Raw genomic sequence first — 81,006 nt, forward strand, 5'->3', positions numbered from 1 at the left:
AAGCAATTGGTCACAGAGGCAGAAAAAAACGCTCAGGAAAGACTCGTCCGTTTAACGAAAGATCTGGAAGAAACGGTTGCGCGCAATGATGCCAAGGTACAACAGGCGATGACCGACAAGCGAGCTGGGTTAGTTGAAGCCATTGTAGAAAAGGTGGTAGCAAGCTATGGCCGTTAGTCAGATGCAAAAACTGTCCCTCATCTTACCCAAAGATGACTTGGACAGTCTCCTACTAGCGCTACAGTCTGAGGCAAAAATCCAGATTTATGACCTCAGTGAGCATGAAGAATGGCAGGCTGCCTTTGAGGCAAATACCTTGTCTCAACCCTTGACAGAGGAAAATCGTCAAGTCTTGGTAGAGCTGCAAAAACGTCAAGAACAAGTTGAAAAAATGATTCAGACTCTGGAGCCCTACATACCTGAGAAAAAGGCCCTGCAAGCTCTGAAGGAAGAACCCTTAAGCTTGTCTTTTGATGACTTGCAGGCTCACGGGATGATTCGAGACGAGGAACTTCTATTGACCAAGTTGAAACGCCAATTGCGCGTGTTAGACAAGGCTCGTCAGAAGATTGCGGATGCAAAGGGAGAGATCGAACGCTTAGAAAAATGGCGCCCGTTAGAGGTGACACCAGCTGCCCTTGCTACCTTTCACTATGTGCATGGTTTGATTGGAACCATCCCGAATAGCGATACAGACGCTGTTCGTTCTTCCTTAAAAGCTCATCCTGAGCTGGAGTTAGAAGAAGTCTTTACGTCTGAAACCGAACACGGCTATGTCATCTTGTATCGTTCGGGAGATCGTGTAGCTGTTCAGGAGCTTCTAGAAGACCATGGGTTCAAAGAATTGGACTATGAAGAAGAGCAAGTCCCAGCCGCTTACTTGGATCGCCTAGAAGGGGAAATCAAAGAGCAAGAAGCTGTCGTTGCAGCAATCCTAGCAGAGTTACAAAACTCCCAGAAGGAGTTGGACCAACTCAAGTACCAGATGGATTACTTGTTGAGCTTGGGAGCTCGTGAGGAAGCCAAGTCGCTTCTTGCCAGCACGCAAAGCTTGGTAGCCCTAGAGGGTTGGATTGAAACATCCCAAGTGGACTCATTACGAGACTTCTTGCAAGAAGGTTTTGGTTCTCGGGTCTTACTAGAGACACGCGATGTGACGGAAAAAGATTGGGATGACGTTCCGATTCAGTTGCGAAACAATGCCTTGGTAGAGCCCTTTGAATTAGTTACAGAGATGTACGCCCTGCCTAAGTATTACGAGAAAGATCCGACACCAATCGTTTCTCTCTTCTACTTTGTTTTCTTTGGCATGATGGTCGCAGATATCGGTTATGGACTGTTGCTAACCTTGGCGACAGGCTTTGCCCTTAAAGCCTTCAAGCTCAAGCCTGGGACAGCCAAGAACCTTCGTTTCTTCAGTCTCCTCGGAATTTCAGTTGCCCTTTGGGGTGTGGTCTATGGCTCTTTCTTTGGATTTGAGATGCCTTTTGCCTTGATCAGTACGACCAGTAACGCCATGACCATCCTGATCCTCTCAGTGGTCTTTGGTTTTGTCACTGTCTTAGTGGGCCTCTTCCTAGGAGGAATGAAAAATGTTCGCCTCAAAGACTACACGGAAGCCTATAATGCGGGCTTTGCTTGGGTCTTGATCCTACTTGGTTTAATGCTTCTAGCTGTAGGCAATATCTTGCCAGGGATGAGCCTTCTAGTTCCGATTGGCAAGTGGCTGGCTATTTTGAATGCCATTGGGATCTTGATTGTTTCCATTGTCAGTGCCAAGAAGCTATCCGGTTTAGCGTCTGGTCTCTTTAACCTCTACAATGTTAGTGGGTACGTCGGAGACTTGGTCAGCTTCACCCGTTTGATGGCCTTGGGCTTGTCTGGAGCGAGTATCGGTTCGGCCTTTAACCTCATTGTCAATCTCTTTCCACCGCTTGGACGGTTTACGGTAGGGCTTCTACTCTTTATCGTTCTACATGCCATTAATATGTTCCTGTCCTTCTTGTCAGGATATGTGCATGGAGCCCGTCTGATCTTTGTGGAGTTCTTCGGTAAGTTCTACGAAGGAGGAGGCAAGCCATTTCGTCCTCTCAAACCTTCTGAACGCTATATTAAAACAAAAAAATAAGTATTATCTTTAATAAATAGGAGTATATTCATGGAATCTTTAGCATCATACTTTTCAGCCCATGGGGGCGCCTTCTTTGCAGCATTTGGTGTGGCGATCGCCGTTGCACTCAGTGGAATGGGATCTGCCCTTGGGGTTGGTAAAACGGGTCAAGCAGCAGCAGCGCTCTTGAAAGAACAACCTGAAAAATTTGCCCAAGCCTTGATTTTGCAATTGTTGCCAGGTACACAAGGTTTGTACGGTTTCGTTATCGGGATCTTGATCTGGTTGCAAATTAAGCCAGATATGCCACTTGAAACAGGAGTTGCTTACTTCTTTACAGCTCTTCCAGTTGCGATCGTTGGTTATTTCTCAGCAAAACACCAAGGAAATGTTGCGACAGCAGGTATGCAAATTTTGGCCAAACGCCCTGAAGACATGATGAAAGGGGTTATCCTTGCGGCCATGGTTGAAACCTACGCCATCTTGGCCTTCGTTGTGTCCTTCCTATTGACCCTACGCGTCGGCTAAGAGCTAGCTTTGATGGATTCGCCTTACGAGGCGAAAAACACAAGACGCATGCAATAGGAGAAAAAACGATATGGATGAACAAACCCAATTAAAGGATTCGATCTTGGCCCAAGCCCACGAAAAAGGGCGTAAACTCTTAGAAGAGGCCAAGGAAACCATCCTAAAAGAAGAGACTGCACAAGAAGAGCGTTTGATCCAAGATAAACTCAATCAACGCTCCGAGCAGCTCAAGCGGATTCAACGTCAATTGCAACGTGAAACCCAACAAATCGAAAATAAAAAACGCCAATCAACCCTTGTCACCAAGCAACGAGTCTTAAAGGATCTCTTTGCAGATGCTTATGAAGCGATGGTGGCTTGGCCCCTTGAAAAGGAAATGCAGTTTGTAGATGCGGTCTTAGAGCGCTATCAGGGACAAGTTGTGACCCTGACCTTTGGGGCAGTGAGCGCTGCTAAATTTGATTCAGCAGCTCTCGAGAGATTGAAGCAGACGCATCAGAATGTGACAGTTGCAGATGCAACAATCCCAGCTCAAGCAGGCTTTGTCTTGTCGGTTGGGAAGATTGATGACAACTATCTCTACCGTGATTTGGTGGATTCCATTTGGGAGCAAGAAAGCTACCAGATGGCAGCCAGCATTTTCACAGATGAAGAGAACTAGGAGGTTGCAATGAGCGAACGGACCTATTCTCAAGTCAATACAGGAATCAGCGTACGTGAGGCTAGTTTTGTCAGTCCCAGTCAGTTCGAGCAGTTGCTCGCAAGTCCCTCAAGCGAGAGCCGAGAAGGCTTGCTACAAGGAACACCTTATGCTTTAGACAGCCAGGAGATCAAGGATTTATCAGCCCTTGAAGCCCGCCTGATGGCAGCCTTGTTGGCAGAATACCAATGGGCTTTTGAGGTAAGCCCTCAGCCAGACTTGGTTAGCCTGTTTACCTTGAAATACACCTATCATAATCTCAAGGTTTGTCTGAAACACAAGGCGACAGAGCGCAAGTTGGGGCACTTATTGATCCCTATCGGTCCTTATTCTCTCGATGTGCTCGAGCATTTGGTGGCGACCTTTTCTGCGGAGCATTGTCCGGCCTTTATGGCGGAAGAAGTGGCTGCAACCTGGCAAGAATTCCAAGACTATCAGGACTTGCGGGTCCTCGAAATCGGGATGGACTTAGCTTATTTTAAACACCTGAGATACTTAGGGGACAGCCTAGATCATCCGATTCTGAAGCAGTTGGTGGACGTGACCATTGACTTTTACAATGCGATTACAGTTAAGCGGGCCTTGGATCAGCAAAAACCGCATAGCTTTATGCACCAATTGCTCTCAGATGAAGGGAGCCTCAGTGCCCATCAGGTGATCGACCTGCTAGAATCCGGTCAGTGGTTGACCTGGTTTTATCAAGTCAATCCGCTAGAGTACGATCTCGCTTTAGAGACTTATGAAGAAAAGATGCGCACCGGTCAACTAAAGACCGTAGAGTTGGAGTATTTAGAGAGTTTGGTGAAATTCAGTCTTCTAGACGCTGGCCGTTTTGAAGTTGATGGACCACTCCCTCTTGTTCGTTATCTTTACGGAAAAGAGTTAGAGGTGACCAACCTTCGTTTGGTCCTCTCTGGTTTGGACAATGGTTTTCCGCTAGCAGACATCAAAGAAAGGATGAGACCGATTTATGGACAAACAGACCTATAAGATCGCCGTTGTGGGCAATCGGGACGCCATCCTTCCTTTTCGCCTGATTGGCTTTCAAACCTATCCGGTCACAGAGCCACAAGAAGCGATCAATACCCTGCGAAAACTCAGTCGGGAAAACTTCGGGATTATCTACCTGACAGAGGATATTGCTCAGGCTATTCCAGATACAGTGGCTTTTTACGACCAGCAGCTGACTCCGGCTCTGATCCTTATCCCGACCCATAGAGGAACTACGGGACTGGGCCAACAGCGGATTCGTGATAATGTCGAAAAAGCAGTAGGACAGGATATTTTATGAGAACAAATGAATTTGGCCAAGCGATTGGCGATGCACTGCCGGATTTTACACCGGGGCGTCTGCCAGCTATTGAGCGGATCGAAGGTCGCTATACTGTGATCGAGCGCCTCTCAAAAGAAAAACATGGAGCAGATCTTTATCAGGTCTACGGGCCGGACTCTCCAGCAGCTATGTGGACCTTTCTGTTCAAAGGCCCTGCCCGCAATGAGGAGGAGTGGGACCACTTATTAGATGATCTCATGACAGCCCAAGGTCGCTTTTACTATGCGATTGTAGACAAAGATTCAGGCAAGGCTTTGGGGACTTTCTCTCTTATGCGGATCGATCAAGCCAACCGGGTGATCGAAGTTGGAGCAGTGACCTATTCACCAGCGCTCCAAAAGACACGCATGGCTACGGAAGCTCAGTATCTGTTAGCGCGCTACGTGTTTGAAGATTTAGGCTACCGCCGCTATGAGTGGAAATGTGATGCCTTAAACCAAGCATCTCGCAAAGCAGCTGAGCGCTTAGGGTTCACCTATGAAGGCTGTTTCCGTCAGGCTGTTGTTTATAAAGGTCGGACCCGTGATACAGACTGGTTGTCCATCATTGATCAAGAATGGCCAGCTATCAAACAGCGCTTCGAAGCCTGGTTGGATCCAAGCAATTTCGATGCCAATGGCCAACAAAAGCAAGCTCTAAGAGAGATAGCGCAAAAGTAAAACAAAGAAACAAAGGATTCCCAGGAGGAATACATGACTCAAGGAAAAATTATTAAAGTTTCCGGTCCCTTGGTGGTTGCATCAGGGATGCAGGAGGCTAATATCCAAGACATTTGCCGGGTCGGCGATCTTGGTTTGATTGGTGAAATTATTGAGATGCGGCGGGACGAAGCCTCTATCCAAGTATATGAAGAAACGTCTGGAGTCGGTCCAGGAGAACCAGTGGTCACAACCGGAGCCCCCCTTTCTGTTGAATTGGGACCAGGCTTGATCTCTCAGATGTTTGACGGGATCCAACGTCCCTTGGAACGCTTCCAAGAAGTTACTGCCAGTGACTTTTTGGTTCGTGGGGTGCAAGTTCCAAATCTAGATCGGGATATCAAATGGGCCTTCGAACCAAGCGTGACTGAAGGGACAGAGGTGGTCGCTGGAGACATCGTCGGGACCGTTCAAGAGACCAATATGGTGGAACACCGCATCATGGTGCCTTTTGGTGTGAGTGGACGTGTGACCAAGATCGCAGCAGGTTCTTACACAGTGGAAGAGCCGGTCTATGAGATTGAGCAGGCAGATGGTAGCCTCTTTACTGGAACCCTGATGCAAAAATGGCCGGTTCGTCGAGGCCGTCCCTTTGCCCAAAAGCTCATCCCAGTAGAGCCTTTGGTCACCGGTCAACGGGTCATCGATACCTTCTTCCCTGTGACAAAAGGTGGAGCTGCAGCTGTTCCTGGTCCTTTCGGAGCTGGGAAAACAGTTGTGCAACACCAAGTGGCCAAGTTTGCCAATGTAGACATTGTAATTTATGTTGGTTGTGGGGAACGCGGAAATGAAATGACGGACGTTCTGAATGAATTTCCAGAATTGATCGATCCAACAACTGGTCAATCCATCATGCAACGGACCGTTCTGATCGCTAACACTTCGAACATGCCAGTAGCGGCGCGGGAAGCTTCCATCTACACAGGGATTACCATCGCCGAATACTTCCGTGATATGGGCTATTCCGTTGCCATCATGGCCGATTCGACATCGCGCTGGGCAGAAGCTCTCCGTGAAATGTCTGGTCGTCTAGAAGAAATGCCAGGGGATGAAGGCTACCCAGCCTATCTTGGTAGCCGGATTGCCGAATACTACGAGCGTGCAGGTCGGGTCAAGACACTCGGAACCACTGCGCGTGAAGGCTCGATTACCGCTATCGGTGCTGTTTCCCCTCCGGGTGGAGATATTTCAGAGCCGGTGACCCAAAATACCTTGCGGATTGTTAAGGTCTTCTGGGGCTTAGATGCTCAATTGGCCCAACGCCGCCACTTCCCAGCCATCAACTGGTTGAGTTCTTATTCGCTTTACCAAGATGAAGTCGGTCGCTATATCGATTTACATGAACAAATCAGCTGGTCTGAAAAAGTGACCCGCGCTATGAATTTGCTTCAAAAGGAAAGTGAATTGCAAGAAATCGTCCGCTTGGTTGGTCTAGATTCCTTGTCTGAAAAAGACCGCTTGACCATGAATGCGGCTAAGATGATCCGTGAAGACTACCTGCAACAAAATGCCTTTGATGAGGTCGATACCTATACCTCTTTCAGCAAGCAGGTGGCCTTGTTGACCAACATTTTGACCTTTGATCAAGAAAGTCAAAAAGCTCTAGAATTAGGGGCTTACTTCACAGAAATCATGGAAGGAACCGTGGCTCTTCGAGACCGCATTGCCCGTAGCAAGTTCATCCATGAGGATCAATTGGCAACCATCCAAGCCTTGAAAGAAGAAATCGTAGAAACCCTACACCAAATCGTCGCAAAAGGAGGAGTAGACAATGAGCGTGATTAAAGAATATCGTACTGTCAGCGAAGTTGTTGGCCCCTTGATGATTGTCGATCAGGTCGAAGGGGTTCACTACAATGAACTCGTAGAAATCAAGCTTCATGATGGAACGACCCGTCAGGGACAAGTCCTCGAAGTCCAAGAAGACAAGGCCATGGTCCAGCTCTTTGAAGGATCTAGCGGGATCAACTTGGAAAAAGCCAAAGTCCGCTTTACCGGACGTCCCCTAGAACTCCCTGTGTCTGAAGACATGGTGGGCCGTATCTTTAACGGGATGGGCAAACCGATCGATGGTGGTCCAGAGATTATCCCAGAGAAGTACTTGGACATTGATGGACAAGCCATCAATCCTGTTTCGCGGGACTATCCGGATGAATTTATCCAAACAGGGATCTCAGCCATTGACCATTTGAATACCTTGGTTCGGGGCCAAAAACTCCCCGTGTTCTCAGGTTCTGGTCTCCCTCACAAGGAGTTGGCGGCTCAGATTGCTCGTCAAGCGACGGTTCTTAATTCTGAAGAAAACTTCGCCGTGGTCTTTGCGGCCATGGGAATCACCTTTGAAGAAGCCGAGTTCTTCATGAACGACCTGCGGGAGACAGGAGCGATTGACCGCTCTGTCCTCTTTATCAACCTAGCCAACGACCCAGCTATCGAGCGGATTGCGACTCCTCGGATCGCCTTGACCGCAGCAGAATATTTGGCCTATGAAAAAGACATGCACGTCTTGGTCATCATGACCGACATGACCAACTACTGTGAGGCCCTTCGGGAAGTATCTGCTGCCCGCCGGGAGGTTCCAGGACGTCGGGGCTATCCAGGTTACCTCTATACCAACTTGTCGACCCTCTACGAACGTGCAGGACGCTTGGTTGGGAAAAAGGGATCGGTGACCCAAATTCCGATCCTCTCCATGCCAGAAGATGACATCACCCACCCCATCCCTGACTTGACAGGCTACATCACGGAAGGACAAATTATCTTGTCCCGCGATCTCTACAATAGTGGTTACCGCCCACCGATCAATGTTCTTCCATCCCTTTCTCGTTTGAAGGACAAGGGTTCTGGTGAAGGCAAGACTCGGGAAGACCATGCGGCGACTATGAACCAGCTCTTTGCGGCCTATGCCCAAGGAAAACAAGCCAAAGAACTGGCTGTAGTGCTTGGGGAGTCTGCCTTGTCAGATACCGACAAGCTTTATGTCAAATTTACGGACCGCTTTGAGCAAGAATACATCAACCAAGGCTTTACCACCAATCGGACGATTGAGGAAAGTTTGGATCTCGGTTGGGAACTCTTATCTATCCTTCCGCGAACAGAGCTTAAACGGATCAAGGATGAGATGATTGACAAGTATCTGCCAAACAAAGAGGATTAGCCTATGGCACGATTAAATGTAAAACCAACTCGGATGGAGCTTAATATTCTCAAAGAGCGCCTCAAGACAGCAACCCGGGGGCACAAGTTGCTCAAGGACAAGCGGGATGAACTCATGCGCCGCTTTATTGAAGCTGTACGTGAGAATAATCGCCTGCGCCAAAAGGTAGAGGCGGAGCTTGTGGACAATATGCAAGATTTCGTGATGGCCAAGTCACTAGAGAGCGACCTCATGGTGGAAGAAATCTTTGCTGTTCCCACGCGAGAAGTGATGCTGCATATTGAGGAAGAAAATGTCATGAGTGTGCGCGTGCCCAAGCTCCATGCCCGTATCGATAATCCATACGGAGATGATGAAGGGGACGTGGTTTATAGCTACCTCGCCTCCAACAGTCAAATGGATAGCACCATCCAAGAAATGGGGGATCTACTCCCAGATTTGCTCAAGTTAGCGGAAATCGAAAAAAGCTGCCAACTTATGGCAGACGAAATCGAGAAAACCCGCCGTCGAGTGAATGGACTTGAGTATGCGACCATCCCAGATCTCAAAGAAACTATCTATTATATCGAAATGAAACTCGAAGAAGCCGAACGCGCCAACCTCGTCAGAATCATGAAGGTGAAGTAAGATACAAAGCCCGTAAAATGCAAAGTGAAAATAGGAAATTCTTGCAGTGAGCGATGCTCACAAGAGAATTTATCTTTTTCACCCAGCATTTAGGGCGTGTTCAATTCACAAGATACAAAGCCGTTAAGCAACTCAAAGGAAAATAGGGAGCAGGACAGAAGCACTGTTGTATAGAATGCTTCGTTGTCCTGCCCCCACAAGGCTGATTAGTATTTTTCCGAGCTCTTAAAGCGAGAGAAAAATCCAATCAGCTACTGTGCCTTTGAAGTTAGTACTATTACAGTTTGCGTTTTTCACCCAGCTTTTCAGCCGGCCTCAATTACTTAAAAAATACAAGAACCTCATCAAGAAACCATTCCTTGATGAGGCTTTTTTGCGCCCTCGAACTCTTCTTCCACCACCCTCTTTTCATGTTACTAGTTTGTAACAATGTGACAAGAAAGACGAAATGTTACAAGAAAAATACAGTTTTGTTAAATAGCCAAAAAGGCCTTTTATTATTTATAAATTGTGATAAGATAGTATAGTAGTTAATTTGTTCAAGAAAATCTTGAGCAAAAAAACAAAGAAAAAAGAGGATAAAAGATGAAATTAAAAGTTAATACGAAAGCCTTGATCGCTTCAACAGTAGCTCTTGCAGTGATTCCATTTACAAAAGCCACTGCAGAAACACTTGAAGATTGGGTAGCTCGCTCAGTAGATGAAATCAAACATGATATCCAACAAAGCGGTGAAAACCAACAAACTTATACCATCAAATATGGTGATACATTGAGTTCGATCGCAGAGGCGCTTGGAATCGATGTACATGTGTTGGCAAACTTGAACAACATCAGCAACATGGATTTGATCTACCCAGGTACTGTTTTGAAAACAACAGTAAATGATCAAAAAGAAGTAACTTCAGTTGAAATCCAAACTCCTCAAGCAGGTGCGACAGATGCTACAACTGCAAGTGCTGATTTGACAACAAACCAAGTGACAGTTGACGACCAAACAGTCGCTGTTAATGACTTGTCAAAACCAGTCAATGAAGATAACAAAGCAGTTCCAGTTGCTCCAGCAGCAGAAACTCAAGAAGCACCAGCGGAAGCTCCAGTGGTTGAAGTACCAGCAGCAGAAACACCAGCACAACCAGCTGTTCCAGAAACACCAAACTATGGTGCTCCAGCTGTCAATGTTGAAGTACAAAATCAAGAAGTAGCGCCAGCTGCTGCTCCTGAAGCTCCAGCTGCTCCTCAATCTGCTCCAGTAGCAGAAGAAGCTCCAGCAGCACAACCAGCAGCAGAAACGACTGCAGCACCTGAAGTGCAACCAGTAGCATCAACTCCAACAAGCGGAAATACTATTCCAACTGATCCAAATCTTCAACCGCAAGCGGAAGCTTTCCGTCAAGAAATTGCAGCGAAATTCGGTATCACAAACATCGGTGGTTACCGTGAAGGGGATCCAGAAGACCATGGTAAAGGACTTGCAGTAGACGTGATGGTTCCAACAAATTCAGAGCTTGGAGATCAAGTTGCACAGTATGCGATTGATAACATGGACCGTGCAGGTATCTCATATATTATCTGGAAACAACAATTCTACATGCCAGTAAATAACATTTACGGACCAGCTAATACATGGAACCAAATGCCGGACCGTGGTGGAGATACAGCAAACCACAACGACCACGTACATATCTCATTTAACGGATAATAAAACTTTGAACTAGGACAAGTGCCTAGTTCTTTTTTTGTATGCACAAAAAAGGCCGGAAGATGAATCTTCCAGCCAGACGATGATTATAAAATATGATCGACTTTTTCCACCTGATAAAGGGCAATGGCCATGATAATGGTTAAGACCAGGAGCATAAGAATGGCAGGTGTCCAAGAGTGGAAGAGAGATTTGCTGTAGCCGAAGAGGATGGGACCAAAGGCTGCAAAGACGTAGCCTCCTGTTTGGGCAAGACCAGAAAGTTGAGCTGTTTTTTCAGGTGTGCTGGATTTCATGGAGAAAGCGACCATGAGGTAAGGGAAGAGCGAACTAACAGAACTGCCAATTAGGGCATTTAATACCAACCAGTAGAAGAAGTTGCTGGTCGGGATTAAGAGCATGGCTACCCCCAGAATCCCTGCTCCGACAACAATCGCAAGCATCAAGCGTCGATTGCGATCGGATAATCGTGTCGTTAAACTTGGGATCGTCAAGGAGAATGGGAGACTGATCAGGGTGAACACGGAGGCCAGTAGTCCAGATTCAACCTTTGAAAGGCCAGCTTGAACAGCCATGGTCGGAAGCCAGGTCATACTTGTGTAGAAAAGCAGTGACTGCAAGCCTCCGAAAATCATGATAGCCCAGACATATTTATTGGTATACCACTTGCTACTAGATTCTGTAGTGGCCGTCTTTTTTAGATGGTGGTTGTAGCGAAGGTTAGGAATCCAGATGACCAAAGCAAGAGCACACAAGGCTGTCAAGATGTTGACCAAACCTTGCCAAGAAGTGGCTTTGGTGATCGGAACGGCCAAAGAAGAGGCGATCGCTGTGGACATCCCCATAGAAGTGATGTACAAAGTGGTCAGAATGCCTAGTTGACGGGGTCTGTTCGCCTGAATGAGGCTTGGAAGTAGCACATTGAGAAAGGCGATGCCAGCTCCAATCAAGATGGTTCCCAGATAGAGGAAGGGGAGGTTGATAATCCGAATGGCAGATCCGATCGTAATCGCGATCAAAACTAGGAAAAAGAGGCGCTCAATCCCCAACTTTTTAGCAAATTGAATCGCAAAAGGTGAGAAAATGGCAAAGGTGAGAAGTGGCAAGCTAGTCAATAGTCCCAGAGAGCTCACATCCACCTCCAAACCAGCTGCGATGTCAGACAAGACCGTCGGAAGCGTAGTAAATGGTGTTCGTAAAACAATCCCAAGCATAATGATGCCCGGGATGAATAGCATAGAATGTGTTTTTTTCATAAATCCTCCTCAGACAAAAATTCTCTTCATTATAACATAGATGGAGCATAAATTGGAGTATTAGTGCAAATGAAGGGTAAGGAACGTAGTTCTCACTGTCATTCGAACTGCATCAACGTACCTAAGCTCGCTAACGTTCGCTAAAGGAATAAGGAACGTAGTTTTCGCTTCGCTCAAACTGCATCAACGTACCTAAGTTCGTCTACGCCCCTATTGGACTTGACTCACTAAGGTACGTAGAAAAAGCCACCGGTTTTGGTGGCTCTTATAGGGAGATTATTATGAAAAAGTTTAGGATTTTCTATCAAACAAAGTTAGGAGGTCTTTATTTGATGGTTTTATTATAAGGCGGTTTGCTTAAAGAAAACTTAAGAAAAGGCGCTGATTGAAAGAATCGGTCTAAAGTCTGAGACGTCTTTATTCACTGAAGAAATCAATGCCGGTTTTGTTGAGTTCGTTGACCCGTAACATGAATTTTGTCTTGATTTGAACAAGCGGGCTTCCGAAATTTTCAAGTGCAATCAAGCCTTCCAGGGCTTTTAGGACCTGCTTGGCACGGTAGATCCCTTCTTTGTCATTTAAGCCAAGGAAGGCATAGACCTGCATAAATTCTAACTGCATGGAAATACTGGTGTTTAAAATCGGTTTGCGCTTGCGAAGCTGGTTAATCGATTGAAGAAAATTCAGAGCTTCTAGGTAGAGTTCTTTTTTTATCAGGTAGTTGGCCAGATTTAACAGCAAAGAGGCCAATGCATTGGCAGAGTATGCAGAATAACTGCTTTCAAAAAGTTCCAAGGATTCCTTTCGAATCTTAGCGACGACTTCATAGGGCAAGACAGATAAAAGGGCAATGGTGAAGTCTTGCTCAATTTCATTTTGATAGGCAAAAGGTACTTCTTGAGCGATTCGTTGAATCGACACAGGTGCGTCTTCCAGATGGATTTCTTTTCCCATCGCGTTATTGACATTGATTTCAAGCGAGCGCAAATAGAGTTGCCAGAGCTCTTTATTCTCCTCTGCAACGGGTGATTTTTCGTGCTTCAAGCGCTCAATAATGGACAGAAAATCCATGTTTTCTTGATTGATGTGCTTCATCAAAATAGGGCTGAAATTTTGAATGGTTAAGCCAGGATAATGGGACAAAAAGGTATCCCAATCCACCCCCATAGACAGCAAGAGGCGCGAGAAGGTCTCAATGGTTACTCCTTTTTGAGAACGCTCAAATTGGCTGAGGAACTGAGGAGAGACAATATCTGCAGCGACTTCTTTTAGAGAAAGACCGCGTGCTTCACGAATCTTACGAAATGTTGGACCAAATGGCGAAGATGAGGACATAGGGGGGCTTCCTTTCAATTATCATACTATTAGTATACCTCAAAAAGGGATGGAATTAAACTCAGAGTTTAATTTTTGACAAAAAAACTAGAAATTCTTCAATTTTTAAGAAAAATGAAACTATAGTTTACATGCCCCTTTTTTAGGGAGGGATTTTTGATAAAATAAGGTCAATTCCAGAAGATAAGCTTATAACAAAAGGAGATTTACAATGACGACACAAGAAATTTTACAACTATTAGATGAAAAGCGCGTGCTAACAGCCCCTGCAGCAGTTGCTTGGGATGAAGTTCAACGGCAACAAAACCGATTAAATAAAGCAGCGAAGAGACTCAATGGGCCAATCACGGTCACACTGGCCCTCAATCTTCTTTTTGCCTTTACGATTTTTCTGTTGGAACAAAGTCACCTGATGCACGGTTTTCTACTGATGCTTGGATTGATGGGTGGGTTGATTGCGATCAAATATTTTGTATTTGTAGCCCCAGCCAAGCAAGCTCTTGCCAATGTCCAGGACCTTTATAACCAGGAAATCAGCCAACCAGCCTACCAACAAGGGATGCAAGGTTTCCCGCAAAAATTTTACAACTACCACGATCTCTTCCGACTATATAACTTAATCGCAGAAGGCCGTGCCTCTACTTTGCCAGAAGCCTATAATCTGCTTGAAATGCAACAATTCCATGAAACGCAAGTTAATCTGCAAGAGGAAGCCAATGCCCTACAAGCCGATATTGCACGTAGCTCAAGGGTCAGCGCCGTTGCTAATGTAGTCACTGCTTACAATACTTATCGTATCCACAAAGATATGTAATGTCAAAAAGATAAAAGATGAAAAAACCTCCCAAGAGTCATGATCGAAAATCAGAGCTCTCGTGGAGGTTATTTTGTTGTCCTGTAAAAAGTAGTTCCGCAAGGCATCCATGTACTTAAGTTCGCTAACGTATTAAGGATCGTAGTTCTCACTGTCGTTCGAACTGCGTCAACGTACCTAAGCTCACTACCGTTCGCTAAGGTACATAGAAAAAGCCACCGGTTTTGGTGGCTCTTATAGGGAGATTATTATGAAAAAGTTTAGGATTTTCTATCAAACAAAGTTAGGAGGTCTTTATTTGATGGTTTTATTATAAGGCTGATTTCTTAAAGAAAACTTAAGAAAAGACGCTGCTTATAAGAATCGGTCTTAGGTCTGATATTTTGTTTACAACAGAAACTATTTAGATTTTTTTCTAAATAGAGTTGACAAACCCATCTGAAAGTACTAGAATCTATTTAGAAAGATTTCTAAATAGAATAGAGGAGATAGAGAATGAATTTTGCGCAAACATTTAAAGCTTTATCGAATCCGATAAGAAGAAGTATCTTAGAACTGCTAAAGGCGGGGAAATTATCCGCGGGCGATATCGCTGGCCACTTTGATGTAGCAGGAGCGACCATTTCCCATCATTTAAGCATTCTCAGGCAGGCAGATTTAATTCGAGAGGAAAAAGAGAAAAATTTTATCTACTATGAACTCAATACTTCAGTCTTGGAGGATTTAATGGTCTGGCTCGTTGATTTGAAAGGAGACTCTACTGATGAAAACGAATAAAAAACTATTGCTATTAACTTCTATGGTGATCCTTTTCCCCATGCTTTGGGGGCTGATGATTTGGCCACAATTGCCTAACCAAATCCCGATTCACTTCAATTTTGCTGGCCAGGCCAATAACTTCCAATCGAAACCCCTGGTTGTGTTTGGTCTTCCTATTTTCGATCTCATGGTGCATCTGTTTATGATCTTTATGATCGGTCGCGATTCTAAGAATAGCGCTATGAATGAGAAAATGATCAGAGCGATTTACTGGTTGACCCCAATCGTTTCCTTAAGTACCTCCTATCTCATCTATAGCAAGGCGCTAGGATCTACTACCAATCCATCAGTTTTTGTTTCGGTTCTGCTAGGGCTCATCTTTGTAATCATGGGCAATTACATGCCTAAGCTAAAAGTGAATCACACGGTTGGAATCCGTCTGCCTTGGACCTTGCAGAGTGAAGATAACTGGCACAAAACCCATCGCTTGGCAGGGAAGTTGTGGGTCCTCGGAGGTTTGATTCTTCTACTTGAAGCAGGCCTTCAATTCGCGCTTTCTTATGTATTGGTGCTGGTCATCCTCGCCATTGTGTTTATCCCTGTGATGTACTCTTATCAATTAAGTCGGAAAAATCGTTAGTATGAAAAACAACCAGAGAAGAACTAGTTGGGAACTGTTTCTTTTCCGGTTGTTTTTGCTTGTTTTCATAAGAATACGCTCTTATGCCGATAGCAATTCAGGTCAACAGTTTGGTAGATGTTTCCTCTTGCTGGAATGTCTAGAATATGCATTAATTTGCCTTCCAATTACGAAAATAGACTTTTTGCCCAATTAGTTGAGATTTTGTTCTCCACTAATACTTTTTCCTGCCATATTCCAGAATATTGTATTCCCTCGTTTTTAGCAGAATTTCTATGATTACCACATAGATTTTCAGGCCTTAATGCAGGGATTTCTTTCCAAACACTCCGGCTTTTTCCTCTCAAGGTTAATACCCTCTTCTCATCAAAATCAAATGTTCCATAACCTTTATAATTAGATGAAAATGCTAATTTATCACTGGGCATATACAACATATTTGATTTAGCATTGATCAGATGATTGTTAGAGTGAGGATGAAAAGAATAACTTTTTTTCAATATATCTTGATTATTTGTTAGATCACCAATTTGCAAATAACCATAAATAATATTTAAATCAGGTGAACCTTTTTTAAAATGTAGTGTTCCATTCTGAATATCTCCTTCGGTTTGTCTAAACCAACCAAAAAATAGGAAAAGATCCCCAACCGCAACATTTTGGTTTCGTAGTAAACCTTGCGAACTATTAATCTGTCCAAATGCAGGTTTCCAGTCAGAGACAGGCACATTTCTCAGACCTTCTCTTATATCAGGGTCAAGATGGCAGTTATAATGATTAGTCTTATCTTCAGTTCCTCTCAATTGTCTTAAAATATTTGAGAAACTAACCCCGTTATAGTTTAAGTCATCAAAAGATAAGTTATCAAACTTCCCAGGTATTGGTAATGATAATAAGGTTCCGTCAGGTAAGATTGGGCTTGGAATTCCTCCATTAGATGAATCAAACCCTTTTCTAGATAAAATAATTTTCATAGTTTATTTCCTTTTATGTAGAATGGATGGTATGGTAAATCAATAATTTTGTTTTGTGATCCTAGTAAATTCTCAGCAAAATTTGCTAACTCTAGAGTATCCATAAATCGATCATTTGAATTATAAAAACCATTTTTTGCATTCCATCGCGGAAATGGTTTGCCATTTAGTCTAGCTCGGCTTCCCATAGGAAAAAAGGAAAGGATTTCCTTAGGTATTTCAAGAGGAGATTTTCCAAAATAGCTAAAACGGTCTGCGAGAATAACCACCTCATTCATAAAATGAGTATTATGCAATCCATCATGCTCAATCATCCATTGATAAGTATACGAATCCCGCCGATTTTCTGACTTTGGAGATCTTAAATATTCTCCCATAGTCATAATTTCACTAATTTTAGCCACAAAAATTAAATGATTGTATTTGGGGGTAATAAAGGTGCCTTGGTCATCTTTCCACTGTTGACCATCTTTCGAATGGCCAGCTATCGCCATTATGTATGCATCCACTTCATTATTATTAATTTTATCGGCCCAGTTCTTCTTAATGTTTCTTCTTAACTGCTGCATACAACCACCTTCACTTAGAAGCTGAGGTGTTTTATCATAATTTTCAGTAAAAACACAAGGATTTATACCATAATCATGGGTCATCCTATAACAATAAACAATAGTTTGTTTTTTCATAATAATCTATTTTCTCCTAAATAAAATCTATAATTTACCTAGTGCAAGTATTGTCAATGTAGGGAATTTTTCAAAGACAAAAGATAAAAAACTCTAGAATTACATTTTTTATATAGATAGATTTTTTACGGGTAAATCATTTAGTTGTTCAATTTCTTTAAAATTATATTTGGCTAGGGTTTCGTTTAACATGATAGGAAACAGTTTGCAAAGCGCGTTTACACCTGCCAAACAACCTTGGCCACTATAGTCTTCACTGTTCAAAAAATCTCGGATCAGTGACACAAGCCCATACCTTTTTCTATCTGGATAAATACGGTGAGCGAGTTCCAGAGAATCGATATACGTATTTTCTAATGGCAGGTAATGAAAATTTTTTAGTTTTTCTTGAAGAAACTTCATTTCAAAAGTTATATTGTGAGCAATAAGTACACTATCTTGAACAAAATCTAAAAAGTCTTGTAGTACTTCTGGTAATGATTTTGAATTCATTATATCTTCATCTGTAATATTGGTAATTTTTTTTATAAAATCACTGAGAGGTTGAGAAGGAGTAATATACTCATTGAAACTATCAATTTTCTCTCCCTTTTCAATTTTTACGGCGCTAATTTGAATAAGTTCATCTTTAGTGGCATTTAATCCGGTTGTTTCTATATCGAATACAATATATGATAAAGATTCAAAAGATTGATGTTGTCCTTGATAAACAATTTGCATTTCTTCCATGATCCAAACTCCTTAAGTAAAGGTAAAATATTAATTAAATTTTTTCTAAAAGCATTAGTGAGAAACTCACTATGTGTTAATTATATCAGATCAGATAGACAATATTTGTCCTTTTTAATTGTCAAGATTGTAAAAAACAAATTTTGTAAGGTTTGTTAGTATGTTATAATTTTTAATATGTGGGGTAATCAATATGAATGATCAAGGAAGAATTCTTAATATATTTTTACGTTTGTTTTTTGGAGAGAAATTACAAAAGAAATCTCTAGCAGATGAATTTGAAGTTAATGAACGAACAATACAAAGAGATTTATCATTTTTGAGATATTTTGTGTCTGTTCATTCAAGTATTTTAGGTAATCTTGTTTACAATAGAGATATAAAAAAATATTCAATAGATCGACCATCAACTATAGAAAAGCAAGAAGTACTGTTTATATCTAAAATATTGTTGGAAAACAGAGCATTAAATAAAAATGAATTTAATAGAGTGATAAATAGTTTATTAAACACACTCTCAATAGATGATAAAAAATTAATCGAATCAGTTATAGCTAGCGAATAATTAAATTACGAGCCGATCTCTGACAAGCAAGATCGTATACTTAAAACATGGGAGCTCTCAGAAAAGATTATTTATGAACAAGTAATTGAATTAGAATATAAAAGTCCCTATACGGATGTTGTAAAAAAGCACATCGTTTTCCCAGTCTCAATGTATTATGATTTTCACTATTTCTATTTAGTTGCATATCACCTTAAGCATGAGACATATACAACGTTTAAAATTGATCGTATCAAAAGATGGAAATTAAGCGATAGTAAGAAACCAAACATACCCCATCGCAATAAGTTTCGTGATGGAGATGTGAGAAACATAAAAGTTGATGCATTTTCAGGATCTCTCATAAAAATCAGGCTCAAGTTTAATAATGATCCATCTATTGTTCTCGATCAATTTCCCAATACAAGAATTTTAAGCCAAGAAGAAAATCAGACAGTTATGGAGATTGAAACCCAATATACTCCAGGTCTGAAAAGGTGGTTACTAAGTCAGGGAGATAGTTTGGTGATCACTAAACCTCAAAAATTAGTAGATGATTTAAAGCAAACAATCAACAATATGTTAGATCAGTATAGATAGTGAACTAATCATTAATATATATTAGATTTTTAAAAGAGTCATCCGGTTTTCTTTTTAGAAAAGTTTATTTTATGTATGATTTATAAAAAACAACCAGAGAAGAACTAGTTGGGAACTGTTTCTTTTCCGGTTGTTTTTGCATATTCATCGTTTCAAATTCCAAATTTTTAGGGAAAGATTTATTTTCGAAAAGTAAAAATTTTGTTGTTATTTATGATATACTTATACTGAAATTATATCCTTTGGATGTCCCAGTTTCCTAAGAATCTCTTTAAGTCCATCACTTTTGATTGTGGGAAGGAATTCTCAAATTGGAAATCAATTTCTAACAAATAGGACGTTGATATTTTCTTTGTGGATCCTGGGCACCCTAGTCAACGCGGACTAAATGACCATTCTAACGGTTTGTTGAGATGCCATGTACTTCCAAGCAGATGGATTTTAGTAGATTTTATCAAACATTCTTATCAGCTCTAGCTGATAAGAGAAATCGAATCTCAATGAAGTCATTGAACCTCAAAACTCTGTATCAAGTTTATCTGAGCCAGGTGAAAATGTCTAGCTTAATTTGACACATGAAGAAAAATAAAGGAATAGTAATGGAATTAATTTATAGAACAAAAATTCATAGACCCAATAAATACGAACGCTTTCACAATGAATATTATCAAAAAGGAGATATCGTTGAAAAATATACTATTTCTAGCACACGAGTACCAGGACGTCTAGAAAAAGATGAAACTAGAAGAAATGATTGTAAATATTTGAGCGCATCTTGGCATATCCAAGATCCTAATATGCCACAATGGCTGAAACAATATATAGTCAAAACATCAGAAACTCATATTGAAGACCTGATAAATGAATTACAGACAAATGGATATCGTGTGCATACATGTGATGATAAGCCTTTACTTATCTTTAAAGACAAGATTGTTAAAGTTTTTATTGATCAGGTATGGATAGATATTATACCTTTGATAAAATTATATTATAATAGGAAAAAAGTCTCAGACAAATTACTCGAGCAGTTTGAAAAAGATTGGCTTGATCTTAATGTCTCTTATCAACAACTGTTAGATAAGCAAGAGGAAGTGAACTTACTCAAAAAAAACGAGGAATACGATAAATTTTATCAAAAATTTTATGAATCCTACAGCTCAGAAAACGCAGCTGGTGAATTAAATAGATTTTTGTTAGATCTGATTTCTACTACAAAGGGTACTGAGAAGGAATATTTTGTACAATTACTGGAGAAGGTTCAAAATCAAGATTTCACGCCTGAACTTTATGCAAATACCTTAGCAACTATATTTACTCGAGAAAGACCCAAGATTCACTAAAATAGTGTATCTCTATTTTAGGTATATATACTATCGTCGCTCCTAAATGATTTTTGATTTTACATAATCTCCATAAGAAAGATCACGATTATTGTGGCCTTCCTTTTTTGACGTTATATGTCAGCGTATTCGTAGAATAATATCTTTGAGGTGATATTTATGAATCAAAAAGTTACAAAAGTCAGACCAAGTTATCCTGTTGGCGAGGCACCTAATCTATGTATTCCACAACTTTATAATAAGTATCATAGATTCTTATTGGGTAGATTAGGAAAGAGACCTCTGGTTGCCATTTGTATGAATCCGTCAGCTGCTAATGAAGAGTACAGTGATAGAACAATTAACCGAATTATTGGTGCTAGCCAGAAATTAGGATATGATGGCTGGATAGTGGCAAATGTTTATCCAGAAAGAGCGACTAATGCCTCTGATTTAGATGAGTTTAATTTGGAACTTGCAGCAGAAAATGTTAGGTTGATAATTAATTTTTTGTTTGAGAATGGTATTAATGAGGTTTGGGGCGCATGGGGGAATCTAGGTCATACATCTCTACAACAAGGCAAAGAGTTACTTCTTTCATCTTTTAAGGAGAATGATATTCGAGTATATTCTTTTGCACCATTAACAAAGTGGGGACAGCCCATCCACCCATTAAATAGAAGTGTAAAGCAAAATTTTTCATTATCCAATAAGATATATATTGAATTTTAGGGAAAATTATGGATTTAATTACTAAACTCCATATCAAGTTTTTTTGAGTCAGGTAAAATTGTCTAGATTAATTTGACAAATTGGTTTTCAAAAAAAGTAGTGATTCGGTTGGTTTTTAGTGCAATAGTTCGCATTTGGTAAAAAGAAAAAGTCGTTGAGAATCAATTTCAACGACTTTTTAAACTCTATTATTTAACTTCTGTAAAGGTTGTTAATGGTATTTTAGCACTCTTTAAACGCCGTCATATCAACGTTTTTAGATTGTTCTTTAGAAAATGTAGTCATAAATGTAGTCATTTTGCTATGCTGTCAATTTTGCAATTTCTTTGAGATAGATTTCAACTGCTTCTGCCTTCTTTTTCGGTGCCAATTCAGCATAGGTATCCATTGTCGTTTTAATCGACTTATGGCCCATTCTTATCTGGAGCTCTTTCCAGTTTGCACCAGCATTCAGCATTAAAGAAGCATGTGTATGGCGGAAAAGGTGAAAACCATAGTTTGGTAGTCTTAACTCGGTCAAACGCTTTTTAAGCGTTGCACGTTCATTTCTGTCACACATATAGTTCCCGTAAATTGTAGGGAAAATTAAGTCTACAGTTGGTAAATCGTGACTCACAAAATAATCACTCATCTCAGCATGAAAAGCTTTCAAGTCATCTAAGACTTGTCTTGGGACTGCAACTCTTCTGTTACCAGCATCCGTTTTTGCACTGTTCTTACAAACAATCTCGCCCTTAATCCCAAGTTTCTTATTTCCAGCTTTCCACATTAGCGTTTTATTGACGATAATTTCATTAGCATCAAAATCTAAATCATTGATCGTCAAAGCTAGAAGCTCGTTGATTCGAAGTGCAGAAGCTAAAAGTGTGTCGCAGATAACTTTGAATCTTCGATTAGCTCGTGTATCAGGAAGAGTATCAAGATAGTTCAGCCAAGTAGTCAAGTCCTCTCCATGTAATACCATGATTCTCTCCTTTACCACCTTTGGTTTTGGAGGGATTTTTACTGTCCGAGCTGGATTATGAGAAAGTTCGAAATTTGTAATCCCATAATCGAAAATATCACTAAGCTTATAGATAACTGCACCGAAATCTTTGGCGTGTCCCTTTTTGGATTTTTTAACACCCGATTCAACAGACTTTTTAGATTGTTGAGCTAATTTATTAACCCAAATTTGAATATCTGCAGATTTTATTTCTTCAGGCTTATATTCTCCAAACTTAGGGATTAGATAGGTATCAAGATAGCTTCGAACTCGATTGATCGTATTCTGAGAAGTCACCCAAGTTACAAAACTGACAAACCAGGCTTCTGCTAACTCCTCGAAGTTATTAATCAACAAGGTCTCTTTTAGAGTTGATCCCTTTGCTTCAAAATCAATTCGAGCTTGAATGATTTTCCTATCAAGACTTTTTAGAGTTTTAGCAGTTATAGATGATGTAACTTTTTTACCAGTCTTAACATCTACACCAATATACACACCACGTTGCGTATAGCTAATAGTTCCATTATTCTTGATAGTTTTAATGACTTTTCGATTGTTGTGAATGATAGTTTCTTTCTGCATAGTAGCCTTTCACGTTCGGATATATAAAAGGCTAAAATAACAACCTCACACTATTCTATGTGATATTGTTATTTTAACACATTTTAAATATTATGGAGTCAAATAATCTATTACATCCTGCATCTTATAATAGACTGTTCGAGTTCCTTCAATGGGTGGTTCAAGACGCTTAAGTCCCGTTTTTTCCCAAGATTTTAGAGTGTTAGGAGATATCTGTAAAATCGTTAAGAGTTCTTTCTGAGTTACAATCTTTAAATTTTGATATCTTTCCAATTGTTTCTGAGAAATGGATACCAAGCATATCAGAAGCTGTTCAATATGATCGAGTTTTGTACTTTCAATATTTGTCATTTGTATTTTCCTTTCTTGATTTATCGTGTCTCCTTGAATCTAAATATTTAGCAAAGAAGTAAGTTTTATCCATAATTAAACCTAGCAACTGTTTATTTTCTTTTCTAGCGTATATTACTAGTGCATTAAATTCTGTAAAATTATATTCTTCAATGACATCGATTACCATTGAAAGAAATTCGTCATTGTTATTACTAATAAGAAATTTATCTAGTTCAAAACCGCAACCGGATTCAATATCATTGATATCATATAAAGTTTTTTCAGGATTTTGAGCATGAGTGAAATAATCGTACATCCCTTTCGGAGACATGACTGGTTCCACATGGGCAGGGGTATTAAGATTCTTGGTCAGTAAATCAGAAACTTGAGTGTAACTTTTAAGCGAATCAAAATATAGTGCACCATGTCGGTGAGCTTTTTTGAATTCTCCAGTTTCTTTATTTACATCTTTATCATGCCAAGGGCTAAGAACAAAAGGAACATGCATCTCTTCTAGAATCTCAAGATAGTTTTCAGGGGCACTTTCTTGATATAACAAGAAAGTCCATTTATTTGACCGTATGTTTTTTGCCAAGTTAACAACCTCCTTTTTTATTCTCATTAATTAGGAGAATTTTTGACCATTTTTGGTAATGATTTAAAAAATAATTTGATTAATGATTGTCTATCTATTGGGGGCTGTCGTAGTGGGCCCCATTAGATATCTTGATTAAAAATAACAAAAGGCAGTGCTCTTGGCTATCATTATATGAGCCAAGCACTGCCTTTTGTTATACTTTTGTTGCCTTAAACCAGTATTTATCCCCTTCCCTAGTAGGAGATGAGAAAATATAACGTGGGTTATAATTAGAAATCTCTTCCTTAATTTGTCCGGTCATTTCTCGTAGAATTTTTTGTGCTTGTTGAGTCTTTGGATATTGCATAACGACACTTACAGTTGTATTCCTAACGTCAATCGTACATTTAGAGATCGAACTGTTAAAATTTTGTATGACAGGATCTAACTGAGTTTTTGTTATGTTATTGTCCCTATCATTGACTGTTTCAGTTTTTTCGTACTGTTTTAAAAAATGTCGAAATCTATTTGTTTGAAAAATTGATTTAAAATAATTAAAGACAGAATCACTTCTAAATCTTTGAAATAACTCGATAGTAATAAGAAAAACAATTACAGTTATTAAAATAATCGATGTTACTTTACTCATGTATTCGATAATTCCCAATTTTTCTTGAATAAGAGAGAATGTATTTTTAAGTTGCGGAATATTTAATTTTTCAAATAATTGTCTAAGTTGTTTTAATGCTAGATTTAAAATTATGCTCATAAATATGAAATAGATTAACCCAGTGTTAATATTGTATGTTTTTTGAAAAAAACTCTTCCTCATTGTTATAAAACACCTTCCTTTGTAAAATAAGTGGGACAGAGTAATGGAAGCACCTGATATGGATGATCGCTATCAATAATTTGTATTAGTCCAGTACCTTTGCCAATAGGAATAACAATTCCTTCGGGATCTAAATCTGGAAATAGGAACTGCGTTGTTTTCTTGTTGATATTGCCTATCTGAATTAAAACATTTAATTGCTCTCGAACAGAAACCGGTATAGAAGTATGGTCAAAACGTTGTCCTACCATACAAAGATGTACATTTGACGATCTCGAGAGCAAAGCGATTTCTGAAATTAGTGAAAAAAATGAATCCCTTATAGTTTTATTGACTCCTTCAGATAATGCAAGCATTTCATCTATTACAACTGTAAAATGCCTAAATTTATGGTCTGGATTATCATAGAGGATTTCTTGTCTTTGGTGGATAAGATTTAAGCAAGAACTAAGATGTTCATTGATTTCTGAAACAAAATCTGATTTAGAACGATTTCGTTGAGGATGGAGAACAGGAAATCCATTTTCGCGGGCCCAACGACTGGGAGTATCAAACTTTGGATCTACAATAATCAAGTCAGAAAAATTTTTGAGCAAAGTCAAAAAATAGGTCAGAGCATAAGATTTACCAGATCCGCTGTTCCCAGCGATAGCCATAGAAGTTACTTTATTGTAGTCAATAGAAAGATTTTTCATGATTGGGATTAGATTTCCTTTTTGATTTTCTGAAAATTCTTCTAAATCGGGTATTACAATGCGTTCAGAAATACCAAGTTTCCATGGAAAGAAGAGCCCGCGCTGAACATGAATATCGTCGGTGTCAAGAGCAATGAAAAATGCTGAATTTTGCTTGAGTAGGGTATATCTTGGGTATAAAGATGCGTTAGCAATTAGAAAGATTTTCTGATAGAGCTCGTCATCAATTATATAACTGGCGGGAAGGCGTGGTATAAAAATAAAGCCTTCCGCAGTGATTTTAATATCGAAACTGTTTGTATAACTAGTTTCTCCCTGTATCGAGGATCCTAGTCCCATGTTTAGACTTTGCAACAAATATTGTTCAAGTGCTTTTTTATCCATTATTTAACCTCTTTAACATCATTTGCGCGGAAATAAACGTTATAACCAACTTCACATGCTTCAAGATTATCGAAATCAACCATCGCCAAATAAGAAGGCAGAGGCACTTCTGATTCAAATTTCACCTGAAAAGGTGGTAGTCCCTTCTGTGAAAACCACGCTTTATAAGCAATGACCTCTCCAGTTGGTTGATTGTTCTCAAATTTGACTTGTGATTCTAATTCATCACTAAGACAGTAAATAGCTTGCTTAGTATTGATGTAGTGTTTTGCGGTGTTAATTGAATATCCCGCTGTACGATTATGTGTTTTCATAATATTTTCCTTTCTTTGTTAGTGTAGAGTTGATCTGATATGCTCGGTTTAAGTCGGAGCTAGACTTTCTGACGCTATATAATTTCACCTCCTATCTTTAAGGAGAAAAAAAGCAGGGAATTGGTAATCCCTGCTAAAAAAGATTGAAAAAAATGTCTAAAATGGACCTTTTCTTCAATCTGATTTTATTAGTTTTAATTAATTTTCTTTTCTTTTAGTTATTAACCCAAAACCAAAAGTGCCGATTAATAATGCACCAATCATACTGAACACACTATCAAATTGTCCAGTTGAAGGCAATTGTCGTTCTGAGTTTTGATTTGTTTTTTCAAAATTATTTTCGGAATTGTATGGAACAATTTGTGGTGAAACAACAGCACCATATTTATACCGATTTTTTGATTGTACAAAGCCGATTACTTTTCCAGTTTGAGAAACGACTGGAATGTTTTGGATACCTTGCTTAGCTAATTCGTCACGTTTACGTTCCAATTCAGCTTGTTTCTTAGCTTCTTCTTGCTTATCGAATTGTGCTTTAATCACTTCGTAAGCTTTTTTAGCCTCATCACGTTTAACAATTAATTCATTCAATTTAATTTGTTCAGCTTCAAGGTTCTTTTGTGCTTCTACAAGTGCATTTTGCGCTTTTGCAAGTGCTTTTTCTGCTTCTGCCAATTTAGCAGGAGCATTTTCTAAAGTTTGAACTTTAGTTTGAGCTACTACAAGTGCTTTTTCTGCCTGTTTCAATTCTGCTTTAGCAGTTTCAAGGCTTTCTTTAGCAGTTACAAGTTCCGCTTCAATTTGTGTCAATTTAGCTTGTTCAGCGTTTAGAATTGCTTGTTTGGCATTTAAGACTTCTTGTTTTGTTGACAATACAGCTTTTGCTTGTGCCAATTTAGCTTGTTTTGCTTGAATATCAGCATTAAGTTCAGCTACAGCTTTTTGAGCCTTTTCATTGTCAGCAGTAGATTTTACCAAGTTTTCTTGTGCTTTGTCAAGAGTTGATTGTGCTTCTGGTGTTTGTACTTTTACAACTTCTTTTTCAGCCAAGACTTTTTTAGCTACTGAAAGTGCGGTATCTGCTTGTTTTTTGCTGTTTTGGGCATTAACAAGATCAGTTTGGGCATTGTTGTAAGTTGTTGTAGCATTTTCCAATGCAGTTTTAGCGTTGTTATAACGTGCTTCAATAACTTCTTTTGTATCAGGATTGACGATAGCTGTTGTGTCGAATGATGAACCCTCACGGATAAGACGTTCTGCAACAGTAATCAAATGAACTCCTGTCACATTTTTTCGTGAAGATAGTGCAATCCCCATAAATTGTTTATCTTCTGTTGAAGTTACGCCTGAAACCGAACCTGCGTGTTCCCACTCTTGACCGTTGTAAAGGAAACTTACAAAGGCTTCAAACACTAACTGTTTAGCACGGTTCATAGTCATTGTAGAACGACTACCGTATTCTGTATACATATTTTCATAGAATTGCCCTTTAAACAGTCCGTTCTTACCTGCAAGATCTTCAATACCTGCCTCGTCATGACCTTCTGAAACAACTTTATCCCAATCCCAATTATCAGCTACATAGCGGTCAGCTACTTCATCAGCAAACTTCATAGCTCCTTTTGAGATAACTACTTTATTGGTTCCAAAGGCTTCACGAATTTGGTTCAAGAGATCATTTGCAAAGAAAGTCAATTCCGCTTTTTGTTCATCTGTCAATGAACCAAGCGTCAGTGTAATTCCATTATCATTAGAATTTGAATTAAACTTATTCAAGGAAGCCATTTCGCTGTTCATAGCTTTAAGTTGTTGTTCAGCTTCTGAACGTTTCTTATTGCCTTCTTCGCTCAGATCTTCATAGTTTTTATAGGCTTTTAGAGCTTCAATGTACTTAGCAGGTACTACAATAGTGTTTGTTGCTTTAAAGTCTGCTTCCGCTTTAGAAAACTCAACTTTCTTGTCTGCCAAAGTATTTTTTGCTTGTTCAGCAACTTTTGAAGCGTCCGCCAAAGTTTCGTCTGCTTTATTAGCTGTAGTTTCTTTAACTGCAAGATCTTTTTTAGCTTCTGTAATAGCTTTAGAACGTGCTTCGTCAGCTTTTTTAGCTTCATCAAGTTTTGTTTGAGCTTTAGCAACTACTTCTTTGTCTGCATTTACTTTAGCTTGTGTTTGTTCTGCTTTAGAAATGACTTCTTTAGCACCTGTTCCGTCAAGAATTGATTGTGCTTTGTTCACGTCTGCTTTAGCAGTTTCAACTTCTTTTTGAGCGCTGTTTACTTCTTTTTGAGCTGTGGCAACTTTATCGTTCTGGTTTGTAACTTTTGTTGTTGCTTCGTTTACATTAGCTTGTTTTTCTGCTACTTTAGTCTCATTTGCTTTGATTTCAGCTTTAACAGCTTCAACTTTTTCTTTTGCAGACTGAATATTTTCTGGAGTTGCTTCATTAGCATTGGCAGTCGCTATATCCAGATTAGCTTTGGCTTCTTTCTCAGCATTTGATGTTTTTTCGACATTTCTAGTAGCTTCATTTACAACCGTTTGTTGGGCATCTACATCCCTTTGTGCTTGATTAGCATATGTTTCGGTAGTTGTGACCTCTGCTTGTGTTACTTCACTTGTTTTTGAAGCAACGGTTGTTGCTTTTGTTTCTGAGGGTGTAACAACTTCATCAGCATTAGCTGTAACAGCAGTAAAACCTGTTAACGCCATTCCAGTTGCAATAGCAATTGTGACATTTCTCTTTTTCATTTGTTTTCCTATCTACTAAAAGTAATTTGTGTAAGAAACCTAAAATTAATTGGTTCTAAACAATTCGTAACAGTGATATTATATCACTAACTGTAACTATTGTAAATGTTTATTAAAACAAAGATACAATTGTTTATATAAAAATGGGTCCATAATTTATACAATATATAAAAGGAGTTTTTTATGATAATTGGTAAATTGGTTAGAGAATATAGATTAAAAAAGAATTTGACCCAACAAGAATTGGCGGAATTAAGCGATTTAAGTTTACCTTTTATCAATTTAGTAGAAAATAACAGAAGAAATCTATCAGTAGATACACTGCTTAGGATTTTACAAGCGATGGAAATTGAACCAAGTGATTTTTTTAAACCTCTTTCTTATTCTTCAAATCAAGACCTCCAACTTCTTATTGAGAAACTTCAAGTGAAAGAAGATAGTAGTGAATACATAAAAGTATTCTTGAACATTTTAAGGTTGAGTGAAGATAGATAAGCATTTTAGTTTAATCGGAATTTCTGTCATAAATTAAAAAGAGGCAAGTGCCTCTTTTTAATTTATGATATATAGAAGTTGCGACTGATATTGTTTAATGAATTAATCATTATAATCTACACCGTCGATGATTCCTTGAATGAATCGAATGAATTTAATTACATATTTTCCAATGAAACCATAAGCGATGCCACCTATCCACAGGGCAAATGAACAAAATACACATAACATTGTGAATTGGAACCAAAACCATGTAGTTCGCCATGTAAACAAGAACATGAGAAAACCGATTATTACTCCACTTCCAAAGATACCAACTAACTGTTGTGAGGTTACAAAAGCAAAAAACCAATAGATTGGCAAAGTGCTATAGTACCAAGCTTTTGATAATAACTCTCTCAATTTATTTACTCCAATCTTTTTTGATTGGTTTATTAGCTTTAATTGTATTATGAGATCTCTTTATATAATTATCGCCGGATTGTTTGACCCTAGCTGTAAAAAGACCTGCTATTACACCGTTAATGAATTTGTTTAATGACATCATGTCCCCCAATGTAACAATTTTATATTAGTGGTGTTAGTAAGTGACTTTTTGATGATATTCTATTCAAGAAAATCATGTATGACTTCTAACTATAATCAGCATATTATCACAATTTGTAAATATAATCAACATATTATATACAATTATTAAACAAAATGGGTGTGTTTTGGCGGTTTTATTGAGACTAAATACATTTTTTTATGTACTATAAACCATTCATAATAAAGGAATTCAAAACAGGATGAATTTTAAAGAATTCGATAATTATTTGCTCATCTCTACGTACAGATTCTAAAAAAGGAATTTCTTCGCTATTTCTTTTATGAATATTGTTTGTTTTCAAAATGGATTCAAAAACATTTTTTGCCTCAATAAAATCACTCAGAGAAAAACCATATTTATTTTTAAATTCAGGGTTAAGTTCATCAATTAAATTATCCAGATCAAGCACATCAACCAAGTGGAATAAGTAGTTGTCTATATCTTTATCTATCTCATAGGAAGTATCCTTAATAGAAATGCCCTTTTGCTTATCCAATATTAGTTGCCTAAACTGTTCAAAGAATTCTTTCAGTGGTTCTTCTTTAGTTTTATTAAATTGGTCAACTAGATTAATACTTTTAACGGCATAATTTTCAACAACTTCGAATTTATCTGAATTTTCGTGGAACCATTCAATAAATGATTTTCTATCCTTCATAAGGAGGTCTTCTATTATAAATTCTCTAGCCAAAACAAGTAGCACACAGTTGTTTAATACTGTTGAGTTTAATGAATCTCCTGAATTTAATTTATTTTGGAAATTCCTAATATCTTTAAAAGAATCATATATTTCCCTTGAAAAATACTCGTAATTTTTACAAGAACTTATAGGAAGTTCCATAGTTCCAACATGTATTTTAAGTAGCTTTTCATCTGCTATCTTGTTATAAAGCCATTCTGGAAATTTATCATCTGTTTTTTTAATGATCTTATATGCAGTCCTTAACAACATTATATTTTCATTGTATAGCGTTTCTATTGCTTTTTGGCGACGTTCGAAAATTGTTGGTCGGAGAAATTGCCAATTTGGAAACTCGTTTAGAAAGTTATCTTTCAATCTTTTAGTACTTGAAATAATATCTTCTAATCGCCTGATATAATTGATCTCAAAATTATTAATAAACATTAACTTATTTGAACTCTCATAGTTATTACGAAAGTCTTCTTTTGTCAGTACCCGATAAGTGGGATCCTTTGCCATTAGTTTTTTGATTCTATCTAAGTTTAGTTTCGAAGGGTAATCTTCCCCTTTTTTCCAGCGACTAATTTGAGCACAGCTCACACCTAATCTCTGAGACAAAATTTTTTGAACTCCTGTTTTCCTATCTGAATTAATTAGTCCTTCGGTAATTAACATTTCATGGATTTCGTATTTTAACTGGTCATCAACATTATCATTAGGTAGTTTCTTACATTCTTTTTTATAGCTTAAATTAATTTCATTTAAAAGTAGAATATAATTATTAAAACTCTGTTTAAAATTTTCTTTTCTCTCTTTTTGAAGCCATTTTTTTCGGCTCTCTTCATTGTTTGTTTCTGAATAAATGTCAACTTCAGTATACAACATGTTTAAAAGTGTTTCGATTAAAAAACTAATATTAGGATCCTTAACAATAATTTCGTTTTGTTCTTTATTAAATTTATTTAAATATGTTAAAAGTTTTTTAATTGATTTAATATTTGGAGAGTAAGTTCCTTTTTTCCAATTATTTAGCATGTTTTTTGATATTCCTAGCTCAACAGTAAGAAGTTTAGTAGATATACCAAACTTCTTTTTTATTTCTCTTAAAAATTCATCAAGTAAATCTTTAAATAAGAACAAATTATCTCTCATAATATTAGATTATATCAAAAATCCCAGTTTTTTATAAATCGCTTAATTTTTCTTGGAGGGAGTTTGTTAACATAATGAAGTAAAGAAATTTCTTTACAAAAAACATGTATAGTCTTTGATGATGCGCATCAAGAAGACGGATTGAAACTAATATAAACAATATAACGATAAAGGTTGTGTTGTGTAAAAATTGTTTCGCCGATTTTTAGTGTGCATTTGACAACAAGGCTTTCAATTTTTGAATATTAGAGTTTCTATTCGTCTTTGCAAAAGAGACTGTTAGAAAAGAGAAAATATGTCAAAAATTGAAGAACGCAGAGAACGTAAAATTAATAGAGCAATACGTGAAAACGATTGGAATGAAGTGAGTAGATTACTAGACCAACAATTTGATAATATTAAGCGACAAGACCGCAAGTATCATCTTTCAAGCTTGAATGCAATAGTAAAAAATGAAGGAGGTATAATCGAATTAATTGACTTATATAACGATAATAGTTTGAATCCACTTGAGATGACACTTATTAATGAAGTTCGTGAATATCTTTGCAGAGCTTTAAGCAAACTTTCAGAAGACGACCGACATATATTTTTAGGGATAGTAATACACGGAAAATCATTACTAGAACTAACAAAAGAGACTCGATACAAGAGTCATAAAACTGTTAAAAGTCATTTTGAAATGTCTAAAAAATTGCTAAGAGAAGAATTAAAAAGCTATTTTGATTAGCAGTGAAGTATAAGTTGTATTAGAGAGAGTTGTAGTATTCTGAAAAAACACCCTAGTTCATTTGAACTAGGGTGTCTCTTATATATCCGAACATCTAATTTATTTCACAAAAAATGTATCATTTGGTTTATTTTTATTGCAATACATTGAAATTTGAAAATTCAAGAATAGCATTAAATAACATATATTGACACTGACTAAAAAAGGTTTTCAAATTTCTTTAAGATTATTATCTATAGCTAGACTTGGATGTTCTTACACTAACATCTGTTCCTAGTAATTTATAAACAATATTTTTTACATCTTGTTCACTTAGAGAACATTTGGGCCCTATACATATTTCTTCAATTGCCAAGGGATCGTAGTCTAATTTCACAAACTCTGTAATGTCAGCATTTCCAGTAATTCTGAAATCATGTTCTAATTTAACTGATTTCCACGGTTCAAGAAATGCTCCCTTACTATTAACTATCTCTTCAAACTTCATATCATCGCAATAAACGAGTCGAACTTCTTTTTCTTCTATAAAGGCTGGATTTTTATATTTTACAAATTCTTGGATTAATTCATGTAAAAACACCTCCACCTGTTCTTCTTTTTTGGTAATATTATTTATGTCTAATACCGTTCCTATTTGATCGGCTATTATTTCTAAATTATTTTCTCCATCATTATAAACTACACTATCAGTATAAGTTACTTTTTCAAAAAATATATTTGAAGAAGTACATAGATTATCTAAATTAAAACCTATAGAAACTCCTTTCCCATCTTCAGCATAGGCTCTCCATTGGCTCAATATATCTGGTTCTTTTGAAAAACAACTAATATATACACTACTCTGCCCTTTTGAATCCAAAATTTCCATGAATTCCTCAAGAGTAAAATCTATATATGAACGTGCTTTCACCCTTTCTATAAGTGATTCTGCCACATCAAAATCTAGCGTACTAAAAGTACGATCTTCATTATTTAGTTTCTCCAGATACCATTTTATTTCTAAAGTATCATTCATTTTTAATGGATCTGAAAGATAAATTTGCTTATTCTTTAGAATATTTAAAAAAGTATTTAAGGAACAATAATAATATCCACGCATGTTTAATTACCTCCATAAGCCTGTATTTCAATTATCATAATATCATTAGCTTTCCTTAAAATCAATCTTAAGACCATAACAAAAATTCTTAAATAAATCATATTTAATGTCCAACTTCTTATTTTTTTAAGTAAGATATCTGATAAACTATAAACGTATTGATGAGATATTTGGTACAAACTTCCATTAAAACTATTATTGGGTAGTTTTTTCTCTAACATTTTTATTCGTTTTTTTGACCTTTTCTATATATTTTTTAACTCTCATTTATATTTAAGCTATTGGATAGCATCTAATAAAACTTTTTTCTGCTATCATTACTAATGCACTGAGGACTTAACTTCCTCTGACAGTGCTTTTTTGTTGCTATTAAAACTTAAAATTGAAAATCTTGTAAATACTCCCGAAAAATTTAGAGATTTGCATAGGAATTGAAATATATAATGTAAATACAGTATTGAAATTTATTTTTTGTAAACATAATAATCCTTTCTAGTTATTAACAATTAAATCTTGTTTTAAAAAATCTGAAATGTGTAGTTATCTAAAACTACCATCTATTTCTTTTAAACAACACAAAAACGCTCTAGACAATATGACTAGAGCGTTTTCTATATATCCGAACATCTAATTATTTCACAAAAAATGTAGTCAAAAATGTAGTCATTCGGTTGATTTTTATTGCAATACATTGAATTTTGAAAATTCAAGAATCGCGTTAAATCAAGGTTTTTTCGTTTCTACTGAAACGTAATGACCCACTATTTAACCTCTGTAAACACAACATGTTTGCGAAGTTTTGGTGAGTATTTCTTCAATTGAAGACGGTCTGGGGTGTTACGTTTGTTTTTAGAAGTAAGGTACAAGCGTTCACCAGATTCTTTGTGTTCAAGTGTAATATTTACGCGCATGGTATCTCCCTTCTATTATTCAGCTGATGCAGCTTTAGCGATCTTACGTCCTTTGTAGTATCCTTTAAGTGATACACGGTGTGAACGTGAGTAATCTCCAGTTGCTTCGTCAAAGTTTACAGATGGAGCTGTTACTTTGTAGTGCGTACGACGTTTGTTTTTCTTCGCTTTTGATGTGCGACGTGCAGGTACTGCCATTTCGTTTTTCTCCTTTTAAGATATAAATTCAATTAGGTTTGATTTTCATCAACTGTAACAGTATAACAAATCTTTTTTGTAAAGTAAAGTTACTTGACAAAAAATTATTAAAAAAAATCTCCTGCCTCATCAAATGGGACAGGAGTTCTCCTTAAAGGTCTATTTCAAATGGCTCATCAATCGTTTCCGAAACGTATTTGCCATCCTTTTTTCGTTGCTTGACACATTCTGTCAGCAGGTACTCGATTTGACCATTGACCGATCGAAAGTCATCTTCTGCCCATGATGCGATAGCAGCATATAACTTGGCTGACAGTCTAAGTGGAATTTGCTTTTTCTTTTGATCAGCCATTCTTAATAGAGACTTCCTGTGTTGACAATTGGTTGTGCATCATGATTGCCACATAGAACGACTAGAAGGTTCGATACCATGGCAGCCTTCCGTTCTTCGTCTAGCTCTACAATCTCTCCTTCGCTCAAGCGTTCAAGGGCCATTTCAACCATCCCAACTGCTCCATCGACAATCATCTTCCGCGCATCGATAATGGCAGACGCTTGTTGGCGTTGAAGCATCACAGCTGCGATTTCTGGAGCATAGGCCAAGTAAGTAATGCGAGCCTCTAGAATTTCGAGCCCAGCATCTTTTACACGTACTTGAATCTCTTCTCGAATACGACTGGCAACAATTTCACTGGAGCCTCGGAGGCTACCCTCATCTGCCTGGCCGTCTCCTGTCGTATCGACATTAGGAGCTACATCATAAGGATAGATGCGGACAATATTACGAAGGGCACTATCACACTGCAATGAGAGATATTCTTTGTAGTTATCCACATTGAAGACTGCTTTAGCCGTATCCACTACGCGCCAAGTAACTGCAATACCAATTTCTACAGGATTTCCCAAACAGTCATTAATCTTCTGACGAGAGTTGTTCAAGGTCATCACTTTTAAGGAAATATTCTTTTTACCTGTCTCGATGGAAATATTGTTGCCTTCTGCTGTTTTACTGACAGACATGGGGGACTTGGTGGTGACATCACCACTTTGGCCCAAGCGGGTGTTATTGGCAGGATTGACAGCGACACAGAAGGGATTGACAAAGTAAATACCCGCTTCACGAATGGTTCCAATATAGTTCCCAAACAAGGTCAAGACCAAGGCCTCTTGCGGTTTAATAATTTTGATCCCCGCATAGCACACCAGACTAGCAATAAAGAGAAAAATACAGGTAATAACTGCAATCGCAAGTGGAAAACCTTCTGGTAGACTAGCAATCGCACTAATAAAGGCTAAAACTAAGACAAGATCCCCAACTAGCAAGCCTATAAGGGCAGCTAAGCCATTTTTCTTTTGGGTTAAAATTTTTTCTTCCATGGGACGAACCCTTCTTTCTTTGTGATATCTAAATGATATCACTTTGCTTACAAAAGTCAAGATATAACTGTAAATTATTTTAGCAAGAAACCGAGCAAGCTGAATTGTCTGAAAATTCAAGAATTTTCTTCTGTCGTTGGGCCTTCTTTTATGCTATAATGGTAAAAAATAGAACGAGAGGAATGACATGACAGAATTAGACAAACGCCATCGTAGTAGTGTCTACGATAGCATGGTAAAATCTCCCAACCGTGCCATGCTTCGCGCGACGGGAATGACCGATGAAAGTTTTGAGAAACCGATTGTTGGAGTGATTTCGACATGGGCGGAAAATACCCCTTGTAACATCCACCTCCACGATTTTGGAAAATTGGCCAAAGAAGGCGTGAAAGATGCAGGTGCTTGGCCAGTCCAATTTGGCACTATTACGGTTGCGGACGGGATCGCTATGGGGACTCCAGGAATGCGCTTCTCCTTGACGTCTCGCGATATCATTGCGGATTCTATCGAAGCGGCTATGGGCGGTCACAACGTCGATGCCTTTGTAGCCATCGGGGGCTGTGATAAGAACATGCCTGGTTCGATGATTGCCATTGCCAATATGGATATCCCTGCGATCTTTGCTTATGGTGGGACCATTGCCCCAGGGAATCTCGATGGAAAAGATATCGACTTGGTTTCTGTTTTCGAAGGAATCGGGAAATGGAACCACGGTGATATGACCGCTGAAGAAGTGAAGCAACTAGAATGTAACGCCTGCCCTGGCCCTGGTGGCTGTGGTGGGATGTATACGGCCAACACCATGGCGACAGCGATTGAGGTCCTTGGGATGAGTCTTCCTGGTTCCTCTTCTCACCCTGCTGAATCGGCTGATAAAAAAGCCGATATCGAAGAAGCAGGTCGTGCTGTTGTCAAGATGCTGGAAATGGGACTCAAACCATCGGATATCTTGACCCGTGAAGCCTTTGAAGATGCCATTACTGTCACCATGGCGCTGGGTGGTTCTACCAATGCCACTCTTCACTTGCTTGCGATCGCTCACGCGGCTAACGTGGACTTGACCCTGGAAGACTTCAACGATTTCCAAGAGCGCGTGCCTCATTTGGCGGACTTGAAACCTTCAGGGAAATATGTCTTCCAAGACCTTTACAATGTCGGTGGTGTGCCAGCCGTCATGAAATACCTTCTTAAGAATGGTTTCCTTCATGGGGATCGCATCACCTGTACTGGTAAGACTGTTGCTGAGAACTTGGAAGCCTTCGCTGATTTGACACCGGGTCAAAAAGTCATCATGCCACTTGAAAATCCGAAACGTGCCGATGGTCCATTGATCATCTTGAAAGGGAACTTGGCTCCAGAAGGGGCGGTTGCCAAAGTATCAGGTGTGAAAGTTCGTAACATCACGGGCCCTGCTAAGGTCTTTGACTCAGAAGAAGCTGCCATTGAAGCCGTTCTTTCGGACGAAATCGTGGATGGCGACGTTGTCGTTGTTCGTTTCGTAGGTCCTAAAGGTGGTCCTGGTATGCCGGAAATGCTGTCCTTGTCATCTATGATCGTTGGGAAAGGCCAAGGAGACAAGGTGGCCCTCTTGACAGACGGACGCTTCTCAGGTGGGACTTACGGTCTCGTTGTCGGTCACATTGCGCCTGAAGCTCAGGTTGGTGGCCCAATCGCCTACCTCCACACAGGGGATCTGGTGACCGTTGACCAAGATACCAAAGAAATTACCATGCATGTCTCAGACGAAGAGTTAGCAAAACGCAAGGCAGAAACAACCTTGCCACCACTGTATAGTCGTGGGGTTTTGGGTAAATACGCCCACATCGTTTCTTCAGCATCTCGTGGTGCCGTGACCGACTTCTGGAATATGGAACAGTCTGGTAAACAATAATTGCAAGGACGACTTTGTCCAAAGAGAGAGTGGGACAGAAATCGGTAATTCGTTAGAATTCGATTTCGTCGTCCCACCTCCGCACAGTTGAGTAGGGCTGTAAAAACTGATGAAATCAGCGTAGTAGAGCCCACTCAACCACTGCGTCTTGCTCGACAATCCAAAAATAATTGAGAGGCTAGGACTTTTGTCCCAGCCTCTTTTTTGTCTCAGAGTGGCTATTTTCAACCCTGTCGCTGAAGCGTATGAATATTACTTTTTGGGGGATTTGAGTGTATCATCTGCCATTTTTCTTGTAAATTCGTCTATAATCTGCTATAATTGTGACTAATCGAATCAATCCTTTAATACTGTCCAGAGAGGCAGGCAAGGAGCTATGGAAATGAAAGGCCTGGGAAGACCAGCCTATATTTTGTGTATCTCCTTGTTGTGGGGGATTTTTTTGTATATTGAAAAGTGGTTTGATAAAAAAGAAATCGTCGATGATGGAGCATGAAGCACTCCCTTACGATTTGGTCATCGAAGGTAGACGTTTTTGTTCAGCCATAGCTTGTCGCATCTTAATTTTAGGAGGTTTTTACGATCGTGAATGACGTTAAATATGATGTGAATGATATGCCAAAACCTGGTTTATTGGTTGGTTTATCTTTCCAGCATTTGTTTGCCATGTTTGGGGCGACAGTGCTGGTGCCGATTTTGGTTGGGATTGATCCTGCCATTGCTTTGTTCTCATCTGGTTTGGGGACCTTGGCTCACTTGACAGTGACCAAGTATAAGATTCCTGCTTATATGGGGTCTAGTTTTGCTTATATTGCAGCGATGCAAATGCTGATGAAGTCAGATGGGATCGCGGCAGTTGCCCAGGGTGCTATGGCGGGTGGTTTGGTCTACTTGTTTGTAGCTCTGATTGTTAAGCATGCGGGTAAAGATTGGATTAATAAGGTCCTTCCACCAATCGTGGTTGGTCCCATTATCATGGTAATTGGTTTGAGTCTTGCGGCAAATGCAGTCACTGATGCGACAACCTTAAATAAAAGCTATAGTGGTTATGCTCTATTGATTTCGATGGTGACCCTCTTTGCGGTTATCCTCTTTAACATGTATGGCAAGAAGATTGTCGGTGTCGTCCCAATTTTACTTGGATTAATTGTGGGCTATATTTTCTCATTGGCTCTTGGTTTGCTGACAGGACATAGTTTTGTCAATTTCTCAGAGGTAGCAGCGGCACATTGGATTCAAGTTCCAAACTTCGACATTCCATTTGTGGATTATAGCTTTAAACTCTATCCAAGTGCGATTTTGACCATGGCTCCGATTGCCTTTGTGACTATGACGGAACATTTTGGCCACCTCATGGTTTTAAATAGTTTGACTGAGCGTGATTACTTCAAGGATCCAGGGCTTGACCATACGCTTACTGGTGATGGCTTGGCACAGATTATTGCTGGATTCTTTGGAGCTCCTCCGGTAACTTCTTATGGGGAAAACATTGGGGTGATGGCCCTTAGTAAGGTCTACTCAGTTTACGTTATTTCAGGCGCAGCAGTGATTGCGGTTGTCATGAGCTTTATTGGGAAGCTATCAGCACTCTTGCACTCTATTCCAACTCCTGTATTGGGAGGTTTGTCTATTGCCCTCTTTGGGGTTATCGCTGCTAGTGGTTTGAAAATTTTAGTTGAACATAAGATTGATTTTGATAATAAAAAGAATCTCTTGATTGCAAGTGTTATCTTGGTATCAGGGATCGGTGGTTTGATGATTGACCTCGGTGGTCTCCGAATTACAGGTGTGGCAACTTCAACAATTCTTGGAATTGTGTTGTATCAAATCCTTCCAGAACCAAAAGCTGATGAGGCTTAGTCCATTCTGGTAGTGAAAAAGTTTGAATGGATTTAAACATTATAAAAAACGAGGAACAGACTCTGATGGCAGAGCTGGTGTTCCTCGTTTTTATTGTGGATCGGATTTCCAAAGAGGCCTTCCTTCATTAGTTGAATGCATTTTTTAAAAGGTAATGCTTATTATCGTGGTGGAAGACCAAGGGCGATGCGCCCGTATCGGCTGATTCGTGTAATTTTCCAAGCGGGTGACCAAGTCACTTCAACCTTGACATCTTCGATCCCCTCGATCTCTTTTAGGCGAGCGACGATTTCGATCGGAAGGCTCTCAGCACAGCTACAAGCCGTATCGGTAAAGGTCATAACCACCTTGCAAGTGCCGGTTTCATCTAGATGGATCTCGTAGATCAGTCCCAGGTTATAAACATCTAACTCAACATCGGTATCAAATACAAGCTCCAATTTTTCGATTAATGACTTCTCTAGTGCCAGGGCGCGGTCATTGATTTTGATATCCTCTCTCATTGCAAGATCCTTTCAGTGTAGTATGGCTTCCATTTTCTCATAATTCGGCTGATAAGGCAAGAAGAGAAAGAGGATTTGAACGTGTCGAACGAAGGAAATTCGGTCCAGTCTCCATTTCTCTTCGAATTTGTGGTAAAATAGAGGCAAAAGTAAGACAAAGGATGAAGGCTATGAAATTACAAAAACCAAAAGGGACCCAGGATATCCTTCCTGGCGATTCAGCGAAATGGCAATATGTAGAAGGCTTTGCGCGCAAGGTCTTTGCGCGATACAATTATGATGAAATCCGCACACCGATCTTCGAACATTATGAAGTCATCAGCCGTTCAGTAGGGGATACGACGGATATCGTTACCAAAGAAATGTATGATTTCTATGACAAGGGAGACCGTCATATCACGCTTCGTCCAGAAGGAACAGCTCCTGTTGTCCGCTCGTATGTAGAAAATAAACTCTTTGCGCCTGAGGTACAAAAACCAAGTAAGTTCTATTACATAGGCCCAATGTTCCGCTATGAACGTCCTCAAGCAGGTCGTTTGCGTCAATTCCACCAGATTGGGGTAGAATGTTTTGGATCGAGCAATCCTGCAACGGATGTCGAAACCATTGCCATGGCAGCGCAATTCCTGAAAGAACTAGGAATTGACAATGTGACCTTGCACTTGAACACCTTGGGAAGCCCTGCTAGTCGTCAAGCTTATCGTCAAGCCTTGATTGATTATCTCTTGCCAATGAAGGATCAATTGTCTAAGGACAGCCAACGTCGCTTAGAAGAAAATCCACTTCGTGTCTTGGATTCAAAAGAAAAAGAAGACAAGGCCGCGGTTGAACAGGCTCCTTCCATCCTAGACTATCTAGATGAAGAAAGCCAAGCGCATTTTGATGCGGTTCGTCGGATGTTGGAAGACTTGGGGGTAGCCTATGTCATCGATACCAATATGGTGCGTGGCTTAGATTACTACAACCACACGATTTTTGAGTTCATTACAGAAATTGAAGGCAATGAATTGACAGTTTGTGCGGGTGGTCGTTATGATGGGTTGGTTGAATACTTCGGTGGCCCTGCGACAGCTGGTTTTGGATTCGGTATCGGTGTGGAACGGATCCTTCTTGTTCTTGAAAAGAAAGGCATTGAATTACCGATCGAAACAGGCTTAGATGCCTATATCGCTGTCCTAGGAGATGAGGTCAATGAAGCAGCGCTTAGCTTGGTTCAGGCCCTTCGAATCCAAGGTTTCAAGGCAGAACGTGATTACCTTGGACGCAAGCTCAAGGCACAATTTAAGTCAGCAGATGTCTTTGCGGCCAAAGCCTTGATTACCTTAGGAAGTAGTGAAGTTGAGAGCGGTCAAGTTACTGTGAAAAATAACCAAACTCGTCAAGAAGTAACGGTAGCTCTTGAAAGCTTGAAGAAAGACTTCCCATCTGTTTTAGCAGAGTTGGGATTGGCTTGATCAAGTCTTGCAGACACCTGAAAAACAGATTCGCATGGGAGTAGGAGCAAAGTCGTTGCGCCTGCTCTCTTTTATCTAGCTTCTGTTTGCCGTCCTTTGCCAAGATTTGGCGAAAAGCCGTTAAATTTTCTGACATTTATGATATAATGAGAAGACTACTAGTAAAGGAATGAAACAGTCATGACATTAGTTTATCAATCAACACGAGATGAAAAAAATACTGTAACAGCTAGTCAAGCCATCCTTCAAGGATTGGCGACAGATGGCGGTTTGTTTACTCCAGTCTCTTATCCTCAAGTAGAGCTGGATTTTGATACCCTCAAAGACGCTTCTTACCAAGAAGTGGCCAAGCTTGTTTTGTCAGCCTTTTTGGACGACTTGACAGCAGAGGAGTTGGACTACTGTATTTCTCATGCTTATGACAGCAAGTTTGATACCCCGGCTATTGCTCCGCTTGTCAAACTCGATGGGCAATACAACTTGGAACTCTTCCACGGTTCCACCATTGCCTTTAAAGATATGGCTTTGTCGATCTTGCCTTACTTTATGACAACAGCAGCTAAAAAGCACGGTTTGGAAAATAAAATTGTCATCTTGACGGCGACTTCTGGAGACACTGGTAAAGCTGCCATGGCAGGTTTTGCCGATGTTCCAGGAACAGAGATCATTGTCTTTTATCCAAAAGATGGTGTCAGCAAGGTGCAAGAATTGCAAATGACGACTCAAACGGGGGACAATACCCATGTCATCGCCATCGATGGAAACTTTGACGATGCCCAAACCAATGTCAAACACATGTTCAATGATGTGGCGCTTCGTGAAAAATTAGCAGTCAACAAGATGCAATTCTCATCAGCCAACTCTATGAACATTGGCCGTTTGGTGCCTCAGGTTGTCTATTACGTATACGCCTATGCGCAATTGGTGAAGACAGGCCAAATCACAGCGGGAGAAAAAGTCAACTTTACCGTCCCAACAGGAAACTTTGGAAATATCTTGGCGGCTTTCTATGCCAAACAAATCGGTCTTCCAGTTGGGAAATTGATCTGTGCGTCAAATGAAAACAATGTCTTGACAGACTTCTTCAAAACACATGTCTATGATAAGAAACGTGAGTTCAAGGTGACCACCAGTCCATCGATGGATATTTTGGTCTCTTCAAACTTGGAACGCTTGATTTTCCACTTGGTAGGCAATGATGCCACAAAGACCAAAGAATTGATGGAAAGCCTTGTTGCAACAGGTCAGTACCAATTGTCCAACTTTGATGCAGACATCTTAGATTTGTTTGCGGCTGCATACGCAGATGAAGTAGAAACCGCTGCAGAGATCAAGCGGGTCTATGAAACGTCTGATTACATCGAAGACCCTCATACAGCCGTAGCATCAGCCGTTTATCAAAAATACCGGACTCAAACAGGAGATACTGCTAAAACAGTTATTGCCTCTACAGCAAGTCCTTACAAATTCCCAGTTGTTGCAGTAGAAGCGGTGACAGGTGAGACAGGTCTAGGCGATTTCGAAGCCTTGGCTAAATTACACACACTCTCAGGTGTTCCTGTGCCACCGGCTGTAGACGGCCTTGAAACTGCACCGGTTCGCCATCGTACAAGCGTGGCAGCCAAAGACATGCAAGCAGCCGTAGAAGACTACTTGGGACTTTAATTCTCTGTATTAGAAAGATCAAAAGAGCCGTTTGGCTCTTTTATATACGCATGAATTCATACAAAAAAATCTTAAATATCGCTCTTCCTGCCATGGGTGAAAATTTCTTACAAATGCTGATGGGCATGGTGGACTCTTATTTAGTGGCTCACCTGGGCTTGATTGCCATTTCAGGTGTTTCCGTCGCAGGGAATATCATCACGATCTATCAAGCCATCTTTTTGGCACTGGGTGCGGCAGTTGCCAGTGTAATGTCCAAAAGCTTGGGTGAAAAAAATAAAGAAACCATTGCCTACCATGCGACAGAGTCACTGAAGGTGACCTTGTTGTTGAGTGCTCTCCTAGGAGGGGCTTCGCTGTTATTTGGACGCCAGATGATTTCGCTGTTGGGGACTGAAGCTGCAGTAGCCGAAAGCGGGGGGATTTACCTTTCCTTGGTTGGCGGGACCATAGTTCTCTTAGGATTGATGACGACCTTGGGCTCCTTGGTTCGGGTGGCCAACAATCCACGTCTTCCTATGTATGTGAGCCTGTTGACCAATCTATTAAACGCTCTGTTCTCCTCTGTAGCCATTTTCCTTTTTGGTTGGGGCATTGTTGGTGCAGCTTTGGGGACAGTGCTGGCCCGTCTGGTGGGCGTCATCCTCTTGTGGCAAAAGGTCCAGCTACCCTTTGCCCCCCTTGGTTGGGGATTGGATCGTAAGCTCTTGAACTTAGCGCTTCCAGCTGCCGGGGAGCGGCTGATGATGCGAGCTGGAGATGTGGTGATCATTGCGATCGTGGTTGCTTTTGGGACCGAGGCAGTCGCAGGAAATGCCATCGGAGAGACCTTGACCCAGTTTAACTATATGCCTGTATTTGGAGTGGCCACAGCGACGGTCATGCTCGTGGCACGGAGCCTAGGTGAAGGTGATCTTGAGCAGATTGCTCGCCTTCGAAAGCAGTCTTACTGGTTGTCCTTCGTGTTAATGTTACCTATTGCCTTGGGAATCTTTTTTGGGGGCACCCTTCTGACCCATCTCTACACCCAAGATACAAAAGCAGTCGAAGCTAGCCTATCGGTTGTCCTCTTTTCTTTGTTGGGAACGCCGTTTACAGCAGGAACGGTCATCTATACAGCTGTTTGGCAAGGCTTGGGAAATGGGAAACTTCCATTTTATGCAACGACGATTGGCATGTGGGTCATTCGAATTGGAGCCGGTTATCTGCTTGGAGTAACCCTTGGCTTTGGCCTTCCAGGGGTCTGGACTGGGACGCTGCTCGACAATGGCTTCCGTTGGCTATTTTTGAGTCAACTTTATAGACGAAAAGTAGGAGAGAAAAAATGACAAAACGAGCCTTTATTTGGGATTTGGATGGGACCTTGCTGGATTCCTATGATGCTATTTTAGCAGGTCTTGAGGAGACCTATGCAACTTATCAGCTTCCCTTTGACCGAGCCAGCATTAAAGACTACATCTTGAAGCATTCGGTTCAAGATCTTTTAGTAGCTGTGGCGGAGGAGTATCATCTGGATGTGACCGACTTGAATCATCGCCGAGCAGAAAGTCTAGCGGAGAAAAATGCCCAGGTCCTTCTGATGGATGGGGCGCGTGATGTCCTATCCTGGGGACAAGAAGCTGGAATTGAGCAGTTTGTCTATACCCATAAGGGAGAGAATGCCTTTGTCATCCTACGGGATTTGGGTTTGGAATCTTTTTTTACAGAGATTTTGACCAGTCAAAGTGGTTTTGCCCGCAAGCCTGACCCAGAAGCTGCTATGTATCTGATGGAGAAGTACGGGTTGCATCCAGAAAAGACCTACTATATAGGGGATCGGAGCCTGGATATTGACTTTGCAAGAAATAGCCAGATTCATAGTATCAATTTCTTGACGTCTTACTATCAAGGCAATCATCAGATGAACACCTTACTAGATATCCCACGTATTTTAAACGCTGAAAAGAATCTGTAAAGAATTTGTTTTCATTTTGAAATAAAGTCGTAAGCTTTCTTTAAGAAATGTCCGCTATAATAGAACCATAAACAAAGACCTCCTAACTTTGTTTAGAAAAATCCTAAAACTTTTCTTTTTCATAATAATCTCCCTAAGAGTCGCCAAATCAGGCGGCTTTTTTTGTGTGAAAAAACAGTACAAGCTCTTTTCCTTGCTAGGATAGAAGAAAAAGTTTATAATTGACTTATCAATTATTGATTTATCAAAAATAATACGGAGAAGGAATATGGCAGAAATAAATGATTTGCTCTACCAACTACGTTTGGCAGATCAATCAACTACGCAACTCTTTGAAAAGCGACTAGGGATTAGCTTAACACGTTACCAAATTTTGCAGGATTTATTAGAACAAGCACCTTGCAATCAGATCGCGGTTCAGGAACGCTTGCAGATTGATCCAGCTGCTTTAACGCGGCATTTCAAAATATTGGAAAAGGAAGGGTTTGTCCATCGGAGTCGAAATCCAAAGAACCAGCGGGAAATCTTAATTCATTTGACGGATACGGCCTATAATCGTTTGGTCAAACATCCCCCTCGCTATCATGTGGCGGTGAAAGAACAGATGAGTCGGATTTTGACGGCTCAAGAACAAGAGCAATTTTCTTACCTGCTGGACAAATTAGTATCTGGCATTGAACAAATAACAGTCGAATAAAAAGGAGAATCTACGATGTCATTACTGACGATTATTTTAGCAAGTCTTGCTGCACTGGAGCATTTATATATTTTTTATTTGGAGAGCATCAGAACCACATCTGATACCACAAGTCGGGTTTTCAACATGGATAAAGAAGAACTCGCTCGCCCATCTGTGACCTCTTTATTTAAGAATCAAGGGATATACAATGCCTTGATTGGTGTCTTCCTCTTGTATGGATTGTTTGTCTCTAAAAATAGTGAAGTTGTTACGATTTTCGTGCTCTTTATTATTGGAGCCGCAGCTTACGGTGCGATGACAGCCAATAAAAAGATTATCTTGACCCAAGGTGGCCCTGCTATTTTGGCCTTGTTAAGTATCCTATTTTTGGGTTAAAAAAGATGCGCCGATAGGGAACTTTGAGTTGATTGTATTAAATAAGTGTAGAAAAAAGTATAAAAAAAGACTAAAAATTTTATTGACTTTCTAAGAAAAAGGGTTATAATGGTAGCAACAGAAAAGTAATGAGTCAGCTATTTCCAGGGAGCTTGTGGGAATTGTGAACAAGCAATAGCGACTGATGAAAATTGGACTGTTATGATCAATGAATTCTAACCCATGTGAATTCGGTTAGCACCCCTTACCGTGCAACTCCTTGATAGAGGAGATAGAGATGTGGGGAAAGACCAGCTATTTTTCCCTATAAAAGAGGTGGCACCGCGGACACTACGCCCTCACACAGTTTTTGTGTGAGGGCTTTTCTATGTGCCTTAGCAAGCGAAGCGAGCTTAGGCACATAGATCCCAAAGCGCAAACAGAGCGATGGGATAACCTTAATCGCCTTAGCAAGCGAAGTAGGGTGCGGTTGAATTCATTAGAATAAAAGAGTTCTAAAAGAGAGGTTTCTGATATGAAAAAAGTTTTATCTGCTGATGTGTTGAGTCCAATTTTGGCTTATATGCGTTTGGAAGCGCCCCATAAAATGATCTTGGAGTCGATCCCTCGTGAAAAAGAGAATGCGCGTTTTTCAATTGTAGCCTATCGGCCGGTCAGTGAAGTCAAGTTTGAACATGGTGTCCTCTATTACAATGATCAAATTGTTGAAGAGGATCCTTTGGACTTTTTGAACCGCATCACGGTCAAAACGAAAACTTCAGAAGAACTTCCTTTTAACGGTGGGGCGATTGGATTTGTCGGCTATGACTTGATTGGCCTCTATGAGAACATTGGTTCCATTCCTGAAGATACGATCGGCACCCCAGATCTCCACTTTTTCTTATATGAAAGCTATGTGATTTTTGACCACAAAAAGGAAAAGGTCTATGTGGTGGAAGAAAACCTCTATAGTGGACGGAGTGAAGCAGAGCAAGCGTCGAGCTTGGAGCAAGTGTTAGCACAATTGGCAAGACCTGCAAAAGAAGAGTTTCAGGACAAGGATCTGCATGCACTTCATTTCCACAATCATTTGGATCAAAAAGAGTTTGAGGAAATGGTGGCCCTAGCGCGGGACTATATTCGAAAAGGGGATATGTTCCAATGCGTGCTTAGTCAACGTTTTTCAGCTGATTTTTCAGGAAAACCACTAGATTATTACCGCAATTTGCGCGTGACCAACCCTTCGAATTATCTCTACTTTTATGATTTTGGGGAGTACCAAATTATCGGTGCTAGTCCAGAAAGTCTGGTGTCGGTCAAGGATCGAGTGGTGACAACCAATCCTATTGCTGGCACGCGTCCAAGAGGGATCGATGAAGAGGCTGATCGGCAATTGGCAGCTGATTTGGCAGGGGATCCAAAAGAAGTCGCAGAACACCGGATGTTGGTGGATCTAGGGCGAAACGATATTGGGCGTATCGCCCAAAATGGGTCGGTTGAAGTGACCAAATATATGGAGGTGGAGTTCTTCCGTTATGTGATGCACCTGACGAGTGTGGTCAAGGGTCAATTGCTTCCTGGACTAGCCTCCATTGAGGCTCTGAAGGCAACTCTTCCAGCGGGGACCGTTTCGGGTGCTCCCAAGATTCGAGCCATGAAGCGAATCTATGAAGCAGAAAAAGAAAAACGAGGCGTCTATGCGGGTGCTATTGGCTATCTCTCTGTGACGGGGGATCTCGATTTTGCTATTGCGATTCGAACCATGATCCTCAAAAATAAGAAGGCTTATGTGCAGGCTGGAGCAGGAATTGTTTATGATTCGATCGCTGAAAATGAATACCAAGAAACCGTCAATAAGGCAAAATCAATGACTAGGATTGGAGAAGAAGGATGATTTTATTAGTCGATAATTACGATTCATTTACCTACAATTTAGCACAGTATATCGGAAAATTTGATGAGGTCCAGGTGCTTCGAAATGATGATCCGGATTTGTACCAGGTTGCCCAAGAAGCAGATGCCTTGGTCTTTTCTCCAGGTCCAGGTTGGCCAAAGGATGCGGGCAAGATGGAGGAGATGATCCGAGATTTCACAGGGATCAAACCAATCTTGGGGATTTGCTTGGGACATCAAGCGATTGCGGAAGTTTTTGGAGGGCGCTTGGGATTGGCGCCACAGGTCATGCATGGCAAACAAAGCCAGATCCAGCTAGAAGCTCCTTCTCCGCTATACGCGGGTGTCGCAAAAGAAGTCCCAGTCATGCGCTACCATTCGCTGACGATTGAAGACATGCCAGAGGATTTTGTCATTACCTCTCGGACGACGGATGATCAAGCGATTATGGGAATTCAACACCGCAGCTTACCGATTTATGGTTTTCAATACCATCCAGAAAGTATCGGAACGCCAGATGGGATCAAGACCATCGGAAATTTTGTCAAACTAGTCAAGGAGCGGAAGATGAAACAAGTGCTTGCAAAAGTAGCGGAAGGAATGGATCTAACCAGTGCAGAGTTAGAAGCGGCCATGGAGGAAGTCGTTGCTGGTCGTGCTTCAGAAGCACAGGTGACGGCCCTTCTTCTAGGTCTCAAAATGAAGGGAGAAACGGTTGAAGAGCGGACGGCTATTGCAAAAGTGATGCAGGCCTATGCCGTCGCTATTCCTACAGAAGTTCAAGGAGCGATGGACAATTGTGGAACGGGGGGTGATCGTTCTTATAGTTTCAATATTTCAACAACAGTTGCCTTCGTTCTTGCTGGTGGTGGCATCAAGATGGCGAAACACGGAAATCGTTCGATCTCTTCTAAATCTGGTTCTGCGGATGTGCTAGAAGCGCTAGGGATTAACCTTGATTTGGGTCCAGAAGATTTGGGACGAGTGTTTGAAAAGGCGGGCATTGTCTTTCTGTTCGCCAAAAATCTGCACCCTGGCATGCGCTATATTATGCCCGCTCGCTTGGCGCTAGGGGTTCCAACGGTGATGAACTTAACCGGTCCTCTTATCAATCCGATTCCTCTAGAAACCCAGCTATTGGGAACCAGTCGTCCAGATATGCTGGAAAGTACGGCGGAGATTCTAAAGAATTTGGGTCGGAAACGCGCAGTGGTGGTGAGTGGTCCACAAGGTTTAGACGAGGCAGGCCTTGATGGGAAAACCCAGCTCGCTATTCTGGAAGATGGACAGGTTACCTTATCCAGCTTTCAACCAGAAGATATGGGAATGGAGCGCATCGAAATTGATCAAGTACGAGGTGGAGACGCCAAACGCAATGCGGAAATTTTGCTCAGCGTCTTGAAGAATGAAGCGAGTCCGTTCTTAGAGGTGACTGTTTTGAATGCTGGCCTTGGTTTTTATGCCAACGGCAAAGTAGATTCTATCAAGGAGGGGATTGCCTTGGCACGTGAAGTGATTGCCAGTGGGGCCGCCCTTGAGAAATTGAGATTATTACAGGAGTATCAAAAATGAGTCAAGAATTCTTGCCAAAGATTCTAAAGGAAAAGGCGCGTGAAGTGGCTGTGATGAAAGAAGAGGAGCTCCAACCTTTGCGCGAGACCTACCGCCTGTATGATTACCTAAAGAGTCATCCAGAAAAGCTTCAGGTCATTGCGGAAGTGAAAAAGGCTAGCCCGAGTCTGGGAGACATTCATGTCGATGTGGATATCGTCGCGCAGGCTAAGACTTACCAAGAAAATGGGGCCGTGATGATTTCTGTCTTGACTGATGAAGTGTTTTTCAAGGGCAGTATCGAGTATCTCCGGGAAATTTCTAGTCAGGTGCGCATTCCAACCCTCAACAAAGATTTCATTGTGGATGAAAAGCAACTGATTCGGGCGCGAAACGCAGGGGCAACTGTGATCTTGTTGATTGTTGCAGCCTTATCAGAGGCTCGTCTGAAAGAACTCTTCGATTTTGCGACCCATCTTGGACTGGAGGTCTTGGTGGAGACCCATAATCTGACAGAACTAGAGGTAGCTCACCGGATTGGGGCTCAGATCATAGGGGTCAATAATCGCAACTTGGTGACCTTTGAGACAGATCTTCATACTAGCCTTGAATTGGCGACCAATTTTGAACAAGAACCGGTTTACATCTCGGAGTCTGCTATTTTCACAGCAGCAGACGCGCGCATGCTGGCTCCTTATTTTAATGGCATTCTCGTTGGGACAGCCCTCATGAAGGCATACAATGTGGCTGAAAAAGTAAAGGAGTTGCAGATTGACAAAGGTTAAAATTTGCGGATTATCCACCCCAGAAGCTGTCCAGACAGCTGTTGAGGCAGGTGCGGATTACATTGGTTTTGTCTTTGCACCAAGCAAACGGCAAGTGACGCTGGAGCAAGCTCGGCAGTTGGCTACAGGGATTCCAAAGGGGGTTCAAAAAGTCGGTGTTTTTGTATCGCCACAAAGAGAAGAAGTGGAGCAAGCTTGCCAAGTTGTGGGCTTGGATTTGATACAAGTGCATGGGCCGATAGATGAAACCATCTTGCAAGACCTTCCCCGACAAACGATTCGCGCTGTTCAAGTGGGGAAAGATGCAGCTCTTCCTGAGACCAGTGCTGATTATCTGCTCTTTGATGCTCCTGTAGCAGGAAGTGGGCAGACCTTTGAGTGGCAAGAACTCGAAAGTCAAAACGTTACAAAGCCCTTCTTTATTGCAGGAGGCTTGACGGTAGATAATGTAGCAGATGCCATTCGCTTCTTTCATCCTTATGCGGTGGATGTATCCAGTGGGGTCGAGATAGATGGAATAAAAGATCAAGAAAAGATAAAACGATTTATAGAAAGAGTCAAGCATGGCATATAAACAACCAGATAAAAACGGATTTTACGGGCGGTTTGGGGGACGATTTGTCCCTGAAACCTTGATGACAGCAGTTTTAGAATTAGAAGAAGCCTATAGAGAAAGTCAAGCAGATCCTTCTTTTCAAGCAGAATTGGATCAGCTTCTGAAACAATATGTCGGTCGGGAAACACCGCTCTATTACGCTAAAAATCTTACCAAGTATGTCGGTGGAGCCAAGATTTTTCTTAAAAGAGAAGACCTCAACCACACAGGGGCTCATAAAATTAATAATGCCCTAGGACAAGTTTTATTGGCACACCGGATGGGCAAAAAGAAGATCATCGCAGAAACAGGAGCTGGTCAGCACGGTGTTGCAACGGCAACGGCTGCTGCTTTATTTGGTATGGAATGCACCATCTACATGGGGGAAGAAGATGTCAAACGCCAAGCCCTCAATGTCTTTCGGATGGAGTTGTTGGGCGCCAAGGTTCAATCAGTAACAGATGGGTCACGGGTTCTCAAGGATGCGGTCAATGCTGCCCTTAGAGCCTGGGTAGCAAATGTGGAGGATACCCACTATATCATGGGTTCTGCTCTAGGACCTCACCCATTCCCAGAAATTGTCCGTGATTTTCAAAGTGTCATCGGTCGAGAAGCCAAACGCCAATTTGCAGAGCAAAATGACGGTGCGCTGCCAGATGCCGTCCTAGCCTGTGTAGGAGGCGGATCGAACGCTATTGGGCTCTTCTATCCTTTTGTTGAGGATACCTCTGTTGCCATGTATGGGGCGGAAGCTGCTGGCCTTGGGGTAGATACAGACCAGCATGCAGCAACCTTGACCAAGGGACGTCCGGGAGTCCTTCACGGCGCCTTGATGGATGTTTTACAGGATGCCCATGGACAGATTTTAGAAGCCTTCTCGATTTCGGCAGGTCTCGATTATCCAGGGATTGGGCCAGAGCATTCTTATTTCCATGACATCAAGCGGGCAACCTATGTGCCTGTGACAGACCAAGAAGCCCTAGAAGCCTTTCAATTGCTTTCGAAAGTAGAAGGAATCATTCCAGCTCTGGAATCGAGCCATGTTATCGCCTATGCGGTGAAGTTGGCTAAGGAGATGGGACCTGAAAAATCTATGATTGTTTGCTTATCAGGTCGTGGGGATAAAGATGTGGTACAAGTCAAAGACCGCCTAGAAAAAGAGAGAGGAGAGTAAGATGGGAAAGACCTTAACAGAGCATTTACAAAAGCTGAAAGACCAGCAGCAAGGGATCTTTGTTCCTTATATTATGGCAGGAGATCATGAAAAAGGCTTGGCAGGTTTGCAGGAAACCATCCAATTTTTGGAGGAACTTGGTGTCTCAGCTATTGAGGTTGGTATTCCTTTTTCGGATCCGGTGGCAGATGGTCCTGTGATTGAAGAGGCGGGACTACGAAGTTTAGCCCATGGGACGACGACAGAGGAACTGGTGCAAACGATCCAGCACTTAGAGACAAGTGTTCCTTTGGTCATCATGACCTATTTCAACCCCTTGTTCCAATATGGTCTAGAAAACTTTTTTAGAGATGTAGAAGGAACAGCAGTCAAGGGAGTGATTATTCCGGACCTCCCCCATGAGCATGCGGATCTGGTAGAACCTCTCTTAGTGGATAAAGACATCGCTTTGGTGCCGCTAGTGAGCTTAACCACAGGAATCAAGCGCCAGAAGAAATTGATCCAAGATGCAGAAGGATTTATCTATGCCGTTGCCGTCAATGGAGTGACGGGGAAAGCTGGTAGCTATCGAGATGATTTGGATCACCATTTGGCCCAATTACATGAAATAGCGTCTATTCCTGTTTTAACAGGTTTTGGAGTTTCCAGCATGGAGGATGTTCACCGTTTCAACAAGGTCTCAGATGGGGTTATTGTGGGGTCCAAAATCGTTAAGGCTCTCCACCAAGGGGAGACAGACGCCATTGCTCGTTTTATTTCTCAAGCAGTGAAGGGTTAGAAGCTTCATTCCATTCATCATCAGCTTGATTCTCCTAGATCAAGCTCTTTGTCTACTATTTTAAACATTCCCCTCGTTGGTCTTTACAAACGAGGCTTTCTCGTTACAATAGAGGTAGTAACAAGAAAAGAGGAGAAGAGAATGATAAGCCTTGAAGAGATTGATCAAGTCATCCAGTCAGGTCCTTTTGAACCCACCTGGGACTCTCTTAGCCATCAAGTCTGTCCGGATTGGTATCGGGATGCCAAATTTGGAATGTTTATCCACTGGGGCGTCTACAGTGTACCTGCCTTTGGTTCAGAATGGTATTCGCGAAATATGTATATCCAAGGGAATCCTTGTTGTGACTATCATCGAGAGCATTTTGGAGACCAGGCCGGCTTTGGCTACAAGGATCTCATTCCTCTTTTTACAGCCGATCGCTTTGATCCGGCATCTTGGCTAGATCTCTTTCAAAAAGCGGGAGCCCAGTATCTTTTTCCAGTTGCGGAGCACCACGATGGTTTTCAGATGTATGCCTCTACTCTCTCGCCTTATAATAGCTTAGAAATGGGGCCGAGACGAGATGTCTTAGGAGAGCTGAGGAAGGAAGCAGAAAAACGTGGCCTGCACTTCTGTACGTCCTCTCACCGGGCAGAACACCAGTTTTTCTTTTCACATGGCAAGGAATTCACTAGTGACATTCCGCAAGAAGTCCCAAGAGACAGTCTTTATTGGCCAGCGGAGCCAGAGCCCAAGGATCATTTTGATCTGACTTCCAAGCCTTATCCAAGCAAAGAATTCTTGGAAGATTGGCTTTTGCGAACCTGTGAACTGGTGCGGGACTACCAACCAGAGCTCCTATATTTTGACTGGTGGATCCAGCATGAGAGTTTCCGTCCCTACTTGATGCGCTTTTTGGCTTATTATTACAATCTAGCAGCACAAGAGGATCGCAAGGTGGCTGTTTGTTACAAACAGGATGCCCTCCCTTTCGGTTCAGGAATCGTTGAGATGGAGCGGGGAGGATACGGAGAGACGCAAGCCTTTCCGTGGCAAATGGATACCGCGATTGCCCGTAATTCTTGGTGCTATACCCAGGATCTAGCCTACAAGACCAGTAAGGAATTGCTACAAAATTTAGTTGATGTTGTGGCAAAAAATGGCAATCTTCTGCTCAATATTGGACCCAAGGCAGATGGCACGATCCCTGAGCAAGACCAAGACATCCTCACAGAGATCGGGGACTGGCTGGCGGTAAATGGAGAAGCCATTTATCAGAGTCGGCCTTGGCGTGTGTCATCAGACGGACCGACCGAGGCCCAGGAAGGTTCCTTCTCAGATGGGCAAGCGCCACTCTATACCAGCCAAGATTTCCGCTATACCATGCGTGATGGTTTTCTTTATGCTATCCAGCTGGAACCAAGTGGAAGGATAGAAGAGTTGGCCTTACCGTCTCTCGCCTATGATCTCAAGCAACCGAGAATTCTTCATGCGCGCATTCAAAAGCTAGAGCTCCTTGGAGAAAGTCAGCCCCTTTCTTGGAGCCAAGATGAGACAGGGCTCCATCTTCAGTTACCAGCTTGCAGCAAAAAACAACCGCGTGTTTTGCGCCTCAGCTTTTAGTTTTCTTGAAGCTTTCTATAAGGAATCGTTTAGGTTTCTCTTGTATACTGTACTCATCCAATAAGAAATGAGGTACAGAAAATGAAAATCTCAGTTAATTATCCAAAACGCTTTAAGAAATTGCCACAACAAGGTTCTTGTTACGGTGAATAAACACTTCTCTTCATTTTTCATAAGAAACTCCTAAAGAAGGCTCTACCCGAAAGGGTAGAGTTTTTATGTACCAGAGACCTTGTGATTCGTGGTATAATAGGCCTATGGAAAAAAAGAATAAATTACTACTCATCGACGGGTCTTCCGTCGCTTTTCGTGCCTTTTTCGCACTCTATCATCAAATTGATCGCTTCAAAAATGCCAATGGTCTGCATACCAATGCGGTCTATGGCTTTAATCTCATGTTGAGTCATCTCTTGGAGCGCATCCAACCAACCCATGTCCTCGTCGCTTTTGATGCAGGAAAGACGACCTTTCGGACGGAGATGTATGCTGACTACAAAGGGGGTCGTGCAAAAACTCCAGATGAGTTCCGCGAGCAGTTTCCTTTCATTCGTGAGCAACTGGATCATTTGGGAATCCGCCATTATGAGCTAGCTCAGTATGAAGCGGATGATATTATTGGAACGCTGGGTAAGATGGCAGAAACTACCTCGGTGCCATTTGAAGTCACCATTGTCTCTGGGGACAAGGATTTGATCCAGCTGACGGATGACAATACGGTGGTTGAAATCTCCAAAAAAGGGGTGGCAGAGTTTGAAGAATTCACTCCAGCCTATCTCAAAGAAAAAATGGGTCTGACACCAGAGCAATTTATCGACCTCAAGGCCTTGATGGGAGATAAGTCGGATAATATCCCAGGTGTTACTAAGATCGGAGAAAAGACAGGGATCAAACTACTCCTAGAGTATGGCTCTCTCGATGGTATTTACGAGCATATCGATGAGATGAAAGCTTCTAAGATGAAGGAAAACCTCATCAACGACAAGGAGCAGGCCTATCTGTCCAAGACTCTCGCGACCATCGATACCAATGCGCCCATTGAGATTGGCCTGGATGATATCACCTATACGGGCCCCCATCTAGAAAATCTCGCCAAGTTTTATGAGGAGATGGGCTTCAAGCAACTCCGTCAGGCCTTGGATCTCAGTGGAGAAGAGGCGGCTCCTGTAGCCATTGACTATACAGAAGTCGAGCAAGTCACTCCAGATATGCTTACGGAAGATAGTTTCTTCCATTTCGAGATTTTTGGGGACAACTACCATACGGAACCCATTATCGGCTTTGCATGGGGGACCAAAGGTCAGCTCTACGCGAGTACAGATACTGGTCTTTTGCAAACACCGATTTTCAAAGAATTTCTCGAAAAAACGCCCCTCAAGGTCTATGACTTCAAGCGGGCCAAGGTCTTGCTCAGCCACTTGGGCATTACCCTTCAAAATCCCGCGTTTGACAGTCGATTGGCCAAGTATCTCTTGTCGACCGTAGAGGACAATGAGATTTCAACCATTGCGAGTCTCTATAGTCAGATTGCGCTGCCACTGGACGAAGTCGTTTATGGCAAGGGAGCCAAAAAAGCTATCCCAGAGAAGGCGGTCCTATTAGAGCATTTGGCACGGAAAGTCGCTGTTCTACTGGATACCGAAGAGCCTATGATGGAGCAGTTGCAAGCCCATGATCAGCTAGATTTGCTTTATGATATGGAGCAACCACTAGCAGCTGTTTTGGCCAAGATGGAAATCGCGGGGATCAAGGTAGAGCGCCAGACCCTCCAAGATATGCAAGTGGAAAACGAAGCGGTCTTGGAACGCTTGACCCAAGAAATCTACGAGCTTGCAGGAGAAGAGTTCAACATCAATTCTCCAAAACAATTGGGTGTCATCCTCTTTGAAAAATTGGAACTCCCTCTTGAATATACGAAGAAGACCAAAACCGGCTATTCCACAGCTGTTGATGTCTTGGAACGCCTGGCTCCCATCGCACCAATTGTGTCTAAGATTCTTGAATACCGCCAAATTGCTAAGATCCAGTCGACCTATGTCATCGGTCTTCAAGATTGGATTTTGGAAGATGGGAAGATCCATACCCGCTATGTACAGGATTTGACGCAGACAGGCCGCTTGTCCAGCGTGGATCCCAACCTGCAAAATATCCCTGTCCGATTGGAACAAGGTCGCCTTATTCGTAAGGCCTTTGTCCCAGAAGAGGAAAACAGTGTCTTGCTCAGTTCGGACTATTCACAGATCGAATTGCGCGTCTTGGCCCATATTTCGGGAGATGAGCATTTGATTGACGCCTTTAAACATGGGGCAGATATCCATACATCGACTGCTATGCGCGTCTTCAATATTGAAAAACCAGAAGATGTGACGCCGAACGACCGTCGCAATGCAAAAGCAGTAAACTTCGGTGTGGTTTATGGAATTTCCGACTTTGGCCTGTCTAACAACCTAGGGATCAGTCGAAAAGAAGCCAAGGCCTACATTGAGACCTATTTCGAACGCTACCCTGGCATCAAGGACTATATGGAGAGAGTGGTACGGGAAGCGCGTGACAAAGGCTATGTGGAGACTCTCTTCAAGCGTCGTCGGGAGATTCCAGATATCAATTCTCGCAACTTCAATGTTCGAGGCTTTGCGGAGCGGACGGCTATCAACTCACCCATCCAAGGATCGGCAGCAGACATCTTGAAAATTGCTATGATCCACTTAGACCAAGCGCTAGAAAGAGGAGTATACAAGACCAAGATGCTTCTTCAGGTGCATGATGAAATCGTTCTGCAAGTACCAAGTGATGAACTGGTAGCGATCAAAGAACTCGTCAAAGAGACCATGGAATCCGCTATCGAACTTGCAGTACCACTGGAAGCCGATGAAAACGAAGGCAAGACATGGTATGAAGCCAAATAAAATGGAAGTCGTACAAGCACGTCCAGTATCATATAAATTCTTAAGACAAGAAACACAAAAAGGAGATTCTTATGGCTTATTCATTTCGCAATCCTAGTGATGGCATTATCAAACATTACCTAGAAACCAGCAAGATCATTGCTGTAGTGGGATTATCTGATCGTGAAGATACGACCAGTCATCGTGTCAGTAAGGAGATGCAAGAGCGAGGCTATCGGATTATTCCTGTCAACCCCCGCGCAGCTGGTGGCCAGATCCTTGGAGAAACGGTGTACGCTAGCTTACAGGAGATCCCATTCCCAGTAGATATCGTTGATGTATACCGTCGCAGTGAGTTTTTACCAGATGTGGCACGTGATTTTATTGAGAAGGATGCGAAAATTTTCTGGGCACAATTGGAGTTGGAAAATCAAGAAGCAGAAGAAATCCTTCGTGGAGCTGGACGGGAAGATATCGTCATGAACCGCTGTATCAAACGGGAACATACCAGACTGATCTTAGGAGACTCCCTATACGGTTTATAAATGATAAACAATTGACATAGAAGAAAACCCCAGCAAGCTGGGGTTTTCTTCTTACTCTTATTCAGTTTCATGGCTTGGATGGCCTGTAAAATGGCGAGGCCCTTGTTTAATCTGCTTGATTTGATCATAAAAGGCAATTTGGCAGTTGATAAAGTAAGGCATGGTATAAAAGCCGATGACATCGCGCGTGAAGTAATTCAAGAAGTACCAACCAACCAAGGTTAGATCGAGCACCAAGCGATTGCTGCGGAACCCTTTCATGGTTTCACGACTTTGGCGAAGGACTCCAAAGGCTCCCTTGTAGTCGCCGTCTCGTAATTGCTCATAGAGGATCAATTCGACCAGGCTAAGACTGTAGTATTGTGGCAGGTAAAAGAGGAGGCCAATCAGGCCAAGTATGACACCAGCAGTCATCAGAGGCATTTGTTGCATGAGAGATTGGAATTCAGGACTGGAAGCACTCAGAGTGCTAGGGTTGCCCACCTTATCGTAGATCGCCAAAAATCGAATGCTAGCGTAGGTGCTGATGAGACTCCCCACATAGAGGATGAGTCCCCATAAAAAGAGGACGGCTTGCTTCAAGATCAAGGTGGCAAATACAGAGGTAAAGCGATCTTGTTTAAAGATATCTAACACACGTGTTCGGTGTTCGATCTTGGGATTAATCGTATCTAAATAGCTAAAAGTCGCACCGACCACTAAAATGGAGATGACAAAGGAGACGACAGAAGGAAAGAGTTGCCGCTGGATCATGTAGATACTTGCTTGCTGCAAGGTCATATCCGGTAGTAGATCGACCAGATCTTGCCCACTTAAGAGGAAGTTAGCAAGAATGGTCAACAGGACCGGAAGAGCAAAAAGGATAGCTAAGCCCGGTTGCTGGACTTGCATGGTACGTGCCCGGAGGCGAATCAGTTTAAGGTTCATAGATGACACTCTCTTCATAGTAGTACTTTTTATTATAACATAAGTCCGTGACAGAGCCGGTAAAATTTGGTACAATCGTACAGGTGCTCACAGGAAAACTGTGACAGGAATAAGAAGGCTGGGACTGTTTTTCCCAGTACGGAGGTAACCATGACAGATTCACCGATTCAATATCGATTAATCAAAAAAGAAAAGCATACAGGTGCTCGTCTGGGAGAAATTATCACCCCTCACGGGACCTTCCCAACCCCAATGTTTATGCCTGTAGGGACTCAGGCAACCGTTAAGACCCAATCGCCAGAAGAACTCAAGGAAATGGGTTCCGGAATTATCTTGGCCAACACCTACCATCTCTGGCTTCGTCCCGGGGACGACTTGGTCGCAAAAGCAGGAGGACTGCACCAGTTCATGAACTGGGACCAGCCGATTTTGACAGATAGTGGAGGCTTCCAAGTCTATTCATTAGCGGATACCCGCAACATCACCGAAGAAGGGGTAACCTTTAAAAACCACCTCAACGGCTCGAAGATGTTCCTCTCTCCAGAAAAGGCCATCTCCATCCAAAACAATCTAGGGAGCGACATCATGATGTCCTTTGATGAATGCCCTCAGTTCTATCAGCCCTATGATTATGTGAAAAAATCAATCGAACGGACCAGTCGTTGGGCAGAACGTGGCCTGAAGGCTCACCGTCGTCCTCATGATCAAGGTCTTTTCGGGATTGTTCAAGGGGCTGGATTTGAAGACTTGCGCCGTCAGTCTGCCCAAGATTTGGTCAGCATGGACTTTCCAGGCTATTCCATCGGTGGCTTAGCTGTTGGGGAAAGCCATGAAGAGATGAATGCCGTGCTTGATTTCACAACTCCGCTCTTACCAGAGAACAAGCCACGCTATCTCATGGGAGTAGGAGCTCCAGACAGTTTGATTGATGGGGTTATTCGTGGAGTGGACATGTTTGACTGTGTCTTGCCGACGCGGATTGCGCGAAATGGTACCTGTATGACTAGTCAAGGACGCCTAGTAGTGAAAAATGCGCAATTTGCAGAAGACTTTACACCGCTGGATCCCGAATGTGATTGCTACACTTGTAAGAATTACACCCGAGCTTATCTTCGCCACCTCCTCAAGGCAGATGAGACCTTCGGCATTCGCTTGACTAGCTACCACAACCTCTATTTCTTGATCAACCTCATGAAACAGGTCCGTCAAGCCATCATGGATGACAATCTCTTAGAATTCCGTGAGCATTTCGTCGAAAAATATGGCTATAACAAATCAGGACGGAATTTCTAGAAATAGATAAATAGGAAGAAAAAAGACTACATCCATCTGAGAATAATAGGAATAACTGCTAGACGCAGTAGTTGATTGGTATCTTTGTTCGCTTGTTAAGCTCCAAAGATAACCTAATCAACTGTGCGGGGGCGAGACGACGAACAAATTGGATATAAATTTGTTCTGTCTCGCTCCCTTTTTCCTATATAATAGCAACTTTTTTAGCACTCTATTTCTTTCGAAAACACTTTCATCAAAAAAACGAAAAAAATCTTCTCAAATCCCTTGCATTGGGCCTTTGTTTGTGTTAAACTACTATGGTGCTGTGAAAAACAGCTATTAGCTTTGATGCAAGAGGTTGCGACACGCTCGGTTGCATTGCCACGCAACGCGCGTCGGTTTTCTTGTGGAGCTAGCCTATTATCTTAAATAGACGAAAAGGAGAAAAAGATGGCAAACAAAAAAATCCGCATCCGTTTGAAAGCGTACGAACACCGTACACTCGACACAGCGGCTGCAAAAATCGTAGAATCAGCTACTCGTACAGGTGCACAAGTTGCGGGTCCAATCCCACTTCCAACTGAGCGTAGCCTCTACACAATCATTCGTGCGACTCACAAATACAAAGATTCTCGCGAACAATTCGAAATGCGTACACACAAACGTTTGATCGACATCATCAACCCAACTCAAAAAACAGTTGACGCTTTGATGAAATTGGATCTTCCAAGTGGTGTAAACGTAGAAATCAAACTTTAATCTAAAGCTTGATCTAGAGCATAAAAAACGCTCGTTAAAAACTTTTTGAATAAAAAACTATAGAAAAGGAACTATTTTCTCATGACAAAAGGAATCTTAGGGAAAAAAGTGGGAATGACTCAAATCTTCACTGAAGCTGGCGAATTGATCCCTGTAACAGTTATCGAAGCAACTCCAAACGTTGTTCTTCAAGTTAAAACTGTTGAAACAGATGGTTACAACGCTATCCAAGTTGGTTTCGATGACAAACGCGAAGTATTGAGCAACAAACCTGCTAAAGGACATGTAGCAAAAGCTAACACGGCTCCTAAGCGCTTCATTCGTGAATTCAAAAACGTTGAAGGCTTGGAAGTTGGTGCTGAAATCACAGTTGACACTTTCGAAGCTGGAGACATTGTTGATGTAACTGGTACTTCTAAAGGTAAAGGTTTCCAAGGTGTTATCAAACGCCACGGACAATCACGTGGACCTATGGCTCACGGTTCTCGTTACCACCGTCGTCCAGGTTCTATGGGACCTGTTGCACCTAACCGCGTATTCAAAGGTAAAAACCTTGCAGGACGCATGGGTGGCGATCGTGTAACAATTCAAAACCTTGAAGTTGTACAAGTTGTTCCAGAAAAGAACGTTATCCTTATCAAAGGTAACGTACCAGGTGCTAAGAAATCTCTTATCACTATCAAGTCAGCAGTTAAAGCTGGTAAATAATAAGGAAAGGGGAATACAGTCAAAATGGCAAATGTAACATTATTCGACCAAACTGGTAAACAAGCGGGCGAAGTTGTTCTTAACGATGCGATCTTTGGTATCGAACCAAACCAAGCAGTTGTATTTGATGTGATCATCAGCCAACGTGCTAGCCTTCGTCAAGGAACTCACGCAGTTAAAAACCGTTCAGCCGTTTCAGGTGGCGGACGCAAACCATGGCGTCAAAAAGGAACTGGACGTGCTCGTCAAGGTTCTATCCGCTCTCCACAATGGCGTGGTGGTGGAATTGTCTTCGGACCAACTCCACGTAGCTATGCGTACAAACTTCCTCAAAAAGTTCGTCGCCTTGCACTTAAATCTGTTTACTCAGAAAAAGTTGCTGAAAACAAATTTGTAGCCGTTGATTCTCTTGAATTTACAGCTCCAAAAACTGCTGAATTTGCAAAAGTTCTTGCAGCTTTGAGCATCGATTCTAAAGTCCTTGTTATTCTTGAAGAAGGAAATGAATTCGCAGCTCTTTCAGCTCGTAACCTTCCAAACGTGAAAGTTGCGACTGCTACAACTGCAAGTGTTCTTGACATCGCAAATAGTGACAAACTTCTTGTTACTCAAGCAGCTATCTCTAAAATCGAGGAGGTTCTTGCATAATGAATTTGTATGATGTTATCAAAAAACCTGTTATCACTGAAAAGTCAATGGCTCAACTTGAAGCAGGCAAATATGTATTTGAAGTTGACACTCGCGCTCACAAACTTTTGATCAAACAAGCTGTTGAAGCTGCGTTTGAAGGTGTAAAAGTTGCGAATGTGAACACTGTAAACGTAAAACCTAAAGCAAAACGCGTTGGACGTTACACTGGTTTTACTTCAAAAACTAAAAAAGCTATCATCACGCTTGCAGCTGATTCTAAAGCAATCGAGTTGTTTGCTACTGAAGCTGAATAATCTAAGGAGGAAATATCGTGGGAATTCGTGTTTATAAACCAACAACAAACGGTCGCCGTAATATGACTTCTTTGGATTTCGCTGAAATCACAACAAACACACCTGAGAAAACTTTGCTTGTTTCTCTTAAAAACAAAGCAGGTCGTAACAACAACGGTCGTATCACTGTTCGTCACCAAGGTGGTGGACACAAACGTCATTACCGTTTGATCGATTTCAAACGTAACAAAGATGGAGTTGAAGCAGTCGTTAAAACGATCGAATACGATCCAAACCGCTCAGCTAACATCGCGCTTGTACACTACACTGACGGTGTGAAAGCTTACATCATCGCCCCTAAAGGTCTTGAAGTAGGTCAACGTATCGTATCAGGACCAGAAGCAGATATCAAAGTCGGAAACGCTCTTCCACTTGCTAACATCCCAGTTGGTACTTTGATCCACAACATCGAATTGAAACCTGGTAAAGGTGGAGAATTGGTACGTGCTGCTGGAGCTTCTGCTCAAGTATTGGGTTCTGAAGGTAAATATGTACTTGTTCGTCTTCAATCAGGCGAAGTTCGTATGATTCTTGGAACTTGCCGTGCTACAGTTGGTGTTGTCGGAAACGAACAACATGGACTTGTAAACCTTGGTAAAGCGGGACGTAACCGCTGGAAAGGTGTTCGCCCTACAGTTCGTGGTTCTGTAATGAACCCGAATGATCACCCACACGGTGGTGGTGAAGGTAAAGCACCAGTTGGACGTAAAGCGCCATCTACTCCTTGGGGTAAACCTGCGCTTGGTCTTAAAACTCGTAACAAGAAAGCGAAATCTGACAAACTTATCGTTCGTCGTCGCAACCAAAAATAATCATAAGCAACTAGCTTACACTTTCCGCCAGCTCGGTAGCGCTGCATAGCAGCGCAAGCCGCTGTGGTACTAAATTTTAAAGGAGAAAATTACAAAATGGGACGTAGTCTTAAAAAAGGACCTTTCGTCGATGAGCATTTGATGAAAAAAGTTGAAGCTCAAGCAAACGACGAAAAGAAAAAAGTAATTAAAACTTGGTCACGTCGTTCAACGATCTTCCCAAGTTTCATCGGATACACTATCGCAGTTTATGATGGACGTAAACATGTGCCTGTTTACATCCAAGAAGACATGGTAGGTCACAAGCTTGGTGAATTTGCACCAACTCGTACTTACAAAGGTCACGCGGCAGACGACAAGAAGACACGTAGAAAATAAGGAGAACATAAATGGCAGAAATTACTTCAGCTAAAGCAATGGCTCGTACAGTGCGTGTTTCACCTCGTAAATCACGTCTTGTTCTTGACAACATCCGTGGTAAAAGCGTAGCCGATGCCATCGCTATTTTGACATTCACACCAAACAAAGCTGCAGGGATCATCCTTAAAGTGTTGAACTCAGCAGTAGCAAACGCTGAAAACAACTTTGGTTTGGAAAAAGCTAACTTGGTAGTATCTGAAGCATTCGCAAACGAAGGACCAACAATGAAACGTTTCCGTCCACGTGCGAAAGGTTCAGCTTCACCAATCAACAAACGTACAGCTCACATCACAGTAGCTGTTGCAGAAAAATAAGGAGGTAAACTCGTGGGTCAAAAAGTACATCCAATTGGTATGCGTGTTGGTATCATCCGTGATTGGGATGCCAAATGGTATGCTGAAAAAGAATACGCGGATTACCTTCATGAAGATCTTGCAATCCGTAAATTCATTCAAAAAGAATTGGCTGACGCAGCCGTTTCAACTATTGAAATCGAACGCGCAGTAAACAAAGTTAACGTTTCTCTTCACACTGCTAAACCAGGTATGGTTATCGGTAAAGGTGGAGCAAACGTTGATGCACTTCGTGCAGCTCTTAACAAATTGACTGGTAAACAAGTACACATCAACATCATTGAGATCAAACGTCCTGACTTGGATGCTCACCTTGTTGGTGAAGGAATCGCTCGTCAATTGGAACAACGTGTTGCTTTCCGTCGTGCACAAAAACAAGCAATCCAACGTGCTATGCGTGCTGGAGCTAAAGGAATCAAAACTCAAGTATCAGGTCGTTTGAACGGTGCAGATATTGCCCGTGCAGAAGGATACTCTGAAGGAACTGTTCCACTCCACACACTTCGCGCTGATATCGATTACGCTTGGGAAGAAGCAGACACTACTTACGGTAAACTTGGTGTTAAAGTATGGATCTACCGTGGTGAAGTTCTTCCGGCTCGTAAAGACGCTAAAGGAGGTAAATAACCAATGTTAGTACCTAAACGTGTAAAACACCGTCGCGAATTCCGTGGTAAAATGCGCGGTGAAGCAAAAGGTGGAAAAGAAGTAGCATTCGGTGAATACGGTCTTCAAGCTACAACTAGCCACTGGATCACAAACCGTCAAATCGAAGCTGCTCGTATCGCCATGACTCGTTACATGAAACGTGGTGGTAAAGTTTGGATTAAGATTTTCCCACACAAATCATACACCGCTAAAGCTATCGGGGTACGTATGGGATCTGGTAAAGGGGCTCCTGAAGGTTGGGTAGCACCAGTTAAACGTGGTAAAGTGATGTTCGAAATCGCTGGTGTATCTGAAGAGATCGCACGCGAAGCACTTCGTCTTGCTAGCCACAAATTGCCAGTTAAAACTAAATTTGTGAAACGTGAAGCAGAATAAGGAGAGGTCATGAAACTTACAGAAGTAAAAGAATTTGTTAAAGAACTTCGTGGTCTTTCTCAAGAAGAACTCGCGAAGCGTGAAAATGAATTGAAGAAAGAATTGTTTGAACTTCGTTTCCAAGCAGCTGCTGGTCAATTGGAACAAACTGGACGTTTGAAAGAAGTGAAAAAACAAATCGCTCGTATCAAAACTGTTCAATCAGAAGCTAAATAATAGACTAGGGAAGGAGAATTTCAATGGAACGCAATAATCGTAAAGTTCTTGTTGGACGCGTTGTGTCTGACAAAATGGACAAAACAATCACAGTTGTAGTTGAAACTAAACGTAACCACCCAGTCTATGGTAAACGTATCAACTATTCTAAAAAATACAAAGCTCATGATGAAAACAATGTTGCTAAAGAAGGCGATATCGTTCGTATCATGGAAACTCGTCCGCTTTCAGCTACAAAACGCTTCCGTCTTGTAGAAGTCGTTGAAGAAGCGGTCATCATCTAATCATACCTGAAAGGAGAAAACGTAAATGATTCAAACAGAAACTCGTTTGAAAGTCGCTGACAACAGTGGCGCACGCGAAATCTTGACAATCAAAGTTCTTGGTGGTTCAAAACGTAAATTCGCGAGCATCGGTGATGTAATCGTTGCATCTGTAAAACAAGCTACTCCTGGTGGTGCGGTTAAGAAAGGTGACGTTGTAAAAGCTGTTATCGTTCGTACTAAATCAGGTGCTCGTCGTAAAGATGGTTCATACATCAAGTTCGACGAAAATGCAGCAGTGATCATCCGTGACGACAAAACTCCTCGCGGAACTCGTATCTTTGGTCCAGTTGCACGTGAATTGCGTGACGGTGGATTCATGAAGATCGTATCACTTGCTCCAGAAGTACTTTAATCAATCAAAAACAAACACAGTCCCCTGGCTCAGCCAGGGTGCCCATCGGGCGTAAGAATAAAAGGAGAATAAAATGTTTGTAAAAAAAGGCGACAAAGTTCGCGTTATTGCTGGTAAAGACAAAGGCGTAGAAGCTGTTGTTCTTACTGCTCTTCCAAAAGTAAATAAAGTTGTTGTAGAAGGTGTAAACATCATTAAGAAACACCAACGTCCAAATAACGAAAACCCTCAAGGTGCGATCGTTGAAAAAGAAGCTCCAATCCATGCTTCTAACGTTCAAGTTTTGGACAAAAACGGTGTTGCTGGACGTGTTGGCTACAAATTTGTAGACGGCAAAAAAGTTCGCTACAACAAAAAATCAGGCGAAGTGCTTGACTAATCACGAAGGAAAGGAGAAGTATAATGGCTAATCGTTTAAAAGAAAAATACCTTAATGAAGTAGTACCATCATTGACTGAACAGTTCAACTATTCATCAGTTATGGCTGTGCCAAAAGTTGATAAAATCGTTTTGAACATGGGTGTTGGTGATGCAGTATCAAATGCTAAGAACCTTGAAAAAGCTGCTGAAGAGCTTGCTTTGATCTCAGGTCAAAAACCATTGATCACTAAGGCTAAAAAATCAATCGCCGGCTTCCGTCTTCGTGAAGGTGTTGCGATCGGTGCAAAAGTTACCCTTCGTGGTGAACGTATGTACGAATTCTTGGATAAATTGGTAACAGTTTCACTTCCACGTGTACGTGACTTCCATGGTGTTCCAACAAAATCATTTGATGGACGCGGAAACTACACACTTGGTGTGAAAGAACAATTGATCTTCCCAGAAATCAACTTTGATGATGTTGATAAAACTCGTGGTTTGGATATCGTAATCGTAACTACAGCGAACACAGACGAAGAATCACGTGCATTGCTTACTGGCCTCGGTATGCCGTTTGCAAAATAATATAGGAGGTAAAACTAATGGCTAAAAAATCTATGATTGCTAAGAACAAACGCCCAGCGAAGTTCTCTACTCAAGCATACACTCGCTGTGAACGTTGTGGACGTCCACACTCAGTTTACCGCAAGTTTAAACTTTGCCGTGTTTGCTTCCGTGAATTGGCATACAAAGGTCAAATCCCAGGTGTCACAAAAGCATCTTGGTAATTTAAGATATCAAGGGCGTTAAAACTCCAAGTGAAAATAGGAAACTTGACGAAGAAACTTTAGTTTCTAGGAAAGTTTATCTTTTTCACACAGAGTTTAGCCCGGGTTCAGTTGGGCTTGCCAATTTGAACACGAGCTACAGCTTTGGCAAAAAAGACCAATTTTCTTTGGAGCATCGCTCCTGCATCAAATTGCCTATTTTTGCTCTCGCTGTTACGCTCTCTGTATCATGTATTAACTAGCAAGTGCAACTTGCAAACTACTAGTAAGAGGAGAAATTATAATGGTTATGACTGACCCAATCGCAGACTTCCTTACACGTATTCGTAACGCTAACCAAGCAAAACACGAAGTACTTGAAGTACCTGCATCAAACATCAAAAAAGGGATTGCTGAAATCCTTAAACGCGAAGGTTTTGTAAAAAACGTTGAATTCATCGAAGATGACAAACAAGGTATCATCCGTGTATTCTTGAAATATGGACAAAACGGTGAAAAAGTTATCACAAACTTGAAACGTGTATCTAAACCAGGTTTGCGTGTTTACAAAAAACGTGAAGATCTTCCAAAAGTTCTTAACGGACTTGGAATTGCTATCCTTTCAACTTCTGAAGGTTTGCTTACTGATAAAGAAGCACGCCAAAAGAACGTTGGTGGGGAAGTTATCGCTTACGTTTGGTAATATTTAGCTCCCAATTTCGTTGTGACTCTTCGTTGTTGTCTCTTGTCTAACCCAAAGTTATGTCTGTGAGACAATGCCTCGATTCACTTAGAAAATGAGACCTAAACATTAACTTTTAAATCAAAAAGATTTAAACCCCGTGAAAACTGGCCCGCAAAGGCCTGACAATTTAACAGGAGAATAAAAAACATGTCACGTATTGGTAATAAAGTTATCGTGTTGCCTGCTGGTGTTGAAATCACTAACAATGACAACGTTGTAACTGTAAAAGGACCTAAAGGAGAACTTACTCGTACGTTCTCAAAAGATATTGAAATCCGTGTGGAAGGTACTGAAGTAACACTTCACCGTCCAAACGATTCAAAAGAAATGAAAACAATCCACGGAACAACTCGTGCCCTTTTGAACAACATGGTTACTGGTGTATCAGAAGGATTCAAGAAAGAACTTGAAATGCGCGGGGTTGGATACCGTGCACAACTTCAAGGATCAAAACTTGTTTTGGCTGTTGGTAAATCACACCCAGACGAAGTTGAAGCTCCAGAAGGAATTACTTTTGAACTTCCAAACCCAACAACAATCGTTGTTAGCGGAATTTCAAAAGAAGTAGTTGGTCAAACAGCTGCTTATGTACGTAGCCTTCGTTCACCTGAACCATACAAAGGTAAAGGGATCCGTTATGTTGGTGAATACGTTCGCCGCAAAGAAGGTAAAACAGGTAAATAATGTAGTTTGGTTGTTTTTCAACCAACCTTCATCTTACCAACTCAGTGCTTAGCACATGATTTTAAAATTAAGAGGTGAAAATTGTGATTTCGAAACCAGATAAAAACAAAATCCGTCAAAAACGCCACCGTCGCGTTCGCGGAAAACTCTCTGGAACTGCTGATCGCCCACGTTTGAACGTATTCCGTTCTAATACAGGCATCTACGCTCAAGTAATTGATGACGTAGCGGGTGTAACGCTCGCAAGCGCTTCAACTCTTGACAAAGAAGTTTCAAAAGGAACTAAAACTGAACAAGCCGTTGTTGTCGGCAAACTTGTTGCTGAACGTGCAGTTGCTAAAGGTATTTCTGAAGTGGTGTTCGACCGCGGTGGATATCTATATCACGGACGTGTTAAAGCTTTGGCTGATGCAGCTCGTGAAAACGGATTGAAATTCTAATAGGAGGACACTAGAAAATGGCATTTAAAGATAATGCAGTTGAACTTGAAGAACGCGTAGTTGCCATCAACCGTGTAACAAAAGTTGTTAAAGGTGGACGTCGTCTTCGTTTTGCAGCTCTTGTAGTTGTTGGTGACCGTAATGGCCGTGTTGGATTTGGTACTGGTAAAGCTCAAGAAGTTCCAGAAGCAATCCGTAAGGCTGTTGAAGATGCTAAGAAAAACTTGATCGAAGTTCCAATGGTTGGAACAACAATTCCACACGAAGTAACATCAGTATTTGGTGGAGCTCGTGTATTGTTGAAACCAGCTATCGAAGGGGCTGGGGTTGCTGCAGGTGGAGCAGTTCGTGCCGTTGTCGAATTGGCAGGTATTGCAGATGTTACATCTAAATCACTTGGATCAAACACTCCAATCAACATCGTTCGTGCAACTGTTAACGGTTTAGCACAATTGAAACGCGCTGATGAAGTTGCTGCCCTTCGTGGTATTTCAGTTTCTGACTTGGCTTAAGAAAGGAGATTCAAATGGCTCAAATTAAAATTACTTTGACTAAGTCTCCAATCGGACGCATCCCGTCACAACGTAAAACTGTTGTAGCACTTGGACTTGGCAAATTGAACAGCTCTGTTATTAAAGAAGATAACCCAGCAGTACGTGGTATGATCACTGCTGTATCTCACTTGGTAACAGTTGAAGAAGTAAAATAATCTATTTAAAAATAGAAACAAAGTTTTCAGGGGTATGAGAGGTTCTCATCCCCTAAAACTAAATATAAGTATAGGCGAGTTTGTAGTTAGGACACCTTTTCCTGATTACATGCGTTAGCAATTTACAAAAGAGGAGAAAATAAATAATGAAACTTCATGAATTACAACCTGCTACAGGTTCACGTAAAGTCCGCAACCGTGTTGGTCGTGGTACTTCATCTGGTAATGGTAAAACTTCTGGCCGTGGTCAAAAAGGTCAAAAAGCTCGTAGCGGTGGCGGCGTACGTCTTGGTTTTGAAGGTGGACAAACTCCATTGTTCCGTCGTCTTCCAAAACGTGGATTTACAAACATCAACGCTAAAGAATATGCTATTGTGAACCTTGATCAATTGAACGCCTTTGAAGATGGTGCTGAAGTAACTCCAGTAGTACTTGTAGAATCAGGAATTGTAAAAGCTGAAAAATCAGGTATCAAAATTCTTGGTAACGGAGAATTGACTAAGAAGTTGACTGTTAAAGCAGCTAAATTCTCTAAATCAGCTGAAGAAGCTATCACTGCTAAAGGTGGTTCAGTTGAAGTCATCTAAGTGAGGTGACCTATGTTTTTTAAATTATTAAAAGATGCATTTAAGGTGAAACAAGTACGGTCGAAGATTTTATTTACGATCTTCATCATTCTTGTTTTCCGCATTGGGACCACGATTACAGTGCCTGGTGTAAATGCGAAAATTCTGAACAACCTTCAAGATGTGTCCTTCTTGAACATGCTCAGTTTGGTTTCTGGGAATGCCATGAGGAACTTCTCAGTTTTCGCATTAGGGGTTAGCCCATACATCACAGCTTCGATCGTCGTGCAACTTTTGCAAATGGATCTGTTACCTAAGTTTGTTGAATGGGGCAAACAAGGGGAAGTTGGTCGAAGAAAGCTCAACCAAGCAACACGCTATATTTCTTTGGTTCTAGCCTTTGTTCAATCCATCGGGATTACAGCTACCTTCCACACCTTGTCTCAGGCGAAATTAGTCGCAACTCCAAATACCAAGACCTATCTATTAATCGGTGCGATTCTGACGACCGGTTCCATGATTGTGACTTGGCTTGGAGAACAAATCACAGATAAAGGCTACGGAAATGGTGTTTCAATGATTATCTTTGCAGGGATTGTGTCATCAATTCCTGAGATGATTAAAGAAATCTATGAAAATGCATTTGTGAACGTTCGTTCTGGTCAAATGACCAATTCCCTCATTTTTGTTGGGGTATTAATCCTTGCCGTCTTGGTTATTGTTTACTTTACAACCTTTGTAGAGCAAGCACAATACAAGATTCCAATCCAATATACAAAGATTGCACAAGGAGCTCCATCAAGTTCTTACCTTCCTTTGAAAGTAAACCCAGCAGGGGTTATTCCTGTCATCTTCGCTAGTTCGATTACAGCAGCGCCTGCTGCCATTTTCCAAGTGATTAGCGCTATGGGTTACAATGCAGGATGGGTGAAAACAGCTCAAGCCATGTTGGCTACAAACACACCAACTGGTGTGGCAATGTATGCCTTATTGATCATTCTCTTCACCTTCTTCTACACGTTTGTTCAGATCAATCCTGAAAAAACGGCAGAAAACCTTCAAAAGAGTGGTGCCTATATCCCAGGTGTTCGCCCTGGTAAGGGAACAGAAGAGTTTATGTCTCGTTTGCTACGTCGTTTAGCAAGCGTCGGATCAGTATTCCTTGGCTTTATTACTATCATTCCAATCTTAGCTCGAGATTTATTTGGTTTGACAGATGCAGTTGCTCTTGGGGGAACGAGTTTGTTAATCATTATTTCAACAGGTATTGAAGGAATGAAACAATTAGAAGGCTACTTATTAAAACGTAAGTATGTCGGATTTATGGACACAACAACAGAATAGAATAAGGTTGACTTTGTCAGCCTTCTATTTTGTTTTTAAATGGAAATAGGAATTCGCTCCTGCTTCCATTTAAAAACAAAATAAGGAGGATTCATCATGAATCTTTTAATTATGGGATTGCCTGGAGCAGGTAAGGGGACCCAAGCGGCGAAAATCGTTGAAGAGTTTCACGTAGCGCATATCTCTACCGGCGATATGTTCCGCGCAGCAATGGCTAACCAAACTGAAATGGGTGTATTGGCGAAATCATTCATCGACAAAGGTGAATTGGTGCCAGATGATGTGACAAACGGGATTGTAAAAGAACGTTTGGCTCAAGATGATATTAAAGAAACAGGTTTCTTGTTAGACGGATATCCACGTACCATTGAGCAAGCTCATGCTTTAGATAAAACATTGGCTGAACTTGGTATTGAGCTTGAAGGTGTTATCAACATCGAAGTAAATCCAGACAGTCTTTTAGAGCGTTTGAGCGGACGTATCATTCATCGTCAAACTGGAGAAACTTTCCATAAAGTATTCAATCCACCAGTTGATTACAAAGAGGAAGATTACTACCAACGTGAAGATGATAAACCTGAGACAGTAAAACGTCGTTTGGATGTTAATATTGCCCAAGGTGAACCAATCATTGAATTTTATCGTTCAAAAGGACTCGTACATGACATCCAAGGGAACCAAGATATCAATGATGTATTTTCAGACATTGAAAAAGTCTTGTCAAATTTGAAATAAAAGCGTTTTTCATGCTTGCAATATTGGACAACTAGTGTTACAATTAGTTAGTCTGACTTATAATTGTTACCTCTGTGCTCAGAGGAATGAATCGAAATTTATGGAGGTACTTTTGCGTGGCAAAAGACGATGTGATTGAAGTAGAAGGCAAAGTAGTCGATACAATGCCGAATGCTATGTTTACGGTTGAACTTGAAAATGGACATCAGATTTTAGCAACAGTTTCTGGTAAAATTCGTAAAAACTATATTCGTATTTTAGCGGGAGATCGTGTTACAGTGGAGATGAGTCCGTACGATTTGACACGTGGACGTATCACATACCGCTTTAAATAATCGAAAAACTTGGAGGGATAAAAATGAAAGTAAGACCATCGGTCAAACCAATTTGCGAATACTGTAAAGTAATTCGTCGTAATGGTCGTGTTATGGTAATTTGCCCAGCAAATCCAAAACACAAACAACGTCAAGGATAAGATAGAAAGGAGAAAACATGGCTCGTATTGCTGGAGTTGACATTCCAAATGACAAACGTGTAGTAATTTCATTGACTTATGTGTACGGTATCGGACTTCCAACATCTAAGAAAATCCTTGCTGCTGCAGGCGTTTCTGAAGATATTCGTGTTCGCGATCTTACACCAGATCAAGAAGATGCTATCCGTCGTGAAGTTGACGCAATCAAAGTTGAAGGTGACCTTCGTCGTGAAGTAAACTTGAACATCAAACGCTTGATGGAAATCGGTTCATACCGTGGTATCCGTCACCGTCGTGGACTTCCAGTTCGTGGACAAAACACTAAAAACAATGCTCGCACTCGTAAAGGTAAAGCTGTTGCGATTGCAGGTAAGAAAAAATAAAATAAAATAAGGAGGTAAAAATCTTGGCTAAACCAACACGTAAACGTCGTGTGAAAAAGAATATCGAATCTGGTATTGCTCATATTCACGCTACATTTAACAACACAATTGTTATGATTACTGATGTGCATGGTAACGCAATCGCTTGGTCATCTGCAGGTGCACTTGGATTTAAAGGTTCTCGTAAATCTACACCATTTGCTGCTCAAATGGCATCAGAAGCTGCTGCAAAAGCTGCTCAAGAACACGGACTTAAATCTGTTGAAGTAACTGTTAAAGGTCCTGGTTCAGGTCGTGAGTCTGCTATTCGTGCACTTGCTGCTGCTGGTCTTGAAGTAACTGCAATCCGCGATGTAACTCCTGTACCACACAATGGTGCTCGTCCTCCAAAACGTCGCCGTGTATAATCATCAACAATTACACAGCTTTTCGTTTAAGAGGGAGTATAGCAAATGATTGAGTTTGAAAAACCAAATATAACAAAAATTGATGAAAACAAAGATTATGGCGTGTTTGTCGTAGAACCACTTGAACGTGGCTATGGTACAACACTTGGAAACTCACTTCGTCGTGTACTTCTGGCTTCACTTCCAGGTGCAGCTGTCACTTCAATCAACATTGAAGGTGTACTCCACGAATTTGATACCGTTCCAGGAGTCCGTGAAGACGTTATGCAAATTATTCTTAACGTTAAAGGAATCGCCGTTAAATCTTACGTCCAAGACGAAAAGATTATTGAACTTGATGTAGAAGGACCTGCAGAAGTAACTGCTGGAGATATTCTTACTGATAGTGACATCGAAATTGTAAACCCTGATCATTATCTATTTACAATCGGAGAGGGAGCATCTTTGAAAGCGACGCTTACTGTAAACAGTGGACGTGGCTATGTTCCAGCTGATCAAAACAAAAAAGATGATGCACCAGTGGGAACACTTGCTGTAGATTCAATCTATACGCCAGTGACTAAAGTCAATTACCAAGTTGAACCAGCACGCGTTGGTAGCAACGATGGCTTTGACAAGCTAACCCTTGAAATTTTGACAAATGGGACAATCATTCCAGAAGATGCCTTAGGTTTGTCTGCTCGTATTTTGACAGAACACCTAAATCTATTCACAAACTTAACTGAAATTGCTATTGCAACAGATGTTATGAAGGAAGTAGATACAACTTCTGATGATCGCATTTTAGAACGTACGATCGAAGAATTAGATCTTTCAGTTCGTTCATATAACTGTTTGAAACGTGCTGGCATTAATACTGTTTACGATTTGACTGAAAAATCAGAAGCAGAAATGATGAAAGTTCGTAACTTGGGACGTAAGAGTCTTGAAGAAGTTAAAATCAAACTTGCCGACTTAGGCCTTGGGTTAAAAAACGATAAATAGAGGAGGAATACATGGCTTACCGTAAACTAGGACGCACTAGCTCACAACGTAAAGCGATGCTTCGCGATTTGACTACAGATCTTATCATCAATGAAGCAATTGTAACAACTGAAGCACGTGCGAAAGAAATCCGTAAATCAGTTGAAAAAATGATTACTTTGGGTAAACGTGGTGATTTGCATGCACGTCGTCAAGCTGCTGCATTCGTACGTAACGAAGTTGCATCACAAAACTTTGATGAAGAAACAGGTAAATACTCAGAAACAACTGCACTTCAAAAATTGTTCTCTGAATTAGCACCTCGTTATGCTGAGCGCAATGGTGGATATACTCGTATCCTTAAAACTGAACCACGTCGTGGTGATGCTGCGCCAATGGCTATCATCGAATTGGTATAATATCATCAATTTTGTTGAGTGTTATGATGATGGAATACACTGTTATTCTTAGTCTAGCTCTGGTCTACCGCTGGGGATTTTCCCCAGCGGGAACACTCATCATATTGAATGAATGGTAGACGCTTGTTTACGAAATTGCTTTAATTTAAAACAATTTCGTAAGCAGGCGTTTTGTCTTGCTTTTCATGAGTAGTCGAGAATAGCAAAAAATGATATAATGGAACCCATATCTCCAATAGAAGAAAAAGGATTCAATGACAAAACAACAAGCAATTAAATTACTAAAAGAGAAGTACCTTAGTAATATGAAAGAGGATTCGGAACTCTTTGTCGGAGTTGAATTAGAGTTTCCGATTGTAGAAACAAATGGAAACAAAACAAATATAGAGGTGACGAAAAATCTTTTTCGAACCTTAGCCAACTTATCAGATTTTGAAGTTGAAAAAATAGATGACGATCAAAATCCCATTCAATTGATTCACTGCTCTTCTAAAGATCGTATTCTATTCGAGTTGAGTTACAATACAATTGAATTTGCATTTGAGAGAGCTCATTCTATAAATGAGGTAGCCAAACGTTTTGAGGCCTATTTAAAGATCATTCAACCGATTTTGCAAGAAAATAATCACGAAATCCAAGGGCGCGGAATCCATCCTTTGTGGAAAGAAAATGATAATAGCCCAGTGAAAATCGAACGATACAAGATGTTAATGGCTTTCCTTGCAATGAATGGTACAGGGATGAAAACACACTCCTATCCTTCGTACGGAGCATTTATATGCGGAAACCAGGTTCAATTGGATGTAAGGCGCGATAACTATCTTCGCATCATTAATGCATTTAATAAAATTGAAGCAGTAAAAGCATATTTGTTTTCTAACTCAGAATTTTCAGCAGAGGTTTGGGATACAAAAATTGCCAGAGATATTTTCTGGGAAGAATCCTTACATGGTTATTATAAGGAAAATGTAGGGATTTATCCTAAGGACTACCAAAGCGAAGAAGAGTTTTTTAATAATCTCGCTAGAACAGCTATTTTTACGGCAACTAGAGAGGGAAAATCTTATTATTTTAAACCAATTCGAGTGGAAAACTATCTAGATCAAAAAGAAATTACGGCCTATACGGCTGATGGAAATGAGAAGATCATTAACCCTGTAAAAGAAGATCTAAAACAACATCGAAGTTACCAATTTCAAGATTTAACTGCTCGTGGGACTGTGGAATTTAGAAGCGTTTGTACACAACCATTAGAAACCACCTTTGCCCCGATAGCCTTTGAGTTGGGCTTGTTTGTAGAATTAGAAAAACTGGAAAACTATTTAGAAGAATGTTCATTTTTTAAAAATGAAGAACAGGACTATCGAAAACTTAGAAAGAAATATTCAAAGAAAAATCTAAGTGAAAAGGAAAAAGAAGCGATACAATCCTTTTCAAAAGATCTTCTGGACATAGCTAAAGCAGGATTAATTAAAAGAGGTTATGGAGAAGAAAAATTTCTCATCATTAACAAAGAACTAGACTAATAGAAAAGCCTGTAATACAGGCTTTTCTTTGTTTATTTCAAAAAAACTTTCAAAAAAATAAAAAATTTTTAAAAAAAGTGTTGACAGTAAGGGTAGGTCATGATATACTAATATAGTTGTCGCGCGAGAGCGACAAAGACCTTTGAAAACTGAACAAGACGAACCAATGTGCAGGGCGCTATAACTAAGGTTATAGTAACTGAACAATAAAAAAACAATAAATCTGTCAGTGACAGAATGAGTTTAAGACAAACAATTATTTTAATGAGAGTTTGATCCTGGCTCAGGATGAACGCTGGCGGCGTGCCTAATACATGCAAGTAGAACGCTGAAGCTTGGTGCTTGCACCGAGCGGATGAGTTGCGAACGGGTGAGTAACGCGTAGGTAACCTGCCTCTTAGCGGGGGATAACTATTGGAAACGATAGCTAATACCGCATAAAAGTCGATATCGCATGATATTGATTTGAAAGGTGCAATTGCATCACTAAGAGATGGACCTGCGTTGTATTAGCTAGTTGGTGAGGTAACGGCTCACCAAGGCGACGATACATAGCCGACCTGAGAGGGTGATCGGCCACACTGGGACTGAGACACGGCCCAGACTCCTACGGGAGGCAGCAGTAGGGAATCTTCGGCAATGGACGGAAGTCTGACCGAGCAACGCCGCGTGAGTGAAGAAGGTTTTCGGATCGTAAAGCTCTGTTGTAAGAGAAGAACGAGTGTGAGAGTGGAAAGTTCACACTGTGACGGTAACTTACCAGAAAGGGACGGCTAACTACGTGCCAGCAGCCGCGGTAATACGTAGGTCCCGAGCGTTATCCGGATTTATTGGGCGTAAAGCGAGCGCAGGCGGTTAGATAAGTCTGAAGTTAAAGGCTGTGGCTTAACCATAGTACGCTTTGGAAACTGTTTAACTTGAGTGCAGAAGGGGAGAGTGGAATTCCATGTGTAGCGGTGAAATGCGTAGATATATGGAGGAACACCGGTGGCGAAAGCGGCTCTCTGGTCTGTAACTGACGCTGAGGCTCGAAAGCGTGGGGAGCAAACAGGATTAGATACCCTGGTAGTCCACGCCGTAAACGATGAGTGCTAGGTGTTGGGTCCTTTCCGGGACTCAGTGCCGCAGCTAACGCATTAAGCACTCCGCCTGGGGAGTACGACCGCAAGGTTGAAACTCAAAGGAATTGACGGGGGCCCGCACAAGCGGTGGAGCATGTGGTTTAATTCGAAGCAACGCGAAGAACCTTACCAGGTCTTGACATCCCTCTGACCGCTCTAGAGATAGAGTTTTCCTTCGGGACAGAGGTGACAGGTGGTGCATGGTTGTCGTCAGCTCGTGTCGTGAGATGTTGGGTTAAGTCCCGCAACGAGCGCAACCCCTATTGTTAGTTGCCATCATTCAGTTGGGCACTCTAGCGAGACTGCCGGTAATAAACCGGAGGAAGGTGGGGATGACGTCAAATCATCATGCCCCTTATGACCTGGGCTACACACGTGCTACAATGGCTGGTACAACGAGTCGCGAGTCGGTGACGGCAAGCTAATCTCTTAAAGCCAGTCTCAGTTCGGATTGTAGGCTGCAACTCGCCTACATGAAGTCGGAATCGCTAGTAATCGCGGATCAGCACGCCGCGGTGAATACGTTCCCGGGCCTTGTACACACCGCCCGTCACACCACGAGAGTTTGTAACACCCGAAGTCGGTGAGGTAACCATTTGGAGCCAGCCGCCTAAGGTGGGATAGATGATTGGGGTGAAGTCGTAACAAGGTAGCCGTATCGGAAGGTGCGGCTGGATCACCTCCTTTCTAAGGAAAAGGAAACCTGTACGTTGGTCTTGTTTAGTTTTGAGAGGTCTTGTGGGGCCTTAGCTCAGCTGGGAGAGCGCCTGCTTTGCACGCAGGAGGTCAGCGGTTCGATCCCGCTAGGCTCCATTAACACTTTAAAGGGTGTTAAGATTGAACATTGAAAATTGAATATCTATATCAAATAGTAACAAGAAAATAAACCGAAACGCTGTAAATATTTAAAGAGTTTAGGTCGCAAGACCAAAAATAAGGTTAAGTTAATAAGGGCGCACGGTGGATGCCTTGGCACTAGAAGCCGAAGAAGGACGTGACAAACGACGAAATGCTTTGGGGAGCTGTAAGTAAGCGACGATCCAGAGATGTCCGAATGGGGGAACCCACTAGCTAATGGCTAGTACTCCTATCTGTTAAGGATAGGTAGAGGAAGACGCAGTGAACTGAAACATCTAAGTAGCTGCAGGAAGAGAAAGCAAAAGCGATTGCCTGAGTAGCGGCGAGCGAAACGGCAGGAGGGCAAACCGAAGAGTTTACTCTTCGGGGTTGTAGGACTGCAATGTGGACTTAAAGACTATAGAAGAATGACATGGGAAGGTCAGCCAAAGAGAGTAAGAGCCTCGTATTCGAAATAGTCTTTATACCTAGCAGTATCCTGAGTACGGCGGGACACGAGAAATCCCGTCGGAATCTGGGAGGACCATCTCCCAACCCTAAATACTCTCTAGTGACCGATAGTGAACCAGTACCGTGAGGGAAAGGTGAAAAGCACCCCGGGAGGGGAGTGAAATAGAACCTGAAACCGTGTGCCTACAACAAGTTCGAGCCCGTTAATGGGTGAGAGCGTGCCTTTTGTAGAATGAACCGGCGAGTTACGATATGATGCGAGGTTAAGTTGAAGAGACGGAGCCGTAGGGAAACCGAGTCTGAATAGGGCGTCTTAGTATTATGTCGTAGACCCGAAACCATGTGACCTACCCATGAGCAGGTTGAAGGTGAGGTAAAACTCACTGGAGGACCGAACCAGGGCACGTTGAAAAGTGCTTGGATGACTTGTGGGTAGCGGAGAAATTCCAAACGAACTTGGAGATAGCTGGTTCTCTCCGAAATAGCTTTAGGGCTAGCGTCGACATTAAGATTCTTGGAGGTAGAGCACTGTTTGGGTGAGGGGTCCATCCCGGATTACCAATCTCAGATAAACTCCGAATGCCAATGAATTATGGTCGGCAGTCAGACTGCGAGTGCTAAGATCCGTAGTCGAAAGGGAAACAGCCCAGACCACCAGCTAAGGTCCCAAAATAATTGTTAAGTGGAAAAGGATGTGGGGTTGCACAGACAACTAGGATGTTAGCTTAGAAGCAGCTATTCATTCAAAGAGTGCGTAATAGCTCACTAGTCGAGTGACCCTGCGCCGAAAATGTACCGGGGCTAAAACAATTTACCGAAGCTGTGGATACCTTTATAGGTATGGTAGGAGAGCGTTCTATGTGTGGAGAAGGTGTACCGTGAGGAGCGCTGGAACGCATAGAAGTGAGAATGCCGGTATGAGTAGCGAAAGACAGGTGAGAATCCTGTCCACCGTAAGACTAAGGTTTCCAGGGGAAGGCTCGTCCGCCCTGGGTTAGTCGGGACCTAAGGAGAGACCGAAAGGTGTATCCGATGGACAACAGGTTGATATTCCTGTACTAGAGTATGTAGTGAAGGAGGGACGCAGTAGGCTAACTAAAGCGTGCGACTGGAAGTGCACGTCTAAGCAGTGAGGTGTGAATTGAGTTAAATGCTTAATTCTATAACATTGAGCTGTGATGGGGAGCGAAGTTTAGTAGCGAAGTTAGTGACGTCACACTGCCAAGAAAAGCTTCTAGCGTTAATCATACTCTACCCGTACCGCAAACCGACACAGGTAGTCGAGGCGAGTAGCCTCAGGTGAGCGAGAGAACTCTCGTTAAGGAACTCGGCAAAATGACCCCGTAACTTCGGGAGAAGGGGTGCTGGCTTTCAGTCAGCCGCAGTGAATAGGCCCAAGCAACTGTTTATCAAAAACACAGCTCTCTGCTAAATCGTAAGATGATGTATAGGGGGTGACGCCTGCCCGGTGCTGGAAGGTTAAGAGGAGTGCTTAGCGGTAACGCGAAGGTATGAATTGAAGCCCCAGTAAACGGCGGCCGTAACTATAACGGTCCTAAGGTAGCGAAATTCCTTGTCGGGTAAGTTCCGACCCGCACGAAAGGCGTAATGATTTGGGCACTGTCTCAACGAGAGACTCGGTGAAATTTTAGTACCTGTGAAGATGCAGGTTACCCGCGACAGGACGGAAAGACCCCATGGAGCTTTACTGCAGTTTGATATTGAGTGTCTGTGCCACATGTACAGGATAGGTAGGAGCCAT

88 protein-coding genes, 1 tRNA gene, 2 rRNA genes and 3 pseudogenes (1 of these 94 only partly in view) are annotated in these 81,006 nt (G+C 41.5%); 74 read left to right on the forward strand and 20 right to left on the reverse strand.

Annotated elements, in window-relative coordinates; genetic code table 11:
• From HMPREF1195_RS09545 to HMPREF1195_RS09595, 11 genes are all read left to right on the forward strand, one after another.
• Positions 1–177 carry the 3' portion of a hypothetical protein gene (locus HMPREF1195_RS09545; protein WP_023920095.1) on the forward strand. 147 nt of this gene lie to the left of the window's left edge, so the window shows 177 of its 324 coding nt (coding positions 148–324); the start codon falls outside the window, past its left edge; its stop codon occupies positions 175–177.
• Positions 167–2,128 (forward strand): V-type ATP synthase subunit I, encoded by a 1,962-nt coding sequence (locus tag HMPREF1195_RS09550; protein WP_023920097.1) that lies wholly within the window; start codon positions 167–169, stop codon positions 2,126–2,128. The genes HMPREF1195_RS09545 and HMPREF1195_RS09550 overlap by 11 nt, the downstream gene beginning before the upstream one ends.
• A 30-nt stretch (positions 2,129–2,158) precedes the next feature.
• On the forward strand, positions 2,159–2,638 hold the full coding sequence (locus tag HMPREF1195_RS09555; RefSeq protein WP_003009435.1) for a V-type ATP synthase subunit K: 480 nt from the start codon (positions 2,159–2,161) through the stop codon (positions 2,636–2,638).
• A 70-nt stretch (positions 2,639–2,708) separates the two neighbouring features.
• Entirely contained in the window at positions 2,709–3,299 is a 591-nt protein-coding gene (locus tag HMPREF1195_RS09560; protein ID WP_013904422.1) for a V-type ATP synthase subunit E family protein, read from the forward strand.
• A gap of 9 nt (positions 3,300–3,308) precedes the next feature.
• Complete coding sequence (locus HMPREF1195_RS09565) at positions 3,309–4,328, forward strand: V-type ATPase subunit (protein ID WP_023920099.1); 1,020 nt, start codon at positions 3,309–3,311, stop codon at positions 4,326–4,328.
• Complete coding sequence (locus HMPREF1195_RS09570) at positions 4,309–4,629, forward strand: V-type ATP synthase subunit F (protein ID WP_003009443.1); 321 nt, start codon at positions 4,309–4,311, stop codon at positions 4,627–4,629. Before HMPREF1195_RS09565 ends, HMPREF1195_RS09570 begins: the two co-directional genes overlap by 20 nt.
• Positions 4,626–5,330 (forward strand): GNAT family N-acetyltransferase, encoded by a 705-nt coding sequence (locus HMPREF1195_RS09575; protein WP_023920101.1) that lies wholly within the window; start codon positions 4,626–4,628, stop codon positions 5,328–5,330. Before HMPREF1195_RS09570 ends, HMPREF1195_RS09575 begins: the two co-directional genes overlap by 4 nt.
• 33 nt (positions 5,331–5,363) lie before the next feature.
• Complete coding sequence (locus HMPREF1195_RS09580; protein WP_023920103.1) at positions 5,364–7,154, forward strand: V-type ATP synthase subunit A; 1,791 nt, start codon at positions 5,364–5,366, stop codon at positions 7,152–7,154.
• On the forward strand, positions 7,141–8,526 hold the full coding sequence (locus tag HMPREF1195_RS09585) for a V-type ATP synthase subunit B (protein WP_003002370.1): 1,386 nt from the start codon (positions 7,141–7,143) through the stop codon (positions 8,524–8,526). Before HMPREF1195_RS09580 ends, HMPREF1195_RS09585 begins: the two co-directional genes overlap by 14 nt.
• A gap of 3 nt (positions 8,527–8,529) precedes the next feature.
• Positions 8,530–9,153 carry a V-type ATP synthase subunit D gene (locus tag HMPREF1195_RS09590; RefSeq protein WP_023920105.1) on the forward strand — a complete coding sequence of 208 codons (624 nt, stop codon included), beginning with the start codon at positions 8,530–8,532 and terminating at the stop codon, positions 9,151–9,153.
• Positions 9,154–9,738: 585 nt separating this feature from the next.
• Positions 9,739–10,854 (forward strand): LysM peptidoglycan-binding domain-containing protein, encoded by a 1,116-nt coding sequence (locus tag HMPREF1195_RS09595; RefSeq protein WP_023920107.1) that lies wholly within the window; start codon positions 9,739–9,741, stop codon positions 10,852–10,854.
• Between the two features lie 86 nt (positions 10,855–10,940).
• Here the strand turns inward: HMPREF1195_RS09595 and HMPREF1195_RS09600 are convergent, their stop codons facing one another.
• Positions 10,941–12,110, reverse strand: a complete 1,170-nt coding sequence (locus HMPREF1195_RS09600) for a CynX/NimT family MFS transporter (RefSeq protein ID WP_023920109.1) — start codon at positions 12,108–12,110, stop codon at positions 10,941–10,943.
• A 417-nt stretch (positions 12,111–12,527) separates the two neighbouring features.
• The gene (locus HMPREF1195_RS09605; protein WP_023920111.1) at positions 12,528–13,445 is read right to left on the reverse strand and encodes a helix-turn-helix domain-containing protein; all 918 of its coding nucleotides are present in this window, start codon (positions 13,443–13,445) and stop codon (positions 12,528–12,530) included.
• 211 nt (positions 13,446–13,656) lie between these two features.
• On the opposite strand from HMPREF1195_RS09605, the gene HMPREF1195_RS09610 reads away from it, so the two are divergent.
• From HMPREF1195_RS09610 to HMPREF1195_RS09620, 3 genes are all read left to right on the forward strand, one after another.
• The gene (locus HMPREF1195_RS09610) at positions 13,657–14,259 is read left to right on the forward strand and encodes a hypothetical protein (RefSeq protein ID WP_023920113.1); all 603 of its coding nucleotides are present in this window, start codon (positions 13,657–13,659) and stop codon (positions 14,257–14,259) included.
• A 495-nt stretch (positions 14,260–14,754) separates the two neighbouring features.
• Entirely contained in the window at positions 14,755–15,036 is a 282-nt protein-coding gene (locus tag HMPREF1195_RS09615) for an autorepressor SdpR family transcription factor (protein ID WP_023920115.1), read from the forward strand.
• Positions 15,023–15,658 (forward strand): SdpI family protein, encoded by a 636-nt coding sequence (locus HMPREF1195_RS09620; protein WP_023920116.1) that lies wholly within the window; start codon positions 15,023–15,025, stop codon positions 15,656–15,658. Before HMPREF1195_RS09615 ends, HMPREF1195_RS09620 begins: the two co-directional genes overlap by 14 nt.
• Before the next feature lie 167 nt (positions 15,659–15,825).
• Here the strand turns inward: HMPREF1195_RS09620 and HMPREF1195_RS09625 are convergent, their stop codons facing one another.
• From HMPREF1195_RS09625 to HMPREF1195_RS10535, 3 genes are all read right to left on the reverse strand, one after another.
• Positions 15,826–16,632, reverse strand: coding sequence for an Nmad3 family putative nucleotide modification protein (locus HMPREF1195_RS09625; protein WP_023920117.1), 807 nt, complete (start codon positions 16,630–16,632; stop codon positions 15,826–15,828).
• Positions 16,629–17,318 (reverse strand): hypothetical protein, encoded by a 690-nt coding sequence (locus HMPREF1195_RS09630; protein WP_023920118.1) that lies wholly within the window; start codon positions 17,316–17,318, stop codon positions 16,629–16,631. The genes HMPREF1195_RS09625 and HMPREF1195_RS09630 overlap by 4 nt, the downstream gene beginning before the upstream one ends.
• Positions 17,319–17,426: 108 nt before the next feature.
• Positions 17,427–18,047, reverse strand: a complete 621-nt coding sequence (locus tag HMPREF1195_RS10535) for a 3'-5' exonuclease (RefSeq protein WP_023920119.1) — start codon at positions 18,045–18,047, stop codon at positions 17,427–17,429.
• A gap of 193 nt (positions 18,048–18,240) precedes the next feature.
• Between HMPREF1195_RS10535 and HMPREF1195_RS11400 the strand changes: the two genes are divergently transcribed.
• The 6 genes and pseudogenes from HMPREF1195_RS11400 (at position 18,241) to HMPREF1195_RS09650 (ending at position 21,245) form a co-directional block, all read left to right on the forward strand.
• Positions 18,241–18,612 carry a hypothetical protein gene (locus HMPREF1195_RS11400; protein WP_329601249.1) on the forward strand — a complete coding sequence of 124 codons (372 nt, stop codon included), beginning with the start codon at positions 18,241–18,243 and terminating at the stop codon, positions 18,610–18,612.
• Positions 18,613–18,678: 66 nt separating this feature from the next.
• A pseudogene (locus HMPREF1195_RS11460) lies at positions 18,679–18,846 on the forward strand (WYL domain-containing protein); the annotation flags it as partial.
• A gap of 69 nt (positions 18,847–18,915) precedes the next feature.
• Positions 18,916–19,191 (forward strand): WCX domain-containing protein, encoded by a 276-nt coding sequence (locus tag HMPREF1195_RS11465; RefSeq protein WP_461531929.1) that lies wholly within the window; start codon positions 18,916–18,918, stop codon positions 19,189–19,191.
• A gap of 243 nt (positions 19,192–19,434) precedes the next feature.
• Positions 19,435–19,763 (forward strand): annotated as a pseudogene (locus tag HMPREF1195_RS11325) (IS30 family transposase); the annotation flags it as partial.
• A gap of 27 nt (positions 19,764–19,790) precedes the next feature.
• A complete protein-coding gene (locus HMPREF1195_RS09645) occupies positions 19,791–20,534 on the forward strand; it encodes a hypothetical protein (RefSeq protein ID WP_023920121.1) in 744 nt (247 codons plus the stop codon).
• 159 nt (positions 20,535–20,693) lie between these two features.
• Positions 20,694–21,245: a DUF1643 domain-containing protein gene (locus tag HMPREF1195_RS09650; protein ID WP_023920122.1), complete on the forward strand. Its 552-nt coding sequence runs from the start codon at positions 20,694–20,696 to the stop codon at positions 21,243–21,245.
• Positions 21,246–21,546: 301 nt separating this feature from the next.
• Here the strand turns inward: HMPREF1195_RS09650 and HMPREF1195_RS09655 are convergent, their stop codons facing one another.
• From HMPREF1195_RS09655 to HMPREF1195_RS09685, 7 genes are all read right to left on the reverse strand, one after another.
• On the reverse strand, positions 21,547–22,812 hold the full coding sequence (locus HMPREF1195_RS09655) for a tyrosine-type recombinase/integrase (RefSeq protein WP_023920124.1): 1,266 nt from the start codon (positions 22,810–22,812) through the stop codon (positions 21,547–21,549).
• Positions 22,813–22,902: 90 nt separating this feature from the next.
• Positions 22,903–23,163, reverse strand: coding sequence for a MerR family transcriptional regulator (locus HMPREF1195_RS09660; RefSeq protein ID WP_023920125.1), 261 nt, complete (start codon positions 23,161–23,163; stop codon positions 22,903–22,905).
• A complete protein-coding gene (locus tag HMPREF1195_RS09665; RefSeq protein WP_023920127.1) occupies positions 23,150–23,740 on the reverse strand; it encodes a replication protein in 591 nt (196 codons plus the stop codon). The genes HMPREF1195_RS09660 and HMPREF1195_RS09665 overlap by 14 nt, the downstream gene beginning before the upstream one ends.
• A gap of 196 nt (positions 23,741–23,936) precedes the next feature.
• On the reverse strand, positions 23,937–24,554 hold the full coding sequence (locus HMPREF1195_RS09670; protein WP_023920129.1) for a hypothetical protein: 618 nt from the start codon (positions 24,552–24,554) through the stop codon (positions 23,937–23,939).
• Between the two features lie 2 nt (positions 24,555–24,556).
• On the reverse strand, positions 24,557–25,633 hold the full coding sequence (locus HMPREF1195_RS09675; RefSeq protein ID WP_023920131.1) for an ATP-binding protein: 1,077 nt from the start codon (positions 25,631–25,633) through the stop codon (positions 24,557–24,559).
• Positions 25,633–25,947: a hypothetical protein gene (locus HMPREF1195_RS09680; RefSeq protein WP_023920133.1), complete on the reverse strand. Its 315-nt coding sequence runs from the start codon at positions 25,945–25,947 to the stop codon at positions 25,633–25,635. The genes HMPREF1195_RS09675 and HMPREF1195_RS09680 overlap by 1 nt, the downstream gene beginning before the upstream one ends.
• Before the next feature lie 198 nt (positions 25,948–26,145).
• Positions 26,146–28,695: an SEC10/PgrA surface exclusion domain-containing protein gene (locus HMPREF1195_RS09685; RefSeq protein WP_023920135.1), complete on the reverse strand. Its 2,550-nt coding sequence runs from the start codon at positions 28,693–28,695 to the stop codon at positions 26,146–26,148.
• Positions 28,696–28,878: 183 nt separating this feature from the next.
• Between HMPREF1195_RS09685 and HMPREF1195_RS09690 the strand changes: the two genes are divergently transcribed.
• The gene (locus HMPREF1195_RS09690) at positions 28,879–29,190 is read left to right on the forward strand and encodes a helix-turn-helix domain-containing protein (protein WP_023920137.1); all 312 of its coding nucleotides are present in this window, start codon (positions 28,879–28,881) and stop codon (positions 29,188–29,190) included.
• Between the two features lie 752 nt (positions 29,191–29,942).
• Here the strand turns inward: HMPREF1195_RS09690 and HMPREF1195_RS09700 are convergent.
• Positions 29,943–31,601, reverse strand: a complete 1,659-nt coding sequence (locus tag HMPREF1195_RS09700) for a helix-turn-helix domain-containing protein (RefSeq protein ID WP_037599867.1) — start codon at positions 31,599–31,601, stop codon at positions 29,943–29,945.
• Between the two features lie 307 nt (positions 31,602–31,908).
• On the opposite strand from HMPREF1195_RS09700, the gene HMPREF1195_RS09705 reads away from it, so the two are divergent.
• The gene (locus HMPREF1195_RS09705) at positions 31,909–32,343 is read left to right on the forward strand and encodes an RNA polymerase sigma factor (RefSeq protein ID WP_023920143.1); all 435 of its coding nucleotides are present in this window, start codon (positions 31,909–31,911) and stop codon (positions 32,341–32,343) included.
• Between the two features lie 229 nt (positions 32,344–32,572).
• On the opposite strand, the gene HMPREF1195_RS09710 is transcribed toward HMPREF1195_RS09705, so the two are convergent.
• The 5 genes from HMPREF1195_RS09710 to HMPREF1195_RS09735 form a co-directional block, all read right to left on the reverse strand.
• Positions 32,573–33,442, reverse strand: a complete 870-nt coding sequence (locus tag HMPREF1195_RS09710; RefSeq protein ID WP_023920144.1) for a DUF2971 domain-containing protein — start codon at positions 33,440–33,442, stop codon at positions 32,573–32,575.
• 761 nt (positions 33,443–34,203) lie between these two features.
• Entirely contained in the window at positions 34,204–34,353 is a 150-nt protein-coding gene (rpmG, locus tag HMPREF1195_RS09720) for a 50S ribosomal protein L33 (protein WP_001265622.1), read from the reverse strand.
• Between the two features lie 15 nt (positions 34,354–34,368).
• A complete protein-coding gene (gene rpmF, locus HMPREF1195_RS09725) occupies positions 34,369–34,551 on the reverse strand; it encodes a 50S ribosomal protein L32 (RefSeq protein ID WP_003009516.1) in 183 nt (60 codons plus the stop codon).
• Positions 34,552–34,702: 151 nt separating this feature from the next.
• Entirely contained in the window at positions 34,703–34,903 is a 201-nt protein-coding gene (locus tag HMPREF1195_RS09730) for a type II toxin-antitoxin system antitoxin (RefSeq protein WP_003011522.1), read from the reverse strand.
• Between the two features lie 2 nt (positions 34,904–34,905).
• Positions 34,906–35,928, reverse strand: a complete 1,023-nt coding sequence (locus HMPREF1195_RS09735) for an SPFH domain-containing protein (protein ID WP_023920147.1) — start codon at positions 35,926–35,928, stop codon at positions 34,906–34,908.
• Between the two features lie 187 nt (positions 35,929–36,115).
• Here HMPREF1195_RS09735 and ilvD point away from each other — a divergent pair, with 187 nt between their 5' ends.
• On the forward strand, positions 36,116–37,819 hold the full coding sequence (gene ilvD / locus HMPREF1195_RS09740; RefSeq protein WP_023920149.1) for a dihydroxy-acid dehydratase: 1,704 nt from the start codon (positions 36,116–36,118) through the stop codon (positions 37,817–37,819).
• Between the two features lie 585 nt (positions 37,820–38,404).
• Complete coding sequence (locus HMPREF1195_RS09745; protein WP_023920150.1) at positions 38,405–39,679, forward strand: uracil-xanthine permease family protein; 1,275 nt, start codon at positions 38,405–38,407, stop codon at positions 39,677–39,679.
• A gap of 161 nt (positions 39,680–39,840) precedes the next feature.
• Here HMPREF1195_RS09745 and HMPREF1195_RS09750 read toward each other — a convergent pair whose 3' ends face one another.
• Positions 39,841–40,182, reverse strand: coding sequence for a metal-sulfur cluster assembly factor (locus HMPREF1195_RS09750; protein ID WP_023920152.1), 342 nt, complete (start codon positions 40,180–40,182; stop codon positions 39,841–39,843).
• 170 nt (positions 40,183–40,352) lie between these two features.
• Here HMPREF1195_RS09750 and hisS point away from each other — a divergent pair, with 170 nt between their 5' ends.
• The 16 genes and pseudogenes from hisS to HMPREF1195_RS09825 all read left to right on the forward strand — a co-directional run bounded on the left by hisS (position 40,353) and on the right by HMPREF1195_RS09825 (position 58,117).
• Positions 40,353–41,636, forward strand: coding sequence for a histidine--tRNA ligase (gene hisS / locus HMPREF1195_RS09755; protein ID WP_003010893.1), 1,284 nt, complete (start codon positions 40,353–40,355; stop codon positions 41,634–41,636).
• Positions 41,637–41,816: 180 nt separating this feature from the next.
• Complete coding sequence (gene thrC / locus HMPREF1195_RS09760) at positions 41,817–43,301, forward strand: threonine synthase (protein WP_023920154.1); 1,485 nt, start codon at positions 41,817–41,819, stop codon at positions 43,299–43,301.
• A 50-nt stretch (positions 43,302–43,351) separates the two neighbouring features.
• The gene (locus HMPREF1195_RS09765) at positions 43,352–44,629 is read left to right on the forward strand and encodes an MATE family efflux transporter (protein WP_023920156.1); all 1,278 of its coding nucleotides are present in this window, start codon (positions 43,352–43,354) and stop codon (positions 44,627–44,629) included.
• Positions 44,626–45,255, forward strand: coding sequence for an HAD-IA family hydrolase (locus HMPREF1195_RS09770; protein ID WP_023920158.1), 630 nt, complete (start codon positions 44,626–44,628; stop codon positions 45,253–45,255). The genes HMPREF1195_RS09765 and HMPREF1195_RS09770 overlap by 4 nt, the downstream gene beginning before the upstream one ends.
• Positions 45,256–45,523: 268 nt before the next feature.
• The gene (locus HMPREF1195_RS09775; protein WP_023920160.1) at positions 45,524–45,952 is read left to right on the forward strand and encodes a MarR family winged helix-turn-helix transcriptional regulator; all 429 of its coding nucleotides are present in this window, start codon (positions 45,524–45,526) and stop codon (positions 45,950–45,952) included.
• A 15-nt stretch (positions 45,953–45,967) separates the two neighbouring features.
• Positions 45,968–46,330 carry a DUF1304 domain-containing protein gene (locus HMPREF1195_RS09780; RefSeq protein ID WP_023920162.1) on the forward strand — a complete coding sequence of 121 codons (363 nt, stop codon included), beginning with the start codon at positions 45,968–45,970 and terminating at the stop codon, positions 46,328–46,330.
• A 514-nt stretch (positions 46,331–46,844) separates the two neighbouring features.
• Complete coding sequence (trpE, locus tag HMPREF1195_RS09785; RefSeq protein ID WP_023920164.1) at positions 46,845–48,203, forward strand: anthranilate synthase component I; 1,359 nt, start codon at positions 46,845–46,847, stop codon at positions 48,201–48,203.
• A pseudogene (locus tag HMPREF1195_RS11330) lies at positions 48,200–48,760 on the forward strand (aminodeoxychorismate/anthranilate synthase component II); the annotation flags it as partial. The gene trpE and the pseudogene HMPREF1195_RS11330, both read left to right, overlap by 4 nt.
• A 9-nt stretch (positions 48,761–48,769) precedes the next feature.
• On the forward strand, positions 48,770–49,774 hold the full coding sequence (trpD, locus tag HMPREF1195_RS11335) for an anthranilate phosphoribosyltransferase (RefSeq protein WP_037599893.1): 1,005 nt from the start codon (positions 48,770–48,772) through the stop codon (positions 49,772–49,774).
• Entirely contained in the window at positions 49,771–50,538 is a 768-nt protein-coding gene (gene trpC, locus HMPREF1195_RS09795) for an indole-3-glycerol phosphate synthase TrpC (RefSeq protein ID WP_023920168.1), read from the forward strand. The genes trpD and trpC overlap by 4 nt, the downstream gene beginning before the upstream one ends.
• Complete coding sequence (locus tag HMPREF1195_RS09800) at positions 50,525–51,112, forward strand: phosphoribosylanthranilate isomerase (RefSeq protein ID WP_023920170.1); 588 nt, start codon at positions 50,525–50,527, stop codon at positions 51,110–51,112. The genes trpC and HMPREF1195_RS09800 overlap by 14 nt, the downstream gene beginning before the upstream one ends.
• Positions 51,102–52,307, forward strand: coding sequence for a tryptophan synthase subunit beta (gene trpB / locus HMPREF1195_RS09805; protein ID WP_023920172.1), 1,206 nt, complete (start codon positions 51,102–51,104; stop codon positions 52,305–52,307). Before HMPREF1195_RS09800 ends, trpB begins: the two co-directional genes overlap by 11 nt.
• Position 52,308: 1 nt before the next feature.
• Complete coding sequence (gene trpA, locus HMPREF1195_RS09810; RefSeq protein WP_023920174.1) at positions 52,309–53,085, forward strand: tryptophan synthase subunit alpha; 777 nt, start codon at positions 52,309–52,311, stop codon at positions 53,083–53,085.
• Positions 53,086–53,226: 141 nt separating this feature from the next.
• The gene (locus HMPREF1195_RS09815) at positions 53,227–54,690 is read left to right on the forward strand and encodes an alpha-L-fucosidase (protein WP_023920176.1); all 1,464 of its coding nucleotides are present in this window, start codon (positions 53,227–53,229) and stop codon (positions 54,688–54,690) included.
• Between the two features lie 257 nt (positions 54,691–54,947).
• On the forward strand, positions 54,948–57,593 hold the full coding sequence (polA, locus tag HMPREF1195_RS09820; RefSeq protein ID WP_037599875.1) for a DNA polymerase I: 2,646 nt from the start codon (positions 54,948–54,950) through the stop codon (positions 57,591–57,593).
• Positions 57,594–57,664: 71 nt separating this feature from the next.
• Positions 57,665–58,117, forward strand: coding sequence for a CoA-binding protein (locus tag HMPREF1195_RS09825; protein ID WP_023920180.1), 453 nt, complete (start codon positions 57,665–57,667; stop codon positions 58,115–58,117).
• 57 nt (positions 58,118–58,174) lie between these two features.
• On the opposite strand, the gene HMPREF1195_RS09830 is transcribed toward HMPREF1195_RS09825, so the two are convergent.
• On the reverse strand, positions 58,175–59,044 hold the full coding sequence (locus HMPREF1195_RS09830) for a DUF975 family protein (RefSeq protein ID WP_023920182.1): 870 nt from the start codon (positions 59,042–59,044) through the stop codon (positions 58,175–58,177).
• A 150-nt stretch (positions 59,045–59,194) separates the two neighbouring features.
• On the opposite strand from HMPREF1195_RS09830, the gene tgt reads away from it, so the two are divergent.
• From tgt to HMPREF1195_RS09995, 34 genes are all read left to right on the forward strand, one after another.
• The gene (gene tgt / locus HMPREF1195_RS09835; protein ID WP_003010858.1) at positions 59,195–60,337 is read left to right on the forward strand and encodes a tRNA guanosine(34) transglycosylase Tgt; all 1,143 of its coding nucleotides are present in this window, start codon (positions 59,195–59,197) and stop codon (positions 60,335–60,337) included.
• 432 nt (positions 60,338–60,769) lie between these two features.
• Complete coding sequence (gene rpsJ, locus HMPREF1195_RS09840) at positions 60,770–61,078, forward strand: 30S ribosomal protein S10 (RefSeq protein WP_003009585.1); 309 nt, start codon at positions 60,770–60,772, stop codon at positions 61,076–61,078.
• Between the two features lie 81 nt (positions 61,079–61,159).
• Complete coding sequence (rplC, locus tag HMPREF1195_RS09845; protein WP_003010846.1) at positions 61,160–61,786, forward strand: 50S ribosomal protein L3; 627 nt, start codon at positions 61,160–61,162, stop codon at positions 61,784–61,786.
• Positions 61,787–61,810: 24 nt separating this feature from the next.
• Entirely contained in the window at positions 61,811–62,434 is a 624-nt protein-coding gene (gene rplD, locus HMPREF1195_RS09850; protein WP_003009591.1) for a 50S ribosomal protein L4, read from the forward strand.
• Positions 62,434–62,730 carry a 50S ribosomal protein L23 gene (locus HMPREF1195_RS09855; RefSeq protein ID WP_003009593.1) on the forward strand — a complete coding sequence of 99 codons (297 nt, stop codon included), beginning with the start codon at positions 62,434–62,436 and terminating at the stop codon, positions 62,728–62,730. Before rplD ends, HMPREF1195_RS09855 begins: the two co-directional genes overlap by 1 nt.
• Before the next feature lie 17 nt (positions 62,731–62,747).
• Positions 62,748–63,581, forward strand: coding sequence for a 50S ribosomal protein L2 (gene rplB / locus HMPREF1195_RS09860; protein ID WP_000512900.1), 834 nt, complete (start codon positions 62,748–62,750; stop codon positions 63,579–63,581).
• A gap of 96 nt (positions 63,582–63,677) precedes the next feature.
• On the forward strand, positions 63,678–63,959 hold the full coding sequence (gene rpsS / locus HMPREF1195_RS09865; protein WP_000533766.1) for a 30S ribosomal protein S19: 282 nt from the start codon (positions 63,678–63,680) through the stop codon (positions 63,957–63,959).
• A gap of 11 nt (positions 63,960–63,970) precedes the next feature.
• Positions 63,971–64,315, forward strand: a complete 345-nt coding sequence (gene rplV, locus HMPREF1195_RS09870; RefSeq protein ID WP_000818139.1) for a 50S ribosomal protein L22 — start codon at positions 63,971–63,973, stop codon at positions 64,313–64,315.
• A gap of 12 nt (positions 64,316–64,327) precedes the next feature.
• Positions 64,328–64,981 (forward strand): 30S ribosomal protein S3, encoded by a 654-nt coding sequence (rpsC, locus tag HMPREF1195_RS09875; RefSeq protein ID WP_003002336.1) that lies wholly within the window; start codon positions 64,328–64,330, stop codon positions 64,979–64,981.
• Positions 64,982–64,984: 3 nt separating this feature from the next.
• Positions 64,985–65,398: a 50S ribosomal protein L16 gene (rplP, locus tag HMPREF1195_RS09880; RefSeq protein WP_000960947.1), complete on the forward strand. Its 414-nt coding sequence runs from the start codon at positions 64,985–64,987 to the stop codon at positions 65,396–65,398.
• Between the two features lie 9 nt (positions 65,399–65,407).
• A complete protein-coding gene (gene rpmC / locus HMPREF1195_RS09885) occupies positions 65,408–65,614 on the forward strand; it encodes a 50S ribosomal protein L29 (protein WP_003002350.1) in 207 nt (68 codons plus the stop codon).
• Positions 65,615–65,637: 23 nt separating this feature from the next.
• The gene (rpsQ, locus tag HMPREF1195_RS09890) at positions 65,638–65,898 is read left to right on the forward strand and encodes a 30S ribosomal protein S17 (protein ID WP_000440801.1); all 261 of its coding nucleotides are present in this window, start codon (positions 65,638–65,640) and stop codon (positions 65,896–65,898) included.
• Positions 65,899–65,923: 25 nt separating this feature from the next.
• Positions 65,924–66,292, forward strand: coding sequence for a 50S ribosomal protein L14 (gene rplN / locus HMPREF1195_RS09895; protein ID WP_003002384.1), 369 nt, complete (start codon positions 65,924–65,926; stop codon positions 66,290–66,292).
• Between the two features lie 73 nt (positions 66,293–66,365).
• On the forward strand, positions 66,366–66,671 hold the full coding sequence (rplX, locus tag HMPREF1195_RS09900) for a 50S ribosomal protein L24 (protein ID WP_003002315.1): 306 nt from the start codon (positions 66,366–66,368) through the stop codon (positions 66,669–66,671).
• Between the two features lie 23 nt (positions 66,672–66,694).
• On the forward strand, positions 66,695–67,237 hold the full coding sequence (rplE, locus tag HMPREF1195_RS09905) for a 50S ribosomal protein L5 (protein WP_003009606.1): 543 nt from the start codon (positions 66,695–66,697) through the stop codon (positions 67,235–67,237).
• Between the two features lie 17 nt (positions 67,238–67,254).
• Positions 67,255–67,440 (forward strand): type Z 30S ribosomal protein S14, encoded by a 186-nt coding sequence (locus tag HMPREF1195_RS09910; RefSeq protein WP_001085699.1) that lies wholly within the window; start codon positions 67,255–67,257, stop codon positions 67,438–67,440.
• A gap of 283 nt (positions 67,441–67,723) precedes the next feature.
• Complete coding sequence (gene rpsH, locus HMPREF1195_RS09915; protein WP_003010897.1) at positions 67,724–68,122, forward strand: 30S ribosomal protein S8; 399 nt, start codon at positions 67,724–67,726, stop codon at positions 68,120–68,122.
• Between the two features lie 189 nt (positions 68,123–68,311).
• A complete protein-coding gene (rplF, locus tag HMPREF1195_RS09920) occupies positions 68,312–68,848 on the forward strand; it encodes a 50S ribosomal protein L6 (RefSeq protein WP_003010839.1) in 537 nt (178 codons plus the stop codon).
• Positions 68,849–68,931: 83 nt separating this feature from the next.
• Positions 68,932–69,288, forward strand: a complete 357-nt coding sequence (gene rplR, locus HMPREF1195_RS09925; protein WP_003010871.1) for a 50S ribosomal protein L18 — start codon at positions 68,932–68,934, stop codon at positions 69,286–69,288.
• A 17-nt stretch (positions 69,289–69,305) separates the two neighbouring features.
• Positions 69,306–69,800 (forward strand): 30S ribosomal protein S5, encoded by a 495-nt coding sequence (rpsE, locus tag HMPREF1195_RS09930; RefSeq protein WP_003009617.1) that lies wholly within the window; start codon positions 69,306–69,308, stop codon positions 69,798–69,800.
• Positions 69,801–69,814: 14 nt separating this feature from the next.
• Positions 69,815–69,997, forward strand: coding sequence for a 50S ribosomal protein L30 (gene rpmD / locus HMPREF1195_RS09935; protein WP_002894509.1), 183 nt, complete (start codon positions 69,815–69,817; stop codon positions 69,995–69,997).
• 146 nt (positions 69,998–70,143) lie between these two features.
• Positions 70,144–70,584 carry a 50S ribosomal protein L15 gene (gene rplO, locus HMPREF1195_RS09940; RefSeq protein WP_003002405.1) on the forward strand — a complete coding sequence of 147 codons (441 nt, stop codon included), beginning with the start codon at positions 70,144–70,146 and terminating at the stop codon, positions 70,582–70,584.
• Between the two features lie 12 nt (positions 70,585–70,596).
• Positions 70,597–71,907 carry a preprotein translocase subunit SecY gene (gene secY / locus HMPREF1195_RS09945; protein ID WP_023920186.1) on the forward strand — a complete coding sequence of 437 codons (1,311 nt, stop codon included), beginning with the start codon at positions 70,597–70,599 and terminating at the stop codon, positions 71,905–71,907.
• A gap of 96 nt (positions 71,908–72,003) precedes the next feature.
• Positions 72,004–72,642 (forward strand): adenylate kinase, encoded by a 639-nt coding sequence (locus tag HMPREF1195_RS09950; protein ID WP_023920188.1) that lies wholly within the window; start codon positions 72,004–72,006, stop codon positions 72,640–72,642.
• Between the two features lie 116 nt (positions 72,643–72,758).
• Positions 72,759–72,977: a translation initiation factor IF-1 gene (gene infA / locus HMPREF1195_RS09955; RefSeq protein WP_001029883.1), complete on the forward strand. Its 219-nt coding sequence runs from the start codon at positions 72,759–72,761 to the stop codon at positions 72,975–72,977.
• Positions 72,978–73,000: 23 nt separating this feature from the next.
• Complete coding sequence (gene rpmJ / locus HMPREF1195_RS10855; protein ID WP_001808836.1) at positions 73,001–73,117, forward strand: 50S ribosomal protein L36; 117 nt, start codon at positions 73,001–73,003, stop codon at positions 73,115–73,117.
• A gap of 17 nt (positions 73,118–73,134) precedes the next feature.
• Entirely contained in the window at positions 73,135–73,500 is a 366-nt protein-coding gene (gene rpsM / locus HMPREF1195_RS09960; RefSeq protein ID WP_003009631.1) for a 30S ribosomal protein S13, read from the forward strand.
• A 23-nt stretch (positions 73,501–73,523) separates the two neighbouring features.
• Positions 73,524–73,907, forward strand: coding sequence for a 30S ribosomal protein S11 (gene rpsK / locus HMPREF1195_RS09965; protein ID WP_003002390.1), 384 nt, complete (start codon positions 73,524–73,526; stop codon positions 73,905–73,907).
• A gap of 45 nt (positions 73,908–73,952) precedes the next feature.
• The gene (locus tag HMPREF1195_RS09970) at positions 73,953–74,891 is read left to right on the forward strand and encodes a DNA-directed RNA polymerase subunit alpha (protein WP_003009635.1); all 939 of its coding nucleotides are present in this window, start codon (positions 73,953–73,955) and stop codon (positions 74,889–74,891) included.
• A gap of 11 nt (positions 74,892–74,902) precedes the next feature.
• The gene (gene rplQ / locus HMPREF1195_RS09975) at positions 74,903–75,289 is read left to right on the forward strand and encodes a 50S ribosomal protein L17 (protein ID WP_003002399.1); all 387 of its coding nucleotides are present in this window, start codon (positions 74,903–74,905) and stop codon (positions 75,287–75,289) included.
• A gap of 254 nt (positions 75,290–75,543) precedes the next feature.
• Positions 75,544–76,815, forward strand: coding sequence for a glutamate-cysteine ligase family protein (locus HMPREF1195_RS09980; RefSeq protein WP_023920190.1), 1,272 nt, complete (start codon positions 75,544–75,546; stop codon positions 76,813–76,815).
• Positions 76,816–77,075: 260 nt separating this feature from the next.
• Positions 77,076–78,623, forward strand: a 16S ribosomal RNA gene (locus HMPREF1195_RS09985).
• A 53-nt stretch (positions 78,624–78,676) separates the two neighbouring features.
• A tRNA-Ala gene (locus HMPREF1195_RS09990) sits at positions 78,677–78,749 on the forward strand.
• Between the two features lie 124 nt (positions 78,750–78,873).
• Positions 78,874–81,006 (forward strand): 23S ribosomal RNA (locus HMPREF1195_RS09995); the annotation flags it as partial.

Origin of the sequence: Streptococcus parasanguinis CC87K, from assembly GCF_000507765.1 — a bacterium.
GTDB classification, from domain to species: Bacteria; Bacillota; Bacilli; order Lactobacillales; family Streptococcaceae; genus Streptococcus; species Streptococcus parasanguinis_J.

What these genes read in the sequence shown, in the direction of transcription:
- HMPREF1195_RS09645 (WP_023920121.1), top strand. Translation starts at nt 19,791, where the DNA reads ATGGAATTAATTTATAGAACAAAAATTCATAGACCCAATAAATACGAA.
- HMPREF1195_RS09575 (WP_023920101.1), top strand. Translation starts at nt 4,626, where the DNA reads ATGAGAACAAATGAATTTGGCCAAGCGATTGGCGATGCACTGCCGGAT.
- HMPREF1195_RS09815 (WP_023920176.1), top strand. Translation starts at nt 53,227, where the DNA reads ATGATAAGCCTTGAAGAGATTGATCAAGTCATCCAGTCAGGTCCTTTT.
- HMPREF1195_RS09655 (WP_023920124.1), bottom strand. Translation starts at nt 22,812, where the DNA reads ATGCAGAAAGAAACTATCATTCACAACAATCGAAAAGTCATTAAAACT.
- trpB (WP_023920172.1), top strand. Translation starts at nt 51,102, where the DNA reads ATGGCATATAAACAACCAGATAAAAACGGATTTTACGGGCGGTTTGGG.
- rpsM (WP_003009631.1), top strand. Translation starts at nt 73,135, where the DNA reads ATGGCTCGTATTGCTGGAGTTGACATTCCAAATGACAAACGTGTAGTA.
- HMPREF1195_RS09620 (WP_023920116.1), top strand. Translation starts at nt 15,023, where the DNA reads ATGAAAACGAATAAAAAACTATTGCTATTAACTTCTATGGTGATCCTT.
- rpsS (WP_000533766.1), top strand. Translation starts at nt 63,678, where the DNA reads ATGGGACGTAGTCTTAAAAAAGGACCTTTCGTCGATGAGCATTTGATG.
- HMPREF1195_RS09970 (WP_003009635.1), top strand. Translation starts at nt 73,953, where the DNA reads ATGATTGAGTTTGAAAAACCAAATATAACAAAAATTGATGAAAACAAA.
- HMPREF1195_RS09585 (WP_003002370.1), top strand. Translation starts at nt 7,141, where the DNA reads ATGAGCGTGATTAAAGAATATCGTACTGTCAGCGAAGTTGTTGGCCCC.
- HMPREF1195_RS09675 (WP_023920131.1), bottom strand. Translation starts at nt 25,633, where the DNA reads ATGGATAAAAAAGCACTTGAACAATATTTGTTGCAAAGTCTAAACATG.
- HMPREF1195_RS09605 (WP_023920111.1), bottom strand. Translation starts at nt 13,445, where the DNA reads ATGTCCTCATCTTCGCCATTTGGTCCAACATTTCGTAAGATTCGTGAA.
- HMPREF1195_RS09625 (WP_023920117.1), bottom strand. Translation starts at nt 16,632, where the DNA reads ATGAAAATTATTTTATCTAGAAAAGGGTTTGATTCATCTAATGGAGGA.
- HMPREF1195_RS09705 (WP_023920143.1), top strand. Translation starts at nt 31,909, where the DNA reads ATGTCAAAAATTGAAGAACGCAGAGAACGTAAAATTAATAGAGCAATA.
- ilvD (WP_023920149.1), top strand. Translation starts at nt 36,116, where the DNA reads ATGACAGAATTAGACAAACGCCATCGTAGTAGTGTCTACGATAGCATG.
- HMPREF1195_RS09830 (WP_023920182.1), bottom strand. Translation starts at nt 59,044, where the DNA reads ATGAACCTTAAACTGATTCGCCTCCGGGCACGTACCATGCAAGTCCAG.
- HMPREF1195_RS11400 (WP_329601249.1), top strand. Translation starts at nt 18,241, where the DNA reads ATGAATGATCAAGGAAGAATTCTTAATATATTTTTACGTTTGTTTTTT.
- polA (WP_037599875.1), top strand. Translation starts at nt 54,948, where the DNA reads ATGGAAAAAAAGAATAAATTACTACTCATCGACGGGTCTTCCGTCGCT.
- HMPREF1195_RS09680 (WP_023920133.1), bottom strand. Translation starts at nt 25,947, where the DNA reads ATGAAAACACATAATCGTACAGCGGGATATTCAATTAACACCGCAAAA.
- rpsE (WP_003009617.1), top strand. Translation starts at nt 69,306, where the DNA reads ATGGCATTTAAAGATAATGCAGTTGAACTTGAAGAACGCGTAGTTGCC.
- HMPREF1195_RS09750 (WP_023920152.1), bottom strand. Translation starts at nt 40,182, where the DNA reads ATGAGAGAGGATATCAAAATCAATGACCGCGCCCTGGCACTAGAGAAG.
- trpA (WP_023920174.1), top strand. Translation starts at nt 52,309, where the DNA reads ATGGGAAAGACCTTAACAGAGCATTTACAAAAGCTGAAAGACCAGCAG.
- tgt (WP_003010858.1), top strand. Translation starts at nt 59,195, where the DNA reads ATGACAGATTCACCGATTCAATATCGATTAATCAAAAAAGAAAAGCAT.
- HMPREF1195_RS10535 (WP_023920119.1), bottom strand. Translation starts at nt 18,047, where the DNA reads ATGGAAGAAATGCAAATTGTTTATCAAGGACAACATCAATCTTTTGAA.
- HMPREF1195_RS09950 (WP_023920188.1), top strand. Translation starts at nt 72,004, where the DNA reads ATGAATCTTTTAATTATGGGATTGCCTGGAGCAGGTAAGGGGACCCAA.
- thrC (WP_023920154.1), top strand. Translation starts at nt 41,817, where the DNA reads ATGACATTAGTTTATCAATCAACACGAGATGAAAAAAATACTGTAACA.
- HMPREF1195_RS09980 (WP_023920190.1), top strand. Translation starts at nt 75,544, where the DNA reads ATGACAAAACAACAAGCAATTAAATTACTAAAAGAGAAGTACCTTAGT.
- rplF (WP_003010839.1), top strand. Translation starts at nt 68,312, where the DNA reads ATGTCACGTATTGGTAATAAAGTTATCGTGTTGCCTGCTGGTGTTGAA.
- HMPREF1195_RS09560 (WP_013904422.1), top strand. Translation starts at nt 2,709, where the DNA reads ATGGATGAACAAACCCAATTAAAGGATTCGATCTTGGCCCAAGCCCAC.
- rpmD (WP_002894509.1), top strand. Translation starts at nt 69,815, where the DNA reads ATGGCTCAAATTAAAATTACTTTGACTAAGTCTCCAATCGGACGCATC.
- HMPREF1195_RS09660 (WP_023920125.1), bottom strand. Translation starts at nt 23,163, where the DNA reads ATGACAAATATTGAAAGTACAAAACTCGATCATATTGAACAGCTTCTG.
- rplP (WP_000960947.1), top strand. Translation starts at nt 64,985, where the DNA reads ATGTTAGTACCTAAACGTGTAAAACACCGTCGCGAATTCCGTGGTAAA.
- rplD (WP_003009591.1), top strand. Translation starts at nt 61,811, where the DNA reads ATGGCAAATGTAACATTATTCGACCAAACTGGTAAACAAGCGGGCGAA.
- HMPREF1195_RS09825 (WP_023920180.1), top strand. Translation starts at nt 57,665, where the DNA reads ATGGCTTATTCATTTCGCAATCCTAGTGATGGCATTATCAAACATTAC.
- HMPREF1195_RS09730 (WP_003011522.1), bottom strand. Translation starts at nt 34,903, where the DNA reads ATGGCTGATCAAAAGAAAAAGCAAATTCCACTTAGACTGTCAGCCAAG.
- trpC (WP_023920168.1), top strand. Translation starts at nt 49,771, where the DNA reads ATGAGTCAAGAATTCTTGCCAAAGATTCTAAAGGAAAAGGCGCGTGAA.
- trpE (WP_023920164.1), top strand. Translation starts at nt 46,845, where the DNA reads ATGAAAAAAGTTTTATCTGCTGATGTGTTGAGTCCAATTTTGGCTTAT.
- HMPREF1195_RS09670 (WP_023920129.1), bottom strand. Translation starts at nt 24,554, where the DNA reads ATGAGGAAGAGTTTTTTTCAAAAAACATACAATATTAACACTGGGTTA.
- HMPREF1195_RS09630 (WP_023920118.1), bottom strand. Translation starts at nt 17,318, where the DNA reads ATGAAAAAACAAACTATTGTTTATTGTTATAGGATGACCCATGATTAT.
- HMPREF1195_RS09615 (WP_023920115.1), top strand. Translation starts at nt 14,755, where the DNA reads ATGAATTTTGCGCAAACATTTAAAGCTTTATCGAATCCGATAAGAAGA.
- HMPREF1195_RS09610 (WP_023920113.1), top strand. Translation starts at nt 13,657, where the DNA reads ATGACGACACAAGAAATTTTACAACTATTAGATGAAAAGCGCGTGCTA.
- secY (WP_023920186.1), top strand. Translation starts at nt 70,597, where the DNA reads ATGTTTTTTAAATTATTAAAAGATGCATTTAAGGTGAAACAAGTACGG.
- HMPREF1195_RS09570 (WP_003009443.1), top strand. Translation starts at nt 4,309, where the DNA reads ATGGACAAACAGACCTATAAGATCGCCGTTGTGGGCAATCGGGACGCC.
- HMPREF1195_RS09550 (WP_023920097.1), top strand. Translation starts at nt 167, where the DNA reads ATGGCCGTTAGTCAGATGCAAAAACTGTCCCTCATCTTACCCAAAGAT.
- rplC (WP_003010846.1), top strand. Translation starts at nt 61,160, where the DNA reads ATGACAAAAGGAATCTTAGGGAAAAAAGTGGGAATGACTCAAATCTTC.
- rpmJ (WP_001808836.1), top strand. Translation starts at nt 73,001, where the DNA reads ATGAAAGTAAGACCATCGGTCAAACCAATTTGCGAATACTGTAAAGTA.
- rpsJ (WP_003009585.1), top strand. Translation starts at nt 60,770, where the DNA reads ATGGCAAACAAAAAAATCCGCATCCGTTTGAAAGCGTACGAACACCGT.
- rplN (WP_003002384.1), top strand. Translation starts at nt 65,924, where the DNA reads ATGATTCAAACAGAAACTCGTTTGAAAGTCGCTGACAACAGTGGCGCA.
- rpsQ (WP_000440801.1), top strand. Translation starts at nt 65,638, where the DNA reads ATGGAACGCAATAATCGTAAAGTTCTTGTTGGACGCGTTGTGTCTGAC.
- rplV (WP_000818139.1), top strand. Translation starts at nt 63,971, where the DNA reads ATGGCAGAAATTACTTCAGCTAAAGCAATGGCTCGTACAGTGCGTGTT.
- rplO (WP_003002405.1), top strand. Translation starts at nt 70,144, where the DNA reads ATGAAACTTCATGAATTACAACCTGCTACAGGTTCACGTAAAGTCCGC.
- rpmC (WP_003002350.1), top strand. Translation starts at nt 65,408, where the DNA reads ATGAAACTTACAGAAGTAAAAGAATTTGTTAAAGAACTTCGTGGTCTT.
- hisS (WP_003010893.1), top strand. Translation starts at nt 40,353, where the DNA reads ATGAAATTACAAAAACCAAAAGGGACCCAGGATATCCTTCCTGGCGAT.
- HMPREF1195_RS09690 (WP_023920137.1), top strand. Translation starts at nt 28,879, where the DNA reads ATGATAATTGGTAAATTGGTTAGAGAATATAGATTAAAAAAGAATTTG.
- HMPREF1195_RS09780 (WP_023920162.1), top strand. Translation starts at nt 45,968, where the DNA reads ATGTCATTACTGACGATTATTTTAGCAAGTCTTGCTGCACTGGAGCAT.
- HMPREF1195_RS09735 (WP_023920147.1), bottom strand. Translation starts at nt 35,928, where the DNA reads ATGGAAGAAAAAATTTTAACCCAAAAGAAAAATGGCTTAGCTGCCCTT.
- HMPREF1195_RS09600 (WP_023920109.1), bottom strand. Translation starts at nt 12,110, where the DNA reads ATGAAAAAAACACATTCTATGCTATTCATCCCGGGCATCATTATGCTT.
- rplX (WP_003002315.1), top strand. Translation starts at nt 66,366, where the DNA reads ATGTTTGTAAAAAAAGGCGACAAAGTTCGCGTTATTGCTGGTAAAGAC.
- rplE (WP_003009606.1), top strand. Translation starts at nt 66,695, where the DNA reads ATGGCTAATCGTTTAAAAGAAAAATACCTTAATGAAGTAGTACCATCA.
- HMPREF1195_RS09710 (WP_023920144.1), bottom strand. Translation starts at nt 33,442, where the DNA reads ATGCGTGGATATTATTATTGTTCCTTAAATACTTTTTTAAATATTCTA.
- HMPREF1195_RS09555 (WP_003009435.1), top strand. Translation starts at nt 2,159, where the DNA reads ATGGAATCTTTAGCATCATACTTTTCAGCCCATGGGGGCGCCTTCTTT.
- HMPREF1195_RS09685 (WP_023920135.1), bottom strand. Translation starts at nt 28,695, where the DNA reads ATGAAAAAGAGAAATGTCACAATTGCTATTGCAACTGGAATGGCGTTA.
- HMPREF1195_RS09765 (WP_023920156.1), top strand. Translation starts at nt 43,352, where the DNA reads ATGAATTCATACAAAAAAATCTTAAATATCGCTCTTCCTGCCATGGGT.
- rpmG (WP_001265622.1), bottom strand. Translation starts at nt 34,353, where the DNA reads ATGCGCGTAAATATTACACTTGAACACAAAGAATCTGGTGAACGCTTG.
- HMPREF1195_RS09590 (WP_023920105.1), top strand. Translation starts at nt 8,530, where the DNA reads ATGGCACGATTAAATGTAAAACCAACTCGGATGGAGCTTAATATTCTC.
- HMPREF1195_RS09595 (WP_023920107.1), top strand. Translation starts at nt 9,739, where the DNA reads ATGAAATTAAAAGTTAATACGAAAGCCTTGATCGCTTCAACAGTAGCT.
- trpD (WP_037599893.1), top strand. Translation starts at nt 48,770, where the DNA reads ATGAAACAAGTGCTTGCAAAAGTAGCGGAAGGAATGGATCTAACCAGT.
- HMPREF1195_RS09580 (WP_023920103.1), top strand. Translation starts at nt 5,364, where the DNA reads ATGACTCAAGGAAAAATTATTAAAGTTTCCGGTCCCTTGGTGGTTGCA.
- HMPREF1195_RS09565 (WP_023920099.1), top strand. Translation starts at nt 3,309, where the DNA reads ATGAGCGAACGGACCTATTCTCAAGTCAATACAGGAATCAGCGTACGT.
- rplQ (WP_003002399.1), top strand. Translation starts at nt 74,903, where the DNA reads ATGGCTTACCGTAAACTAGGACGCACTAGCTCACAACGTAAAGCGATG.
- HMPREF1195_RS09775 (WP_023920160.1), top strand. Translation starts at nt 45,524, where the DNA reads ATGGCAGAAATAAATGATTTGCTCTACCAACTACGTTTGGCAGATCAA.
- HMPREF1195_RS09650 (WP_023920122.1), top strand. Translation starts at nt 20,694, where the DNA reads ATGAATCAAAAAGTTACAAAAGTCAGACCAAGTTATCCTGTTGGCGAG.
- HMPREF1195_RS09770 (WP_023920158.1), top strand. Translation starts at nt 44,626, where the DNA reads ATGACAAAACGAGCCTTTATTTGGGATTTGGATGGGACCTTGCTGGAT.
- HMPREF1195_RS09910 (WP_001085699.1), top strand. Translation starts at nt 67,255, where the DNA reads ATGGCTAAAAAATCTATGATTGCTAAGAACAAACGCCCAGCGAAGTTC.
- HMPREF1195_RS09855 (WP_003009593.1), top strand. Translation starts at nt 62,434, where the DNA reads ATGAATTTGTATGATGTTATCAAAAAACCTGTTATCACTGAAAAGTCA.
- rpmF (WP_003009516.1), bottom strand. Translation starts at nt 34,551, where the DNA reads ATGGCAGTACCTGCACGTCGCACATCAAAAGCGAAGAAAAACAAACGT.
- rpsH (WP_003010897.1), top strand. Translation starts at nt 67,724, where the DNA reads ATGGTTATGACTGACCCAATCGCAGACTTCCTTACACGTATTCGTAAC.